Genomic DNA, 115343 nt, shown 5'->3' on the forward strand with positions numbered 1-115343 from the left:
TTCCACGGGAATCCGAATTGGTAAAACTGCTATTTACGTGCGGTGAGTGGTTGATAATTGGCCATGAATAACCGAAGTTTGCTTGTAGCTTATTTGTAACACTCAAGAAAAAATGCCGGAGTTAAAACAAAAAAACTGCTCTAAACGGCCTCTTTCTCCAGAAAAGTAAGAAAACAGAGCAAAGTTACAATAACTGAGTAACGTTTTATTAACGTCAAATCCTGAAACGCTTTAAACACGGGTATTTTGATCGGGGATGCTGCATTAAGGAAAAAACGATATCCGACAACATTTATCGCAATTTTACGCCTTTTTATCTATAAAGGAGGGCAAAATATGCCGGTTTTCACAAGTTATTCTGGTAAGACCATTGCAAAATTGGTTATTCAGTAATCGTTCAGTCATTTTAAAATGCGGTGTTAAGACTGTGTTACTTGACTCATTCTATTAATCCGTGTGAGTATTAGAGTTCGTAGTGTTGGCGTTTTACGACAATCACTACCTTCCTTAAAAACATTGATAAAGTTTTTACGCCCCTGGCTCGAACATATTTTTATGTATCGCGCGAGGATTCAAATAAGAAATTTGGTTGGGAACTATGTCCAAGATGAGCAAGAGAACTCTTATTGCTTCTACTGTGATCGGTGCTTTCGCACTAACTGGTAGTGCAGCTGTCTCTGCAGTGGAGCTATCCGATCTTCAAAAAGAAGACGCGAAGATTCAGGCTGCTGCAGCGAAATCTCAAGAAAAAATCAACACGCTGTTCGAACAGTCTCAAGAACTACTTGTTGAATACCGTCAAGTTGTAGATCAAACAGAAAACCTGAAGATCTATAATGACTACATCGCTAGCCTGGTTGCTGACCAGCAACGTGGTATCGATTCTTTGCAACGTCAAATCGACAGCATCGAAGCAACTAAGCAGGGCATCGTTCCTCTTATGTTCCGCATGATCGATAGCCTTGAAAAATTCATCGAGCTGGATACGCCTATCCACCTGGAAGAGCGTCGTGAGCGTGTTCAACGTCTTCGTGATGTAATGGCTAACTCTAACGTAACGGTTTCTGAGCAGTTCCGTCAGGTAATCGAAGCCTATCTGGTAGAAGTTGAGTACGGTACGAAGATGTCTTCTTACCAGGGGACTATCGAAGCTGATGGCGCAGAACAGACTGTTGATTTCTTCAACTTGGGTCGTACTGCACTGCTGGCTCTGTCTCTTGACCAGTCTCACGCCTGGGTATGGAACAACGATGCCCGTGCATGGGAAAAATTAGGTGACGAATACCTGGCCTCTACTGTTAATGCAGTAAAAATGGCTCAGGGAACTATTCCACCTGATCTGATCAAGTTACCAATCAAAGCAGCGGAGTAAGCGTTAATGAAACCAGTATTCAAATCTCTTGTAGCCGCTGCAACATTAGCAGTGGTAGCTTCCGGTGCGCAGGCACAAGAAGCAGTGAGCCTGCAGGATCTACTGGAGCAGGTTAAGCAAAACCGTGTCTCTGAATCTCGCATTAACCAACAGCGTGAAGCAGAGTTCCAATCTGCACGTGCTGACAAGCAAGCATTGCTGAAAAAAGCCCAATCTGACCTGACTGCAGAGCAGAATCGTGGTGACCGTTTAGCACAACAATTCTCTGACAACGAAACTACGTTGAACGACAAAGCTGCTGAGCTGGACCAGGCAACTGGTACACTGGGCGAAATGTTCGGTGTTGTTCGTCAGGCTTCTTCTGAAGCATTCGGACGTATCTCTACGTCTATCGTAAGTGCACAGTATCCTGGCCGTGATGATTTCCTGGCAGAAATGTCAGAAGAATCTAAAGGTCTGCCAAACATCAGTGAACTGGAAGACCTGTGGTTTGCTCTGCAAACTGAAATGACTCAGTCTGGCGAAGTTGTTCGTTTCAACACTGAAGTTGTTAGCCTTGAAGGTGGTTCTTCTGAGCAGGAAGTTGTACGTGTAGGTGCATTCAACCTGATCGGTGAACAAGGCTACCTGACTTACGATTCAGAAAATGAAGTTGTTCAGCCTCTGGGTCGTCAACCTGACGGTTACCTGGTTGCGTCTGCAAAAGACCTGGTTAACGCTACTTCTGGCCTTGTAGCTTTCAACGCCGACCCTTCTCAAGGTGCAATCCTTGGTCTGTTGAAGCAAAAAGCGACAATGTCTGAGCGCTACCATGCAGGTGGTGTTGTAGGTTATGTAATCACAGGTATGTTGGTTATCGGTCTGTTAATCGGCGTATTCAAGATGATTCAGCTGGGTGCAGTTGGTGCGAAAATTAAATCGCAACAGAAAAACCCTGGCAATCCTTCTACCAGCAACCCTCTGGGTCGTATCCTGACAGTTTACAAAGAAAACAAAACTGTTGATGCAGAAAGCCTTGAACTGAAACTGGACGAAGCAATTCTGAAAGAATTACCGACTATCGAAAGCGGTATCAACGTAATCAAGATTTTCGCTGCGATCGCTCCTCTGCTGGGTCTGTTAGGTACAGTACTTGGTATGATCGCGACGTTCCAGACGATTACATTGTTCGGTACTGGTGACCCTCGTATGATGGCAGGTAGTATCTCGATGGCACTTGTAACTACTGCTCAGGGTATTATCGCGGCTCTGCCTCTGATCCTTACTCACAGCATTGTAGCTTCACGCAGCAAGTCTATCGTTCACATCCTGGACGAGCAAACAGCGGGTATCATCGCTGCTCACTCAGAGTCGGAGAAGGCGTAATATGATTTACCTGATTGGATTATGGGAATCTGTCAGGGATTTTATCGCTACCGGTGGTGACGTACTTTATTTCGTCGCCCTCGCGCTCTTTCTCATGTGGGTACTTATGATTGAGCGCTACTGGTATATGACTTCAGTGTTTCCAAAGGTGAAGAAAGACATCATCGCCAAATGGGATGCTCGTAGTGATACTACCTCTTGGTATGCGCATAGAATCCGTGACGCATGGATTTCTCAGGCGTCAGATGATCTGGACGCCAGGATGCTAATCATTCGCACGTTAGTGGCAATGTGTCCACTAATCGGTCTGCTGGGTACAGTTACCGGTATGATTACAGTATTTGAGACTATGGCAACGCAGGGAACCAGTAATGCACGTTTGATGGCATCTGGTATCTCAATGGCAACAATCCCGACAATGGCGGGTATGGTTGCGGCATTGTCCGGACTATTCATTAGTTCTCGTCTCGAAGCTAAAGCGAAGATGGCAAAAGAAGGCTTAGTTGATAGCCTGCCACATCACTAGAGAGAACGATTATGGCTCGAAAAGTCAGAACCGAAGAGGAAGATGCAGCAATTGATATGACGCCGATGCTCGACATCGTGTTCATCATGCTTATCTTCTTCATCGTTACTACTGTTTTCGTTAAAGAAGCAGGCATTGAAGTTAACAAGCCTGAGGCGAGCCAAGCGTTTCTTCACAAGAATGCCAACATTTTCATCGCTGTAACAGAAGATGGAACTGTATGGCTAGATAAACGTGAAGTCGCTGTGGACACCGTAAGGGCTAATTTAGAGCGATTACTTACAGAGCAGCCAACGGATTATGTATTTATCCAGGCTGATGTCAAAGCCAAGCATGGTATCGTAGTCAAGGTTATGGACCAGGTTAAAGCCGCAGGCATTGACCGTATATCGGTAGCGGCAAGGGGTTAAGATGGTAAGGATAATCGTTTCTATATTATTAGGTGCGTTAGTTGCCTTTGGTCTGTTTGTTGTTATGGCAAAGCTCATTGAGAACTCTGCCAGACCTGCAGACGAGGTACCGGAAGCACCAGTTATTGATATCGTGATGCAGGAGCCGGACGATGAGACGCAAACGCGTACGCGTAAGCCACCTCCGCCTCCGCCGCCACCTCAGCAGCCACCTAAAGTTCAACCTGTTGAACCGGAAGCTGCTGAACCAAACACAGATGGTTTCAGTCTGGCAATTCCGTCAGTTGATACCGGTGGTGTTGGTGTAGATATTGGCGGTGTTGGTGCGATGCAACGCGATGGTGATGCTACACCAATCGTACGTATCGATCCTAAGTACCCACCTGATGCTGCCCGTGATGGTCGTGAAGGTTGGGTAAAACTGCAGTTCACTATTAATGAACAGGGTGGTGTTGATGACATCAGTGTTATCGATGCAGATCCCAAGCGTATATTCGACCGTGAAGCGCGTCGCGCGCTGAGCAAGTGGAAGTACAAGCCAAAAATTGTTGACGGTAAAGCGGTTAAGCAAGAAGGCATGTTCGTTCAACTGGACTTTAAACTGGAGCAATGATCATGAAACTACGTACATTTAAAATGTCCGCCGTTGCTTTGGTCATGGGTATTGGTGCTGCGATTGCAGCGCCAATGGCCGCAGCGCAGGAATCCGCACCAGCGGCTAAACCTGCAGCGGCTAAACCTTCTGGCCCTGTGCTGTGTCCTGGCCATGTCAAGGGTAAAACTACTCTTGTCGGCGAGCGTACCGGTAAGAAAGTTCAGGCTGCTTTTGAAGCCTACAATGAAGACCGTGTTCAGGAAGCTATCGATATCCTTAAAGAAGTGGATCCAAGTGACGACTTCGATAAGGCATACGTAAACCGCTTCCTGGGTAACCTGATTGCGTCTCAGGAAGGTAAGGGTGCAGAAGCATTCGGTTACCTTCAGTCAGCAGTACAAACTAAAGTACTGAATGACCTGGAGCACGCAGGCACGCTGAAGTTACTTGGTGACTTAAGCATGCAGGAACAAAAGTTCGATGAAGCTGTTAAGTACTATGACAAGTGGATGGACTTTACCTGTAAAGAAGATGCTCAGGTTTACACACGTAAAGCACAAGCATTGTATGAGCAGAAGAAGTTTAGCCAGGTTGCAGCAACTGCTGACAAAGCTATCAAACTGAATTCTGAAGCTGGCAAGCCAGACAAGAACCCTTATCTGTTGAAACTTTCTGCTTTCTTTGAAGACAAAAAGTATCCTGAAACAGTAAGTGTTGCTGAAGTGCTTGTTAACATGTTCCCTGAGAATCCGACTTACTGGGTTCAACTGGGCAGCTTCTATATGATGGTTGAACGTTTTGATAAAGCTGTACAAACTCTGGATATCGCTTACACGGCGGGTTATCTTGAGAAAGACAGCCAAATTAAACAGCTTGCTTCCCTGTATGCAAACGCGGGTGATCCACATAAGTCTGCTGAACTGCTGTCTAAGTATGTTAAGAGCGGCCTGCTGAAGAAAGATGCGGAGATGTATGCAAACATCGCTAACTCTTATCACCAGGCGAAGGACTATAAAGATGCAGCCAGTTATTACGGCAAAGCTGCAGAAGCAGATAGCGATCCTGAATATTATCGAAAGCAGGGTACTTTGTTACTCGTAGCTGAAGATTATAAAGGTGCTATCAAAGCTCTTAACAATGCTCTGGAACGTGGTGCTGAAGATCCCGCTAAGATTCACTTCTCATTAATGGAAGCGAACTTCTATATCGGTAACTACAAAGCAGCTTACGATCACATTCAGATTGCTAAGAAAGATAAGTCTTTACGCAGAAATGCGATGGCGTGGGAACCTTATATCAAAGATAAGGCAAAAAACCGCGGTATTAAGATTTAATGCTTAATTAGAATTAAAAAACCCTGCGACAGCAGGGTTTTTTGTTTTCAGTACTTCTGATTTTATCTTTTATATCCGGCTCACAAGCTGATTTATAACGGACCTCCGTCATGCCCTGAAGACAGAAGTTGTTCACACCGGTGTCTGAGCTCATTAATCATTTCTTTCTTACCTTGCAAGCCCGTGCGGTTCGCTAACTGTTTTAAAGAGTCCCCTGCAGATAACCTGCGAAGTATTGCAGCTAATTCAACATCAGAGTAGGAATGGGCTTTATCAGCCAGTTGGGTTAAATAATTCAGCGAGGAATAAAGATGATCGATACTCCGGCTGCCTTCAACGAACTGGCGAACCCTTAATAAATGGCGCTTTATCAGCAGCGGGGGGAGCTCACCGTTTACTTCCAGTGCCAACAGCTGGTCAATGGCTTCTACTGCCCTTTGAGAGACCGGATTGACGACCAGTGCACTAGGCAATCCTGATGCTTTGTCCGGTTTATTGCCCCGTTTTACAATGGTATAACCATTAGTTGTCCAGAATCTCAGTAACTTGTCATCAGCGCCAAAAGATGAGGTGATCAAATCAGCACCTTCAGTCTGGCAGGTGAAAACAATTTGCGTGAGTAATTTTGACCCGAGACCTTTTGACTGCCAGTCATGATTTACCGCAATGCGATTAATCCGCCTGATTGTCATGGATGCAAAATTTGCATCAGTGCTCATCAAAGCCAGACTCTGCGCCGTCAGATGGCCTTTTACACGACGTTTTCCTTCTGCAATATGCTCAGTGAGGGCTTCCGGCGCAATGCCGCCTTCATGCTCTACTACTGCGGCAGCAATAATCTTGCCCTTCACAATTAGCAGGTGAAAGTTGTTTTGAGGAGAGTCTGTCAGTCTTAACATGTCATCGGGACTACTCTGGTAATGGGCAGCCGTAAGCATTTCCAGTACCTGGCGGAGTGTTGACGGTTCCATGTCTTTTGCCGTCAGGACACGGTGCTCCGGTGAAACAGATTCCCGCGGGTCGCCCGGTTCTTCACGGCACAGTGGTTGTCTGAATGTCAGGTTCGATACCAGAGCTTCCAGTTGGTCGCCACCGCGCCAGCGTACAGGCTCTGACAGCATTCTCACCGGAATTTTATGAGGCTGGAGAAACTTGGTTCTGAATCCTTGTCCACTGCCTTCGTAACCGTCTGTGGTAGAGCTTAAAATAACAAACGCAGGTGTTGATAATAAACGCTGTAGCAGCGGCAGTGGCAGCGCTGCTGCTTCGTCTATGACGAGAACGTCTATAGTATCTTCAGACAACAGCGGGTTGTCCGTAGCCATCCACTGCGCTCTGTTTCCGCTTTCGCATTCCGAGGACGTGAGTAATCCTGAGACAGAGGCTTGCGAATACGCTGTAACAGCTACATTTAACCCCAGTTTCAGAAAGTGGGCGATAATTTTCCCGGATAAAAAAGACTTTCCTCTGCCTCTGGCTGCCTCAATACAAACACACTTGTAAGTGCTGCAGTCATCCTGCGTGATCTTATTAAACACCTTCTGCTGGGTAGCGGTTAGTCTGTCAGACTCGGATATGCGGGAAACTGCCACAGCCTGAGGGGAGGGCAAGTACACGCTGTCCCGGCTGATCATGCCCGTCTCCGGAGTGTCTGTTAAAGGTCGCAGAATCTTATCGATATACACACTCTTATTCAGCGTTTGTCCGTAGCTTAAAAAGTATGGGCGGGTAACCGACGGATGAGTGTGCCAGCTATCTGATGGCGGTGTCAGAAGTATTAGTGTTCCGGATACTTTTACTGTACCGGCCAGAGCCGTCAGCACAGATGGCCTGAACTGCTCAGAGAAGTCGATGATGACAATGTCATACTCACTGCCTAAACACTGCCGGTACAAATTGAGTGGCGTGGTCTTCGCTATCCTGGTCTTTGCTATATCAGCAAGCCTGGCGTTAAGTTCGCCGGCAATGCAAACAGAAATATCTTCAGGCAGTGATGAGAGTATATCTTCAACTGTGGTGGCATGGTGATGCTTATCGCCATGGATCACTAGTCTTTGCCGGTGATAATCGCTGGTATTACAAAACAAGGGTGCTGTAAGCCAGTCAGTCACAGTTGTCTGAGCCATTTGATATCGTTTCACGTATAATCCAGCCGCTATTTTATCTATTGTTTACGAGGAATTCGAATGCGCTTTTTATCCCGCCGGCTTGTCATGCCCAATGATCTTAATTACGCCAATGCTTTATTTGGTGGCCGGGCGATGGAATGGATTGATGAGGAAGCGGCAATTTTCGCTATTTGTCAGCTGGAAACAAATTGTCTGGTCACTAAGCACATTGGTGAAATTACGTTTGAATCCCCTGCGTTACAGGGCGATATCGTTGAGTTTGGTCTGGAAACTAAATCGGTTGGACGTACGTCGATTACAGTAACATGTCTGGTGAGAAACAAAGCGACCAAGAAAACCATATGTCTCGCTGATGATATTGTTTTTGTAACTCTCGATCCGGATTCCCGTACTCCGACGCCCCATGGTAAGACGATGGAGATACTGAAAGCACAAACAGAGGCTGAAATCCGCAGCCTGAATCTGAATGCAGAATAAACGGTTAAAGCCGCCTGCTAACAAGTTCTGATGCGGGTAAGCGGCACTGATCATTGATCTCAGGCCGCTGAAACCCGCCAGCTCGTCACGATCTCTTCCAGCATCTCACTTTGCACCTTAGTCAGCGTATCCTGACTGTATTCAGGTGTTTCCTGTGCATTCAGCAGATTAAATGCAATGGTATGACACAATGTGATCTGACCCGTCAGGCTGTCAGAATTTCCATTTTCGTCGTTGCTGCACAGTTTCCACAATTGCTGATTCACTGCACTGTTAAAACCCCATCTCAGTAACATTAACGATGTGGCACCATACAGGCAAACGCCGTATTCATCATTGATACGGTTAAGGAAAACGTCAAATGAAGCACTTTTGTCCCAGTGAGTGACTGCGCCGTCGGAAAACAGACATTCGTCGTGAAAAATTAGAAACAGGGATAACGTGCCAAACAGTAAAAGCTGTTTGACCTGCTCAGTTTGGTCCTCGTTTAAGCGGTTAAAACCGAACAGGCGCTGAAAGATAGTCAGGCTCAGCAGCATCGCATCGGTGAGCAGGTTAACTTTATCAAACCGGCATTGAGAGGTTAGCAACTGCTGCGCTGCGAAAATTACGGCAAGATTGCGGATATTGCCGAGCCCGAGATTCCGGCCGATTGCCTGTTCAAGATTTTTGGGTACAGAGCCATAAACCGCTCTGCTGGCCTTGCTCATAACGTGGGCCTGAAAAATCGGATCTTTTTCAATCAGTGAGACCACATCCGCCAGCGTCATTGTTTCGCAGTCCATATTCAGCAGAGTCTGAATTGAATTGGGCAGGGGAGGCAGGTTCTCCACCAAATTAATGAGATTACCGTTACCTTTTTGAAAACGCAGGCGGTTGCCAAGCTGGCGTAGCTGTCCTGCACTGATCCCTGCATGTTCTTTAAAACTGCGCTCAAAGGAACGGCGGTCAGAGAAGCCAAGGTGGGCGGCGGTGTCTTCCGTTTTTTCGCCACTGAGTAACCGGTGACATGACTGGTCATGAATGTACTCTTTGAGTAATGCGCTGAAGGAAATGGACTCTTGCCTTAGCTGGCGACGAAACGCGGACTCCGTCTGACCGAGTTGCGTTGCTACCCATTCCGAACGGATCCTTGCCGGGCTCGGGGCTTTGAGAAATGCTTCTTTAACCTGCTGCTTTAACGGCAAATCATTGCTGGTGTCGAGGTTTCCCGCCAGCATTTTTTTAATCGACTGAGAATAGTAAAATGATGCCTGTGTACACCACTTATTATCGAAAACAAGGCTTACAACAACTCCCTCATGTCTGATATCACCGCTGCTGACCGGCCTTAATAAGCTGACCGGTTGTTCGCCTGATGGCGGTAAGGTGACCGTGGTGAAGTCGAATTTTCTGCCGGCCAGGTGACGGCACAAAGCGAGGAGGAAATAACAGCGGAATTCGGTAAGAACAGGATGTGATGATGGCTGAAACCGGAGACAGGTTTCATTTCCGTCAGTTTTTACGGTCAATGCTGCACTGTTGCCCAGAATATGGTGGTAGTGTTTCCCCAGTACATGGAGTGCGTCATCAATATGCTTACTGGCCGTGAGATACACCACCAGATTACTCATTTTGTTGAAATCAAAATAGCCAATCAGGGAGCGGCCAATTGTCTCATATTCCCTGGCAGGACAAAGAGAGTGAAGAATAGACGCCAGTCCGTCATCGTCCATTTTCTCATTTTCTATTTGTGTGACGCTTTCGAGCATCGTTGTGTCATATTCGTTATCAAGTCCGTTATCCCTTCTCAGACTCAATAAAGCGCGGATGACTGCCGACCAGAAAAAACCGTGATACTGCACGTTTGCTCCCAATACCGGATCCCTTCAGTCAAGGATATAAGAATTACCTGTGCCTTGACAGAAAAAGGGTGAATTTTGTGTTGGTACAAATTTGTACCGTATTTCGTTCAGAAGTGTCCTGTTTTACTTGCGGGGCTCTCCCTATCATAACAACCGTCGACTCATTGGTGGAAACGTCACTTTCACAGAGTAGATTCGCCAAACCTGTCGTGAGGCAGGGACGGAAAGCCACGGGTCTTATACCGCCATAAGACAGCCGGGTTGCAGTGAAGTTGTTTAACTATTTTCAGGCACACACTGCTCAAGGAACATAAATGAAATTTAGCATCAAAACTGCAGCCCTGCTAACCGGATTCTGTGCGGCATTTACGGCTAACGCCAACATTATCAGCAGCTACGATATCGACTTCGCTGCCCAGACTTTGGCTGCACATCAACAAAGCGGCACGTCTAACTACGGAACCTGGACAAACAATGGCAGTGTACTGAACCTGCGCGAAAACAGCTGGTTCACACTAAACCTGGATGATGCTTTCGGGATCCAGAGCCTGGACTTAGACAATTCTGCTTCAGATATTTTGTTGTCATTTGAATTTCGTATGACACCGGGCAACAACAATACTAATGCAAATCCTTATTCTGAAATTGGCGGGATCTGGCTGGCAGACTTCTCTGCCGGTGAACAGAATAACGATGCCAGTCGCACGTTCGCTCTGGGTGGCACACAGAATTTCGGTCTGGATGACTTTACTTATACCAGCGAACCAGCCTGGGAGACCTTCTCTATTACTCTGGATGATTACATGTCAGGACTTATTACCGACATCGTATTCATTAACGATTGTGATGCAGCCAGTGGTTGTGGAGATATGAAGGTTCGCTTCCGGAATGCCTCTATTACAGAAGTCAGTGAGCCAACCGCCATGTCATTGATTCTTCTGGGAATAGGGTTTATGGGATGGCGCACAAGACGCCAGAATCAGAAGGTCGCCTGACCTTCATTGCCCGCCACGTCACATCGCGGGCTTTTTTATTGCTTTTTCCGGGCAGCCGGCAACTTGACTAAGTCACTGAAGTTGTTAGACTGCCCTCGCTTAATTTGCGGACTCCGCAATAAGCATTAGGCCAAGGGGTGCCGTCTTTACGGCTGAGATCCATTCCATGGGAACCCTTAAACCTGATCCGGATAATACCGGCGTAGGGATGGTGATAAAAGCAATCTGAAAACCTCAATACCTGCCGTAAAGCCGGATCTTTTTGATGATTAAAGAGATCCTAATGAAAAAAAACGCAATTCTTCTCGCACTACTTGCACTGCCTGCTTTTGCTGATGACACAGCAGACATCGAACGTATTACCGTCAGCGGTGATTTCCGCACAGCGACTCTCGATCAACTCAGTGCCAGCGCTTCTGTGTTATCAGGCAACCGCCTGGACAGCCGTCAGGCTACCTATATCGACAATGTATTAAGTATTGCGCCGAATGTGAATTTTGCGGCCGGAGCATCCCGCGGACGTTTTATTCAGATTCGGGGTATTGGTGAGCGCAGCCAGTTTGCTGAACCGATTAATCCTTCAGTCAGTTTCCTGGTCGACGATTTTGATTTCTCCGGTCTTGCTGCAGCCGGTGTGCTTTTTGATACACAGCAGGTAGAAGTTTACCGCGGACCACAGGCGACAGTATTCGGAACCGGTGCTCTGGCCGGTGCGGTTAAGATTGTCAGCAATGCCCCTTCTGAAGAGAGTAACAGTCATTTTGAATTGTCTGTGGGAAATAAATCTTTCTTCCGCGCTGAGGGTGCCCATGGCGGACAAGCGTCTGATTCTCTGGCCTGGCGTGCAGCGTTTGTGCACAACAGCAGTGACGGTTTTATTGAAAATGACTTTTTGGGTGCTGACGATACCAACGGTATTCATGAGAACGCAGTAAGGCTGGGAACACTGTGGGATGTGACTGACAAAACATCCGTTGCGATGGATTTCCGCTGGTACGATATCAATAACGGTTACGATGCTTTCTCACTGGATAACAACCGCCATACGTTGTCGGATGAACCCGGGTTTGATGAGCAGGAAACCAAAGCGGTCAGTGTACATATCAATCATGAGACCGCCGGTGGCTTGCTGGAAATCATTGCGACTATGGCCGGTCATGATATCGCTTACGGCTACGACGAAGACTGGACCTACACCGGTTTTCACCCCTGGGGCTATACATCCTTTGATGCGTATTACCGGGATGTTTCCCAACAATCTGCCGAGGTGCGTTTTACTTCTGCAGAAGATAAAAAAATCTTCAATGACACCACGACTTGGGTTATCGGCGGCCGCATCAATCAGAGTGAACAGGATTTACTGCGTCAGTATACCTATGCTGACGGTGACTTTATCAGTACTTTCGAACCGCAGACAACAGCGGTTTACGGTCAGCTTGATACTCAGCTGACTCCGTCTTTATTGCTGACGTCCGCGCTGCGTGTTGAAAATTACGCCTATGATTATGCTGATAATGCGCAGGTGGTGTACGACGATGACACGACCATGACCGGCGGCAAACTGGCACTGACCTGGGATATGGGAGGGGACTACCTGTATGCCAGCGTATCCAGAGGTTACAAAGGTGCCGGCATTAACTATGATGAACAGGTCAGCCGGGAGCGCCGTTTCTTTGATGCGGAATACAACCGGAACTATGAAGCAGGCTACAAAGGCAAACTGTTTGTTCCTGAGTTGACAGCCCGCGCAGCACTGTTCTTTATGGAAAGGGAAGATACCCAAATCAGCGATTTTGATGTTCAGGAACGTGAAGATGGTTCTGCCGCCTTTATCGACATTACAGCGAATGCCGATGTGGGCACAAATAAAGGGGCAGAACTGGAGCTTTCCTGGCAGGCAACGTCATCCTGGACAGTGCAGGCCAGCGCGGGTTACCTCAGTGCCACCTTTGAAGGTTACGAGACTGCCGACGGTGAATATGTCAGTAAGCAGCGTCAGGCTCAGGCACCTGAATATACAGCGAACCTGTTCAGTGAGTTGTGGCTGACTGATTCTCTGGTATGGCGCGCTGATATGGACTTTAAAGACGAATACCGCTTCTCTGATGGCCATGATGAAACAGCACCTGCCACAACGTTGTACAACACAGATATCACCTGGGTAAAAGGCATGTTGCGCACCACACTGTGGGTGAAGAACGTGTTTGATAAAACCTGGTACACCCGCGGTTTCGGTGGATTCAGTAACGATCCCCGTGATTACTATGAGTTTGCTGAACCTTATTATCAGTTAGGTGACGGCAGACAGTTCGGCGTCACAGCCCGTTTTCAATTTTAAGGAATCTCTATGCAGGTCATGGTTGAGTTATCTCTGTATCCTCTGGTGAATGAATACATTCCACCCATAAAGTCGTTCATTGACAGACTGAACAGTTACGACACCCTTGATGTGACGACCTGTTCTACCAGTACACAGGTCACCGGCGAGTATGCCGATGTTATGGCTGTACTGGGAAAAGAAATGCAGCGCACCCATGAAGAAGTCGGGCAGGCCATTTTTGTAGCAAAGTTTCTGAACTTCGATGTGATGCAGGCCCGTAAGGATCAGGATGACTGATTTCATCCCGCATTTCTTTGAACAGATAGCCGCGACATCACTGGCCGAGTGGGTTGCTGTGGTGCTGGCACTGGCCTATGTCTGGCTGGCTGCCAGGCAAAACCGCTGGTGCTGGCTGTGTGCATTTATCAGTACGGCTATTTATACCTGGCTCTTCTGGCAGGTTACACTGCCGTTTCAGGCCATCCTGAATCTGTATTACATGGTGATGGCCGGATACGGGTACTATCAGTGGAACCGTCAGGCTGCCGGCGACAATCGGGTGCATTCCTGGCCATGGTATACCCATGCCATGCTGGTGCCGGGACTACTCCTGATTGCCTGGGGCTTATCCCTCTGGGCACAGGGGCAGTTCAACAGCGAACATCTGCTGCTTGATGCAAGCATTCAGGTGGTCAGTGTGGTGACTACTGTGATGGTGGCCCATAAGGTTTTACAGAACTGGTTGTACTGGATAGTAATCAATCTGGCTTCAGCTTATCTTTACGCACAAAGCGGCCTGATGTTGTCGGCGTGTCTGTTTCTGGGATATGTCGGATTTGCCGTATTTGGTTATGCACAATGGCTGAAACAATGGAAGATGCAGGAACATGACGCCCGCGCTTATCGTTAAAGCGTTAGCAGAGCCGTTAAAGCTTAGCGGTAATGCCTCCTGCGAATCACGGCAGGGCGGGGATGTGAACCGCCTGTTTAATATCACTGACGGTGAGCGTGAGTTCGCTGTTAAGTGGTCTGCCGGTGAGAGTTTTACCGGCGTAAACAAACACGCTCAGTTTACGCTTCAGCACAATCTTTTCCGTCAGGGCATTGCGCCTGAACCTGTGTGGCTGAGTACTGACTGCACGCTATGGGCAGAACGCTGGGTGACCTCGGATGCGGAACCGGCGAACAACGCAAACAGTGAAGACAGTATCATTCTGCTCGCCGTTGCGTTACACACCATTCACTGCACAGCCATTGATGCGCCACCTCTGTGTCTTGAGCCCAGACTGATGCGCTATTTTGAAAGTGCAGATCTTGAGAGCAGTCATCCCCTGGCTGAATCATTGAGAAACGTGATTGATTCCGGTGATGCACAGCAGCCGCCTGCTGAACAGGCGGTGCTTTGTCACAACGATCTGTCTTTGCCGCACATTGTGAGAACCGGAGCCGGTGGCGCTAAACCCGTTATCGTTGACTGGGAATATGCTGCCAGCGGCAATCGTTATTTTGATGTGGCATCCTGTGCTGCGATTAATCAGTTAAATGACGAAGCCGCTATGCGCTTGTATAAACACTACGCCGCTTTAAGTGGGGCCGCTGAAGAGAAGGTCATCTTTGCCTGTGAACAGCAACGCCGGGTGGTAAATGTCACTGCTGCACTCTGGCAGGCAGCACTGGAAACCACTAACCGGCAGAAGGTGAGTGAACCGGAGTAACAGCCATGCTGTGCGCTTTTTGTGCGTATTGTGCGAATGCCAGGCAAAGGCACTGGTTTTGCTGTTTTTTTGCCATAAAAAGGCTTTACCTTTGTTAACGCATACGTATAATGCACAGCGCGCTAGGGGTGTAGTTCGAATTGGTAGAACAGCGGTCTCCAAAACCGATGGTTGGGGGTTCGAGTCCCTCCACCCCTGCCACTTTTCCTCTGAGTAAGTTATAGTGTTCCTACTTTCTTCCACTCAAAAGTAAATCCATTTTCATGACGTCCGGTTTAAATCCATATCAAATTGCTGTTCTTCAGGAAATGGGTATCTGTGTATGGCAATCTCAGGCTGTATCACAGTCTCAGGCAACATCTGCTGCCGGGAACAGTCACACTGCTGAACAAACGCCTTCCGGCGCAGCCGTTCCATCTCAGTCTTCTGGTCAACCCGCCGTAAATGGTCAGGCCCGCATTGCGCAGCTTCGTTCCATGCTGGGAAATAAACCGGATAAAAAACCATCTGCCCCGGAAAAAGTGCAGGACAATGAAGCAAAACCGGCATCACCGGTGGTTGAAACCATTGATCCCCGCAGCTTCGGAACTGCCGGACAAGACATCTTGCAGGCGTTGTCTCTGTTTCACGATGCAAAGTCTGTTCGCTGGCAATATGGTTCAGAGTTGTCCCTGAAAAATAATATTCTTTCATTACCTTATAAAACTGCGCCATCAGACGCTGCGGAAAAGCGCCGTCTGTGGCAGATCATTTGTACCGGTCAGTAAGTGATGCCGTCGTTCACACTCCAGCCACTTTCTGACGCCCTGATCAATGACGCCCATGCTATTCATCAGCAGGCCACTTATAATCCCTGGTCCTTATCTACCTTTGCGGACTGTCTTACACCGCCCTATGCAGGTTTGGCATTACTTAACAGTGAGCTTAATCTCACCGGTTACGCCGTGATATTACTGGTTGCCGGCGAAGCCACGTTAATGGACATTGCAGTTGCTGTTTCTGACCGGGGGCAGGGTGCCGGAAAACAGTTATTAGACGGTGTGATTGCATGGTGCCGGCAACAACAGGCTGAGTCACTGTGGCTCGAGGTAAGAGCCGGAAACCACAAAGCCATTTCACTGTACGAAAAAGCCGGTTTTGAAGACATTGAAGTGCGTAAAAATTACTACCCCTGTGATGGCGGTAAAGAAGACGCACGGATAATGCGTATGTTACTGGTTTAGGGCGTCAGCACTTATATCCCTCCGGTTGTATCCGATGGAGCAAACCATCTCCCGGTCAGAAAAATAGTCTGAAATCTCATCCAAATTCCTCTCTTCACGTATAATTAACAAGAGTGTGTTTTGTTCAATTAGCAGGTAAATATGATGGCTGACAGCAATAAAAAAGCCCGTGAACATGAACGGGAAATCACGCTGGCGGAAGAAGACTTTCGTCATGGCGAAGAAGAATTCGACTCCGTCGCCGGGGAAGAGGATCCCGGGGCTGCATTAGAAGAGCTGGTGGAATACGATAAATCCACACCGGAGAAGAAAAAGTAAGACCTCCGGCGTACAAACTTTCTGCCTGCCGGTGCAAATGCGCCGGTGGATTTGCACCGCAGAGAAAAGGGCGGCAATTTTTCTCAATTCTGGTATCATGCGCGCCAATTTTTGAAATTCAAGGTGGCGCCGCCCGCAAGCTCTGAACCCGCGTCTACCCTCACACAGTGACAGATCAGAATATCCATGAGTAACCTAACCAGCGAAATCAGCAAACGCCGTACGTTTGCGATTATCAGTCACCCCGATGCGGGTAAAACTACCATTACTGAAAAGGTCCTTTTGTTCGGACAAGCTTTGCAGAAAGCCGGAACCGTGAAAGGGAAAAAGTCCGGTCAGCATGCCAAATCTGACTGGATGGAAATGGAAAAAGAGCGGGGGATCTCGGTCACGACCTCGGTCATGCAGTTCCCTTACCGTGAAAATCTCGTGAACCTGCTGGATACGCCGGGACACGAAGACTTCTCTGAAGATACCTACCGCACACTGACTGCCGTTGACTCCTGCCTGATGGTTATCGATGCGGCAAAAGGTGTTGAGGATCGTACCCGTAAGCTGATGGAAGTTACCCGCCTGCGCGATACGCCTATTATTACCTTCATGAACAAGCTCGACCGCGATATCCGCGACCCGCTGGAGTTGCTTGATGAAGTTGAAAACGAGTTGAAAATCCTGTGCGCGCCGGTGACCTGGCCAATCGGCTGTGGTAAAGAATTTAAAGGTGTTTACCACTTACACCGTGATGAAGTGATTTTGTACAAATCCGGTTTGGGTCACATGATTCAGGATGTACGCATTATCAAAGGGCTGGGTAACCCGGAACTTGAAACCGCTATCGGCAGCGGTTTGCTGGAAACATTGAAAGACGAACTGGAGCTGGTTCAGGGGGCGTCTAACGAGTTTGATCAGGAACTGTTCCTCGAAGGCGAACTGACACCGGTATTTTTTGGTACTGCACTGGGTAACTTTGGTGTTGACCATATGCTGGATGGTCTGGTTGAGTGGGCACCTGCGCCGCAGGGACGCCTGACAGAAGACGGTGAAATCAGTGCTGATGCGCCTGAGTTCAGTGGTTTCGTGTTTAAGATACAGGCAAATATGGATCCTAAACACCGCGACCGTATTGCGTTCTGCCGCATCGTTTCAGGGAAATACGAGAAGGGCATGAAAATGCGTCATTCACGTATTAACAAAGACGTTCGTATTTCTGACGCGCTGACTTTCCTGGCCGGTGACCGGGAACTTCTGGAAGAAGCCTACGCCGGTGACATTATCGGTTTGCACAATCACGGGACTATCCGCATCGGTGATACGTTCACGTCCGGCAATAATTTCCGCTTTACCGGTATTCCTAACTTTGCGCCGGAACTGTTTAAGCGTATCCGCCTGAAAGATCCTCTGAAGCAAAAACAACTGCTTAAAGGACTCATCCAGTTATCTGAAGAAGGTGCCGTGCAGGTTTTCCGTCCGCTGATTAACAATGATCTTATCGTAGGCGCAGTAGGCGTACTGCAGTTTGACGTGGTAGTGGCACGTTTAAAATCTGAATACAACGTAGATGCAATCTACGAACACGTCAGTGTGAGTACAGCCCGCTGGGTGTACAGTAAGGATGCGAAGAAGCTGGACGAATTCCGCCGTAAAGCTGAACAGAATCTGGCGCTGGATGGTGGCGACAACCTGGCCTACATTGCACCTACTATGGTGAATCTGCAACTGGCTAAAGAGCGTTACCCTGATATCGAATTCAAAGAAACCCGCGAACATTAAGAACAGACAGAAGACGAAGAAACGATGAACATACATGCTTTATTAGTCAGCCGTTTTAGCGAAGCACTGGAAAAATTAGGTGCTGAAAATGCGCCGGTGCCTGTGGCACGCAGTTCGCGGCCTGAATTTGGTGAATATCAGTTCAACGGTGCGATGGCACTGGCGAAACAATTAAGACAAAAGCCCCGTGATATCGCGGAGCAAATTGTTGAACTGGTTAACCTGGATGACATTGCCAGTAAGCTGGAAGTGGCAGGCCCCGGTTTTATTAATGTGCATCTCAGCGATTCGTGGCTGGCGAATCAGTGTGAACTGGCACTGCACGATCCTCGCATGGGCGTGGCAAAAGACAGCCAGCAGACCATTGTGGTGGATTACTCTTCCCCGAACCTTGCGAAAGAAATGCACGTGGGCCATCTGCGTACCACGATCATTGGTGACGCTGTTGTAAAAGTGCTGGAATTCCTTGGTCATAAAGTGATTCGTCAGAATCACATGGGCGACTGGGGGACACAGTTCGGCATGTTGCTGGCACACTTGTCAGACAAGCTGGAAAGTGAGGTTGCGGAAACCGCACTGTCTGATCTGGAAGACTTTTACCGTGAAGCGAAAGTACGCTTCGACGAAGAAGAGGGCTTTGCAGACCGTGCCCGTGAATACGTGGTGAAATTACAAGGTGGCGATGAGCAGTGCCTTACGCTGTGGAAACAGTTCATCGATGTATCCGTTCAGCACAGTGAAGAAGTATACGACAAACTGAACGTCAGTCTGACCCGCGACGATATTATGGGGGAGTCTGCCTATAATGATGATCTGGCGAATGTAATCCGTGACCTGAAAGAAAAAGGCATTGCGGTAGAAGATCAGGGCGCGCAGGTTGTGTTTATTCCTGAACTGGCGGACAAAGAAGGGAATCCGGCGGTGTACATTGTGCAAAAATCCGGTGGCGGCTACTTGTATTCCACTACCGACCTTGCAGCTATGCGCTACCGCAGCGGCAAACTGAACGCTGATCGTACCCTTATTCTTACCGACGCCCGCCAGGCGCTGCACTTTAGGCAAACTGAAATTGTGGGCCGTAAGGCCGGTTTCATGAAAGCAGAACAGACTTACGAGCATTGTCCTTTCGGTATGATGCTTGGCAGTGACGGCAAGCCATTTAAAACCCGTACCGGTGGCACGGTGAAACTGGTTGAGTTACTTGACGAAGCGGTAGAGCGCGCCGGCAAACTCATCAGCGAGCGGGACAATGACCTGTCAGAAGCTGAGCTGGCTGAAGTGGCCCGTAAAGTGGGTATTGGTGCTGTTAAGTACGCTGACTTAAGTAAAAACCGTACCACAGATTACGTATTTAACTGGGACACCATGCTGAGCTTTGAAGGTAATACTGCGCCTTATCTGCAATATGCCTTTACCCGCGTGAAAAGTATTTTCCGTAAATCCGGTATTGCGATGGCAGATCTGAAAGGGGCAATGACCTTTACCGAAAAGCAGGAACATGCACTGGCTGTGCTGTTACTGCAATTTGAAGAAGTGATTGGACTGGTATCCCGTGAAGCAACACCTCACGTGCTGTGTACTTACCTGTACGATGTGGCTAGCGCATTCATGAGCTTCTACGAAGCCTGCCCGATCCTGAAAGACGGTATTGATGAAGCGGTGCGTGACAGCCGTCTTGAACTCGCCGCGCTGGTGGCCAATACACTGGAACAGGGTCTGAGCCTGCTGGGTATTGAAACACTGGAAAAAATGTAAGTCTATCAGGCTACGCTGATCTCAGAGAAACCGGCAGTCGCTTTTTGCGTCTGCCGGTTTTTTTTCGAGTAAAATTTGTACGCCGCATCAGGCAAACTGCTCTGTAAGCCAGTTGATAAATGCACTAATTCGTTTAGGCATATGGCGTCTTGATGTGTAAACCACGGAAAGTGGCATGGGCGGGCAGGTAAAATTATCCAGAATTGTTACAAGCTCGCCACTGGCGAGGTAATGCTTAACTCCGTGATGAGGCACCTGAATGATTCCCAGTCCCGCCAGGCAGGAGGTCAGGTAGGCGTCTGTAGTGGCCACCGATACCCGGCTTGTCATCGCTACCTGATAATTATGCCCGTTGTGGAAATAATCAAAAGAATCCGCCGCAGGACGCATGTCCGGCGAATAGCCTACTACAAAGTGATTGCTCAGATCAGCCGGTGAAGCAGGATGTCCATACGCTTTCAGGTAAGCCGGGCTGACACAATTCACCATTACAAAATTACCCAGCGGGCGGGCGATGAGATCGCTGTCTTTAAGCGTACCCGCCCTGATCACACAATCCACGCTTTCCTTGACCGGATCGATGCGATAGTCCGCGCCGAGCAGGCGGATGCGGGTTTTCGGGTGCAGGCGGAACCATTCAGTCAGTTTCGGTGCGACGACGGAGGCATACAAGCGGCCCGGCATATCTACCACAATGTCTCCGGTCAGCTGGCCGGCATCGTCCTGTAACTGGCTCTCTACTGCATCGAGATCGGCCAGAATACGCTGACACTCAGGAAGGTATTGTCTGCCGGATTCTGTCAGCGTGACCTGGCGGGTACTGCGGTGAAACAGGCGGGTTTGCAAACGTGTTTCCAGTTTTGTCACTGAGGATGACACCGCGGATTTAGGCAAATCCATCTGGCAGGCTGCCTGAGAAAAACCACCGGTTTCAGCCACGGCAAGAAAACGGCGCATACATTCTACAGTATCCATCATACTTCTCATTGTTCATTTAATGTGAACAGTGTGTCTTTATTTGCCCTGTTTATCAATGTAGTCCGGAACGATACTCTGCACCTGTCATTAATTTCCGCCTTAAATCAGGCGCACACAGTAAGGAAAAAACGATGAGTGATACCGCACTGATCACCGGTGGCAGCCGTGGCCTTGGTCGCAGCACCGTACTGGCTCTGGCAGATAAAGGGGTGAACAGCATTTTCACGTTTGTTCATGACGAAAACGCTGCAAAGGATGTGGTTGCAGAAGCAGAAAAGCGGGGCGTAACGGCCGTGGCGCTGCAGTTTGATGCAACGAAATTCAGTGATTATTCTGTATTTATCAGTACCGTGCGTACTTGCCTGCAGCAGCACTTCGGGGGCGGCAAGCTGAAGTATCTGGTAAATAACGCCGGCACAGGACTGCATAAAGCATTCAGCGAAACCAGTATGGAAGAATTCGATGCCCTGTCAGATTTGCATCTGAAAGCGCCGTACTTTCTGACGCAGGCATTGCTCAGTGATATTGAAGATAACGGGCATATTCTGAATATCTCATCGGGTCTGGCCCGGTTCAGCTTGCCCGGCTCAAGTGCATATGCAATGATGAAAGGTGGTGTGGAAGTACTGACGCGGTACCTGGCAAAAGAGCTGGGCAGCCGGGGGATAAGCGTAAACACCATCGCGCCGGGTGCCATTGCCACAGATTTTGCCGGCGGAACGGTAAGAGATAACGCGGAAGTGAATCAGTTTGTCAGCAGCGTGACAGCGAAAGGCAGAGTAGGAGAAGCTTCAGACATCGGCCCGGCAATCGCCAAAATACTCAGTGATGATTGCGCATGGATGACCGGTCAGCGTGTGGAACTTTCCGGCGGCATGTTTTTGTAAAATCACCAGATTTGCTTGTTATTATACCGTCCGGTAAAGGCTTCATGGTATTTGCCGGACACATCCCTTCGCCGTAACCGGTCATAACCACTAAAAATCTGGTGAAATTCACCTGATTCCCGGCGCGCCCACTATCAAAATCCCGCCAGATTCGGTACTATCCGCCGTCCTGTTTTTTAATTTATCTCCTGGCGAAATCATGTTTGAAGTAAATCCTGTCAAAAATGCCATAGCAGATATCCGGGTGCGCTCTGAAGCACTTAGGGGGTATCTTTGACTTCGATACGAAGTCTGAACGTTTAGAAGAAGTAAACCGTGAGCTTGAAAGCCCGGACGTCTGGAATGAGCCTGAGCGCGCGCAAGCCTTAGGGAAAGAAAAAGTAGCCCTGGAGCAGGTGGTTGAAACCATTCAGAAGCTCGAACAGGGTGCTGAAGACGTTGAAGGCCTTCTGGAACTGGCCATCGAAGCGGAAGATGAAGAAACCTTCGAAGAAGCGAAATCTGAACTGGATTCCCTTGTTGAAGTGTTGGAAGTCCTCGAATTCCGCCGTATGTTCGCAGGTCCCAATGATGCCTGCGATGCGTATATCGATTTGCAGGCGGGCTCCGGTGGTACGGAAGCTCAGGACTGGGCCAATATGCTTCTGCGTATGTATTTGCGCTGGGGTGAAGCACACGGCTTCAAAACAGAAATTATCGAACTGTCAGAAGGTGAAGTGGCGGGTATTAAAAGTGCCACAATCCGCTTTGAAGGCGAGTATGCGTTCGGCTGGCTGAGAACGGAAACCGGCGTACACCGCCTGGTACGTAAGTCACCGTTTGACTCCGGGAACCGCCGTCACACGTCGTTCTCTTCTGCGTTCGTCTATCCTGAAATTGATGACAATATCGAAATCGATATCGATCCGTCTGATTTACGTATTGATACTTACCGCGCCTCCGGTGCCGGTGGTCAGCACGTTAACAGAACGGACTCGGCGGTTCGTATTACCCACGAACCCACGGGCATCGTAGTGCAGTGTCAGAATGACCGCTCACAGCACAAGAATAAAGATCAGGCAATGAAGCAACTGAAAGCCAAACTTTATGAGTTTGAGCTGCAGAAGCAGAATGCTGAAAAGCAGGCGTTGGAAGATAACAAGTCTGATATCGGCTGGGGCAGTCAGATCCGCTCTTATGTGCTGGACGATTCCCGCATTAAAGATTTACGTACAGGTGTAGAAACCCGTAATACGCAAGCCGTCCTCGACGGTGATTTAGATAAATTCCTGCAAGCCAGTTTGAAATCTGGCCTGTAAATTACACTTAAAAGTGAACAGGTTATGACCGACCAACAACTCGACGAAAATAAACTCATTGCCGAGCGCCGGGCTAAATTGAGCGCGATTCGGGAAAACTGCCGTGCAAATGGTTTCCCTAATGACTTCCGCCGCGAAAACTACGCTGAGGAACTGCAGGCGCAGTTCGGTGAAGTGGAAAAAGAAGCGCTGGCGGAACAGGGCAATAAGGTTTCCGTTGCCGGCCGTATTATGGCGAAACGCGGTCCGTTTCTGCTGCTGCAGGATATGACCGGTCGTATTCAGGCTTACGCCGACAAAGAAACACAAAAAGAAATTAAAGCGAAATTCGGTAGTCTGGATATCGGTGACATCATCGGTGTAGCCGGCGACCTGCACAAGTCAGGTAAAGGTGACCTGTACGTGAACATGGAAAACTGGCAACTTCTGACCAAATCACTGCGTCCGCTGCCAGAGAAATTCCATGGTCTGAGCGATCAGGAAACCAAATACCGTCAGCGTTATGTGGATCTGATCACCAGTGAACATACACGCCGCAACTTCAAAATCCGTAGTGCCCTGATTAACGGCATCCGTCAGTACCTGACCGAGCGTGATTTTATGGAAGTGGAAACGCCAATGCTGCAGGTCATTCCCGGCGGTGCAACGGCCAAGCCTTTCGTGACTCACCACAATGCGCTGGACATTGACATGTACCTGCGTATCGCACCGGAACTGTACCTGAAGCGTCTGGTTGTGGGTGGCTTCGAGCGGGTATTCGAAATCAACCGTAACTTCCGTAATGAAGGTTTGTCGACCCGTCACAATCCTGAGTTCACCATGCTGGAATTCTACATGGCGTACTCTGATTACAATGACCTGATGAATCTGACTGAAGACATGCTGCGCAAGCTGGCTCAGGACATTCTTGGCATGACAGAACTGGTTAATACTACCCGTGACAGCGAAGGCGAAGTGACGTCTGAAACCCGCTATGATTTCGGTAAGCCTTTCGATCGTCTGAGCATGGGCGAGGCTATCCTGAAATATTGGCCAGAAGCCAACGAGGCGGCTATCCGCGACCCGGAAGCGCACCTTGATGAAATGAAAGCCATGGCGAAACAGCTGCACATTAAAGAGCCTGAAGTTGATGGGATCTGGGGTGCAGGTAAGTACCTGTGTGAAATCTTTGAAGCGACAGCAGAAGAGAAACTCATCCAGCCTACCTTCATCACTGAGTATCCGTGGGAAGTGTCTCCGCTGGCCCGTCGTAACGACGATAACCCGTTTATCACTGATCGCTTCGAGTTCTTCGTAGGCGGCCGTGAACTGGCGAACGGTTTCAGCGAGCTTAACGATCCTGAAGATCAGGAAGCCCGTTTCCGTAAGCAGGTTGAAGAAAAAGATGCCGGCGATGATGAAGCCATGCACTTCGATGAAGATTACATCCGTGCACTGGAATATGGTTTGCCGCCAACAGCGGGTCAGGGGATCGGTATCGACCGTCTGGCGATGTTGTTCACTGACAGCCCGACAATCAAAGACGTTATCCTGTTCCCGCATATGAAGCCGGAAGTACAGGAATAACCTCTTTGCTGTTTGCTAAAAAGCGGTATGCGCGAAAGCCCATACCGTTTTTTTATGTCTTTGATTCAATCGCTTTACTCCGGCCTGTCGTATCACTCGTAACAAGGCGTATTTAAGAACACTTTTGCAGGAACCGGATATGACAGGGAAAGAGAAACACGAAGACGAGCGTCATGTTGACTCGCCGCTTACTAAGGAAGAAGAACAGGATGTGCGTGATCACCAGAGTCTGAGTTCAGTTTCTCTCTATGCGGTAATTCACCGTGAGGGGCTTGAAGAGCTTGAGCGGCCGGGTATGTCGCTGTGGTGGTCCGGTGTGGCTGCCGGCATTGGCATATCAACCTCAGTACTTGCAGAGGGCATTCTGCATACGGTGTTTGAAGGTTCAGACTACCAGTTTGCGCTGGAGAACTTCGGGTATACCGTCGGTTTTGTTCTTGTGATCATGGGCCGTCTGCAACTGTTTACTGAAAATACTCTCACTGTCATTTTACCGCTGCTTAACCACCGCTCTCTCGCCATGCTTGGCTGCACCGCAAGGTTGTGGGCTATCGTGTTTGCCGCCAACATGGCGGGTACATTACTGGCCGCGACGTTAATGTATCAGTTACATACCGTGCCGGCGGAATACATTGAGGGGATGAACGCTATTTCAAGACATTATGTGGAGCTGGAATTCGGGCAGGCCTTTTCCTACGGGGTCATTTCAGGTTTCATTATTGCCGGTATTGTCTGGATGAAACCGTCGGTGCAGAGTGCGGCTTTCTTCGTCATCGTTATGTTTACTTATCTCATTGCTATGGGGAATTTCACCCACGTGATTGCCGGGTCTACGGAATTGTTCCTGCTTGCGATGCAGGGGGAAGTCACACTGTACCAACTCTGTTCGCTGATTTTTGCTACGCTGCTGGGGAATATTGCCGGCGGGACTGGGTTATTTGCCATGCTGGCTCACGGGCAGGTAGCCCACGAAATCGATTAAGCCGGAAAGCGGTCTGTCAGTGCATCAAACAAAGACTGATGAGCGGGAACCGGAATGTGATGCGCTGCAGCTTTCTGTAACAGGTATCCGGTAATCGCGCCGGTTTCCAGCGGACGGCCGTGAGCAGCGTCCTGATGCATACTGGAGTAGTTAGCCGCTGTGGCCCCGGCAACCCGTAATACACGGTTTTTCAGAACGTCTGCACTTTCCTTGTAACCGCAAGCCTGCATGACCAGGCTGGTTTCGCGACATAACGATGAAATCACTGCGTCATATGCCGGCTCCAGAAGTTGCCCGTTGCGGATGTTATGCAGTGCCGTGAGCGGATTAATCACCAGATTGACAGACAACTTCTGCCAGAGAGCCAGGGCAATTTTGTCGCAGCGTGTTACCGGCGGAAATGCCTGCTCAAGGATACGAAACACTTTTTCATCCGCCCTGTCATTCCTGTTTTGTCCTGTTGCCGGACCTGCCAGCGTTTCACCAAAACCGGTATGGCGTACAGCGTTCTGCTGACGCAGAGCGCCGTGGCTGGTGGTTGCCTGATAAAGTCTCACAGAAGGCAAAACAGAACGAAAGATCTCATCTCCCCCCATACCGTTTTGCAGCAGCAAGGCCGGCGTATTATTCGTGAAAAGGTGAGACCACTGTATCAAAGCTTCTTTCAGTTGATAAACCTTCACAGGAATAACAATCAGATCGAACAGGATATCCACCGGGCTGTCCTGAGTAATGATGGCGTCAGGCAAGGAAACTGTGCTGTCATTTTGCAATGTCACCGTCTTTACAGTGGCCTGTTGTGTAACAGAACGGGGCTGTCTCACTGCACGGGTGACATCAAAACAGGCTTCCAATGCCTTTGCAGCAAAGAGTGAACCTACAGCGCCGTTGCCAATAACACAGAGCCTGACAGACATTACCGGCTCTTTATTTCCGGCAGGGTGAAAGATGGCCAGGGCAGTGACCGGTTGTCCGATTGTTCCGCAAGCCAGCCGGAAAATGCCTCAGAGACAAAGTGTGAGCCTTTCTCAGGCGTACAGGTGATGCTGAAATCCTCACCGTTATAACAAAAGTGTAATTGCCACGCGTGCAGATAGACACGGTCAGCCTCTTTGCCGCCATATAACGTGTCACCCAGAATGGGCGACCCCAGACTTTTCATGGCAACACGTATCTGATGGGTTTTCCCGGTAAGCGGTTTAACCAGCGCAATGCGTCCGGTTTCAGCCCGGTGATAACTGAAGAACTGGGTGACAGCAGGGTTGTCACGGGTTTTCATCAGCACATGCTGTCCACGGCGCCGGTTTTTCATATCACCGGCTATTGTGCCCTGTTTCTTCGCCGGTTTTCCCGACAGGATGGCCAGATAATATTTCTGTATGTCACGACCGGCAAACAGTCCGCTTAACTGTGCGGCTGCAGAAGCATTACGGGCGATCAACATACAGCCCGAAGTCACAGTATCGAGACGGTGACATAAGTAAAGCTGCTGTTCACCGGTGAGTGCCCGGACAGCATGTATCACGCCCAGCGCATCATCGTGCATAGGCATGCCGACAGGTTTATGAATGACATAGAAGTCGGGATGTTCAAAACACATCCCGACAGAGGTTGCGGGGCTATCCACGGATCAGGTTCAGTGCGGTATCGTAATCAAGTTCGTCAATGGCATCGCGCAGGGTTTGTTGTAATGCCGGATCCTGCGTGGTGGCGGCCAGCCAGCTGTCCAGCTGATCCTGTGCAATAAATTCACTTTGTTCCAGCGCCTGAATAAAGGCTGCAGGCGCCTGACCGGTTTGCGGATCAGAAGCCGGAGATACAGTGGTACCGGCGGTGGCTACAGCTGGCTCGCTGTCCTGATGACCGGCTGCCGGCGCATTCATAGCGGCTTCTGCGGCTTGCAGGTCGTCAAGCAAGGCCGGGTTAGCCTGCAATGTTGCGATAGCGTCCAGGGTAACAACCACTGTTTGCTTGAGGGCAGGGAGGGAAGCCGGCACCGATTCCTGCGCTTTCAGCTCGTTCTCTGCTTCTTTACAGGTCAGGTGAAGCTGGTTAATCCCCAGATTACTCGACACCCCTTTGATGGTATGAATATACACTCTGGCTTCCTGCCAGTCACAGTTATCGAGTAAAGTTTGAAGTTTATCTGAGGCGTGCTGGTATTCGTCGGCAAACTTTTGCAAAAGTCGCAGAAACAGCGTTTTATTCCCACTTAACTGAGAAAGGCCAAATTCGAGATTGATTATCTTTTCGGCAGAATCCATACAGTCTCTCCAGGTGTTTACACCAGTGTATTTCATTAATAAATAAATTGATACAAAGGGGTTAAGGAGACCTGGGCTTTCTGAGCCAAATTCTGGTAGTCTCAGTAACAATCTGTATTCTGTTCCGGCATGACGGGGCAGACCTGTTTAAGACGGATTGTCTTAACAGTGACGAACTTACAATGAAAAAGGAAGCCTGATGGCGTTATCTCTGGCCACAAAAGTTTTAGTGTGTGCGAGCGTTGCAGTGTCATTAAGCGGATGTCAGTCTCAGAAGCCTGCTGAGCAGACAACCGTTGCGGTGCAGGAGCAGCAAGTCCATATCCCTTACGAAAAATATACGCTGGATAACGGTCTTACCGTTATTTTGCATGAGGACCATTCCGATCCACTGGTACACGTGGATGTGACGTATCACGTAGGCAGTGCGCGGGAAGATGCCGGTAAGTCCGGCTTTGCCCATTTCTTCGAACATATGATGTTCCAGGGCTCAGAGCATGTTGCTGATGAAGAACACTTCAGGATCATCACTGAAGCCGGCGGTACTCTTAACGGGACCACCAATACAGACCGGACCAACTACTTTGAAAGTGTACCGGCTAATCAGCTTGAAAAAGTACTGTGGCTTGAAGCCGACCGCATGGGCTTTTTGCTGCCGGCGGTAAATCAGACGAAGTTTGAGAACCAGCGCGATACCGTGAAAAATGAGCGGGCGCAGCGGGTTGATAATCAACCCTACGGATTGCGTTCTGAGAAAAATGGCGAGGCTCTGTATCCGGCAGGCCATCCCTATTCCTGGTCTACCATCGGTTATGTGGAAGATCTCGACCGTGTTGATGTAAACGATCTGAAAGCCTTCTTTAAGCGCTGGTATGGCCCCAACAATGCCGTGTTGACCATTGGTGGCGACATAGATGTTGCGCAGACCAGAGTGTGGGTGGAAAAATATTTTGGCCCGGTGCCCCGTGGTCCTGAGGTGGCAGATCCTGAACCTCAGCCGGTAACCCTGACGGAAGACCGGTACGTGACGGTAGAAGACAAAGTGCATCTGCCTTTACTGCAGATTACGTTTCCAACGGTTTACGCCAGACACCCTGATGAAGCGCCCCTTGATGTACTCGCTGACATTCTCGGCGGCGGTAAAACATCGCTGTTCTATAAAAACCTGGTGAAAGAAGGCGTCGCGGTTCAGGCGGGTGTTTCTCACCCCTGTCGTGAACTGGCCTGCGAGTTTCAGTTACTGGCACTGGCGAACCCGCAGAAGGTAGAAAAGCTTGCTACGCTGAACACGCTGGTTGATGAGACACTCACAGAGTTTGAAACCCGCGGCGTTAATGAAGATGATCTTCAGCGCACCAAAGGCGGGATTGAAGCATCAACCATTTTCGGTCTTCAAAGTGTATCGGGTAAAGTCAGTGCCCTGTCCGGCGGGGAAACCTTCTACGGCCAACCTGACCTGGTGCAGGCTGATCTTGACCGTTACCGTAATGTGACAGCAGAAGATGTTATGCGGGTTTACCGTCAGTACATTAAAGGCAAGCATGCTGTGACGGTGTCTGTGGTACCTAAAGGGCATGCGGAAATGGCGGCTGCCCCGCAAAACTTCACGCTTCCGCCCCGTGATATCCCCAGTCCTGATGAGTCTGCCGGTGACGTGGTGACGGCGGAAATTAAAGATACGTTTGACCGGACAGTGGTACCGGAAGCGGGTCCTGCGCCGACGGTGCATGTGCCCGAGTTCTGGAAAACCAAACTTGCGCCGGGTATCGATATGCTTGGTGTAACCAGCGCAGAAACGCCAACGGTGACACTGACGCTGAATCTGGAAGGCGGTATGCTGCTCGACCCGCAGGATAAGGCCGGTCTGGCTTATCTCACGGCTGCGATGATGAACGAATCAACGGAAAATTATTCCAACGAAGCGTTGTCAAATGAACTGGCGAAACTGGGCAGCTCGGTGAGCTTTAGTGCGTCCGGCCGTTACACCCAGGTGTCAGTATCGTCGCTGACAAAGTATCTGGATGAAACCATGGCACTGGTGCAGGAAAAGCTGTTTCATCCTGCGTTCAATGAAGAGGATTTCAACCGGCTGAAAGCCCGCATGGCGCAGAGTCTGCAGCAAAGTATGCGTAATCCGGATTACCTGGCAAACCGTGTAAAAGAAAAAGTGCTGTACGGAGAAGAAAACCGGGTAAGCCTGCCGGCCTCCGGTACCCTTGAAACGCTGGCTAATATCGAACTGGCTGACATTAAAGACTTCTACAGCAAGTACTACACGCCGTCCCATGCCACCATTGTGGCAGTCAGTGATTTAACGCAGATCCAGATGGCTTCCGCTTTATCATTTCTGTCAGCGTGGCAGCCTGCGGACTACACCATTCCTGTGTTCAGCGATTTTCCTGAGTATGATAAAACGCAGATCTTCGTTGTAGATAATCCTCAGGCCGTACAATCGGTGGTATATCTGGTGAAACGGGCGCTGACCTTTGATGCAACCGGCGATTACTTTCTGGCCCGACTGATGAATTTCCCTTTGGGCGGAGCATTTAACAGCCGTATTAACCTTAATTTGCGGGAAGATAAGGGGTATACCTACGGTGCGTCAACGTCTTTCATTGGCGGTAAAACCTTAGGCTGGTTTGAAGCCCATGCAAATGTGACGGCGGCGAATACCGCTGACTCCATCATAGAAATGATGAAAGAAATTAAGTTGTACAGAGAGCAGGGCATGACGGAAGAAGAACTCCGCTTCATGCAGAACGCCTTTACGCTCAGCGATGCGCTGGAATACGAAACGCCGAACAGCAAGGTAGCATTTCTGCGTCAACTGCTGGCCTACGATTTGGCAGATGATTACCGTGAAACCCAGACCAGCCTTATCAGGAATATGACAACAGACAGGTTGAATGCTGTGGCACAGCGGGAATTGAATTTGGATGAGATGCAAATTATTGTAGTAGGAGATGCTGAGGCACTGGCGCCACAGCTTGCTACACTGGATTTGCCCGTTGTCCCGCTGTCACTGAATTAATTTTTATTGAAATTTGAGGGTTACGCCCCACATCGTGGTGCTGACCCTCCTCTATGGATGAATACATTGACCTCATCAGAGCCAACTTTCTCCCGTCGCCTTGCGGCGATGAACGCGACTGCGTTTTCAAGTGCATTAAAAGACATTAAACATGGCGTCGAACGTGAAGGCCTCCGTATACAGTCCAATGGCCGGCTGGCGGAAACAGCCCATCCTCAGGCTCTGGGTTCGGCACTGACCCACGAGTGTATCACTACCGACTTTTCTGAAGCCTTGCTGGAATTTATTACACCGCCGGTAGCAGACAGTCAGGTAACAGAAACCCAGTTAAGGGATATCCACAAATTCGCCAGCGAAAATATGAACGGCGAAATGTTGTGGCCCATGAGCATGCCGTGTTTCATTGATGATGAAAATAAAATTCAGCTGGCTTACTACGGTGAATCTAACGTTGCACAAATGAAGCGCGTGTACCGTATGGGACTTAAAAATCGCTATGGCAGTATGATGCAGGCGATTTCCGGTGTGCATTTTAACTTTTCATTGCCGGATACTTTCTGGCAGGCGTGGGCAGAACTGAACGGTGTAGAATATTCTCAGGATCAGGTTTCTGCTGATTATTTCTCACTGATCCGAAATTACCGCCGTTTTTGCTGGTTATTACCGTATCTGTACGGGGCATCGCCGGCGCTGTGTCAGTCTTTCCTGAAAGGGAAGCCGACGACACTGAATTTTGAAAAAGTGGGTAAAGGCACGGTTTATCTGCCTTATGCGACTTCTTTGCGTATGAGCGATCTGGGTTACACCAACTCAGAGCAGTCAGCTTTACAAATTTGCTATAACCACATCGATACCTATGTGGAAAAGCTTCGTAGTGCCATGTACACGCCTTCTTCACGGTTTGGCCAGTTTGCCGCCGGAGAGGGTGGGCATTTTCAGCAGTTATCTAAGAATATTCTGCAGATAGAAAATGAACTGTATTCGCCTATTCGTCCCAAGCAGCCCACGCGCTCCATGGAAAAACCTACCGATGCCCTTGTGCGGCGTGGCGTTAACTATGTGGAAGTGCGGGTACTGGATGTGAATCCTTTCTCCCCTGTGGGCATTGACAAATGCCAGATGGATTTCCTCGATGTCTTCATGCTTTCTTGCCTGCTGACAGACAGCCCTGAAATGACGGCAGAGGAGCTCACCGTTTGCAGGGAGAATATGGATAAAGTGGTCCTGGAAGGACGTAATCCCGACCTGATGCTGGAAAACAAAAACGGCAGTGTTGCATTCCGCGAATGGTGTGAAGGGCTGTTTGCTGTATTTGAGCAAACGGCAAAAGTACTTGATAACGCCAACGGAACATCGGCATACAGCGATGCTGTGAAAGCTGAGTGGCAAAAAGTACTTAATGCTGATGAAACGCCATCCGGTAAAATTCTGGCAACGTTGCTTGAAAATGATATGGATAACGGCGTACTGGGGCTTAATCTGGCTAAGCAGTACGCGGAAGCCTTTAAAGGCTATGAATATCTGCACTATGATTTGAAAGCATTTGAAAAAATGGCCGCTGATTCACTGGCTGCGCAGCACGCTGTTGAGGCGACGGATGAAGTACCTTTTGCAGATTTTATTGCCGGTTATTTCGCAGAGCCGATGGCTACACGGGACAGCTGAAGCCTGAATTGACCTTGCCGGGGATAAAAAAATGCCTGGCAAGGGGGCCAGGCATAAGAATGTTCCAGGGAAACACACACATATATTACCAGAACACTTATTAAGACAGCGGGCAGTGAGAAAGTTCAACAATTCACAACGATTTTTTGCAGGTGCCGGAATTGTACTGCTTTTAAGTGGTATCACCGGTTGTGCCACGTCGCCTCCTCAGGACACCAGTAACATTTGCGAAATCTTTTACGAAAAAGAAGACTGGTATGATGCTGCCGCTGATGCCCGCGATAAATGGGGCGTGCCAATCCATGTTCCCATGGCAATCATGTATCAGGAAAGCTCATTCCGGCATGATGCACTGCCACCAAAAGATTATGTATTTTTTGGTCTTATTCCATGGGGGCGGGTCAGTTCCGCTTACGGATATTCTCAGGCGAAAACGGTTACCTGGTCTGACTATGTCAACGAAACCGGCAACAGCTGGGCGGACCGGGATGATTTTGATGATGCCATGGATTTCATGGGCTGGTTTATTTCCAAGTCATATAAAATTAATGGTGTATCAAAGTGGGACGGCTATGCCCAGTACCTCAATTACCATGAAGGGTGGGGCGGTTATAAACGCCGATCCTACAACAGTAAGCCCTGGTTGAAAAAGGTGGCAGGTACGGTTAAAGCACGCTCACTGCGTTATGCTACCCAGTTAAAAACCTGCGAAGAAGAGTTGCAGAAAAGCTGGTTTTGGAAACTGTTCACATAATGATGATGTGACTTCGTAAGGGGCTGGCATTCTTGATGTGAAAGTACCGGACGCGGCAGTGTTTTTAATACGAAGGTAACCGGAAGAGAAAAGAAGTAGGCAGGCGCACCACACACCTGCCTACAATCGACGCTAAGCCAAGACCGTTAATCACCCAACGTCGAACAGGCAGGAACAATATACTGTAAATGATAATGATTTGCAATAGCGTTTTGTGAATTAATTTCTATTTTCCTTAAAAGCCCCTTTTTGATCTGCTTGATCTGCATCAAGGGCCTCTTCTGCATCGACTATTCCCATTGATTCAGATCACAGATTTACCTGCCGCAGCCATGCACACTAGCACTGTAAAAAGTTATCAATGTTAGGGAGTAATCTGATGTGGCTGACCATGCTTAAAGACCCTGTAGTATGGGGTTCACTTCTTGGAATTTTCATCATTGTTTTGATGATGTGTTATTACACATGGCTGTTTATGCACAACAGCGCGGGACCGGATAAATAGTTTGTTATTGTTTACTGAGGCCCGGATCAAGGGTTTCGATAAGCACCAGTAACGCGCCTTGCCCGCCATACTCCAGGGGAGCCTGGTGAAACGCTTTGACATGGGGGTGTTGAACCAGGTAGTGAGGCAAGGCGTTTTTTAGTACGCCGGAACCGATGCCATGCACAATGGCAACACAGTCAATAAGCTCTTTGCGCGCGGTGTAAATGAGTGCGGATAATTCCAGCTTTACGTTTTCGCGGTTCAGACCGTGTAAATCCAGTACAAGCTCAGGATAGAAATCTCCCCGCCGTAATCGCTTCAAACTGTGTGTCGGTTCATTTTCGCGGCAATACCGCATGGGGCCCTGATGGGGCAGGCTGGCCTGATAGACATCTGAAAAGGCAAAACTGGCATCCAGCAGCTTTTGCTGACGGCTGTCCGGGCGGGTGGCGGAATGTAGTCGCTTCGCCGGTACATGAAGGCGTTTATGCACAATTTTGTCCTGTGACAGCGGCTTTATTCCACTTACCGCTTCCCGGAATAATGACATGTCATTGTTGTCGTCTTCCGGTTTCCACTGATCAGCCAACCATTTTCTCCTGTCTGTTTTAACCTGTGTTCATCTGCACGTCTGTTATCGCGCAATTTGTGTTGGGTGTCATTGCGAGTTTCGGTATGATACCAGCTTTATTTCTGGCGATGTACCACACTCCATGACCGATAAGATTTATTTAGACGAAGCCATCCGTGAACTGCACACCATGCTGGACATGGTGAGATGGTCTGTGAGCCGTTTTAACGATGCACACCTGTACTACGGGCATGGCACTGATAACAGCTGGGATGAAGCTGTTTGCCTTGTAATGTATGCACTGCATCTGCCTCAGGATATTACATCGCAAACCGGTGACGGCTTATTTTCAGCCCGTCTTACCACTTCAGAAAAAGAGAAAGTCGCAGATTTAGTCTTAAAGCGGGTACAAACACGCATGCCATTGCCGTATATTACCCGTGAGGCATGGTTCTGCGACATGCCTTTTTACGTTGACGAAAGAGTGTTGATCCCCCGTTCACCGTTTGCCGAATTGATCAAAGATCGCTTTTCCGCTTATCTGTCATCTGAGCCGGCCAGTATTCTGGACATGTGCACAGGTGGGGGTTGTATTGCTATTGCGCTGGCCCATACATTTCCTGAAGCCCAGGTGGATGCCGTGGATATTTCCCACGACGCCCTGGAAGTGGCAGATTTCAATATTCAGGAACATCAGTTGGGCGACCGTGTTTTCCCCATTCATTCAGACTTATTTACCAGTCTGGAAGGGCAGCGGTACGACTTAATCGTGTCGAACCCGCCTTATGTCGATGAAGAAGACATGAATGATTTGCCGGACGAATATCAGCATGAGCCTGAATTAGCCCTGGCGGCAGGAGAAGATGGTCTGGATCTGGTTGAGCAGATGCTGAAGCAGGCACCGGTGTATTTAAAAGAAAATGGCTGGATGCTGGTGGAAGTCGGCAACAGTCAGGTGCATATGGCTGAACGTTTTGCCGGATTAAACGTGGAATGGGTAGCACTTCAACACGGCGGACACGGTATTTTTGCCGTCTCCCGTGCGTCTTTGGTTTCATATCTTAACGGGAAGGAAAGTTAATACAGATGTCTGGTAATAGCTTTGGAAAATTATTCACTGTCACCACATTCGGTGAAAGCCACGGGATTGCAATAGGTGGCGTGGTTGATGGCTGTCCTCCGGGACTGGAAATCTCAGAAGCCGATCTGCAGGTTGATTTAGATCGCAGAAAACCCGGCACTTCCCGTTACACCACCGCCCGCCGGGAAGGTGATGAGGTACAAATTTTATCGGGTGTGTTTGAAGGTAAAACCACCGGTACCAGCATTGGCCTGTTGATCCAGAATACCGATCAGCGCAGTGGTGACTATTCCAATATCAAAGACCGTTTCCGTCCCGGTCATGCAGATTACACCTATCATCAAAAATACGGCACGCGGGACTACCGTGGTGGTGGCCGCTCTTCTGCCCGTGAAACAGCTATTCGTGTTGCGGCAGGCGGTATTGCCAAGAAATTCCTGAAAGAGAGCTGCGACATCGAAATTCATGGCTATCTTTCCCAGCTTGGACCGGTAAAAGTGGAGACCGTTGATCACAGCGTGACAAACACTAATCCGTTTTTCTGTCCTGACGAAAGTAAGCTGGACGAATTAGACCAGTACATGCGTGACCTGAAAAAATCAGGCGACTCTATCGGTGCGAAAGTCTCGGTAGTGGCGACGGGAATGCCTGTAGGGTTAGGCGAGCCGGTTTTCGACCGTCTCGATGCTGACATTGCCAGTGCCATGATGGGCATTAACGCGGTGAAAGGCGTTGAGATTGGCGATGGTTTCGGTGTGATAGAACAAAAGGGCAGTGAGCACCGCGATACACTGACACCGGATGGCTTCAGCAGCAACCACGCCGGTGGTGTGCTGGGTGGCATTTCCAGTGGCCAGGATCTGGTTGTGCACATGGCGCTTAAGCCAACGTCCAGTATTTCAGTGCCCGGTAAAACCATTGATGTGGACGGCAACGAAATCGATATCGTGACGAAAGGTCGTCATGACCCGTGCGTAGGTATCCGTGCTGTGCCCATTGCTGAAGCAATGCTGGCGATTGTGTTAATGGATCACGTGCTGCGCCACCGCGCACAGAATGCCGGTATCACGTCCGGCACCCCTGTCATTCCGGGCAACTCTGCGAAATAAGCGCCTCTCTTTGAACAATTCTAATCTGTGGTGCGTGTTATGAATGCTCATTCGCGCACCAATATCATTCTGCTTGCGGTTACCTACTGGTTGTATTTTGGTCAGCTTGGTGTACTCACGCCTTATTTAGGCATTTTTCTTGATGGCCGCGGGTTTACCTCGTCAGACATCGGTGAATTGTGGGCAGTGATTACCTTATCCCGTATTGTCGGTCCGTCTCTGTGGGCCAGTGTGGCGGACAAAACCGGTAAAGCGGTAAATGTTGTCCGCCTGGGTTGCCTGTTGTCTGTGGTGTGTTTTACATCTGTATTCTGGTTTAGCAGTTTCTGGGGACTCACGCTGGCTTTCGGGTTAATGATGATGTTCTGGACGGCGGTGTTGCCTCAACTTGAGGTGATCACCATTCAGTCAGTAAAACCCACCCGGATAAGTTATGGCCAGGTTCGTCTGTGGGGCAGTATCGGTTTTATAGTACTTACTGTGTCCACAGGAAAAGCGCTGGATATCTTTTCCTCAGAGGCGCCGGTGTATGCCAGTTTATTTGTGCTGACCGGGTTGTTTCTGGCTTCTCTGTTTATTCGTCAGCCGGACAAAGTGCCGTCTAAGGATGAAGAAACCGGTACGCTGTGGCAAATCGCCCGCAACAGAACCTTTTTGTTATTTCTGGCCTCCGCCGCTCTATTGCAGGTAAGTTTTGGCGCTTATTACGGGTTCTTCGCTCTGTACATGCGTGATCTCGATTACAGCGGTCAGCAAACCGGTATGCTCATCGCCATTGGCGTTGTGGCTGAAATCGGTATTTTCCTCATCGCCCGCAGACTGATTGCCAGAGTGGGTGTGTGGCAATTGTTATTGTGGTGTATGGTGTTAACAGCAGGCAGATGGTACGCACTGGCGGCGTGGGCAGAGCACGGCGTGGTTGTGGTGATCAGTCAGCTTATTCATGCGCTCAGCTTTGGCCTGGCGCATGTTACTGCTATGCACTTCATCACTCACTTTTTCCCGTCCCGTTTCCAGAGTCGCGGTCAGGCCCTGTACGTCAGTATTGCTTTCGGTATGGGCGGAGCGCTGGGCAACTATGTGGCCGGTCAGTTGTGGGCCCAGGGTGTTCATGCTTATGAAACCTTTGCCTTTGCTGCCGGTGCGGCATTCCTGGGCGCTGTTTGTCTGCTGTTTTGCCATCGTCCGACAATTAATACACAGGGCGCATCCTAGCGTCCCTGTGCTTTTTTGCCACTATCCCCGTTGATGACAATTTGTTGCATTTAAAATAGCCATACAGGTTGAAATAAGTCTGTAAATCCCTCAGTGTAGATTGCACCTGGCGGTGAAATTTGTGTCATTCTGACTCTGATCATCGCTGTATTTTCTGGCAAGGGAGTGCATATGAAAAAGGTTTTTGTTTTACTGCTGGCTTTCGCTGCGTGGGGCGTTTGTGCACAGGATTTTGACAGTGCAAAACTGGACAAATACTTCGCGTTACTGGAAAAAGAAGACAAGGCGATGCTGAGTGTGGCGATTGTTGATGGCGGTGAGCCCGTTTATCAACGCTCCATTGGCTTTGCTGATATCGCCTCTGGCCGTAAAGCCGGAGCGGATACGCAGTATCGCGTGGGCTCGATCACCAAAGTGTTTACCGCAGTGATGATTTTTCAATTAATTGAAGAAGAAAAACTGAGCCTTGATACACCCCTCTCCACGTTCTTCCCTGATATTAAAAATGCCGGTGTTATCACTATCGGCATGTTGCTGAGTCATCGCAGCGGCCTGCACAATTTTACAAATTTACCGGCATACCGCTCATACATGACATCTCCCCGAAGTAAAGCTGAGATGTTGTCTGTGTTTGAAGCGCTGGACACTGATTTCCCGCCGGGTACAGACACCCGTTATTCCAATACTGGTTATGTTTTGCTGGGATACATCATAGAAGAGCTCGGGAGCGAAAGTTATGCCAGCCAGCTGCAAAGCCGTATTGTCAAAAAGGCGGGATTAAAGCGGACGGCCTCCGGTGGCGCCATTGACGTTGAGCAGGATCAGGCTAATTCGTATTATTATGACGGTGGCTGGCAGCCGGCTACCGAAACAAACATGAGTGTGCCCCATGGTGCCGGTGCAGTTATTTCCACGCCCACAGACGTAGCGACGTTCCTGACGGCATTGTTTGAAGGCAAATTAGTATCATCGTCATCACTGGCTATGATGAAGAGGGTGCAGAAAGGGTTGGGCCACGGGTTGTTTCCGTTTCCTTTCTACGAAAGAACCTTGTGGGGCCACAATGGCAGCATTGACGGCTTTGCTTCTCAGTCCGGCTATTTTGAGATGGGTAACGTAGGGTTTGCATTAACAGCAAACGGCGTGAATTACACCCTGAATGAAATCAGTGTGGCGGTGCTGAGTATTTACTTCGGACTGCCCTATGAATTACCGGATTTTTCAAAAGAATCTGTGACGTTAAGTGAATCGCAACTGTCCGGCTATGAAGGCACATACAGCTCGGATGCTATTCCTCTTAAAATCACGCTGACGGTCAAAGACGGGATATTAATGGCGCAAGCCACAGGCCAGAATGCCTTTCCGCTGACAGCGTTTTCGCCAACGGAGTTTCAGTTTGAGCCTGCCGGTATTGTGATGATGTTCAAATCATCCGGTAAAGAAAATGAGAAGCCCGCCTTTGACTTATTGCAGGGGGGCGGGAAATATCCATTCGTCAGAGAGTAAGGTTCGCCGGGTATCTGCAGATTAAGCGCAGCAGGCAGACTTTCATCAGCCTGCTGCAGGCGCATATCAGGCGGCGTTAGCGGGGCGGGTGCAGCTGGCAATCACCTCAGCGCCTTCCGGTCCGTCCTGTTCTAAAAATACATCAAATTTCCACAGGCGGAATAAATGCCGCATGACTTCCTCTTTCGATTCTGCCAGCGGAATACCCCGTTGCGGAATGTACCGCAGCGTCAGGGAGCGGTCGCCCCGCACATCTACGTTGTATACCTGAATATTGGGTTCCAGGTTACTCAGGTTGTACTGGGCGGACAATTTCTCACGGATCTTTAAATACCCCTGTTCATCATGAATGGCGCTGACACTGACAAAATTATCACGTGCATCATCTTCAATGGCGAACAGCTTAAAGTCCCGTATGAGCTTGGGAGATAAAAACTGGCTGATGAAGCTCTCATCTTTGAAGTTATGCATGGCAAAATGCACAGTTTCAAGCCAGTCTTTTCCGGCAACATCCGGTAAATAGTATTTATCCTCAGCCGTGGGGTTCTGGCACACACGTTTGATGTCCATGAACATATTGAAACCCAGGGCATAAGGGTTAATACCGGAATAGTAAGGACTGTTATATTCAGGCTGCATCACCACGCCGCTGTGGCTGTGCAAAAATTCCATCATAAAGCGGTCAGTGACCAGTCCTTCATCGTACATCTGATTCAGAATATGATAGTGCCAGAAGCAAGCCCAGCCTTCGTTCATTACCTGAGTTTGTTTTTGAGGATAAAAATACTGGGAGACTTTACGCACAATTCTCACCAGTTCCCGCTGCCAGGGTTCAAGCAGGGGGGCATTTTTCTCAATAAAATAAAGCAGATTTTCCTGAGGTTCTGACGGAAAACGTTGTTGTTTCGGTTTTTCACTGGCGTGGGCGTCGGGCAGGGTACGCCACAACTCATTTACCTGAGATTGCAGATATTTCTCCCGCTGCTCCTGCCTGGCCTGTTCTTCCTGCATGGATATTTTTTGCGGGCGTTTGTACCTGTCTACACCGTAATTCATCAGGGCGTGACAGGAGTCCAGAATACTCTCTACTTCATCGGTGCCATAGCGCTGCTCGCATTTGGCAATGTAGTTTTTGGCAAACACCAGATAATCGATAATAGAGCTGGCATCCGTCCACGTCTGAAACAGATAGTTGCCTTTAAAAAAGGAATTATGACCGTAACAGGCATGGGCCATGACCAGTGCCTGCATGGTGATGGTATTTTCTTCCATCAAATACGCAATGCACGGGTCGGAATTGATAACAATTTCGTAGGCCAGTCCCATCTGGCCGCGACGATAATTTTGCTCGGTTTGAATGAATTTTTTGCCAAAAGACCAGTGTGCATAATTAATAGGCATACCAATGCTGGCATAGGCATCCATCATTTGCTCAGCAGTAATAACTTCAATTTGATTCGGGTAAGTATCCAGTTTAAAATTTTTGGCGATACGATCGATATGGCTTTCGTACTGCTCAAGCATATCGAAAGTCCAGTCCGGACCGTCACTCAAAGGGGTCTTAGCCCGCTTCGTCGTTTTTGCCATACTATCCTCCCGGGGCTGCTTCCTGTTCCGACTTTTTAAAGAGTTCGCGGAATACAGGGAAAATATCGCTGACACTCTGAATGTGTTTACAGACAAAGTTATCGCAACTGTTCTCGACCTGCTGGTACTCCCGCCACAGGCTCTGATGTTGCCGTTCTGTTATTTCTATATAAGCGAAATAGCGGGTTGCCGGTAGCAACTCCTTCATGAGTATTTGTTTGCATTGCGGAGAATCATCGGCCCAGTTATCACCATCCGATGCTTGTGCAGCATAGATATTCCAGTCGCTACCGGTATACCGCTCTTTGATGATTTCATCCATAAGCTTCAGCGCGCTGGATACAATGGTGCCGCCGGTTTCCTGTGAGTAGAAAAACTCCTGTTCGTCGACTTCTTTGGCCTGGGTGTGATGACGGATGTACACCACTTCTACATTTTCATAAGTGCGGGTAAGAAACAGATACAGCAAAATGTAAAACCGTTTTGCCATATCCTTGGTAGCCTGATCCATTGAGCCGGACACATCCATCAGGCAAAACATTACCGCCTTGCTGGTGGGCACCGGGCGCCGGTCAAAGTTTTTGAAGCGTAAATCAAACGTATCAATAAATGGCACTCTGGCTATTTTTTGTTGCAACGCTGATATTTCTTTTTCAAGCTCCATGATGGCCAGCGCATTGTCATGCTTGTCAGCTTTCAGGGCCTCAAGTTGTGCTTCTTTCTCGCGGAGTTTTTTACGGTCACTGCCGGTCAGCGCTATACGTCTTGCAACTGAACCTTTCAGCGAACGGACAATATCGAGGTTACTGGGGACACCATCAGTCTGATAGCCGGCGCGGTAGGTTTCGTACTGCACCACCTTATCAAACTGATTCTTTTTGAGATTGGGAAGGGCGAGATCGTCAAATAACAAATCGAGGTATTCATCTTTGGAGATTGAGAATACAAATTCGTCCTGGCCTTCGCCACTGTCGCTGGCATCACCTTCGCCCTGTCCTTGCCCGCCGCCCCCGCCGGGAGGGCGCTCAATTTTGTCCCCGGCCGTGAACTGATCGTTGCCGGGGTGAACGATGGTGCGCTGGCCGCCCTGTCCGGTATGAAATACCGGCTCTTTGATGTCACGTGCGGGAATACTGATCTGCTCGCCGGTCTCTAAATCGGTGACTGAACGCTGCCCGACCGCATCAGATACCGCCCGCTTTATTTGCTGCTTGTAGCGGCGTAAAAAGCGTTGACGGTTAACCGTGCTCTTTCCCTTACTGTTTAATCTTCGGTCGATAAAATGCGCCATAGATACCTACTATTTGGTTGCTACAACAATGCGTGAGTCTGGTTTGCCTGAAGCGACAAATCAGGACGCTTTGCGTACCCGCAGATACCATTCGCACAGCAATCTGACTTGTTTGGAGGTATAGCCTTTCTCCACCATACGGTTGACAAAGTCATCATGCTTTTTCTTATCTTCAGTGGAGCCTTTAGTGTTGAAAGAAATCACTGGCAATAAGTCCTCTGTGTTGGAGAACATTTTCTTCTCAATCACAGTGCGTAGTTTTTCATAGCTCGTCCAGGCAGGATTTTTACCCCCGTTATTAGCACGGGCCCGCAGCACAAAGTTGACGATTTCGTTGCGGAAATCCTTAGGATTACTGATACCCGCCGGCTTTTCTGTTTTTTCCAGTTCGGCATTCAGTGAGCTGCGGTCAAACAGTTGACCGGTTTCCGGATCGCGGTATTCCTGATCCTGAATCCAGAAGTCAGCATAAGTGACATAACGGTCAAACAGGTTCTGGCCGTACTCTGAATACGACTCCAGATAGGCTGTCTGAATCTCTTTGCCAATGAATTCCACATAGCGGGGAATAAGATAGCCCTTCAGATATTCGCGGTATCTGTCCGCCGTATCCTGAGGGAACTGCTCTCGCTCAATTTGCCGCTCAAGCACATAGAACAGGTGTACCGGGTTTGCCGCCACTTCCTGATGGTCGAAGTTGAACACCCGTGACAAAATCTTAAAGGCAAAACGGGTAGAGAGCCCTTCCATACCTTCATCAACGCCGGCGTAATCACGGTATTCCTGATAAGACTTGGCTTTCGGATCGGTGTCTTTCAGGCTTTCACCATCGTAAACCCGCATTTTAGAGTAGACACTGGAGTTTTCAGGCTCTTTAAGACGGGACAATACTGTGAACTGCGCCAGGCACTCCAGCGTGTCCGGAGCACAGGACGCACCGCTTAGCTCACTGCTGTCGAGCAGCTTGCGATATATCCGCATCTCTTCTGATACCCGTAAACAGTAGGGCACTTTTACAATGTATACGCGGTCGAGAAATGCCTCGTTGTTCTTGTTATTCCGGAAAGTTTGCCACTCGGATTCGTTGGAGTGAGCCAGGATCAGGCCGTCAAAGGGCAGGGCAGAAAACCCTTCAGTCGGGTTATAGTTGCCTTCTTGTGTGGCCGTCAGTAGCGGGTGCAGCACCTTAATTGGCGCTTTAAACATCTCCACAAATTCCATCAGGCCCTGATTGGCTTTACACAGTGAACCGGAATAGCTGTAAGCATCCGGGTCGTTCTGTGCGAATTGTTCCAGACGGCGGATATCCACTTTGCCCACCAGTGATGAGATGTCCTGATTGTTTTCGTCACCGGGTTCTGTTTTAGCAATACCCACCTGGTCGAGAACAGACGGATAAACCCGTACTACTTTGAATTTAGAAATATCGCCACCGAATTCATGCAACCGCTTACGGGCCCAGGGTGACATAATGGTTTTGAGATAGCGTTTTGGAATGCCGTATTCTTTTTCCAGAATATTGCCATCTTCGGCAAGGTCGAACAGTGAAAACGGATGGTCGTTGGTCGGTGAGCCTTTGAGCATGTAAATCGGTACTTTTTGCATCAGCTCTTTGAGCCGTTCTGCAAGAGAGGATTTACCGCCCCCGACGGGACCAAGCAGATATAAGATTTGTTTCTTTTCTTCCAGGCCCTGAGCAGCATGCTTCAGATAAGAGACAATTTGCTCTATCGCTTCTTCCATACCGTAAAATTCATGGAAGGCCGGATAGCGTGCAATGACCCTGTTCGAAAATATGCGGCTGAGTGCCGGGTCATTAGAGGTGTCGACCATTTCAGGCTCGCCTATTGCCTGTAACAACCTTTCTGCGGAGTTCGCATAGGCTGTCGGGTCGCTTTTACAGATATCCAGAAATTCCTGGATGGTGAATTCTTCTTGTTGGCGCTCTTCGTAACGTTGCTGGTAATGCTCGAAAATACCCATAGATTTCCCCAAAAAACGGATTCCCGTCTTTACAGCTTAGTCCTCTTTGGCAACTTTAAAAGGAAATTTTCAGGATATTTGGTAATAAACGCTCAATAATTAGTCTAATAAAAGAATGAACCTTTTCGAACAGATTTTGTCTTTAATGCCAGTCAGTTGACGTTAAATTTGTGTAACAAAAAACCCGCAAGCGATTGCGGGTTTTTTCTATGGATTCAGCTTTCGCTCAGCAATTACTTCGCGAAGTTTTCGTTCGCGAATTCCCAGTTAACCAGTTTCCAGAAGTTTTCCAGATACTTAGGACGGGCATTGCGGTAGTCGATGTAGTAAGCGTGTTCCCACAGGTCAACTGTCAGAAGAGGTGTTACACCTTCTTCAGTAATTGGCGTACCTGCGTTGCTGGTGTTTACGATGTCCAGAGAGCCATCAGCAGTTTTCACTAACCAGGTCCAGCTTGAACCGAAGTTATTTACTGCTTTATCGTCGAATGCAGCCTGGAAGTCTTCAAATGAGCCCCATTTTGCTTTAATCGCTTCAGCAACGGAACCAGTGGCTTCGCCGCCACCATTTGGGCTCAGGCAGTGCCAGTAGAACGTGTGGTTCCAGATTTGAGCTGCGTTGTTGAAAACACCGCCTTCTGAAGTTTTGATGATTTCTTCTAAATCTTTACTTTCCAGGTCAGTGCCTTCCACTAAACCGTTCAGTTTAGTTACGTAGGTGGCGTGGTGCTTACCGTAGTGGTATTCCAGCGTCTCTGCTGAAATGTGCGGTTCAAGTGCATTTTTTTCGTACGGCAGTGGTGGTAGTTCAAACGCCATTTGAATTCTCCATTCTTTTCAATGTATTAACGTCGATATTCCCACTTTGTTCACAACATGGGCGCGGGAAAACGACAACGGTCAAAGCTGTATACAGATATAAGGGTAGATTTTGATAACTCAATGACAGATTTATGCATTTTTAATGGTGCAATGCAAAAAAAATCATCATCTGATTTGCCAAAAATAGTGATATTCACTGGTAAGGTTAACAGGCCATTTCAGATCACATTAATGAAAAGATAGTCATGCTATGACAGAAAAACCCCTCTCAGCCCTTGAATCCGGCGCTAAGATACCCATAATGCACTGAAAGTATCTACCACTACCAGAGAGGATCGGATGGAAAACAGTACCGAATCAACCGTAGACAGAATTAAGCAGCAAATTGGCGAAAACCCAATTCTTTTATACATGAAGGGTTCTCCTAAACTGCCTAGTTGTGGTTTTTCTGCACAAGCCGTACAGGCGCTGATGTCGTGTGGTGAACCATTTGCATATGTGGATATTCTGCAAAATCCGGATATCCGTGCGGAATTACCTAAATACGCTAACTGGCCAACTTTCCCTCAGCTATGGGTGGATGGCGAACTGGTTGGCGGTTGTGACATCATTATCGAAATGTTCCAGCAAAATGAATTACAACCTTTGATCAAAGACACTGCTGCAAAGTATAAAACTGAAGAAGAATAATCCGGTTTTCAGAGTCTGAAAAAAGTTAAAAAAATACCCGGCATTTGCCGGGTTTTTTGTGTCAGAAAAACACAATACGGTCGAAAGGGAGATAACCAAAAAATTATATATAAATTAGCCGGATCGGGCTGGTTTTCACTGCGCTTAAACCCCGCCAATATTGTAATAGACAGGTCAGAAATCAAAATCCTCCATCACTTTAAAAAATATTTTTAATTTGGCTAAAAAGGTTTGTTTTCTATGGGTTTGCGGTCTATAAGTTCCCCAACTAACGCGGTAAAAGTTAGTGTGTGTATTATTAAAAATATAAAAATTCCGGCTAAATTGATACGTCATTTTCAGTGCTGATTCAGCCGGGGGAAAAATCGCAAAATCCAGGAAACCACTATGAAAACGTCAATGTCAAAACTGACAAAAAATGTGCGTACTGCACTGGCAGCTTCTGCTGCTGTAAGTATGCTGGCCTCTGTAAATGCTTATGCGCAGGAAAGTGAAGAAGCTGAAGCGAAGGATTATGAAAAAATCGCTGTTGTTGGTACCCGTGCCGCTCCCCGTTCAGTCGGCGACTCTCCTGTTCCGGTAGATATCATCTCCAGTGATGAGTTCCAGAACCAGGGCGCAACTGACATGGTATCGATGATGCAAACCGTCGTACCTTCTTTCAACGTAAATGATCAGCCAATCAACGATGCGTCAACACTGGTTCGTCCGGCCAACCTGCGTGGTATGGCTTCAGACCACACCCTTGTTCTGGTAAACGGCAAGCGTCGTCACCGCTCTGCAGTTATCACCTTCCTGGGTGGTGGTTTGTCTGACGGTGCACAGGGTCCTGACATTTCTGTTATTCCTTCATCTGCTCTGAAACAGGTAGAAGTTCTGCGTGACGGTGCTGCAGCACAGTACGGTTCTGATGCGATTGCCGGTGTTGTTAACTTCGTACTCAAAGACGCTGATGAAGGCGGCATGTTTGAAGCCCGTTACGGTTCATACTATGAAGGTGACGGTGACATGATGCAGGTTTCCGGTAATATCGGTTTACCATTGAGCGAGAAGGGTTTTATTAACCTGTCTGCTGAATACCGTACATCTGATCCAACGTCACGCAGTGTACAGCGTGACGATGCGGCTGCACTGATTGCTGCCGGTAACACCTTTGTTGCTGACCCTGCTCAAATCTGGGGTAGCCCTGAAATCAAAGACGACATCAAAGTTTTCGCAAACTTAGGTCTGGAACTGAGCGACAATGCCGAAGCCTATATGTTCGGTAACTACGCAGAGCGTGAAGTAGAAGGGGGTTTCTACTACCGTAATCCGCATAACCGTGGTGGTGTTAACGACGGTGGTACAGATGCTGACGGCAACCAGTTACTGCTGGTTGGTGATCTGACCGGCGATATGTCCGGTAACTGCCCGACAGACATTCTGGTCGGTGACAACGTATTGCAGAACCCGCGTTACATTGAAGAAGTAGCAAACAATCCTGATTGTTTTGCGTTCAACGAAATGTTCCCGGGCGGTTTCACACCGCGCTTCGGCGGTACTGTTCAGGATATGTCACTGGTATTCGGTACCCGCGGTGAACTGGCAAACGAAATCGGTTATGACGTCAGCTTGAACCTGGGTCAGAATGAAATTGATTTTGCGATTTCAAATACCATTAACCCGTCTATGGGTCCGGAAACACCAACTTCATTTAAGCCGGGTACCTATGTACAGTCTGAACAGACTCTGGATATTGACCTGACTAAGCCTATCGAAGTGGGTCTGAATGAGCCGCTGTACCTGGCAGGTGGTTTCCAGTACCGTCATGAAAGCTACGAAGCGAAAGCCGGTGACATTGCTTCTTACACTATCGGCCCGCTGGCTTCTCAGGGCTTCGGTATCGGTTCAAACGGTTTCCCCGGTTTGTCTAATAAGAGTCAGGGTGAAGCGTCACGTAACAACATCGCATTCTACCTGGATGCAGAATTATATCTGACTGACGACTTCCTGGTTGCAGCAGCGGTGCGTTACGAAGACTTCTCTGACTTCGGTAACACCACGAAAGGTAAACTGTCTGCCCGTTATCAGCTGACTGACAGCATTGCATTCCGTGGTGCGTACTCAACAGGCTTTAAAGCGCCAACGATTGGTCAGAGTACAGTACGTAACGTAACCACAGCATTTGGTGCAAGCGGCCAGCTGGAAGATCAGGCTACATTGCCTCCTACAGATCCTATCTCTGTTCAGAAAGGCGGTACGCCGCTGACGCCTGAAGAGTCTGTATCTATGAGCTTCGGTGTGGTTGCTGAATTTGATAACGGTCTGTTCCTGACGGCTGACTACTACAACATTGAAGTGACTGACCGTATCAGTACAACGTCTGCTATCGCACTGACAGAAGAAGACATTGCTGCGCTGCTGGCGCAAGGCGTTTCTGACGCATCAAGCTTCTCTGCGGTTAAGTTCTTCACCAACGACTTCGATACCACCACTGAAGGTCTTGACGTTGTTGCTAACTACAGCCAGGACATGTTCGGCGGCGAGACTAAGTACTCTCTGGCATACAACTGGACATCGACTACTGTAGACCAGGCGTCTGAGAACATCACACCAGAGCGTGTACGTATGCTTGAAGACAACCTGCCGGCAACCCGCTGGAGCTTCACAGCTAACCACACCAATGGTGACTGGCGCGTACTGGGTCGTGTGAACTACTACGGCAGCATCTTTGAAGATCACCTGGATTCAGGCTTACCAATCGATAACATCGGTTCTGAGCTGTCTCTGGACGTTGAAGTGGGTTACAGCGTAAGCGAAAACCTGCAACTGGTTGTCGGTGCGAAGAATGCACTGGATGAATATCCGGACCGCAATACGCAGTATGACAACGAGATTGCCGGTGCAGCTTATCCGGTTACCTCTCCGCTGGGTATCAACGGTGGCTTCTACTACGTTCGCGGTATTTATACCTTCTAAGCGTAGCAAAGGGTTATAAAAAGGGGGCATCTGCCCCCTTTGTACCCTACTTAAGTATAAAAAATAATGCATGACTTCATGTGCAAAAAACTGGCATCATAGAGCGACTTGTAACGGTTTAGCTACATTGCCTGTAAAGAGATTATGTCCAACAAATCGACTATCGCCGCCACTTTTATAAAATACCGCACAAAGATGATGCGGGCGGTGAGTGCTATTGTCAGTTCGGATGATATTGAAGACATCGTGCAGGAAGCCTTCATTAAAAGTTATGAGGCTGAATTAAAACAGGAAATCCGCTATGAGCGGACCTACATGCTGAAAACGGCCAGAAATCTCGCGCTTAATCACGTGAACAGTGCGGCGAGTCAGTTAAATCAGCCGGTAGATGATATGGATATGCTTCCTCACGATTTAGTGGGTTACAGCCTTGAGAAGCATGTCGAAAGTAAAGAGCGCTTTATTCATTTTTGCAGAGCAACAGAGACCTTGTCGCCTGAAGTGAAGCGGGTGTTTTTATTAAAGAAAGTCTATGGCATGAGCCAGCGGGATATTGCAGATCTGACGGGCCTGAGTGAAAGTACCGTTGAAAAACATGTAGCCAAAGGGCTGTTGCAATGTTCACTTTTTCTGGCAGCCAGTGCCGGTGCCGGTGCCGGTGGTAAAGGTACAACAGGGCAGACAAGATCAGGACAAACAAGTAGTTAAGCCATGAGTAATGTGAGCAAATTCACCAGTAAGGATGACATACACGAGGAAGCTTGCCTTTGGGTAAGTCGTATAGATCGTGGCTTAACCAGCGAAGAAACAGACACGCTCAGGGACTGGCTGAATGCCAGTCAGAGTCACCGCCGTATTTTATTTGACGTGGCGCGTGTGTGGGATGATTTAAGTGTACTGAATGAATTAAAAGGCATGTTCCCCCTGCGTCCGCAGATTAAAGGGGAAACGGGCAAAGCCAGAAAAGTACTTCGCCAGGCACGCTGGAGCGTGGCAGCCGGTTTTCTGCTTATGGCAGCGGCAGCTGCCATGATGGTTGATTCTTACTGGCTGGGTCAGAATGACACCGGCTATCATCTGGCGCAACGCATCGGAACGGCGATTGGCGAACAGAAAACACTGACCTTAAATGATGGTTCCGTAGTGCACATGAACACTAACTCGGCCATTCAGATTAACTTTGACGGCGAGCGCCGCCTTATTGATTTAATTAAGGGCGAAGCACATTTCACTGTAGCCCATGACGCTTCCAGACCATTTACCGTAACAGCCGGCATAAATACGGTAACCGCTATTGGCACCGCTTTTAATATGCAGTACACAAACAACGAAGCGTTTGAGCTGGTGGTGACGGAAGGTAAAGTCCTGGTGCAGGACAAACAAAATTCTGTGAGCCGGGAAGAAATTGCAGAAATGATTCAGAAAGGCAATGCATTTGGCAATCTGAAACTGCTTACTGCCGGCGAAAAAGCGAATGTCGACGGCGAACTCAGCGACCTTAAAAATCTTGATACCGATGCAATGGAGCAGGACCTGGCCTGGCAACAGGGTATGATCGTGTTTAAAGGCGAGGCGCTGGAAGATGCTTTACGTGAAATTGAACGCTACACCGCTGTTGATTTTACCATTGAAGGTGAAGCGCTGAAGCAGAAGCGGGTTGCCGGATATTTCAAAGTGGGCGACATCAGTGGCTTGTTGTCGGCGTTGAAGAACAGCTTCCACATTGAACATAAACGTGTTGACGCGATGACCATTCAGTTGTCTCAACAACAGGGATAACATATTTTATACTGCCCGCTAAGACGGGCAGTGTTGTAGTTAACGCTTTGACTGTCATATGAATATTCCGGAGAAATAATACCGGGTCCGCCGTTTAACCCTATATTTCCGCTTTATACTCTTTATTCCCACTTTTCCTGCTGTTTCCATATTGTGTAAAAGCACAGAATTCTGTAGCGTTGCGTATAAAAGAAGTGATCCGGCAAAGCGGGAAAATATTTAACTGAGCGGTGTGATGTTTTCGCGGCTATTATTGTACAGGGTTATGGTTTTACTATTATTAACGAATAAAAGAAAAGTAGTTGTGTTGCTAAACGTCCTGTTTACTCACAAAAATAACAATAAAACGGGCTGAAAACGGACCATCCCGATAAAGGGGGGCCGGTTTTCTTTTTACAACACAGATATAGTCGACTGTCAGATTTTCATGCGCAAAACACTTCTTCGCTTATCGCTAATCCGCGTGTTGACTACTGCAAGCTTTTGCGCAGCCAGTTATACCGCGCCTGTGTTTGCGCAGCAAAAAATCGATTTTGATATTCCCCCTCAAAGTGCTGACGCTGCTCTCACTGAATTTGCCAAACAGGCAAATACCACATTACTTTTCCCCTACGAACTGGCAGAGAAAGTCCGCGCCAATGGTCTTACCGGCTCGTTTACTTTGCAGGAAGGGTTATTGCAGCTGCTTCGCGGCACTGCGCTTGCAGTACAGATTGACGCAACAGGTATGTTAACGGTGAAAGCGGTTAACGAGCTGAAAACACCACCACCGCGTCCGCCACGCCCCAGAGTCAACGACGATATTGGTTTTTCTATTGAACGGATTGCTATTGTGGGCACCCGCAGTGCGCCCCGTTCAGTTGTGGAGTCACCGGTACCTTTAGACATTATTGCCGGAGATGCACTGCAGGCGCAGGGCAGCACAGATGTATTAACCATGCTGGCCGGCGTGGTGCCGTCGCTGAATGTTAACGACCAGCCCATTAACGATGCCGCCAGTCTGGTTCGCCCGGCAAACCTGCGGGGAATGGCAGCTGATCACACGCTGGTATTGTTGAATGGCAAACGCAGACACCGTTCTGCAGTGATCACATTTTTAGGCGGCGGGCTGTCAGACGGCGCTCAGGGACCGGATATTTCAGTGCTGCCGGCGGGCGCCATGCGTCAGGTAGAAGTACTGCGCGACGGCGCTGCTGCGCAATATGGCTCTGATGCGATTGCCGGTGTTATCAACTTTGTACTGGATAACCGCCGTGAGGGCGGGTATATCGCCGGCAAAACCGGGCAGTATTACGAAGGTGACGGAGAAAGCGTGCAGTTACAGGCGAATACCGGTCTGGCACTGGGTGACGGTTTTTTTAACATTACAGCAGAATATCAGCAGCAGAATGCGACCAGCCGGTCTGTGCAGCGCTCGGATGCACTGGCACTGACCGAAGCCGGCAATCCCTATGTTACTGACCCCTCGCAAATCTGGGGCGCGCTTGATGTGGGCAGTGACATGAAACTGGCTTTTAATGCCGGCATGCCTTTGGATGATCACACTGAATTGTATTTTTTCGGCACTGCGGCACGGCGTGCTGTAGATGGCGGCTTTTATTACCGTCATCCGCATACCCGGCTGGGTGTGTTCAGTGATCCGGAGTCGCCAGAGAATAAACTGTTAGTTGCTGATAAAGACGGCATTGGACAGGGGATATCCTGCCCGGATATTTTCATTACTGGCGCAAATGTGCTGGACAATCCTGCTTATCAGCTGATTGCAGATAACTCTACGCCTACAGGGGCAAACTGTTTTGCATTTAATGAATGGTTTCCCGGTGGTTTTACTCCCCGCTTCGGGGGCGTGATCAAAGACGGCTCTTTATTCGCGGGGATACGGGGCTCACTGAACAAGCACTGGCTATTTGATCTCAGTGGTAGTGTCGGATACTCCAATGTACGTTTTCGTCTGGAAAACACGGTTAACCCGTCTCTGGGCGATGCGTCTCCTTTATCCTTTTCCCCCGGTGCAGTAAGCCAGGTTGAACGGACGGTAAATCTTGATTTTTCCCGCTTCTATGATGGCTGGACATCCAAACCGGCCAGTGTGGCTGTCGGCTTCGAATGGCGTCGGGAAACCTACGGGCAAATCGCCGGCGATGAAGCATCATGGGTGGAAGGGCCCTTTGCCAACGACGCTTCCCGCACCGATTCCGCCGGCTTCAGTGTGGGTTCCAATGGCTTTCCCGGCTATCAGCCTATGTCTGCGGGCCACTGGAGTCGTCATAACTGGGCCATGTATGCAGATCTGGAGTTACATCTGACTGAAGATTTGCAGGTAGCAACGGCGTTGCGTGGAGAGCATTTTTCAGATTTCGGCTCAACGCTGGACGGCAAGATTAACTTGCGGTACGTCCTCAATGATGTAATTTCTTTTCGCAGCTCGCTGAGTACCGGTTTTAAAGCGCCTACGGTAGGGCAGAGCAACGTCATTAATATTACCACTGCCTACGCCTCTTCCGGTCTGGAAGATCAGGCAACCTTGCCGCCTACCCATCCTATTTCCGTGCAACTGGGAGCAGAACCACTGACGCCGGAAGAGTCTGTGAACGGCAGTGTGGGCTTGGTTGCTTTTTGGGATGAAGATTTTTACCTCACGATGGACTATTTCAATATCCGCCTGCAGGACAGAATTAGCACAACATCTGCCATCCCTCTCACTGACAGTGATATCGACCTGCTGTTGAGTCAGGGCAACCGGGAAGCGGATAATTTTAATGCGATAAAGTTCTTTGCCAATGATTTCGATACCGAAACACAGGGTATAGATGTAGTAGTGAATTACCGTTTTGATGTCGCCGGTATCACCCATGCGCTTACTACCTCGATGAACTGGACTGACACCAAAGTGAAGCGGTTATCGGCATTCCCGCAACGAAACCGTGACGGTGAAGTGGTGCTGGTACCCAGTCTTACCCCACAGCGGGTCAGAATGCTGGAAGATAACCTGCCAGCCGTCCGGGTAACCAGCACGTTAAAACAGCATTGGCAGGCCTGGTCACTGTTGTGGCGCCTGAAATATTATGGCGGTTTTTATGAAGACCACGTAGATGCGGCAGCAGACATGGACATTAACAGCGGCAGTATGATTACGCTGGATACAGAACTGAGCTGGCATTATTCAGAGAATCTGACTTTCGCGTTAGGTGCATCTAATCTGTTTAATACGTATCCGGACCGGAATCCTTACAGTGAGGTCGTCGGCGCGTTGTATCCGCCTACAGCGCCGTCCGGCATCAATGGTGGTTTTTATTATCTGCAGTCGCGTTACGACTTTTAAGAGAAGAAAGGGAAGAATAAACGTCAGAGAAGTGTGACAGTAAAGATCAGCACACTTCTTTGAAAAGAGATTCATCGACAATGGTCGAATCGATAATTTGCTGGGCCATCTGAATGCATTTGCCGCACTGGTTCCCCAGTTCTAAATGCTGACGCAGCTCACGGATGTTACCCACACCGTCCTGTTCCACTGCATTCATGATGTCTTTATCCGTCACGCCATAACACATACAAACGAACATACAACAAACCTTATTAACTTTAACGTGAATGATAATAGTTGTTATTTGTATAATTAGCAATACTTCTGCAACAATCTTTCGATTAATCTTTAGTCTACATTAAGAAAACAAAGGGATTTATTTTTGATTTGAGCCTGAAAAACCTTGGCTTTCAGATAACTGCACCTATATTGGTTATGCCTGCGGGCAAACAAATAATATTTAAAAGATTAATGGAGCGAACAATGAGCGTACTGGTAGGCCGTCCGGCCCCTGACTTTACTGCAGCAGCTGTTTTAGGAAGTGGTGAAATTGTAGATTCTTTCACGTTAAGTGAAGCTATCAAAGGTAAGAAAGCCGTTGTGTTCTTTTACCCTCTGGACTTCACTTTCGTATGTCCTTCTGAGCTGATCGCATTTGATAAGCGGTATGAAGAATTCCAGAAGCGCGGCGTGGAAGTGATTGGTGTTTCTATCGATTCTCAGTTCTCACACAATGCGTGGAGAAACACACCGGTAAATCAGGGCGGTATTGGTCCGGTTAAGTACACTCTGGTTGCTGACGTTAAGCACGAAATTTGTCAGGCCTACGACGTGGAGCATCCTGAAGCGGGTGTTGCTTTCCGTGGTTCATTCCTGATTGATGCTGAAGGTAACGTACGTCACCAGGTCGTTAACGATCTGCCTCTGGGCCGTAACATCGATGAGATGCTGCGTATGGTTGATGCGCTGACGTTCAACGAAGAGCATGGTGAAGTTTGTCCTGCGGGCTGGACTGAAGGTAAAGCGGGTATGGATGCATCTCCTGCCGGTGTGGCTAAATACCTGTCTGAAGAAGCAGACAAGCTGTAAGCAAAGCCTGAAATACCGGAAAACGCCGCACGGAGCACTGCTCCTGCGGCGTTTTTTTATTTCTGCTGTGGTGTTATGACTTAACGCTGTGAGCGGGAAAGCGTATCTCCCAAATCTTCCAGCGTTTCTCCTCTTGTCTCGGGGAAAAAGGTAATCACACAGATAAGCTGGCAGGCCATCATAACGGTAAAGAACGCAAACAGAGCGGATGCTGAAAACTGGCTCAGCAACCAGGGCATCAGCAGGGCAATCAGCGCTGCGAACACCCAGTGAGTACTGCTGCCCAGGGCCTGACCTTTTGCGCGCACACTGTTAGGAAAGATCTCTGAAATAAACACCCATATCACAGCACCCTGGCCCATGGCATGAGAAGCAATGAATAAAAATATCAGACCCACCACGAGTATTCCCTGCCATTGCAACCAGAACGCGCAGGTGAGCAGGCTCAGAGACACCAGATAGCCCAGTGAGCCGGCAAACAGCAATTGTCGTCTGCCCACTTTATCAATCAGTGCCAGTCCGGCGAGCGTAAATATTAGATTAACAAGACCAATACCGGCGCTGGATAACAGAGCCGAAGAAGCATCCAGGCCGGCCAGTGAGAATATTCTGGGTGCAAAGTAGATAACGAAATTAATGCCTGACAACTGATTAAACATCGCCACCAGAAAAGCCAGCAACACCGGTAAACGGTAGGCAGCATTGAACAGTGACGGATTGCGATGATTCTGAACATCCCGCTTTACCGCAGCCAGCACAGCATCAGGATCAGTTTCACCGGCACGGAGTAAAATATCCCGGCTCTGTTTTTCATCATTCCGGTGCAGCAGGAGCCAGCGCGGGCTTTCCGGTACATTGAGTACTAATAACAGATAAATCATCGCCGGGATGGCTTCTATGCCCAGCATCCATCGCCAGTCGAGGCTGAACCATGCGGAGAGTATGAAATTAGAAAGAAAGGCGATGAGAATACCAAACACAATCTGGAACTGGTAGGTGGCTACCATACGGCCCCGTTTCTGCGCCGGCGCAATCTCGGCAATGTAGGCGGGCACCGCAATGGACGACACACCGACCCCAAACCCGCCAATCAAGCGCATAATGCTGAAAAACACAGGATCGGTTGCCAGTGCTGAGCCTATGGCTGACACCACATACAAAATGCCAATGCCAACAAGTACTGGTTTGCGTCCAAATTTATCGCAGGGAATATTGGCGGTAAGGGCACCGGCAACGGTACCCCACAGGGCAGAAGACATGACCAGCAATCCGTGAGTCAGATCTGAGGTTTGCCATAAAGCCTGAATAGGCTGATCAGCGCCGGAAATAACAGCGGTATCAAATCCGAAAAGAAAACCGGCGAAGGCGACGGTCAGGGTCCAGAGGACAACGGGATGTTTCATAACGTACACGACTTAAACGATTCAGTTATTCTCAGTGTACGTTACAATTTGTTAACAAGAAAGAGGCGGCGTCAAATAGAAAAAGGATAACTGTCCCTGTGACCGGTCATTCCGCAGGCGCGACTGGCCAGCCACCTAAGTGTTTGTAGCGGTTCACAATGTAGCAAAACAGTTCTGCTGTCCGCTCTGCATCGTAAAGGGCACTGTGTGCTTCACTCTGGTCAAACGCAATCCCGGCTTCTCGGCATGCCTTAACCAGCACTGTCTGACCAACGGCTAACCCTGCCAGTGTCGTTGTATCGAAAGACACAAACGGGTGAAACGGAGTGCGCTTAATGTTACTGCGGGCAATCGCGGCATTCACAAAGCTCTGATCAAAGGTGGCATTATGGGCCACAATCACTGAGCGCTGACAATCTGCATCTTTCTGCAGTTTGCGGATTTGCTTACATACGTCTTTCATGACGTCGGCTTCATCCAGTGCGCCCCTTAGCGGACAATGAGGATCAATGCCATTAAACTCCAGTGCAGCCGGCTCCAGGTTCGCGCCTTCGAAGGGATTGACATGATGATGCACGGTTTTGTCGGGGTGCAAATCACCTTGTTCATCCATACGCAAAGTGACAGCAGCGATTTCAAGCAGTGCATCAGTTGTAGCATTAAAACCGGCAGTTTCCACATCAATAATGACAGGAAAATAACCACGGAAACGGTGCTTTAACAAATTCGCGTTTTCAGACATAGAACGAAGAAGCCTCTGAATAAACAAGTGCATGGGCAAAGGAAAAGTGGATTATCGCAAGATACGCCGTATGTATCTACCTTTGTTACCTGTGAGGGAAGGGGATTATACTGACCATTGTGCTAAACTTTTTTCGCAGGGCGGCGATAAAGAAAGAGCCACCTCTTTTTTCTTAGTTTCAGGGCATATTATGTTTCGACAGGCTTTATTGTGTTTTTTGCTGATAAGTGCACCGGGTTACGGCGCAATGCGCCAGTATTCTGCGACTGTAGAATCCTCTGACTGGCAGTTGAAAGATGAAAGCCGTTTGCAGTGCACTTTATCTCACGCAGTGCCCGGTTACGGCGATGCAGCGTTCTCCAGCGTAGCGTCGAAGCAACTGAATATGGAATTCGAGCTGGACATGCAACTGCTGCCGAAGAAATTTGGCGTTGCCGCCGTTTATTCCGTCCCTCCTTCATGGATGCCGGGCGCAGCACCTAAAAATATCGCTGATATGACCCTGCGAACCCAATATAACGGTGATCTGCCGGAACAGGCTGCCTGGACAATGCTCAGTGAATTGGAAAAGGGCTACTGGCCGACTATTTACTATCAGGACTGGTACAACGAATACGACAAAGTGGCTGTTGCCCTGAATGCCAGCAACTTCACACCGGTATACCGCAACTTCGTAAAGTGCGTGTCACAACTGTTGCCCTACAGTTTTGATGATATTGCCTACACCGTGCTGTCGTACGAGAAAAACAGCGTAGACTTAACGAAATACTCAGAGAAGCGTCTCAGTATGATCGGAGAATATCTGAAAGAAGACAGCGGACTGGAATTGGTGTTACTGGACGGTTATACCGACAGCTATGGCGGACGCTGGAGCAACGAGCAGTTATCTGTCCGCCGTGCTAATCAGGTGAAAGAGTATTTTACAGCCATGGGTGTGGATGCCTCCCGTATCGAAGTCACTGGCCACGGCGAGAAGCGTCACATCTCGCCAAATGACAACAGTGACGCCCGTGCGCTCAACCGCCGCGTTGTGGTGCGGTTATCCAGGGGGTAGACGTCTGGTTATTTTCCGCTGTGTTGTAAAAAGCTTTTTACCGGCGGGACCTGATCGGTAAAAACACCATCAACCGCCAACGGTCCGGTTAGCAGTCCGAGGATCTTCTCTGCTGTCATACCTGTTGGCAGTGCATCAATTCTGAATGTATAAGGGTGAATAATCAGCCCTTCTTTTTTCGCCGTTGCCAGCCAGGAAGCAGGGACAACCTTACCTTGCTGAAGAGCCTTCATGTCCAGTAACTGTGGTAACCAGGGACCAACGCCATCAGCATATTTTGCAATATCATGCATGCCCTGTTCAGTCAGAAGTGCCTGGTAATCAGTGGGAGACTCACCCCAGCTGTTGTCAGCCAGCAACAAAACTATCTTGCCTTTAAACCCCAGCTCGTCGCGCAGACGCTTAACTTCAGCAAAATCAAAACACTGCACATAAATATTGGCATTCCCGCCATTGAGGTCATAGCGCGCCAGTGTATCAAGCAGAAGTTGGCTGATATCTGTGCCTTCTTTTTTATGCCAGGCTGGCGACTTGATTTCAGTATAAAAGCCAATGTTGCTGTTAAATTCGCGGTTTAATTCACTGATGAGTTCTATATGTTCATCTAACGTAGCAATGGTAAACAGCGCTTTACTGCCATGATAGCGATTGGCAAACACTTGTTTTCCAGCGGTATCTGCCCGCTCTTTTACTTGAAGCGTGCGCAATTCCGCTAACGTGAAATCCAGCGCATACCAACGGCCATCGTCACGGGCGCGGCCAGGAAACTTCGCGGCCACATTGGTCACCGTATCCAGATGAATATCATGAAGTACAACCAGTTCACCATCTTTAGTGGCGACCACGTCCTGTTCGATGTAATCCGGTTGCTGGGCAAACGCCAGTGTTGCGGCTTCCAGCGTATGCTCGGGAAGATAACCTGATGCACCTCTGTGAGCAATGATATCGAATGCAGCGGCACAGGTACTCAAACACAGCGTAGAAAAGGTGAAAGAGAGCAAAGTGTTTTTTAACACAAACAGATCCTTTATTGGTGAACGACACTGGTAACGACAGCAAAAGAAAAGCATACAGGATGTTTTTGCCGGAACCAAAACCTCTATTCTGGCGGGGAAAGAAGACATTCGTGTGACGTAGATCTGTAAAGGCGGTAGGAACTGAAAAAATGGTCAGCGGGGAGAGAGAACAGGGCGGCTCAGTCAATTCTGAGCCGCCCTGACATTATGTTCAGAAGCGCTTAAACGGGGGACGACTGCCCTGTTTTCCGCTTTGCTGTTCCGTTTCCAGCAGTTCAAACTGAGCGACATCGTATACAGGCATCGTTGTTGTGATGCGACGGTACGGCGGTTTGCCCCGCATGATGACCTCTTTCACTTCCACATACTCTTCAGGTTCGCCACCTGCTAATTCAAGTTGAGCCACGTCATGTACCGGCAGGCTGACTATTTTGCGTTTAAACGGTGGTTTACCGGCATAATCCACAACCTGGATATCAATCATTTCATTATTTCGTGTTTCGCCGGCAGCCGCTCCGGTAAACAGGGCCGGTAAAGCACATAAGCTCAGCAGAGAGAGGGTTCTTTTCATAACAGTGTCCTTTTGTTTGCATCAAAATGGTGCTTTATTCCATTGTATGGCTGAATAAAAATGAAACAATACTATCTGGAGATAGTTTAAATCTATCAGCTCCGAAGCTTGAGCTATGTTTGGCTATCAAACATGGACGATTTCGCTGCATTTTTATCTTTTTGTGCTTATTGGTGGTGCAATTTGGGTGGCCATGCACTTTTTTGGTTTGTTGGGTGGGCGCTGAGAGGAACGGGTTAGTGATAAATCAGTTACTTACCGGAATGGCGTTTAAGTTGCTGTAACTGTACAGGTATCGTCAGCAGGGCCGGAACAGTTATGAAGTGCATCATTTTATGGGTAGCAGGAATGCTGTTTACAACTGCCGTAGTTGCCAGTGAACAGGCGGTGCAACACGATCAGAGTGCAGGCGGTACCCTGTACCTTGAAGCGACGCTTGAATCGGCAGTCACAGCTACATTTCTTCTCGACACCGGCTCCGGCTTGCTGACCTTAAATAAAGCAACTTTTGAGGCGTTAACCAAAGGCCGGAAGCTGAAACAAACGGGGAAATCGGCAGCCAGACTGGCGAACGGTAAAATTCTCACTGTGTCGCAGTATCAGCTCAGTTCAATCCGTATCGGACAGGCTTGCGAACTGGGTCCGGTAGAAGTTGCCGTGATGCCCGGAGGAAACAATATTCTGGGTATCAACACACTGCTTAAAGCGGCTCCTATGACCATCACGGCTGAGTCTGTCACCCTGTCCGGTTGCCGCTGATCAATCAGACTTCTGTTTTTTCCTTAAACTCACACAAGTCTTCAATAATACAGGAACCACAACGTGGTTTGCGGGCGATGCAGGTGTAGCGGCCGTGCAGGATAAGCCAGTGGTGAACGTCGACCTTAAATTCAGCAGGCACGACTTTTAACAGCTTTTCTTCCACTCTGTCTACGTTCTTGCCCATGGCAAATTTAGTGCGGTTTGATACCCGGAATATGTGAGTGTCTACAGCAATCGTGGGCCAGCCGAATGCTGTATTCAGTACTACATTCGCCGTTTTACGGCCAACGCCCGGCAAAGCTTCCAGCGCCTCCCGGCTTTCCGGTACCTCGCCATTGTGCTTTTCAACAATGATCTTACTGAGTTTGTGCACGTTTTCGGCTTTGGCATTGTAAAGACCAATAGTCTTGATGTATTCCTTTAAGCCATCTACGCCCAAATCTGCGATAGCCTGCGGCGTATTGGCCACAGGAAACAGTTTGGCCGTCGCCTTATTCACACCCACATCGGTGGCCTGTGCTGATAAGGTAACTGCGACCAGCAATTCAAAGGGTGTAGTGAAGTTCAATTCAGTAGTGGGATGAGGATTAGCATCTCTCAGCCGGGTCAGAATTTCCTTTCTTTTAGTATTATTCATAGCAACACTTAACTTTCAGCAGTTACCCTGATTCGGGTGACGGTTTTGGCTTCCGGAACCTTTTTGGCAGCCATCCGCGCGTCGATAACATTTTTAAGAGCAATGAGCAGACCCATGCCAATGAATGCGCCCGGCGGCAAAATAGCGAGCAGGAAAGGCTGGTCTGTATCAAATAAAGTAATGGTCCAGTTGGTCGCTATGCTGCCAAAAAGACGATCAGCTCCGCTCAGCAGGGTACCGGAACCTAAGGCTTCGCGCATGGCGCCAAGTAACATCAGCACAGCAGTAAACCCTGCACCCATCATCAGGCCGTCAAGGGCTGCCGGCAGGACCGGATTCTTAGAAGCAAAGGCTTCAGCCCGGCCAATGATGGCGCAATTTGTCACAATTAACGGAATAAAAATGCCCAGTGTTAAATAAAGTTCGTAGGTAAAGGCGTTCATCAGTAGCTGAACAACAGTTACAAAACCTGCAATAACCATCACGAACACCGGGATCCGGATTTCGTTCCTGACAATATTACGTACCAGGCTCACGGTAATATTTGAACCAATCAGCACCAGTGTGGTTGCCAGCCCCAGGCCAAGCCCGTTAATAACTGTTGCGGTGACCGCAAGAAGGGGGCATAAACCCAGAAGCTGAACCAGTGCAGGATTATTTTTCCATAAACCTTCGATGGTCAGATTTTTCCACTCACTCATTCTGAACCTCCGGGTTGCTTAGCCATGCAATTAACTGGCAGGGCAAATAAAGACTCACGGTTTGCTTCCACATACAACAGGGCCCGTTTTACTGCACCTGTAACGGCACGGGGAGTAATCGTTGCGCCGGTAAACTGGTCAAACTTGCCACCGTCTTTTTTTACCTGCCATTTGTTCAGCGCCGAATCATCAAAGGACTCACCGCTGAAGGATGTTATCCAGTCACTGACTGACAATTCGATTTTGTCACCCAGTCCGGGAGTTTCCTGGTGTCTCACAGTCCGCACGCCGGTTACCGTCATGTTATCAGTGACACCGATAACAATGGCAATATCCCCACTGTAACCGTCCGGTGCCACAGCTTCAATAGCAAGGGCGGCGGGCTCTCCGTTTAACCGTGCACGGTAAACGTGGCGTAAAGTGCCCGGCTTACCAAGCAGCGGATCAGTGACGGCCGTGCAATCTGAATACAATTCATTATCGTAAAGCGATTGGGGGACCACTTCGTTCAGCAGAGACATCAATTTTTGCTGTTCCTGCTCTGCAATGCGCGACTCAGTGCTGAAAAAAGTAGTGGCAATTAAACCTGTGGTCACAATGGCAAAAGCCCCCAGCATCACGCCATTTTTCATAATACTGTTCATTATGCTTTACCCCGCGGATGGCCGTAGGTGCGCGGACGGGTGTAATAATCGATTAGCGGCACAGCCATGTTCATGATAATGACCGCAAAGGCGACCGCATCAGGATAACCGCCAAACGTACGGATAATCACAATCCAGAATCCGATGAGCGCGCCAAACACTATCCGTCCTCTTGCTGTGGTGGAGGCAGATACAGGGTCAGTGGCAATGAAAAACGCACCGAATAACACGCTGCCGTTGATAAGGTGAAAGACCGGTGACGCGTAGATATCCTGATTGAGCAGATGAAGAAATAAGGCGCACAGGGCAACGCTGGCGATCATGCTGCCCGGAATGTGCCAGCTGATAACCTTCAGACGCCACAGCGCCAGCCCGCCCAGAGCCCAGGCTGCGCTTACCCAGGACCAGCCAGCGGCACCGCTGGCAAAAAGGCCGCCATCGTAAATTGGCGATGCCAGTAACTCAGAATAGGTTGAAGAACGGGTCAGGCCAGTTTTCACCTGATCCAGGGGCGTCGCGGATGTCATGCCGTCAGCCACATCCCTGATTTGAGTGACATCCAGTCCGGTTTGCGTATAACCGGTAAAAATCAGGCTCAATGTATCTGTAAAGGATAATGCTGCCGCTCTTACGCCTTCCGGTGGCAGCCACTGAGTCATTGCCGCAGGAAAAGACACCAGCAGCACGACATAAGCCACCATCGCCGGATTAAACAGGTTGTAGCCCAAACCGCCGTAGAGCTGTTTCACGATTGCTATGGCGAAAAAAGTGCCGGTGACTGTCATCCACCAGGGCAGAGTAGGAGGAATGCTGACTGCCAGCAGGCAGGCTGTGAGTACGGCACTGTAATCAGACAGATTGCGCTTAACCTGTTTATTGCGCAGAGACAAAATCGCGGCTTCCGTTGCCAGTGCTGTAGCAACAGCAAGGAACGCCTGAATGACGAGGCCCCAGCCAAAGAATAGAACCTGACAAGCAATGCCCGGCAACATGGCGTACAGCACCAGGCGCATTACCTGACTGGTATCACGCTTTGTGCGTAAGTGAGGGGAACTGGCAAGATTTAGTTTCATTTAGTCATTATTCCCGTTGTCTCTGGCGGCTTTTTTCGCTTTTGCTTTTGCAACCGCAGCAGCAATACGGGCTTTCTTTTCATCCGCGGGGTCTGCTTTTTTTTGTGTTGTGTCTGAATCAGCCTGTGCATCTGTTTGCTTGTCAGCGTCGGGTTTATCAGTCGTTTCCTGAGCCCCTGTTCCGGTTTTTGCATCCTGTTCCGGTGCGCCATCATTGTCTTTTGCCGCCTTTTTCGCTTTTGCTTTGGCAACAGCGGCTGCAATACGCGCTTTTCTGGCTTCTTCAGCAGACGGTGCTGCCGGGGAGGATTGGGTTGCTTCAGGTTCTTTTTGTGCCGGTTCTGGCTGAGCCGGTTCTGTTTGTACCGGCGGTTTTTCGCTGTTGTCGTCTGCAGACTGTTGCGCTTCTCTGGCCGCCTTTTTGGCTTTCGCTCTGGCTATGGCTGCTGCAACTGCGGCTTTCTTGTTGTCAGTTTCGCCTTCCGGTGCAGGAGCAGCGTCAGTGGTATCAGCAGGAGGCGTTGCATTTTGAGCTGCTTTCTTAGCTTTCGCCCGGGCGATGGCTGCTGCCACTGCGGCCTTCTTATCATTTGCAGCAGGAGTTTCGTCCTGTGAAGCGGGTGCCGTTTCCGGTTGTGATTCTGCTTTTTGTGCTGCCACTTTGCGGGCTTTGGCACGTGCCAGAGCGGCCGCTACTTTATCTTTGGGGGCTGCATCGCTGCTTTGAGAGGCTGGAGCGTCAGTTGCCGGTTGTGCGGCAGCTGCCAGCCTTGCTTCTTTGGCTTTACGATGCTTCGCTTCCCGCTCTTCTTTTTCCCGTTCAAGGCGGGCTTTGCGGGCTTCGAAACGTTCTTTGGCTTTGTCTGCTTTAGCTTTTTCGTCAAGCTCCAGGCGAATGTCAGCTTTGGCTTTACGGTAATAATGAACCAGCGGTATTTCACTGGGGCATACATAAGCGCAGGCACCGCATTCGATACAATCAAACAGATTATATTCCTGTGCCTTATCGTATTCTTTCGCTTTACTGTGCCAGTACAGCTGCTGCGGAAGCAATGTTGCCGGACAGGCATCAGCACAGGCACTGCAACGGATGCAGGCGCGTTCGTCGTCACCGTTGGTGAGTTCACCTGTCGCCGGTACTAACAGACAGTTGGTGGTTTTTACCACCGGTACCGCGGCGTCATTTAAGGTAAAGCCCATCATCGGGCCGCCCATGATGACCTGTGGCGTTGTCTGCTTTTCACCGAGGTAACCCGCCTGAGACAACACGTGATTCACCGGAGTCCCCAGGCGAACACGATAGTTTCCGGGGCGTTTAACTGCCTGACCTGTGACTGTGACGATCCTTTCGATTAGGGGTTTACCTTCAATAATGGCTTGCGCAACTGCAAAGCAGGTACCCACATTGAACATGGTCACACCCACATCAAGAGGCAATCCTTTGCGGGGCACTTCACGGCCGGTCACGACCTGAATAAGTTGTTTTTCGCCGCCGGCAGGGTACTTTGTCTCTACTGTTGCTACACGGATGTGGGGCAGGGTTTCAACCTGTTTTGACAAGACCCTTATGGCTTCAGGTTTGTTGTCTTCAATGGCGATTACCACGCATTTGGGGGATAGCAGGTGTACAAGAATTTCAATACCGGTCATGATGCCGTCAGCGTGCTCACGCATCAGTCTGTCGTCTGACGTGATGTAAGGCTCGCATTCCACGCCGTTGATGATCAGAAACTCAACTGGCTTGTTGGTATTCACCTTAATGTGGCTGGGAAAGCCGGCGCCTCCCATACCTGAAATTCCTGCGTCACATAACCTTTCAGTCAGTGACACCTTTTCTTCTTTTGCATAGTCCGGGCAGGGAGAAAGAGGATACCAGGTATCACGGCCATCGGCTTTCAGCGTCACACAAAGTTCATCCAAACCACTGGGATGAGCGGTAACATGCTGCGCTATGCTGTCTATGGTACCGGAGGTGGGCGCATGGACAGGCACAGAAAAAGGCTGGCTGGACTGGGTCAGTGGCTGACCTTTGAGAACCTTATCGCCGGGGCGCACCAGTAACGTGCCTTCTGTACCAATATGCTGGCGTACCGGCACAACGTATTCCTTTGCCAGTGGCAAATCCACTATTTGAGTCTGATTCGAAAGCCCTTTATGACCTTCGGGATGTACGCCGCCGGGAAAGCTGCTGAGCTGACCCTTATCCAGCCGGGCCAGAACCTCTTCATAAACAGGAAACATCACGATTACGACACCATCTTAATTGGAATATCGCCTTTGGGCGTTTTATCAAAATCCCATTTCCATGACGCCGTTGTGGTTTCAACGGGCACCATGTCGATACAGTCAACAGGGCAGGGGTCCACGCAGAGATCACAACCCGTACATTCCTGAGTCAGCACCGTGTGCATATGTTTTGCAGCGCCCAGAATGGCATCTACCGGACATGCCTGAATACATTTGGTACAGCCGATACATTCATCTTCGCGGATGAAGGCGACTTTTTTCACGTCTTCTTCACCGTGGGCTGAATCGAGGGGTTTGGCCTCTTTACCGGTCAGATCGGCAAGTTTCTTAATCGTGGACTCGCCGCCGGGCGGACATTTATTAATGTCATCACCGTTTGCAATTGCTTCTGCATAGGGGCGGCAACCCGGATAACCACACTGACCACATTGAGTTTGCGGTAAGATTTCATCGATTTGCTCAACCAGAGGGTCGGCTTCAACTTTAAAACGGATGCTGGCATAGCCTAAAAGCAGGCCGAATGCGACGGCAAGCACGCCGATGGCGATAAGTGCTACTGATATCGTCATTATAATTTCACCAGACCGCTGAAACCCATAAATGCCAGCGACATAAGGCCGGCGGTAACCATGGCAATAGAAGCGCCTTTAAAAGCCACCGGAACATCTGCTGCGGCCAGACGTTCACGCATTGCAGCGAATAAAATAAGCACAAGAGAAAAACCAACAGAAGCACCGAAGCCGTAAATCAGGCTCTCAATGAGATTATGTTGCTCTGTCAGGTTTAGCAGGGCAACACCCAATACCGCGCAGTTGGTAGTGATAAGAGGCAGAAATATTCCGAGTAGCCGGTATAAGGTCGGACTGGTCTTATGCACGACCATTTCAGTGAACTGAACCACGACGGCAATAACCAGGATGAATGCCAGTGTTCGCAGATAACCGATGCCCAGGGGCACAAGCAGCCAGGTTTCGACCAGATAACTGGTGACAGATGCCAGTGTTAAAACAAAGGATGTCGCCATGGCCATGCCAATGGCCGTTTCAAGTTTGCCGGACACGCCCATAAAGGGGCATAAACCCAGAAACTTAACCAGCACGAAATTGTTAACGAGTACTGTACCCACAAGGAGTAACAAAAAATCTGTCATAGTAAAAGCAGTGAACGCATATTGGACATTAGAAAATTTAAAAAACAGCAGTGTCTGTCACGTTGCGTATTATCGCTTTTTGTCGCGCGATTAACAACTTAATACAAATGAGAATAATTTAAAGAAATGAATTTCTGCGATAAAACAAAGAGGGGAAATAAGAGTGGCTCCCCCTCCCCGACTCGAACGGGGGACCTGCGGATTAACAGTCCGTCGCTCTAACCAACTGAGCTAAGGGGGAACCGGATTTGTCGAAAGTTGGCTCCCCCTCCCCGACTCGAACGGGGGACCTGCGGATTAACAGTCCGTCGCTCTAACCAACTGAGCTAAGGGGGACCGGCTTTCAACGGAGGCGAATATTAATGACGTATGTTGCCACTGTCAACAAACGTTTTAAGGTTTTTATTCAGTTCGCTCAAAAAATAGCTTTTTTCAGATTTCCGAGCCAAAAATTGCTCAAAGCGCTTAAAAAATGCACTTGTTTACACCAGGTACAGACAGGTTGTTGAAAAATAAGTCAGATTTTTGACTATGCCTGAAATCGAATAAACACAAATAAAGCTTATAACTAAAAAGTTAGCCGAGTAATTTAAAGGGTATTAAAAAGGCTTTGACTACTGTATTAAAGTACAGTTATTAATGTAACGGTAACGTGCATCAGCCAATCATAAGGTTAGTCTTCACTTACAAAAAAATCGGCGGGATCCCGGAAAATACACGTGAATACTGGCTTTTACGCACTTATCCACTAAATCTGTGGATAACTATGTTGATAGGTGGGGGGATCGTTGGAATTTGCAGCAATAAATCAGTTTGATTCGTTGATGTGATGGCGTGAGTTTGTTTGTTTTATTTATTAAATTCAACTGTTTATGTTGTTTGATCGTACCCGGTGGATAATATGATCTGCATTGGTCACACATTAACACACTTGTGTGTTAATTCGCTAACAGCGGTTAATAAGGCAACAGGATTTTGACGATCTTTTTTAGTGTTAACGGATAATTAACATAGTTCGCCGGATCCGCACAGGGATTAAAAGGGTTTTCCCACGCCGGTTATATGACACATGCTGTCAAATAGCTGTCATCCCACTGTCATTTAAAATTGTGGAAAATCATAGGTGTTTTTCATTTATAAAAGACGAACTTTTGACGGCTTAGTGACTGACAAGGCGATAAACCAAAATCTGTCAAATAAAAAAATAAAAATATTTCTTAAAAAAGAATAAAGGATAAGACGGGTGTTCACCGTGGCGGATAGTCGTGCAACCGGGCAGTCACTCAAGTAGACTAAGCCCGTTTTATTTCCCATCGTCACTTCATGGCGAATCAGTAAAGAGACCGACGTGACCGAATCAAAAAATAACACGCGCGCTTCCAGTTTAACGCAAGGTAATGTAGCTACTATATTAAAGCGAATGACCGTACCGATGATCATGGGCATGATTATGATGATGAGCTTTGGCCTTGTTGATACGTTCTTCGTCAGTTTACTGGGCACTGAACCTCTGGCAGCCATCAGTTTTACGTTTCCGGTTACCTTTACGGTTATCAGTTTAAATATCGGCCTCGGGATTGGTACGTCAGCCATTATTGGTAAGTTGCAGGGTAGCGGGAGTTATTCTGAGTCCCGGGAGTATGCAACCAGCTCGATAACCTTGTCCTTCGTGATGGTGGGTTTGCTTGCCGTTGCGGGGTATTTTTTGATTGACCCGATATTTAAAGCACTGAACGCCAGTGAAACATTGATGCCCTACATTCATGACTATATGTCTTTGTGGTACTTATCAAGTGTGTTTCTGGCGCTTCCCATGGTCGGGAACAGTGTGTTGCGGGCCTGTGGTGATACACGCACTCCCAGCATCATCATGGCCGTTGGCGGCGCATTGAATGCAGCCCTTGATCCCATTTTTATTTTTGGCTGGGGACCGGTACCGGCGATGGGGATTCAGGGAGCGGCACTGGCGACGTTCCTCGCCTGGGTGGCGGGAGCCAGTTATATCATCTGGTTGCTGGCAGTGAAACGAAACCTGATGGTCCCCCGTTTATTGACCATTGCGGAACTGCGCAGAAGCTGTGCGCCCATCCTGAAAATCGGTCTGCCGGCTGCAGGGGCGAATATGCTCACACCTGTTGCCGGTGGTGTGATGACCGCAGTAGTGGCAAATTATGGTGCAGAGGCCGTTGCTGCATGGGGAGTAGGGAACCGGCTTGAGTCCATTGCGTCTATCGTTATTCTGGCATTGTCCATGACCCTGCCACCCATCATTTCGCAAAATGTGGGGGCCGGTTTGTATCAACGGGTTGAAGAAGCTTACCGGTTAACCGTGAAATTTGTGATTGGCTGGCAACTTGTGGTGTTTGCTCTCATGTGGTTGCTTTCCGGCTGGATAGCCCAAATGTTTGCTGAGGAAGCTGAAGTGGCCTGGCTCATTCATCTGTTCCTGATGATAGTTCCGCTGGGCTACGGGATGCAGGGCATTGTGATTTTAACGAATTCGTCTTTGAATGCCATGCACAAGCCAATGGCAGCGTTGATCCTGAGTGTCATCCGGCTGTTCGTTTTTTACGTACCTGTATCCTATGTGGCAAGTTTGTTCTTTGGTTTGAAAGGCTTGTTCTGGGGCGTCGTCATTGCCAATCTGTGTATGGCGACCATCTCTTATGTTTATTTTAATCGGGCGCTGTCTGAGCATCGCCGGCAACCGGGAGAAGAAGTAGCACAATGAGTAAAGGCTTCGAACTGGAATCCAAATATCAACCGGCAGGGGATCAGCCAAAAGCCATAGAAGCTCTGGTTGACGGGCTGGAAAGCGGTCTTGCCAGTCAGACATTGCTGGGGGTTACCGGCTCCGGTAAGACCTTCACCATGGCGAACATTATTAAGCAGGTGCAGCGTCCGACACTGATCATGGCGCACAACAAAACACTGGCAGCCCAGCTGTATGGTGAAATGAAAGAGTTCTTTCCGAACAATGCGGTGGAATATTTCGTTTCCTACTACGACTATTATCAGCCGGAAGCGTACGTTCCCAGTACCGATACTTTTATTGAGAAAGATGCGTCAATCAACGACCACATTGAACAAATGCGGTTGTCAGCGACAAAGGCACTGATGGAGCGGCGCGATGTTGTTATCGTGGCCAGTGTGTCTGCCATCTATGGTTTGGGTGATCCTGAGTCCTACATGAAAATGCTCTTGCATTTGCGCCAGGGCGATACTATGGATCAGCGGGATATTCTGCGCCGTCTTGCCGAACTGCAATATAAGCGTAATGACCTGGCCTTCGAGCGGGGCACATTCCGTGTACGGGGAGACGTGATTGATATCTTCCCTGCGGATTCAGAGAAGCAGGCCGTGCGGGTAGAATTGTTCGACAGTGAGATTGATAAAATCAGCCTGTTTGACCCGTTGACCGGTGCGGTGGATAAATCGGTGATCCGTGCCACGGTGTTTCCTAAAACCCACTATGTCACACCCAGAGAAAAAATTCTGGCTGCCATTGAAGAGATTAAAGTTGAACTGAAAGATCGCAAGGCGCAGCTACAGGAGAGTAATAAGCTACTCGAAGACCAGCGGATTTCCCAGCGCACCCAGTTTGATATCGAAATGATGCTGGAGTTGGGCTATTGCTCCGGCATTGAGAACTACTCACGCTATCTCTCTGGCAGAGCGCCGGGTGAGCCGCCCCCGACACTGCTGGATTACTTTCCTGCTGACGGCCTGATGTTTATTGATGAATCACACGTTACTGTGTCGCAAATCGGGGCGATGTACAAAGGCGACCGGTCGCGGAAAGAAACTCTGGTGGAATACGGTTTCCGGTTACCATCTGCACTGGATAACCGGCCTCTGAAGTTTGAGGAGTTCGAGCAGATCTCTCCACAGACGATTTATGTTTCCGCGACGCCGGGTGAATATGAGCTGAAAAAGTCTGACGGCGAAATTGTGGAGCAGGTGGTACGTCCCACTGGCTTGCTCGACCCGGAAATTGAAGTACGTCCGGTGGCGACGCAGGTTGATGATGTACTGTCTGAAATTCAGAAAAGGGTTGTCGTAGACGAGCGGGTGTTAATTACTACGCTGACCAAGCGCATGGCCGAAGATTTAAGCGAATATCTGAATGAACATGGCGTGAAAGTGCGTTATTTGCATTCCGATATTGATACCGTTGAACGTATTGAAATTATTCGCGATCTCCGTCTGGGTAAGTTCGATGTGCTGGTGGGCATTAACCTGCTCAGGGAAGGCCTGGATATGCCCGAAGTGTCGCTGGTTGCGATTCTTGATGCGGATAAAGAGGGCTTTCTCCGCGCTGAGCGCTCACTGATCCAGACCATTGGCCGTGCAGCCCGTCACATTAATGGCCGCGCCATCATGTACGCAGACGTGATCACTAAGTCGATGAAAAAGGCTATTGATGAAACTAACCGGCGCAGGGAGAAACAGGAAGCCCACAATAAGGCCAACGGTGTAGTGCCTCAACGGTTAAACAAACCCATTACGGACATTATGGACTTAGGTGACAGTGCCCATCCTGCTTCCGGTAAAGTGAAACTGCGTAAAGTTGCCGAGAAGAAAAAGGAAATGCAGGCTGCCAGTGCCACGGAACTTATGGCGCAAATTGCTGATCTTGAGAAGAAAATGTTTGAGTTCGCCCGTGAGCTTGAATTTGAAAAAGCCGCGTCAGTGCGTGATGACATCGAAACATTACGTAAGCAGGTCGTCGCCGTGTCTTAAGGGGTTTGTCAGATATATAGAAGCGTCCTTCGGGGCGCTTTTTTTGTTTCAGTTTAATTAAATCGTTAATTCCGGTGAATAAACTTGCAATTTGCCGTTGTAATCGGGCAAACAGTTACCTATTATGATTCTAAAGTATTTATAACTATACCTATAATTTCACGGATTGCGCCATGTTGAATCGTTTACAAGAATCAGATATTAAGCTGTTACGGGTGTTTTATGCGGTTGCGAGTTGTAATGGATTTACTGCCGCTGAGCCGGTTTTACGTATGCAACGCCCTAATATCAGTGCTGCGATTAAAAAGTTAGAAGAACGTCTGGATCTGGTGCTGTGTCACCGGGGCCGTGGCGGTTTTCAGATGACAAAAGAAGGTGAAGTAGTTTTCCAGGAAACCAAACGAATCTTCAATGCATTCGATAACTTTGTTTTTAATTTAAAATCGCTTCACGACGATTACTCCGGTCACATTACCCTGGTATTGATGGCAGGCCTGCCGCTTTCCATGCATCTTGCAGTCAGTAAGGCTGTTAAGAGCACAATGAAGAAATTTGATGATATCCATGTCAATATTCAGACCCGTCTTTACAACGAAGTAGAGCACGTTGCGTTATCCGGTGAGTGTCACCTGGTGATTTCTACTTACGACATGGTGAAACCCGAATCTGTAACGTTCCATCCGGTTGGCATTTCCTGCAAAGGCCGCCTGTACTGTTCACCAACACATCCGCTGGCAAAATTCCGCGATGTGTCACTGCCGGAAGACGTTAAAATTGGTGAGTATCCGGCTATCGGGATTTCCGGTCTGTCATCTGCCAATTATATTGAAGATGATCAGCGTCTGGCTATTCAGACGTTCTCCGATTCTTTCGAGGCGGCGCTCTCTGCCATTATGACCGGTGAATACATTGGTTTGCTGCCGGACTATATTGCTAAAGAGCAGGGCGCAAGTTTAGGACTGGTGCCTATTGCCAAAGGCAGTCTGTTTAACTTTGACCACGAGCTGTTTGTGATGAACGGTAAAAATACCCGCCTGAATCCGGTACTCCGCCACTGTATCAAAGAACTGACTTACTTTATCTCTGAAAGTCAGAAGTAACAGGCATCATGCCGGTCAGATTGAATTGAGAAGGCCCCGCAATATTGCGGGGCCTTCTACTTTCATTTTAAGGACAACTTTACTCGTAGGTGAGAGGGTCCGCAGCACCGTTATCACGAAACGCTTCCAGCCGCTCCTGACAAGCACCGCAACCACCGCAGGCATGCTCTCTGCCGTTATAGCAGGTCCACGTTTTACCGTAATCCAGTCCCATCTTCAGACCATCGGTGAGTATGGCTGTTTTGCTCACTTTGAGATAAGGGGTGACAATTTCAACCGCTTCATAATTCGCAATGGCACACACGTCATTCATTTTCTCAACGAATTCAGGACGGCAGTCCGGGTAAATGGCATGGTCACCGGAGTGAGCACCGTAATACACTTTGGTGGCATTTTCGCTGACCGCATAACCCACAGCCAGTGACAACAGGATCATATTTCTGTTCGGCACCACGGTGGTTTTCATTGACGGCTCTTCATAATGTCCTTCCGGCACATCAATGTCGTCAGTCAGTGCCGAGCCGCCAACCAGTGAATTAATAGCAGAAATATCCACCACTTTGTGAGGCACATTCAGCTCAGTACACACGGCTGCAGCATAATCGAGTTCTTTTTTATGCCGCTGACCGTAGTTAAAAGACAGGGCATAAGGTTTTTTCCCGTCAGCAATGGCTTTGTGCAGTACGGTGAAAGAATCCATACCGCCGGAATAGATAACAATGACTTTTTCAGACATAAGTTCGTTTTTTTCGCGAAAAGATGCCAGAATTTTATGTGATTCTTGGTAAAATCCCAAGCCGAATCAACAACAGGTACACCACATTGCATCACACCCGTCTTAAAATTAATGAAATGTTCGAAACGATTCAGGGCGAAGGCGTAAAAACCGGCGTTCCGTCAGTGTTTGTGCGTTTACAAGGGTGTCCGGTGGGTTGTCCCTGGTGTGATACCAAACATACATGGACGCTGGATGAGGCGTTTTTGACAACGTCAGATGAAGTCCTGTCGAAAACCGAGGAAAGTGAAGCATGGTTCAGTATTGAAGATGAAGCGTTACTGACCCTGTTTAAAGAAAACGGATATCAGGCGAAACATATCGTGATCACCGGCGGCGAGCCGTGCATGTATGATTTGCGTCCGCTCACCTCACTGCTGCATGCGCGGGGTTACACCACGCAAATAGAAACCAGTGGTACCTTTGAGGTACTGTGTCATGAAGATACCTGGGTTACGGTATCGCCTAAAGTCGACATGAAAGGCGGCATGCCGGTGCTGACTCAGGCGCTGGAGCGGGCGGATGAAATTAAGCATCCTGTGGCTATGCAAAAGCATATTGATGAGCTGGATAGTCTGCTGGCACGGCTGGACGGAAAGCTACCGGCACATATTTGTCTCCAGCCCATCAGTCAGCAGCAACGTGCGACGGATCTTGCTATCGCCACCTGTATTGCGCGAAACTGGCGCTTATCGTTACAAACACATAAATATATCGGCATTGAATAGGTTTATGCTGTCTGTTCAGGCACGACACTAAGGATTTTAACGATGGGAAAATGGTTGTTTCCGGTTCTTCTGCTCTTAAGTGCGAGTGTGCATGCCGCACTATGGTCGATAACCTATCCGCGGCCTATAGATGAGCGTGATTTGCGCACTGAATATCCGCTGGCTTTGCTTACCCTGGCGCTGGAAAAGACAGGTGTAAAATACAGTTTACTGCCGTCAGACCGGATCATGCTGCAAGGGAAAGCGCTACGTCAGCTGCGGGAAAACCGCGAAGTGAACGTCGTCTGGAGTATGACAGACGCCCAGCGTGAAAAAGATCTGTTGCCGGTGCGCATCCCGCTGGCGAAAGGACTGATAGGCTGGCGTGTATTTCTAATCAATGAAATGAACCGCAGCCGCTTTCCACAAGCGCTGAGCAAATCTGCCTTGCTTAAACTGGTTCCTATTTCCGGTGAAGAGTGGCCGGATACCAAAATTTTGCAGGCGAACGGGTTTAACGTGTTCACCGTGCCGGCTTATGGTGATGCAGCGGAAGTACTGGAAACGAACAAGGCTGACTTCTTCCCCCGTTCAGTGATGGAAGCGCTGAATGAGCTTGAGAAGGGGAATTTGTCTTCAGACATCGTACTGGAAAACAATACGGCGATTTACTATCCCACGGCGTTGTATTTTTTCGTAAATAAAGGCAATACCACACTGGCACGGCTTATCGAGACGGGTCTGCAGATGGCAATTGAAGATGGTTCTTTCGACGCTTTGTTTTTGTCTACTTATGAAGATACGCTGAATGCACTGGAGCTCGAGAAGCGCACCACGATAGAGCTGGATAATCCGCTTTTACCTCCTCTGACACCTGTGCAAAACGATGCCCTGTGGTATAAGCCTGCCAGTATTGATGCCACCATCGATGCTATGGAAGAGAATCCCTGAAATCTGATGAAGCAGGTGGTCAACGCGCCGGCTTTATTCGCAGAGCTTGTACTAGCTGATACAAAAAAGCCCGGATTCACCGGGCTTTTGTATTTTTAACTCATGAATCAGTGGCTGTTGCCTGAGTGTACGTCTTTCATAGAACGACCTGATGGATCAGCGTTGTTCTTGAAGCTTGCATCCCATTCCAGCGCCTCAACGGTACTACAGGCGATAGACTTGCCGCCAGGTACACAGCGTGCAGCACTTTCCTGCGGGAAGTAGCCTTCAAAGATAGTGCGGTAGTAATAACCTTCTTTGGTATCAGGTGTGTTCACCGGGAAGCGGAATTCTGCTGTCGCCAGTTGCTGATCAGACACTTCTGTTTCCACGAAGTCACGGATAGAGTCGATCCAGGAATAACCTACACCGTCACCGAACTGTTCTTTCTGACGCCACAGTACTTCTGGTGGCAGCGTTTTGCCATCGTCGAAAGCTTTACGCAGGATCCATTTCTCCATGCGGCCATCCACACACATTTTGTCCTGCGGGTTCAGGCGCATTGCTACGTCCATGAAATTTTTGTCCAGGAACGGTACACGGGCTTCAACACCCCAGGCGCTGGTAGCTTTGTTGGCTCGGGCACAATCGAACATGTGCAGACGATCCAGTTTACGTACTGTTTCTTCGTGCAGTTCTTTTGCGTTCGGCGCTTTATGGAAGTACAGATAACCACCAAAAATTTCGTCAGAGCCTTCACCGGACAATACCATTTTGATACCCATGGCTTTGATCTTACGGGTCATCAGGTACATTGGCGTTGCCGCACGGATGGTGGTGGTATCGTAGGTTTCCAGATGATAGATAACGTCACGAATCGCATCCAGACCTTCCTGAATCGTGAAGTGGATTTCGTGGTGAACAGTACCAATCATATCAGCAACCTGTTTAGCTGCTTTTAAGTCCGGTGCACCTTCAAGGCCCACGGCGAAGCTGTGCAGACGTGGCCACCAGGCGTCAGACTTGTCTTCGTCTTCAACACGCTTGGCAACATACTGGGCTGCAACGGCAGAAACCAGCGATGAATCCAGACCACCGGACAGCAGCACCGCGTAAGGTACGTCAGACATCATGTGCGACTTAACGGCTTTTTCAAAAGCCACTTTCAGGTCGTCCAGATTCGTTTCGTTATCTTTTACTGCATCGTAGCTCATCCAGTCGCGCTTGTAGTACTTAGTCAGCTCGCCGGTTTTGCTCCACAGGTAATGACCCGGAGGGAATTCACTGATGGTTTTACAGATAGGCGCCAGCGCCTTCATTTCTGACGCAACATAGAAGTTGCCATGTTCGTCGTAACCGGTATACAGCGGGATAATGCCGATGTGGTCACGGGCAATCAGGTACGCATCCTGAGACTCGTCGTACAGGATAAAAGCAAACATGCCCTCAAGCTCATCGATAAACTCAATGCCTTTCTGCTCGTACAAAGGAAGAATGACTTCGCAGTCCGAGCGGGTTTTGAAATCATAAGGCGTTGCCAGATCTTTGGCGAGTTGCTTGTGGTTATAGATCTCACCGTTAACGGCCAGGATCTTATTATTATCCTGGCTGATGAGCGGCTGTGCACCAGTGTCTACATCGACGATGGCCAACCGTTCATGGCACAGGATGGTATTGTCATTATTCCAGATACCCGACCAGTCAGGGCCGCGGTGACGCAGCAACTTTGTATAATCCAGCGCTTGGGTTCTGAGTTCAGACACATCGGTTTTGATATCAAGGATACCGAAAATACCACACATAAAACGGGTTCTCTCTTGTCACTTGTTGAAAAAAAGGATTGTTTATTCTGTCGGGTCGCTTAACGCGGCCGCGGGTGAGACTTTATTGTTTTTGAAGGGTGCAAACTCCGCGTCTGTTGAATGTGCCAGTATGAGAGAAAAAAGCAAGGAATAACTTGCCGGAAACTCAAATTATCCGTCATTCAGGGCGGGTAGTGGCGGTTTTCGCGGAATATTGAAAGAGATGTTGCAAAACGGATGACTAAAAAAGCAACAGGCTGCCCGGAGGCAGCCTGTTTGCGTAAGTGCTTAGCGCTGGAATTCGCTGGCTGCATTCCATTTCGGCCAGCTGTCAGCATTGGCCACATCTGTACCCACTTCAAACAGCATTTGCGTATCCTGGGCGATGCCTGATAAATCCCACTCCTTGCGGAATTCATCACAAACCTGGTGATAACAACCGGTTACGATGACATTCATGCGTTTGCGGTAGGAAGCCGTTTCAGCATCCCAGGGTTCGTCTCCGCCTTCTGCGTACAGAGCCGGTACGCCTTTCTTGGCGAAGCTGAAGTGATCAGAACGGTAGTAAGAGCCGGCTTCCGGACGGTCTTCCTGTGTCAGATAACGGCCCTGACGGGTTGCTGCTTTTTCCAGATAGGTTTCCATTTCTGATTTACCCATACCGACAACACTGACATTTTTCGTTTTACCCAACACGTTCATGGCGTCCATGTTGATGTTTGCAACGGTTTTCTCCAGCGGGATAACAGGATGATCAGCATAGTATTTTGAACCCAGCAGTCCTTGCTCTTCAGCCGTCACGATCAGAAACGTTACTGAGCGGGCAGGGCGGGGCGTCAGTTCACCGAATGCTTTTGCCATCACAATGGCGGCTGCTGAACCGGTGGCATTGTCATGGGCACCATTGTAAATCTGATCACCTTTCAGGCTTTCATCTTTACCCAGGTGATCCCAGTGAGCAGTGTAAATGACGTGTTCATCAGGCTTTTTTGCACCCGGAAGGGTGGCAATCACGTTATGGCTGACAGATTTTTGAAAGGTGTTCTTCACTGTCACAGAGGCGGTTAAGCCCATGTCTTTGTGATAGGGCCCCTGCAATGCTGCCTTTTTCTCAGCATCGAAATCCAGGCCTGCGTCGGCAAAGACTTTCTTTGCCGCATCCAGTGTGAGCCAGCCTTCTACAGCAACCCGGCTGGCGCCGCCATCCTGAGATACCAGGCCGTATTGAGGGCCACTCCAGCTGTTGGCAACCACTGACCAGCCGTAAGAAGCTGGTGCTGTTTCATGCACAATAATCGCACCGGCAGCACCCTGACGGCTGGCTTCTTCGTATTTGTAACTCCAGCGGCCGTAGTAGGTCATGGTTGTGCCCTGGAACTTACCGGACTGAGGATTTTCGAAACCCGGGTCATTCACCAGAATCACCACAGTTTTGCCTTCTACATCCAGACCTTCATAGTCATTCCAGTCATATTCCGGTGCATTAACACCATAGCCGACGAAGACGAGTTCGGAGTCTTTCAGATCGATAACTGATTGTTCCCGTTTAGAACCGGCAACCATGTCTTCTTTATAACGGAAGGTGTTATCACCAATGGTCATCGTCATGTCGGGATCGGCAGTGATTTCCATTAGATCCACAGGTTGCAGGTAGCTGTCACCGTTACCCGGTGCTAACCCGGCGGCTTTGAATTCTGAAACAAGAAAGTCCAGTGTTTTCTGTTCACCCGGTGTGGTGGGAAGGCGGCCTTCAAACTCATCAGAAGCCAGTGTTTGCAACGGTCCGCTGATGTCTTCAGCAGTGATCCCTGCGTATACGCTGTCAAAATTGGCTGTGCTGCCAGCCTGGGCAGTATCTGCCGGTGCGGGTTGATCGCTGCTGCAGGCAGAAAGTCCTGCTGCAGAAAGACCGACCAGCGCCGGTACCATAAATGGCAAAAGAATTTTTTTCATTGTTAGTCTCTGTTTGCTCTACAATAACCTCCCAGTATAGAGAATCAATCACACCGAACCAATACATCGCTTATGAATTCCACCGCAGAGAGTTGGTCATCTGCCATAAATCGTTCCAATCTTGCTTTTTCTGTCCGTGAGCTGTTAACCCGCACCGGCCTTGACGGTGAAACAGAATTTCCGTCAGCGGCTGTTTTAAATGACGTTGTCCGCCGGCATCACCCTGTGAACTGGCCGGGTCCTGAATTTAAAGGGCAGTCTTCTTTTGCGCTTTCTGAACAACGTTATTATGAACAGATCATCTTTGAAGATAATGTCGTGCCCACCAGGGAAAACAGCTGGCATGACCTATTCAATGCATTGATCTGGTTGCAGTTTCCACTAACGAAGCGATGTCTGAATAATCTGCATATGCAGGATATAAGTCGTTTCGGCGTAAGCCCCCGTACACCGGCAAGAAATCGTATTACCCATTTTGATGAATGTGGTGTTGTGATTGCTGTACCGGACGATATGAAGGCTCAGGCTGAACCTTTACTCAATGCACTGGCGATGCATAACTGGCAACAGGTTCTGGTTGAACACAGAGACAAATGGGGTCAGTTATTGTTTCCGGTGATATTCGGCCATGCCAATCTCGAAATGTTATTGAACCCGTTTACCGGCCTGACGGGTAAATGGATGGCGGTCACAGTGCCCCCGGGATTTGCTTCTATGTCATTCGAACAACAATGCAGGGAGACGGATTGCGCAATGGAGCAGAAAATCGCTTCTTGTGATGTCTTTCAGAGTAAAGGCATGCTTCATCCTTTACCGTTACTGGGCGTGCCCGGCTGGTACCCGGTGCAGGACCGGCAGTTCTACGCTAGTACGGATTATTTTCGGGCTGTATCCTCTAAAAAGCAACTGCAGATGCCACTGATTTAGTACTGTCCAGCGGGGTAAAGCGTTCCTGCAGTGCTTTCAACCTGCCAGTACAAGGTTACAGCAATACGAAAAACAGCCAGATACCGTAAATGATGGTGACAGGGGCCGCTGCAACCACCCGGGCTTTTTTGTTGCTGAAACTGGTCCACTGACCAATTGCCACCGCGGTGAGATAAATTGACCATAGCATATCGAGCCGGAACTGACCGATATTGTAAAACGCTGAGTCCGGTGTCAGTCCAAATATCCATGTAAAGGTAAGCGGGCTGAGACTGGCCGGGTCTATTTCGTGAGTGCTGGCCATCACCAGTACCAGCAGTGCCGCAAAACTGGTAAGCAGAGAGGGAAGTGCGGTCCACCATGTCATTCCGTACCAGTCAGTAAAACCCTGTACTGATTTTTCATCATTCCGGGCCATAAATGTGAGGTATCCGGCATAGATGGCATTCAGGATTATGACGCCAAGAAATACGCTGACAATCGTGCTCCACATCACGAATCCCTGAGTCATCCGTTCTGTAAATGCCTCTTTTTCTGCCGGACTCACGTCACCCAGTTGCATGTCTGCAATAAAGTTTCTGTACCAGTCGAAATCAATGGTCTGGAAATACAGATAAACCGGAACAAGGCTCATACTCATTAAGATAAAAAACGGAACCCATGACCAGTTGTCAGTGGTAGCCAGCTTTCTGAAAACGCCGTTCGGGCGAAAGAAAGTCTCGCTGATGGCCTGAAAGGGATTGGATATTTCCTGCATAATTACTCCTTTATTTGCGTACAGATGCCATTTTTTCCTTAATTAACAATGCTGGCACACGGAACATTCTTTGTTACCTTAGAGAAAAATGCTGCCTTTGTATACTGACCCTGTACAGAAATATTCTGTCGCATTTTTTTGCTTGAAGAGTGTAATAAAGTTGATTCAAAGTAGACTAGGTTTACTTCTCTTCCGGTAAACGGATAACGGAATTAATAATATCAACAAAGGAAACGCGATGATTGAAATCAGTCAGTTGGCGAAAAAATTCACCATCGAAAACCCGAAAAAATTGAGTGAACAGGAGAAAAAGGATCCCCGGCTGAAAGGGAAATTTTTCCATTCTGTGCAGGATGTTTCGCTAAATTGTGCTTCCGGTGAAGTACTCGGGCTACTCGGGCCTAACGGTGCCGGCAAAACCACCACATTACGTATGCTATCGACAGCGCTGAAGCCCGATACAGGAAGCATCACCATCAATGGTGTTGATGTACTTAAAAAGCCGGTGCTGGCCCGCCAGAAAATCGGTTTTTTATCCGGTTCGACCGGCCTGTATGGTCGTCTTACCGGCAGAGAGAATATTGCCTATTTCGGCCAGCTTCACAATATGTCGAAAGCCCGTATTGAAGAAAGAATTCAGTCGCTGGCCGATTTGCTGGATTTGCACAGTTTCCTGGATCGACGGTGTGAGAATTTTTCTACCGGTATGAAACAAAAAACGGCAATTGCCCGGGCGGTTATCCATAGTCCCGAAGTGGTCATTCTGGATGAACCCACCACGGGACTGGATATCATGGCCGCGCAGACAGTACTGAACTTTATCCGCGGTTTGAAAGAGCAGGGGATCCCGGTGATTTTCTCCACCCATCACTTAGAGGAAGTTTCGGAACTGTGCGACCGGGTGACCATCGTCAATCATGGACGTACGGTATTTAACGATGATATTGCCACTTTCAGAGCGCTGTCGCCGGGTTCAATGAGCAGTGCATTTTTATCGGCTTTAGGGACGGAGGCGTAATATGTGGTTGGTATTTTTAAAAGAAATTAAAGAGTTAGTACGGGACAGAAAAACACTGTTTTTCATGATTGCCCTGCCTCTGCTGGTGTTTCCTGCTATTTTCGGGGTGGTAACATTTGTTTCTTCAAAGGCTATATCAGATGCTCAGTCTGAAGTGCTTGACTATGCCATCAGTGGTGCAGAATACGCGCCCGAACTGGTATCAAAAATTGCGGAGTCAAAAGACTTTAATCTGGTAGCGTTACCGGAAAACGAAAACATAGAAAGCTGGGTTAAGAATGAACAGGCTGATTTCGTGCTTGTGATCCCGGAAAACTATAATGACGATATTCTCTCAGGCGGACAGATTACCCTTAAGGTTTACTTAAATGATGCGGGTCTCAATTTAGTCCTCTCACGCCTGCAGGCTATCGTAAACGAAATTTCAGAACGCAATCAGCAGGCTGCTTTTGCGCAACTGGGTCTCACCGAAAGTCAGCAGACAGCGCTCATTGAGCCCATGGTCATTGAAAAAGTAGATGTGGCTGACCAGCGGGAAAACTGGGGTGAGAAGATTGGTGGTTTTATTCCCTATATTATTTTTATGTTGTGCCTGCAAGGCGCCATGATACCGGCAACAGATTTAGGCGCCGGGGAAAAAGAAAGAGGTACCCTGGAAACACTGCTCATATCGCCTGTACCCCGCCATCATCTGGTGATGGGAAAATTCTTTGCCATTGCCCTTGCCGGGGTGACCTCAGCCATGGTCACGGTAGCAAGTATGGCTGTATGGGGCATTGTGCTGAGTCAGGGCATGGCCATACAACTGGTGGCTGAATTTATGGGGGCCATCAGCGGCACAGATTTTTTACTGATTTTCTTCATGCTCATTCCGGTGGTGGCAATTTTCTCATCCATTCTTTTAAGTTTGTCTATTTATGCCAGAAGCTTCAAAGAAGCGCAGGGCTATATGACACCGCTGGTGATGTTTACCATCGTGCCGGTGATCATGGCAATGTTACCCGGTGTCGAGTTGAAAGGTGGCTGGGCATGGGTTCCGCTGACGAATGTGGCGCTGGCGATAAAAGAGCTTATTAAAGGCACAATGGATTATGTGCAGCTGATAGCCATTTTCGGTTCCACCGCACTCATTGCAGCGGCGCTTATCGGTTTTTGTGTTTACTGGTTCAACAAAGAAAAAGTGTTGTTCAGATAATCAGGTAAATTGTTACCGGCAATAAAAAGCCCCGTTCACCATGGTGAACGGGGCTTTTTGCTATTCAACCGTTATCAGAAATACGTCATGTTCAATAACACCAGCACAATGGTGCTGTATGTAATGGAAATGGGTAGTCCGATTTTGATGAAATGTGAGAAACGATAATTCGCCGCATTAAATACCAGCAGGTTAGTCTGGTAACCGTATGGCGAAATAAAGCTCGCACTGGCAGCAAATGCAACAGCCAGGGCGAATGGCATCAACGGTGCACCGATAAGTCCGGCAACGCCATAGGCGAAGGGGAACATCAGGGCTGCCGCAGCATTGTTGGTCACAAACTCTGTTAACACCAGGGTAGCCAGATAAACTGTACACAGGGCGACAAACCAGTTTGTGTCAGAAAGATACGGCATCAGAAAATCAGTACTTAAACTGATAACACCGGCATTTTCCAACGCACTGGCCAGACTGAGTGCACCGACAATAACTACAATCAGATTCAGTGGCAGATTACGTTTGATTTCTCCGTTACTGGTGACTTTCGCACCTACCAGTATGGCAGCAAAGAACAGCAATCCGATGCCAAGGTTTAACGTATCCGTTGCTGACAAGGCCACCACCAGTAAGAAACCACCCATAGTGATCCATTCCTGCCAGTTGGTCAGTGGTCTGGAGATTTTCTGCTCAGACAGTATGAAGAAATTCTTCGACAGGTTCTGTCTGGTCTGGAAATCCGGACCAGTTGCCAGTAACAGGAAATCACCGGCTTGCAGCTTAATTTCTCCCAGTTTACCGGAAAGCTGCTCACCATCACGGCGAATAGCCACAACGGCGGCATCAAACAAGGCCCTGAAACCCAGTGCTTTAATCGTTTGTCCGATAATCTGCGCACGGTTAGAGATGATCACTTCCGTGAGGTTTTCCCGCAGTATGCCGTCAGCTTCAGCGAACATGGTTAAGCCTTTAATGTGGCTTAAGCTGTCCAGCTTCTGTACATTGCCGGAAAAAATCAGCTTATCACCCTGATGGATAATAAGTTCCGGTGACACAGGGCTGATAAGTTGTCCGTCCCGCACAATTTCCACCAGAAAAAGCTCAGGCAGGTTCCGCAGATGGTTTTCCTCGACGGTTTTGCCAATCAACTCAGAGCCCGGCTCCACTTCTGCTTCCACAATGTAAGCGCGGTAGTCGGTTTTCTTATTGGCAATGTCCGGCAATAAGGTCGACAACACAAACATCAGGAAGCCACAGCTTAATCCGGCAGCCAGACCATAGAGCGTAAAATCCCAGAATGCGAAACCCGGATGGCCGTGTTCCTGCAAAAATGAGTCTACGATCAGGTTCGTTGACGTACCAATCAGCGTGACTGTGCCACCTAAAATGGCCGAGTAAGACAACGGAATTAGCAGGCGCGATGCCGGGTGATACTGGTTTTGTTTTACTGGCCCGATTAAGCTGGCCACAATCGCGGTGTTGTTAAGCAGGGCTGACGAGAAAAACGACAGACCGAACAACCGCCAGTAGGAAACAGTAAAACTGGGCGTGATGAGCTTACGTCCAATTTGCTTAATCAATGCTGTTTTATCAATAGCACTGCTGACTAGCAGTAAAAGGACCAGTGTGATCAGGCCTTTATTGGTTAAGTTATTAAGGATCTCATCGAAGGTGATTTGTTGGGATACAAGTAAAATAAGCATCGCCACCGCGAAAATGGTGGAAGGACGCATATTCGACGCAACTAGTGCAAAAATGGTGCTGAAGAAAACCCCCAGCACCATCAATTGGTTGACATCCATATAAACCGTTCCGGCTCGTTACAGTTTACTGATGTCGAGCGCGTTCCAGTGTGGGAAGTGCTTGCGAACCAATTCGTTGAATTCCAGCTCAAAAGCAGAGAACTCAGGCGTTTTGTGTTGCTTGTCTTCGGCCAACTGGTCGATGATCATACCTGCACCAACGGTACCGTTAGTCAGGCGGTCAATTACAATGAAAGCACCGGTCGCACGGTTGCGCTCGTAGCTGTCACAGGCAACAGGCTGAGTGAATTTCAGGTCAACTACGCCAATTTCGTTCAGATTAAGATGCGCACCCGGCTTTTGTTCCATGGTGTTAACATCAATCTGATACTCTACTTCTGATACAGAACCTGAAGTCGATTTGGTCGCAAATTTAAACAGATACTGTTTATGCGGCATCATCGGTTCTTCAGACATCCATACCAGGTGAGATTTAAACTGGCTGGACAGCAGCGGCAAATTGTCAGACTTAACAATCATGTCACCACGGGAGATATCGATTTCATCTTCCAGTGTTAACGTAACGGCCTGTGGTACATAAGCACGCTCCTGATCGCCTTCAAACGTTACGATAGATTTAACTTTTGAAGTCTTCATGGAAGGCAGGGCAGTGATTTCATCACCAGGCGCAACCTGACCGGATACCACGGTACCGGCGAAACCACGGAAATCCAGGTTTGGACGGTTTACATACTGAACCGGGAAGCGGAAGTCGTCTTTGTTGTCATCGTTACCGATTTCAATGGTTTCCAGCATTTCCATTAGTGGCTTGCCAGTATACCAGGGCGATTGTTCGCTGCGGTTTACTACGTTGTCACCTTCAAGGGCTGACAGCGGGATGAACTGAATATCAGGGATGTTCAGATTTTCTGAAAACTTCAGGAAGTCCGCTTTGATGTCTTCAAATACTTTTTCACTGAAGCCCATCAGATCCATTTTGTTCACTGCAACGATAACGTGCTTAATGCCCAAAAGGCTGGCAAGGAACGAGTGACGGCGGGTCTGAGTTTTCACTCCGGCGCGGGCGTCGACCATCAGGATGGCCAGGTCACAGGTAGACGCACCGGTAACCATGTTACGGGTGTACTGTTCGTGTCCAGGGGTATCCGCGATGATGAACTTACGCTTATCGGTAGAGAAATAGCGGTACGCTACGTCGATAGTAATACCTTGCTCACGCTCAGACTGCAGACCGTCAACCAGCAGCGCCAGGTCAACTTTGTCACCGGTGGTGCCGCTCTTCTTGCTGTCTTTGGTGATCGCAGCCAGCTGATCTTCATAAATCATTTTTGAGTCATGCAGCAGGCGGCCAATCAGGGTACTTTTACCGTCGTCTACGCTACCGCAGGTGAGAAAGCGCAGCAGGTCTTTCTGTTCGTGCTGTTCAAGGTAGCCCAGTACGTCTTCTTTCAATAATTCGTTATCTACATTCATTGCTTATGCGCTCACTAAGAAATAGGGGTTCAACACAGATTCTTTCTGGTTATATGTCAGGTCAGGGGCATCTCCGGCCAGCGGGTTTGCGCCGTCCAGTACAGTCACTTTCGCACCTGCTGCTGTGGCAACTGCGTGGGCCGCGCCGGTGTCCCATTCAGATGTGGGGCCTAAACGCGGATACAGGTGGGCTTCACCTGAAGCGACCAGGCACAGTTTCAATGAACTGCCCATGGCTACCAGTTCCGCTTCACCGCCGAGATCTTCCAGCAGTTTCTGGATTTCAGGGCTCTGGTGAGAACGACTGCCTACCACTTTCCAGACTTCACCGTCTGCGTGTTTTTTCGCGGAAATCGGTGCAAAACCGCCTTCGTTTTCAATCCACGCGCCTTGTCCGTCAATACCGATGTAAGAACGTTTCAGGGCCGGTGCGTAAACCACACCCATTACAGGCTTACCGTTTTCGATAAGGGCGATGTTTACCGTAAATTCACCGTTTTTCTTGATGAATTCTTTAGTGCCATCCAGCGGATCAACAAGCCAGTATTTATCCCAGCCGCGACGCTCATCCCAGGGAATATCCGCAGATTCTTCTGACAGGATAGGGAGGTCAGATACCGCTTCTAAGCCAGCAACGATAACGTTGTGTGCAGCAAGGTCCGCTTCTGTCAGCGGGCTGGTATCTTCTTTTTCATAAATAGCGAAATCTTTTTCGTAGATTTCCATGATTTTGTCACCAGCTTGTTTGCTGATGGCGAGAATTTTTTCTGCTAATGGATCAGGTAATGCCATTACACAAGTCCTTTTTCTTCAAGCATGGCGTACAAACGTTCCGCAGTTTGTTCTGCCGGCTCGTCTTTATACGTCAGGTGGATCTCCGGGTTCACCGGTGCTTCATAAGTGGAAGAGATACCGGTGAAATGTTTGATTTCACCTGCACGGGCTTTTTTGTAAAGCCCTTTTGGATCCCGTGATTCACACACGTCCAGCGGGGTATCGATAAACACTTCCACAAACTCACCTTCTTCAAGCAGATTGCGGCAATAGTCGCGGTCAGCCTGAAATGGCGAGATAAATGCGGTGAGTACAATCACACCGGAATCGACAAACAATTTAGCCACTTCACTGACACGGCGGATGTTTTCAACGCGGTCTTCATCACTGAAGCCCAAATCGCCACATAGACCGTGGCGTACATTATCGCCATCCAGCAGATAAGTGTGTTTGCCCTGTTCCTGGAATTTTTGTTCCAGCAGGTTCGAAATGGTGGATTTACCGGAACCGCTGAAGCCTGTCAGCCACAGCACACGAGGCGTCTGACCAAGGCTTTCGGCACGGGTCTTTTTATTGACCTCGTACTTGTGCCATACGATATCCGTCGACATCAGAAGTATCCTTCCATTTTCTTCTTCTCCATAGAACCGGAGCTGTCGTGGTCGATAACACGGCCCTGACGTTCGGAGGTCTTGGTCAGCAGCATTTCCTGAATAACTTCAGGCAGGGTCGCTGCAGTAGACTCAACGGCACCGGTCAGCGGATAACAGCCTAAGGTACGGAAACGTACTGAACGCATTTCCGGTGTTTCACCTTCTTCCAGCGGCATACGATCGTCATCAACCATAATTAATACGCCATCACGCTCTACTACAGGACGAGGTTTCGCCAGGTACAGAGAAGGAATATCGATGTTTTCCAGGTAGATGTATTGCCAGATATCCAGCTCAGTCCAGTTAGACATCGGGAATACACGGATGCTTTCGCCTTTGTTTACGGATGAGTTGTAGATGTTCCACAGCTCGGGACGCTGGTTTTTCGGATCCCAGCGGTGGTTGCTGTCACGGAATGAGTATACACGCTCTTTCGCACGTGATTTTTCTTCGTCACGGCGGGCACCACCGAATGCAGCATCGAATTTATACTTGTTCAGTGCCTGCTTCAAAGAAGCGGTTTTCATGATGTCTGTGTGCTTTGCACTACCGTGGCTGAACGGACCAACACCGGCATCAACACCTTCCTGGTTGATATGCACTAACAGATCAAAGCCATGTTTTTCCGCTTGCTGGTCACGGAACTCTATCATTTCGTGGAATTTCCACGTGGTATCAACGTGTAACAAAGGGAAGGGGATTTTGCCAGGCGCGAAGGCTTTGCGGGCAAGGTGTAACAGCACTGAGGAATCCTTTCCGACAGAATATAACATGACCGGATTATCAAATTCCGCAGCAACTTCGCGGAAAATGTGGATGCTCTCGGCTTCGAGTTGTTTCAAATGGGTAATAGACGGTATATCAAGTGTCATTTTCGAGTCCGATAGTTAAGGTTATATGCTAAACGATTATATATATAGAACCCTAACATATTTAGATCACAAAGTAGTAATTCCGATTTGCTATACGAAATAGCCGTTTTATTACCTTGAAACGAATTTGTCATAACAAAAAGCCGCTTATAAAAAGCGGCTTTCTGGTTACGTATTAACGGTGTAATTCGTGCTTAAGCTAGACGTGCTTTGAGGCCTGAAGCTTTTCACTAAAGCTGTCGAAAACCTCAGTAACACCTTCCCGGGGGGAACCGCTTTTACTGAGCACAATGATAGTTAAGCTGGATAAAATAAAGCCCGGTACGATTTCATACATCCAACTGCTTAAACTTTGTCCGTCAATGGTGAAAGGCAGGTAAATCCAGAGCAATACAGTTACGGCTCCCACAATCATTCCGCCCAGTGCTGCACGGCGGGTCATATCACGCTTAAACAGGCTGAACAGCACCAGCGGGCCGAATGCCGCACCGAAACCTGCCCAGGCATTACTGACCAGCGAGAGAATCGTGCTGTCACGGTCGTAGGCCAGGTAAATAGCCACTAATGCGACAATAACAACGGAAATCCGCCCGGCAAGTACCAGCTCTTTATCTGACGCATCACGTCTCAGGAACGCTTTGTAAAAATCGCTGGTGAGGGAACTGGATGTCACCAGTAACTGTGATGAGATGGTACTCATGATGGCGGCAAGAATAGCTGCCAGCAGGAAACCACCCACAAGTGGATGGAACAGTAACTGAGATAAATAGATGAATATGGTTTCCGGATCGATGCTATTACCGTTTTGCGTCACGTAAGCCAGTCCGAACAGGCCTGTCATTAACGCACCGATGATGGAAACGATCATCCAGCTCATACCAATGTTACGGGCAGTGGGCACATCTTTGACTGAACGGATAGCCATGAAACGCACAATGATGTGAGGCTGTCCGAAGTAACCAACACCCCATGCCATCAATGACAGAATACCTATCAGTGAAAGTGCTTCACCACTTTTGGCGTCGGTAAAGGCGTCAAATAACGCCGGGTCGATGGATTTAACTGCATCTACCGCTTCGCCCGGACCGCCTAACTGCATCACGACGACTACCGGTACCATCACCAGAGACACAAACATAATACAGCCCTGGACGAAGTCAGTGATACTTACTGCCATAAAGCCGCCGAACAGGGTATAAGCCACAACCACACCGGTAGTGACATACAGTCCGGTTTCATAGCTCAAACCAAAGGATGATTCGAACAGTTTACCCCCTGCAACCACGCCGGATGACGTATAAAGAGTAAAGAATATGACAATCACCACCGAGGCAATAACACGGAGCAACCGGGAATTGTCTGCGAAACGGTTTTCGAAATAGTCGGGGAGGGTAACAGCGTTGTTAGCAATTTCTGTGTATAAGCGCAGGCGCGGGGCAACAAGTATATAGTTTGCGAAAGCACCAATGGTGAGACCAAGTGCAATCCAGCCTGCGGAGATCCCGGAAACATACATGGCGCCAGGCAGGCCCATCAGCATCCATCCGCTCATATCAGACGCACCGGCAGACAGTGCGGTTACCGCCGGGCCCAATTGTCTTCCGCCCAGCATGTAACCTTCCACGTCACTATTAGTCTGGCGGTAAGAGAAAAGTCCGATGCCGAGCATGGCCGCAAAATAAATGCCCAGAGAAATCAGCGTACCTGTTTCCATATTATTCCTTCCTGTTTTTTCTTTTATGCTAACAGGAAGTAGATACAGTCTCTATGGCAGTCTGGTTTATCTGTCTTTTCAATCGGGCATTTAACTTTGCACCTGACCGGTTTGCGTGAAATTCACACAAGCTGGCAGATTATGCAGAAAAGCTGATGCTGCTTTTTACTTTTTTCACCAGCGGATTCAGATCAGCACCTTTATCGCCTACCACCATAATGCTGGCGTTTTGCAGGGACCAGCTTTCGCCGTGATACTTTTCATCGGCGAAGGCAGGCGGCACCGGATTGCTGTCATTATGGGGCATAACAAACACCGACATTTTCCCCTGCTCTGTGTTTAAAATCAGATGCAAGGTTTGCTGGCGGTTAAGATGGCAGTAGTTGGCCACAGCCACATCACCGATAGACTGTAAAAATGTACCGCCGAAACCGGCCAGTTTCGCATTGACCTGCTGCATGCCAACCTCAATGCCGGAATGGGGTGTTTCAATTTCAGCGTAGCGCATGTGTGCCAGAGCTTCTGTGCCGATATCTGCAGGCGCCTGATTGAATACCATGGTGCCGGTAACACCGGCCATAAATGCCACGGAAGCGGCCATGGCAATAAACCACCGGCTGCGGCGCTTATGACGGTTGAATTCACCGGTAGCCTGTTGCCAGATGAGCTTATGCGCCAGATCGTCGGGTACAGGCACTTTGGCTGCCTGCAACAATTTACCGTCAAGTTGCTGAAGTGACGATTTCAAAGCGGCTTTGTCGCTGTCGCCTTTAATGGCGGCCAGCATGTCTTTGTCTGTCGTATTGGGATCGGCATAAATACGACGGCGGAATTCTAAATCATCCATTATGGCGACCTCTCTGTTGTGCTGAATCACTCTCCAGCATGTCTCTGAGTTGATTACGGGCGCGGAATAAGCGCGTCATCACGGTATTTTTATTCAGCGACAGTTGCTCTGCGATTTCCTCACCGGAATAGCCGAAGATGAGCTGCAGGATCAATGGCTCCCGGTAGTCTGCAGGTAATCTGGCAATGAGTATCCGGAGTTCTTCTGTGTCATCCCCGTTTCCGGCATGAAATGCTTCGTCAGCCACCGGCACATCATCAATGTCCACCGTCTCAAGCTGTTTGCGTTCAAATCGTCTGGCATTCTCCCGCCTGACAATGGTGATAAGCCAGGACTTAGCTGACTTCTCATCCTTCAAACTGTCCAGTGAGCGCCATGCCCGCAGGAAGGTTTCCTGAACAATATCTTCAGCTACCGCCGGGTCGCGGGTGAGCCAGTGCGCATAGCGATAAATATCGCCATGAAATGCGTGAACCAGTGCTTCGTAACGTTGTTGTTTTTCTTTCATGACAGTTAAGACCTGTCGCATGTCAGAAAACTTTCAGTATGAGAGAATATTTTTAGCCTGGCAGGATAGAGAGAAGCAGGCAACCTTAAATGGTTGCCTGTTTAACGTGTTGGCTTTTTACAAAGATTGTTGCTGTTCAATCCAGCGGTTAATCTTTTCTTCCAGTACTGACAAGGGCACCGGTCCGTCTTTTAACACTTCATCGTGGAAGCCTGCATAGGTGAATTTATCCCCCAGCGCCTGTTGCGCCTTACTACGCAGTTCCATAATTTTCAGTTTGCCAATCATATACGCTGTGGCCTGGCCCGGCATGGCGATGTATCTCTCAATTGCTTTAACCACGTCAGGTTCAGGGTTGGGGGTGTTTTCCAGTAAGTACTGAATCGCTTCTTCCCGTGACCACTGTTTAGCATGCATGCCCGTGTCTACCACCAGACGGCATGCGCGCCATAGTTCCATAGCAAGGCGGCCGAAATCTGAATAGGGATCTTCATAAAAGCCCATATCTTTCGCCAGCTCTTCCGTATAAAGGCCCCAGCCCTCGGTATAGGCTGTAGCACTCAGGTACTTTTGAAATTCAGGAATACCATCAAGCTCCTGTGCAATAGCCCGCTGCATGTGGTGGCCCGGGATCCCTTCATGGTAGGCCAGTGCTTCCAGCTGATAGGTGGGCATGGCGTCCATGATGTAAAGGTTGGCGTAATAGGTACCGGGCCGGCTGCCATCCTGAGAAGGACTTTGATAAAACGCCTTACCGGCAGATTGTTCGCGGAAGAGTTCAACACGTTTTACTATCATGTCTGCTTTCGGAATTAAGCCGAAATAATCCGGCAGCGCTTTTCGCATTTCGTCAACTGCCTGCGTGGCCGCCTGCAAGTATTCTTCACGGCCCTCATCCGTGTCCGGGTAATAAAACTGAGGATCGGTGCGCATGAATTCGAAAAATTCCTGTAACGACCCGTCGAAACCGACCTTGTCTTTGATGGTTTCCATGGCCTTGTGGATACGTTCTACATTATCCAGCCCGATCTGATGTACTTCTTCAGCGTTAAGATCTGTCGTTGTGAACCAGGCGAGGCGGTTTGCATACCATTTGTCACCGTCGGGCAGGCGCCACACGCCGTCACCTTCCGGTGAAAGGGTTTTCTGGTGAGCGAAAGCGGCCATTATCGCTTCGTAAGCCGGTTTAACCGAGGTGACCAGAGCAGCTTTGCCTTCGCCCAGCAGGGTCTGTTTTTCAACATCATCAACGGGCAGCGCGTTTACCTTGTTCTGAAAATCTTCCCAAATGGTTGAAGGGGTCTCTGAAGTATCAAAAGGCGCGCCGGTAATGACATTTTTCGCGGCGGCAATCATCTGGTCGTAGGCCCATTTCGGAGGATACACGCCGGCTTTTTCCCGCAGTGTCATTTGCTCTATAACCTGATCGAAATATTCATCTACCTTATCCAGACGGGAAATGTAGGCTTTAGCGTCAGATACATCACTGACGCGATGAATATTGATCAAAAAACTTGGTACGCTGGTGTGCGCCGCACGGAACTGATGAACAACATAAGTATGGTGTCTGAATTCATCGTTAGCGAGGTCACGTTCTATGCCCATACGGTAAAGGCGTAAACTGAGCTTTTCCTGCTCAGTGAGCATTTCAGGGTTAAAGCTGTCCAGTTCTTCAAGACGATTTTTCTTAATGGCGATGGTCTGCTCTTTATGCTCTTCGCTCAGATCATTCCATTCGCCGTAATTCCATTTTTTCCCGAGCCGGCTTTGAAATTCCGGTGAGCGCTTCAAATCTTCTTCAAACGACCGTTCAAAAAACGCGTTCAAACGCTCAGATTCGCTTTGATTGGCTAGGGTGCCGGCTGGTGGCTCCGGTTGCGCTGGTGCAGCAGTTTCCGGTGCCGGTGAACAGGCCGTCAACGCTGCAACAAGCAGCGCCAGCGGCGTAAATTTAAATGATGAAAGTGTTTTCAAACTGAGTCTCCCGGTAAATATTGTGCTTGTACGGAAGACGCAGAGATCAGGATGACTGGCCTTCCGGATACAGAGGTGGCAGCGCTGAATTGCTCTGCTTCGTGTTCTGTTGCCTGATGGCCTGAATACTCTGTAACAGTGCCTTTCTATCCCATTGTTGTGGCTTATCGCTATATTGACTCGATAACATGGCATCAATTTGCGGTTGAAGACCGGATTTTCTGAGATAAATGTTTGCCGGCACGGCGGGACTATGTTGTTTGCCAGCCAGAAATGCCCACTGTCTGAGCGCTTTTTGTACTTCTCCCGGTGCACCGGACTGAATGACGTTTTGCAGCGAATTAAACGCCTGCTTTTCGTCATTGCCTGCAGAACCGCGCCCATCTGATGGCTTTTCAGCTTGCATCACCGGACGGCGTCTGAAGTAAATGACAGTAATAATCCAGCCGGCAAGCGTCACTATCCATAATGCAGAGACAATCCACAGCAGGGTATCGTTACTTTCTGCCGGTGCAGCTTGCGGCACCGTTCCTTGAGCACCTTGCGGTATCTCCGGCTGTGCAGCGGGGGCGGGCAGGGCTGTATTATCAGATTGCGCCTGAGTAAGCGGTGCAGGCTGAACCTGCGTTGCCGTTGCTGAAGCCGGCGCTACGGTAATTTTCTTCGCCGGTAACCGGGCGGTTTCCGTTTTACCGGTCAGCACATTAAACCAGGGCACAGTTACCTCAGGTAGAATGAAGTCGCCGGCCTGAGTGGGGATCATCGCAAGCGTCTCGACCCGCTGGGCGATGAGCGTATTGTTTTTGTTTACGGTAGCCGTACTGGCCTGGTCAGGGTAGAGCTTGAATCCGGGCGGATACATCTGAGGTAGTTCAGGTAACTGCTCTTCCACTACACCCATTGCTGTCAGGGTGATAGTGCGGGTAACCGGTTCACCTACAGTAAAAGACGATTGTTGCGGCCACTCTTCGTTCAGTGACACATATTCGCCGGGTAACCAGTGGTAATCAATATCAGCAGGCACGGGCTTGACGTGAATAGTAATATCCGGACCGAGGCGGTTGATTTGCTTCGTGCGGTTGAAGAAACCAAAGCGGGTATTCGGATCCTGAGCCAGAACTTCACCGGCGAATACTGGTCCCTTAATGGTAAATTCGCCTGAGCTTTGCGGCACAATTGCGAACGTACGCTCAATAACCTGATACCGCTTACCGTTCACAATATCAGAATATTGCTTGTCGTCACCTAACTGCTGAATTTGCGCATCCTGAAGTTCTGGTGCCTGCAGGCTTCCACGTTCAATATTGGACGCCAGATATAATTTGGCAGTGTAAAGTAACTGCTGGTGAAGATAGACCTCACTGGTGTCCACATCCGTCGTTAAATAATAATCTCTGGCGGGTTCATCCTGACCGGCTTGTACCGGAATCACGTTTACCGTCAAAGGTTTTGTTTGTTTTCCTTCTACAGTCAGCGCAGGGATCGTAAAGTTACCTTCACCACGGGGAAACAGAGTAGTCGTCCAGGTAACGGTTTCTTCTTTATCAAAGTTGATAATACGTGTTTGTGTGCTCACCGATGTGCGGCCAACCACAAAGTCTTTCAGTAAGGGGGAGCTGTCGAACGCTTCCCTGGCAGGATCACCCTGAGCGGTGACAGTTAATTGTATCGCTTCGTCCACCATCACCGGGTTTTTATCAATAGTAGCTTCAACCCGGGTGACGTCAGCCAGTGCCGGATGTGCCAGGCACAGAAAGAGAAAGATTGAAAAGAGAGATTGTTTCATTACCACTCGCTCCGGTTTGATGGCGGTCCCTGACGACGTCGTTGTTGTGCTTCAAGTTGCATTTTGCGTTTAAGCAGGAATGCAGGATCATCAGGGATTTTCTTCATCAAATTATCCAAACGTTGCATTTTTTCTTTTTCTTCGTCTGTCAGTTCGCCGGTCTGAGCCTGCGCTGACTGATTTTGTTGCTGTTGATCACCTTCTTCTGCCTGTGCAGGAGATTGAGACTCGCTATCTTCGTTTTCTTCTTCCTGTCCGTCAGCTTGTTCATTCTGTTGTTCCTGGCCGGGCGACTGAGACTCTTCATTGCGATTTTCGCTCTGCTGCTCCTCTCCTTCACCGCCTTGCTGTTGCTGGTCACCGGAAGACTGTGACTGCTCGTTCTGTTGCTGTTCGTCGCTGCCGTTATTCTCATCATTTTGACTCTGCTGGCCGTCCTGAGGCTGCTGGTTATCCCCGTTCTGATCCTGCTGGTCCTGATTTTGTTGCTGGTTTTGCTGTTCCTGCTGTTGCTTTTCCTGCTCCTGTTTCATTTGCTCAAGCAGGGCTTTATTGGCTTTCGCATCAGCATGCTCCGGATCCCGCTTTAATACTTCATCGTAACGGGCAATGGCGTCATCCAGCTTCCCCAGTTGCGCCAGCGCATTGCCCTGGTTGTACACGGCATCTGTACTGTCTGAGCGGGAAAATGCATCCAGTGCCTGCTCATAATTACCGGACTCATAAGCTGCTGCACCTTGCCATTCCGCAGATTTGAAGGTATCTGCAGCGGTATCAAAGTTGCCAGCGTCGTATTCCTTCGCTCCCTGCTGGTCGGCATTCAGAAACGGCGTTTCATACCAGGAAGTTACCGGCGTTTCTGCTTCCGGTTCCCCGTCTGTGACCGGCCCGCCGGCCTGTGCAAAGGCCGGTTGTGGCGTGGCAACAAGCAAAGGAACCAGTAATAGGGTGAGTACTACTCCGCGACGGAAAGCGTAAGCGGCAAAGGGTAAAATCAACAACAACAGCCAGGGGCCCGGCTCTGCCCACTGATCGCCATCCTGAGACGTTTGTTCTCCGGTTTCTTCTGCGTTGTTGTGCAGTAAATTCCGGCCTGTAATACGTTTAATATCACTGTCGCCAGCAGACAGCTTGCTGTATGCACCGCCCGACGCACTGGCGAGATTTTGCAGTTGCTGACCCCGTAGTTTAGGGATAACAATCTGACCGCGCTGATCTTTTAATAACTGCCCGTCAAGCTGGCGGATTGGCGCACCTTCTTCCGTGCCGATACCTAAAATATTGACTGTATAAGGCAACTCACTGATAAGAGAGCGCAGATCCTGAGCCTGTGGCAGGGTAATACCGTCGGTCAGCCAGTAAATATTCCCTTGCTGATAGCCGGCGTTTTGCAGCAAGTCTGCCGCTTCCTGAATGCCCCGGTAAGGATCACTGCCCGCGACAGGCATAATCTCGGGGCTTAAACCGGGTAACAGGGCAACCAGGTTGCCGGCATCCGCAGTCAGCGGACTGATAGTGAATGCATCACCGGCGTAGGCGACCAGTCCCGTTTCGCCTTCATCAATGCTGTTTATCAGATCAATGGCTTTATATTTTGCACGGGTTAATCTGTCCGGCGATACATCGGTTGCACGCATCGACAGCGACATATCAATGACCACAACATGGCCTTCCTGTACCTGAAATACAGGCTGGGGCAAACGCTCCCAAACCGGCCCTGCAAGGGCAACCACACAGACAAACCAGCACAAAGCAAGAAGACTGAGCGGAGCCTGTTTTCCTGCAACGGCTTTGCCGGCAATCAGATGCTGATAAAGATGAGATGGGATAACACTTTGCCAGCCTGACTGACTGCGGCGATATTGCCTGATAAGCAAGATCAGCAGACACAGGGGGAGCAGGGCGGCAAACCATTCCGGGCGGAGAAAATGAAAATCGTGAACAGGAAAATTCATGCTTGTCCTCCTGCGCGTGTACGGCCGCTTACCCGGTACCAGATATTTTTGAAGCAATAAAGCAGCGCCGGTAACACTGTTAACAGTAAGGCCAGCGATAACGGATAAAAGAACAGGGCAGTGCGGGGACGGAGTTTTCTTGCTTCCCCTTCGATGGGCTCAAGTTTGTCCAGCGTCTCATAAATACTGTTCAGTTCCTGTGCATTGCGGGCACGGAAATACTGACCACCGGTAGATTCCGCAAGATCGGTGAGCATATCTTCGTCCAGCTCCTGAGAAGGGTTGACCTGACGGCTGCCAAAAAAGCTGCGGATGAGCATTTTATCTGCCCCGACGCCGATTGTATAAACCGTCGCGCCGCTCTCAATTGCCAGTTCTTTAGCCTGCTCCGGAGTGATATTTCCTGCCGTATTCTGACCGTCGGTCAGCAGAATCACCACTTTGTTGGAGTCTTCACGTTTTTTAAAACGTTTTACCGCAAGACCTATCGCATCGCCGATAGCCGTTTGCTCCCCGACCAGACCAATGACAGATTCATCCAGCAGGGTAGCAACGGTCTGACGGTCGTAGGTAAGCGGTGCCTGAAGGTAAGCGGTGTCTGCAAACAGAATTAAACCGAGACGGTCGCCGACACGGCGTTCAATAAAATCGTGGAGGACAGATTTTATCATGACCAGGCGGTTAACCTGACGGCCGTTAACTTCCATATCATCAATTTTCATACTGCCGGACAAGTCCACCGCGAGCATTAATTCCCGGCCTTCATTGGGGATACTCACCGGTTCGCCCAGCCATTGGGGGCGGGCAGCGGCGCAGACCAGTAAGGTCCAGCTTAAGACAGCAATGAGCGTCAGCCACCGGGAGCGGCCGGGTTTATTCACAGCGCTTTCGCTACCCGGAATTAATGCGGGCACTTTCAGTGCCGCGCCCTGAGAACGTGGCTGTGCCGGAAGCAACATAAATAATAAAGGTAACGGAAGGGCGAACCATGCCCACCACCATGCAAATTCAAACATTGCGGGCTGACTCCTTTACAGAACTGCGTAAAGAAAAGGTATAAATACGCGCTTTTCGCACCCATAACAGGGCAGCGGATTTCATCGCTTCTGCCTGTTCCGGTGTGACGCCTTGCGGACGGTACATGTTACTGTTCGCCGGTGAAAATCCTGCGGTAAATGATGCGCGTTCTTTTTCGGGCAGGGCTGTCGTTAAGTAGTGCTGCCATTGTTCTCCCGACCTGGATGAAGCCATTGCCTTTTCATCATAGTGACGGCTGACCCGCTTCAGGATGGCATTGATATTTGCCGGGGCTGTACTCACTTGCGTATCTGTGCTGGCAAGTAAGGTGAGGGCTTCCCGTTTCGCACCGGTAAACCTGTGATGTTTCCGCCAGACGATGACGGCACTGATAAGAATAATAAGTACAACAGCAATCAGCGCCCACCAACCCCAGGCAAGCGGCCACGCGCTGACGTCAGCCGGTGTGTGAATGGCTTTTAACTGATCTAACGGATTTTGTCCGGCAGGAGGTGTCATCGTGGCTGCCCCCCCAGCATTTCAAGCTGTTGCTCCAGCGGTAAACCGGCGGAAACCTGGCTGAATTTAATCATTTTCGACTGGAAGAAGCTTTCAATACCCGTTTTTACTTCACCCCGCCACTGACTGTATTTTTTACTCAGGGACTTATCGCCCAGCAGCCAGCTTTGTTCATCTGCGCCATTGGTCACGCTGACCTGTTGAGATACCGCTACGTCGGGCAGATGGGTATCCATAGGATCGCCCACGCGGATAGCATGTACGTCGCAATGTCTGGCGAGATGACTGAGGGGCTGTTCTGCGCCTTGCTGCAGGTTTTCAAAATCGGAAATTAAGTAAACCAGACTGCCCGGCCTGGCTAACCGGCGTAACCTGAGGCAGGCATCTGAAAATGCCTGTGACGTCTGCGCGTCTTTTTGAGCGACCCCTTGCTGCACGCGGATCAATTCGTGACACAGAGATAACACAGCACGCTGACGGGAAAGCGGCTTACACTCCCGGTGCATGGTGTCGTTAAAAATAAATGCACCGACTTTATCGCCCCGTGCGGCGGCAGACCAGCTCAGCAGGGCGGCGATATGGGCAGCCTGAACAGATTTCAGCAGCAACTGACTACCAAACTGCATGCCGGCGGTTAAATCGCATAAAATAAATACCGGCCGTTCCCGCTCTTCACGGTATATTTTCGTGTGGGTTTTGCCGGTGCGGGCGGTGACCCGCCAGTCGATTGCACGGATATCGTCGCCCGGCTGGTAATGCCTGGCTTCATCAAACTCCATGCCTCTGCCTTTGTGCCGGCTCAGGTAACCACCGGACATCAGCGCCCTGGGCGGTGTAGCCGGTTTCAGATTTAGCAGTTTGGTTAGTTGCTGGTAACGGATCAACTCACTCAGCGACAGATTTACCCCGTCGCTTTTCAGTGCCGCCAGCGTATCATGTACAGCGTTCATCAGCTTAAGGTACTGCCACCAGGTTTATAATGTTGTCCAGTACCTGATCCACGGTAATGCCTTCCGCTTCGGCTTCGTAGGACAAAATAATCCGGTGACGTAACACATTATGTGCCACAGCCTGAATGTCATCCGGCCCGACGAAATCACGTCCGGCCAGCCAGGCGTGGGCACGGGCACAGCGGTCAAGGGCAATGGTGGCCCTCGGGCTTACACCAAATTCTATCCAGTTCGCCATTTTTGCATCAAACGCTTCAGGCGTCCGGGTTGCCATAACGATCTGAACCAGGTATTGCTCCAGTTCCGGTGCCATATGTAAAGACAAAGCAGCATTTCTGGCAGTGAATATATCCTGCTGACTCAGAGAAGGTGGTGCAACGGTGGCTTTTTTCAGCTCTTCATCGCGGGTAAGGCGCAGAATCGACAGCTCAGTGTCAGCGCCCGGGTAATCAATACTCACGTGCATCAGGAAGCGGTCAAGTTGAGCTTCCGGCAACGGGTAGGTCCCTTCCTGCTCAAGGGGGTTTTGCGTAGCCATGACAAGGAACAGAGGCGGTAAAGCATAAGTTTTATTCCCCACTGTAATTTGACGTTCAGCCATGGCTTCTAACAGCGCAGACTGCACTTTGGCAGGCGCCCGGTTAATTTCGTCAGCCAGTACCAGGTTATGGAAAAGGGGGCCCTGCTGAAATACAAACTCACCGGTCTCAGGACGATAAATGTCTGTCCCGGTTAAATCTGCCGGTAACAGATCAGGGGTAAACTGAACACGGTGGAAGTCGCCGTCAATACCATGAGCAAGTGCATTAATCGCCCGGGTTTTTGCCAGCCCCGGCGGGCCTTCAACCAGCATATGTCCATCGGCTAAAAGCGCAATCAACAGGCTTTTCGTCAGTTCACTCTGACCAATAATCTGGGAGTCTAAATAAGTATGAAGTTGTTGAAACTGCTCTGCAGACATAGTGATTTAATCCACTTTTATTTTTTGAAACCAGCGCACATTTACGTTGACCGGCTAACTGATCACTCAGTCGTACCTGTGTTCTGTGCAACCTTGCAAATGAACCGTCAGGGCAGACAACGCAATGCAATCTTTTACATAGCCGGATGAGTACCTATACATAATAAGGCCCGAATCCTGCGCTTCAAGCCACCGGCGTAAATTTATTGTATAGCCGTTAATGGGCTTTGTGATGTTCTTAAACTACATTAGTTTCAGGCTCTTGGATAAGCAGGCAATTTTTCAGGATGAACTGCCTGCAGGGGAAATTTGCTATTTTGTTCATTGTTTGTAAAAATCTAACTCTTTACAGGTCTGACCACTTAGGGTCATTTAATGCAGGTGCAACATGACAGTTAAACAATCAGTCACAACCCGTAACGGTGACAGAATCGCGATAGTCGCAGGATTACGTACGCCTTTCGCGAAAATGGCGACGTATTTCCACGGTGTGCCCGCCGTTGATCTGGGCAAGATGGTGGTCAATGAACTGCTCATCCGTAATGGCGTATCACCGGAGCTGGTGGACCAGGTGGTGTACGGACAAGTTGTGCAAATGCCGGAAGCGCCCAACATTGCCCGCGAGATCGTTCTGGGTACTGGCATGAATGTGCATACTGACGCTTACAGTGTGTCCCGTGCATGCGCTACCAGCTTTCAAAGCACGGTTAACATTGCAGAGAGCATGATGGCCGGTACCGTAGAAGTTGGTATTGCCGGCGGTGCCGATTCAACATCTGTATCGCCAATTGGTGTGTCGAAAAAATTTGCCCGTGCACTGGTGGATCTGCAAAAAGCAAAGACAGTCGGTCAGAAGTGGGCCATTATTAAAAAGCTGGGATTGAAAGATTTAATGCCTGTCCCGCCCGCAGTTGCAGAATATTCCACAGGCTTGTCCATGGGACAGACAGCGGAGCAGATGGCCAAGACTCATGGTATCTCACGACAGTCTCAGGATGAGTTGGCTCACCGTTCTCATTCTCTGGCGGCTGCAAGCTGGAATGAAGGTAAGCTGGACAACGAGGTAATGACTGCCTATGCAGAGCCGTTCAAAGGCGCGCTGGGTAAAGATAATAACGTTCGTTTTGACTCAAAGGTGGAAGGCTACGCCAAACTGCGCCCTGTATTTGATAAGAAATACGGCTCCGTTACGGCCGCTAACGCAACGCCGCTGACCGATGGTGCATCTGCAGTACTGATGATGACGGAAAGCAAAGCCAAAGCATTAGGCTACACCCCGTTAGGTTACATCCGCAGCTACGCCTTCGCAGCTATTGATGTGTGGGAAGACATGCTGATGGGACCATCTTATGCCACGCCAATGGCGCTGGACAGAGCCGGTATGTCGCTTAACGACCTTACACTGATTGAAATGCACGAGGCATTTGCAGCCCAGACACTGGCCAACGTGAAAATGTTTGCCAGCGACAAATTCGCTAAAGAAAAACTGGGTCGTGATAAAGCTACCGGTGAAATCGACATGGACAAATTTAACGTGATGGGCAGCTCTATCGCCTATGGTCACCCCTTTGCTGCTACCGGCACCCGGATGATCACCCAGATGCTGAATGAGTTACAGCGCCGTGGCGGCGGAAGCGGATTGCTGACAGCATGTGCTGCCGGTGGCTTAGGCGCAGCCATGATTGTGGAGACAGAATAATGAGCGAACAGGAAAATCAGGACGTGGTTATGAGTGATTCATCTGCCAAAGCATTTACCCTCACAAGACAGGACAATGGTGTTGCCATTCTGACGATGGATGTCCCGGGCGAGTCAATGAATACGCTGAAAGCGGCTTTCGGAGACGAGATTTCTGCGGTCCTTGATGAAATAGAGAGCGACAGCAGCATTAAAGGTGTTGTGCTGACAAGCGGAAAGCCTTCTTCTTTCGTTGCGGGGGCTGACATCACTATGCTTGCAGCCTGTGAAACCGAGGCTGATGCCAGGGCGCTGGCGGCCGGTGGTCAGGATGTGTTTGATCGTATTGAGAATATGAAAGCCACCTTTGTTGCCGCTATTCATGGCCCTGCCCTGGGGGGGGGTCTGGAGCTGGCGCTGGCTTGCCATTACCGTATTTGTACGGATTCACCAAAGACACAGTTGGGCTTGCCAGAAGTTCAGTTAGGCTTGCTGCCCGGCAGTGGCGGAACCCAGCGGTTACCGCGCCTGATTGGTGTACAGCAGGCAATGAAGATGATGCTCACCGGCGCTCCGGTGCGTGCTAAGCAGGCGAAGAAATACGGTATTGTTGATGACATGGTGCCGCAAAGTGTATTGCTTGATGTGGCTGAACAATTTGCGCTTAAAGCAAAGCCACACCGTGATGCCCCGCAAAAAGGCCTGGTGAATAAAGCCCTGGAGCAAAATCGTTTCGGCCGTAATTTTTTGTTTAAGAAAGCCAGAGAGCAGACTTTTGCGAAAACAAAAGGTAACTATCCGGCACCGGCGATGATCATTGATGTTATTGAAACCGGTCTGAATGACGGCATGAAAGCAGGGCTTAATGCAGAAGCTGATGCCTTCGGTAAGCTGGTGATGACACCGGAGTCTTTCCAGTTACGTCAAATTTTCTTTGCCACTACAGAGATGAAGAAAGAACATGGCGTGGAAGGCGTAAAGCCTGCCAAAGTGCATAAAACCGGTGTACTCGGCGGTGGCCTGATGGGCGGTGGTATTGCTTATGTAACGGCAACCAAAGCCGGTGTCCCTGCACGGATCAAAGATGTTCGTGAGGAAGGTATCGCCAATGCGATGAAATACAGCTACGACATTCTTAACAAGAAAGTGAAAAAGCGCTTCATGCTGAAAAGTGAGATGCAAAAACAGCTTTCCTTACTTACCGGCAGTCTTGATTACCGTGGTTTTCAGGACGCTGATATTGTGATTGAAGCGGTATTTGAAGATCTCACTCTGAAGCAACAGATGGTGGCTGATGTTGAAGCCAACTGCAAAGCTGAAACGATTTTCGCTTCAAATACATCCTCCATTCCGATCACCGACATTGCTGCTAAGGCACAACGGCCGGAGAATGTTATTGGCCTGCATTACTTCTCTCCGGTAGACAAAATGCCGCTGGCGGAAGTTATCGCTCATGACAAAACGTCAGACGAGACTATTTCAACCACCGTAGAGTTTGCCCGTAAGCAGGGGAAAACCCCGGTAGTGGTGAAGGACGGGGCAGGGTTCTATGTGAACCGTATTCTTGCTCCTTATATGAACGAAGCGGCCTGTTTACTGCTGGCTGGTGAGCCGGTGGAGTATATCGATAAGTCACTGGTGAAGTTTGGCTTTCCTGTGGGGCCGGTTAAGTTACTGGACGAAGTCGGTATTGATGTCGGGACCAAGATTATTCCGTTTCTGGTTGAACAGTTTGGCAGCCGCTTCGAAGCGCCTGCGGCATTTGACAAAGTGCTGGCTGATGACCGGAAAGGGAAAAAGAATGGCAAGGGCTTTTATCTGTATGAAGGTAAGAAACCCGGTAAGGAAGTGGATGAATCCATTTACGCCGTGCTTGGTGTGACCCCGTCGAAGAAACTCAGCGAAAGGGCCATCGCGGAACGCTGTGTTCTGATGATGCTGAATGAAGCTGCACGTTGTCTGGACGAAGGTGTGATACGCAGTGCCCGCGACGGCGATATCGGGGCAATCTTTGGTATCGGCTTTCCGCCATTCCTTGGAGGTCCGTTCCGCTACATGGACACATTAGGACTGGATACCGTAGTCAACAAGCTGACACAACTGGCGGGTAGTGTTGATCCGAAATTCACCCCGGCTGAATGTTTACAGGAAATGGCAAAAGAAAATAAAACGTTCTATTGATGTTTTTGTAATGTTAAAAGGTCGGGCTTTGCCCGACTTTTTTGTTTTAGGCGGTGTTTTAACTGGCTTTCGAGGTAAAAATAAGTACACTGCAACCGGTTTGGTTATTTTGTAGTCAATTTTTTGGCATAGTTAATCAAGAGGTTATTTTTCCAATGATGGTTTTTCTGGCTTTAATGGTGTTTGGGTGTTGTGCTGCGGGATATTACGTTGCAGCAATGAAAGCCGGAATGAATGCGAAACGCTGGGCTGTAGGTGGTTTATTACTGGGTCCGGCACTTTTCCCGCTGTTTAATATGAAGCGGTACTTACTGTGGCGTGAAATTGCAGGGTATCGCGGGCCAGTGTTTGCCGCTTAGCCTTAAATGGCTCAATATCGCCTTCCGTGGCGGATTTCAGGCATAAAAAAAGTCAGACTGTTCTGACTTTTTTTGTGTTAAGACCAAAATTAGTCTAAATCACAAGCATTCAAGTGCTGACAAGGTTTCATCTTCTGAAACTGCGTAGTGGCTTCCTGTTGTTTCTCAACAGGCTTGGCGCCTTCTTCTACAGTGACAGGTGCAGTTGTGGAAAGTGCTAGTGCTACAGCGGCTGCTTTTAACATTATAAATATCCTCTGATTTTTTATTTGAACAAACAACACCGTTCTCGCCGGTGCACCAGAGATATAGCTATATGTGTGCCAACCTAAACCTTTAGTAGTATGAAAGTTTTAAAACTCTTATTTTTCAGTAAGTTAAAAGTTTTGTATTTTAAACTGAATTTTAATGGTGCCAGAAAAAAAGATTTGCAATAAATTAAGATGTGTACTACGCCTTATTTTTGACGCAGGGGGGATCAGTAAGAATTCTGACCGATGAGGTTGTAAAGCTTTTGATTTTCCTGAAGTAATTTCTCAAATCGCTCAGCATTCAGTGGTTTTGAGTACAAATAACCCTGTAACATTTCACATTCGTAGCGACGTAAAATCGTCAGTTGTTTTTCCTGTTCCACACCTTCAGCGACCACTTTTAGCCCCAGATTATGGGCAATATTGATGATAGCGGCAGCCATATGCCGGTCTGTGCTGCTTTCTGCAATGTCGTCAATGAACGCTTTATCGATTTTCAGTGTATTCAGCGGAAAGCGCTTAAGATACGCTAATGAAGAATAACCTGTTCCGAAGTCATCCAGTGCCAGGTGAATGCCCCGGTCCCGCAGACGCTTCATCATTTCCAGACCCTGGTCCGGATTCTCCATCAGCGTGCCTTCGGTAATTTCACACTCCAGATGGAGCGGGGATAACCCTACTTCCTTCAGGATTTGTTCAATCCGGTCGTCCAGGTTTGGCAACTCAAACTGCTTGGCAGAAATATTTACCGCTACACGGCCGGAGAACAAGCCGGCGTTAACCCAGCGTTTGGTATCTGCACAGGCCTTACGCAGTACCTGTTCACCAATTTCGACTATTTGTCCGGTTTGTTCTGCCAGCGGAATGAACTGACCCGGGCTAACTATGCCTTTTTGCGGGTGTTCAAAACGCACAAGGGCTTCCATACTCACCAGCTTACCCGAGGCAATATCAACTTTAGGCTGGTAATAAACCGTGAACAGATCGTCTTTAATGCCCTGGCGGATGAGGTTTTCTATCTGCAACTGGCGCACCGCGTTCTGGTTCATTTCACCGCTGAAGAACTTATACGTATTACCACCATTGTTCTTCGCAAAGTACATGGCGGTATCTGCGTTTTTCAGCATTTCCTGCGGTGTTTTACCGTCATCAGGATAAAAAGCGATACCGATACTGGCACCGAGTACAAATTCCTGTTTATTTATAATGAAAGGCCGTGACAGGTTATCCAGAATGTCCTGTGCATAATGGGTAATAGTGTGGATGTCTGCCTGGTCTTCCATCAGAACACTGAATTCATCACCGCCAAGGCGGTAACAGGTTGCCGTAGTGCCGGTAATACGCTGTAAGCGCTTGGCGATTTGCTTAATCAGCACGTCGCCGGTCTGGTGGCCAAGGGAATCATTAATCTTCTTAAAGTTGTCCATGTCCAGACAGAGCAGGGTATGAGACGCTGCTTTACGGACCAGGTTTTGATGACTGGCCTGGAAGAAAGAGCGGTTAGGGAGTTCTGTCAGCGGGTCGGTATTCGCCAGCTTCAGTAATTCTTTTTCTGTGCTTTTACGGGATGTGATGTCAGAGAATACACCCACAAAATGACTGATACGGCCATCGTCATCATGTACGGCATCGATATTCAGTTCCATTTCGTAGCGCTCACCGTTCACCCGGGCTGATTCGACCTCGCCAAACCAGTTACCTTTAGTGCGCAATGTTTTCTTAATTTCTTCGGTAAAGGCATCCGGATACTGGTTAAAGTACATGTACGAAGCCAGTGCCTGATCACGGCTTTCTCCGGTATAACCGCAATAGGCGTTATTGACCGAGATGTAGCGGAAATTAGTGTCGGTAATGAATACCCCTTCGGAGATATTTTCAATAGACCGTTTGAACAGGTTTAACTGTTCTTCAGCTTCTTTCAGATGATGAATGTTTTTCAGTGTACCTGTCATCCGCATGGGTTGCTGATTATGATCACGCTGCACCACCTTGCCGCGGTCGAGTACCCAAATCCACGAGTTAGAAAACGTTTTTGCGCGGTAAGCCAGTTCGTAAAATTCTGATTTACCTTCCAGATGGGCTTTCAAAGCTTCCTGAACACGCATGACGTCATTAGGATGAATATTGGCATCATAGGCACTGGATGTGCGGATGTTGTCCTGAGGGAAATCCAGTGTGCCCCATGTGTTGGCACGGTAAACCTGACCACGGTAAACGTCCCAGTCCCAGAGTTCATCGCCGGAGCTCCACAGGGTAAGTTTCAAACGTTCTTCCGACTCTTGTATAGCCCGCTGACCCTGCTTGCGTAACTGGTACTGGCGCAGAATGTAAAAGAGTACCGAAAGTGCTATAAAGGCGTAGAACACCAGTGCTGCACTGTGTAACCAGAAAGGCCGGCCAACAGATAATCTAAAGCTGGTGCTCTCAGACCAGGTTTTATCCCCTTCCTTGGCCTGCACTTCAAAGACATAACTGCCGAAAGGCACGTTATTAAATTGTGCCAGTCTGCTGGTATCAGCCGGGAACCAGTCATCTACATTCCCTGTCATACGATAGCGATACACCACATCTTCAGGAGTGACCGGATTAATCAAACCAAAAGTGATACTAAAACGGGATTGCTCGTAATCCAGAGAATACTCAGACTTCTCTAAAATGCTGGTATCAGTCGATTTTGTTTCATCATCAAAATCACTAATTGAAGATGAGCCAAAAATTTTGAGATCAAAAAGATGCGGGGGACGTGTTTGAGAAGTCTGAACTAAATCTTTTTCGATAAACGTTTTAGTTAGAATATTAAACCCTTTTGAACCGGCAAAAACCAGTGCTTCATCAGAAGTCAGCAGAGATGCCTTTTCACTGAATTCATTATATCCCAAGGCCTCTCTTGAAATATTTTCTTTGGACTCAAGAGTGAAAAGATCTACCCGCGTTATACCCAACCGGTTGGTATACCACACGGAGCTGTCACGACCCTGAGCAGAAAAGGTCACTCCTGCATCCTGCACAACTTGCTGGCGGTCTTCAATCTCGAGACTATGGGCATTTATTTTAATAACACCGTCGTAAAAAGTGGTGACCCAGTAGAAATTTCGCCAGTAGTAAACGTTCATTGCTCTGAAGCTACTATTAGACGGGTCTTCAATGACTCTGACGACCTCACCGGCAACGGGGTCGAAGACCAGTATTTTATCGGGTGAAGATACCCAAAGTCTCTGCTCACTGTCCGTGAATATTGGAACAACGACAGTGTCACTTTGTGTAATTTGGTGTTCTGTAGAAAGAGCTTCCAATTCACTGATACTTTCTGCTTCACCTATCATTGAACTGGGTATAGAGGTTAATTTACCATTATTTAAACTTAGCCAGACGTATTTACCATCAAAATACAGACTTTCCACTACCTGGTTTTTGAAAAGTGTTGTAATTAAATTAAACTTTCCATTTTGATGTTCGTAAATTAACAGGCCGCTAGTACTTGCAATCCAAAAGTAGCCATTGTCATCAATAATTAAATCCCAAAGGTTACTTTTTAAATTTTCGATAAAGTAGTCGATTGTTCCAAGATCCCGGTCAAACTTCCCCAATCCTTCATTTTGCGTGACAAACCATAGATCACCATTCGCATCTTCATCGATGGCCCAGATGGTTGACGAGATGGAAGCTTTCTGAAATTCTTTTCTGTTTTCAAACGTGCGGACAGCACTGAGTTTAGGCTGGTATCTGAACAAACCGGAATAGGTGCCTACCCACACACTGCCATTGCTGTCTGCCTGAATAGAAAAAATAATTTTCTGAGTTAAACCGGTAAGTTCTGCGCTTTTCTGGCCTGCTGCGATGAATTGTCTTTTCCTGAGGTCGTAGATAGCCAGTCCTTTGAATGTGCCTATCCAGACGATGTCTCCGACCTGTGTCAGTGTGGACGTGGTAGATAATTTAACTGGCTGGTTGTCTTCTGAACTGCCCAAATAAGAGATTTCCCCGTTATTGGCAATCCTTGTAATTCCGTCCCCCGTCGCCAGCCAGTATTCCCCGTCGATAACCTTAATGTCATGCACACGGTTTTGAGCGACTGAATAACCATAAGGATTCACCTTTGAAAGCGGGAATATCTGATCACTGTTTTTATTCAGGATGAAAGCACCGTGATTTCTTGTTCCTATCCATAAACGGTGTGCTTCATTATAAATAACCAGCATATCGTCGGGTAACTTTGTGCCACGAAAAGCCGGGATCAATACCTTACCATCGGGTTGCAGGCGATAAATTTCGTCATAGGTACTGACAAGCAAGCGACCGTTTTCGTCTGCTATTATTTTTCTGATGTATTTAGATTTTGACGTATTGGCTTCAAAAACGATGACTGTAAAGTCGTCAGTTTGAGCATTGTATTTCGCCAGGCCCTGGTCCGTGCCTACCCAAAGCGTGCCGTTATCGTCGATAAACAGATCGTTTATCCATGTCGAAGGCAGAGAGCGGGGATTTGAAGTCTGAGGGTGATACTGTTTAGCACCTTCTGAATAACCGGTATAACGGTGCAGGCCGGTGAGTGTGGCAATCCACAAGCTTCCGTTTTTGTCTTCAACAATATCCAAAATACTATGGTCTGAAATACCATCTTTTTGCGAGATATTCTGGAAGTAGATGTCTGTGATTGATACAGCCTTACTCTCCGCACAGAGTAGATACCCCGGCAGCAGAATGCAGCTGACAAAAATCCAGATTAAGGTTGAGCGCACCAATACACCTTTGGCCGTATTATTTTATCGTTTTAATTACGTTTATTATCGGCAGCATCCATTCAAACCGAAGGTTCAATATGCCGAAATCAGCCAATATCTACAAGTTTTTTTCCGGATAGGGGACAGAGGAGGTTAATTCTTGTCCACTTTAAAGTTTACACCTTATTTATCGTGAAAAATCAGTCAAAATAAGGTGTTTGCTTTTTAAACGATGACAGGTCGCTGAGCAATCTGTCCTGAGGCACGTCGATACCTTTGAATTTACCGGGTGCAAACAATACCAGTTCGCCGAACAGGCTTCGTTTGGCCAGCGCGTTGGCGTAGTCCTGTATATCGGTAAAAGACAGTCTGCAAATCAGGTCGGCAAGTTTGCTGTTTCTGTCAAAACCATGATCCTGAATGCCAAGGCTTACCCACAGTCTCTGTGACTTCATCGACAGTGATAAATCACGCTCTTCCATCTGTTTTAGCAGATTCTTTTGAATGGTTGACCAGTAGAACCGGTAAAAATCGATTTCATTTAGTTGCTCAAACAGAAATGAGGTCATCTCTTTAAGCAAAACTTCCGGTTCGTGAGACGGACTTTGAATGTAGAAAGCCATACCCGGATGCTGGTTATGAGGCACATAGCCGGTGCCAACCACGTACCCGAGTTGCTTTTCTGTTCTGAGTACATTGAAAAACGGGGCGGCGAGCATTTGTTCCAGCACCATACACATGGCGGTGTCTTTCAGGCTGTTACCGGGCGCCTGCAGATAAAGCACTACTGCCGCGTCATCGTGTTCACATATGACTTCGTGATAGAGGGCTTCGCCAACAGGTAATTGGGTCACAGCGCGGGACAATGGCTGACAACCTGCGCCGGGACAGGCACCTTTTAAATGTTCTGCAAAGGTAGAGGCTTCTTCTGCCGGCCAGTTGCCATGCATAAAGCTCTCGACAAAATATTTATCCAGCGCCTGCCGGCAAATGTCTGTCATATTTTCGAAAGAACATTCACGGACTGCCTTCAAAAGCTCCACCGGCGCCTGTGTATTGCGCTGAACAATTACGCTGAGCCGTGAAAACAACCGGTTGGTAGGCTTATTCATCAGGGCATTTTCAAGTGTCTGAATTTGCATGGCTTTCAGACGCTCAAACTGGGATGCTTCAGGCATAAATTGATGGATAGTTTCCAGCAGCTGACCAGCCAGCTTGACCTGATGATTTGAAAACCCCCGGGTATGGAGGGTAAAACCAGCCTGATGCCCGTAAATCCGGTAATGCAGGCCAGCAATTTCTGCGCGGTAATATTTCGCCTGCAAATGGTCATTCAGCGCTGCGAGCCAGATACGTTTTGCCGCTACTGCAATCAGGTTGTCAGTAAATGCAGGTGCATCGAAAGAGATATAAATATCGCCTTTCGGGCTGTGGAACTGGTTGTCCTGCGCATACCAGAATGCGAAATGTTCTTCTCTGACCAACGCTCTTGGCAGTAAATAATCATCGCCCGGAATAGTAAGGTGATAATCATCACCCAGATAAGGATTGGGCGGAGGTAACTGTAAACCGTCGTAAGCTTCCGGCTCTGCCAGCTTGTGCAATAAGTCCTCAGGCAAAGGGCGTATCTGATAGCGGGCGTTATAGTGCCGGCAAACCGAATCTGTGGGAAGGTCCGGAGCAATCATTTTTACCCGCATTGTATGGGGGGTAAAAAAGGACAGCGCGTGTTCCAGCTTCTGCTTGTCAAAGCTGTCGATAATGATTCTGAAGAGTTTTATTTCTTCGCTGTCAAAGGTGAACAGATGCTGGGAGTATTCGCAAACAATACTTTGCAGCTTGGGATTCTCTTCATACTGATAAGCCAGAGCGCCGAGATGCGCTTTTTCCTGATACCGCCACTTCTCATCAATGCTGTTTTTAATGAGTCTGACGAATGCGAATAAGGCTTCCAGTATGCTGTCTCTGTTATTCAGACCTTCTTCGGTTAACTGAAAGCTGACATTGAAATCTTTAAAGTCATCGCCTTCAATCCCGCTGCCTGCTATCAGATTGGTAACCCAGTTTTTGGCCTTCAGACAGCCCAGTAAGCTGCCTTCACCCTCATCGCCGATGAGATGACTTAAATAGTTAAGCGGCTTGGTGCGGTAATCCAGATGGAGTCCGGGCAGAGCAAAGGTGACAATCATCCGCCGCGCGGTTTGCAACGGAATGATATTAATATCTACGGCAAGTTGTTCTTCATTATACAGTGGCGGCCATTCTTTCGGCGCTTCTTCGCCCTGACGGAATGCGCTGAAGCTCTGCTGTGTCAGTTCCAGCACATTTTCCGGATCTTCACTGGTAAAAATGGCCAGGCACATGTTGCTGGCAGTGTAGTACTGACAATGATAATCGTGTAACGCTTTATGCAATTCATCTTCCGGCAAAGAGCGGAAAATATTGGCATTGCCTACAGAAAATTTACTGAAGGGATGTGCCGGATTCGCGGTTTCTTTGTGGATTTGATAAAGACGGCGCAAATCATCTTTACGTTTAAATTGAAATTCCGCCTCGATAGCGTTGATTTCTTTATCCAGAGTCTCTTTGTCTAACAAAGGAAGTCTGAGCATATCTGCAAAAGCGGGAAGAATGCGTTTGAGCTCCGCACTTCTGCAATGAAAATGGTAATTAGCAAACTCAGTACCCGTCCAGGCATTAATACTGCCGCCTGCACTGTCCACCATATCGTTAATACTGTTGGGCTTGGGCAAGTGGCGACTGCCCAGAAACATCATGTGCTCGAGGAGGTGAGATAAACCTTCACACTGTTCGGGATCATAAAAATGGCCGGCACGGACAGACATGGAAGCATAGGTGGAGGGTGTCAGTTCATGCTGATAAATCATGACCCGCAGGCCATTTGGAAGCGTATGGAAAGTGGCTTTTTCCAGATTCAGTGGTGTTGTCAAAATGCTCTCTTTATTTATGTTTTTTACTGCATTTCTTAAAAGGTATCTTTCCGGCGCTTGCGCTTCCTGAATTGATTACACGTCCGTATCACCTAAAGTCTTACATATTTATACTAGGCTAGTCTTTTCCGGTCTGCTATGGTTACAGTGTAGTCTTTCATCATATTCATTAAACTATGCCACGTCAAAATTCCAACGCCGACATTTTATTGTTTATCATGCGCCACGGTGAGGCGGAATCATTACGGGTTGATGACAAAAGCCGGCAACTTACCGATTATGGAAGGGCTCAGGCATCAGTCAGTGCTAACTGGCTTATTGATAACTACTGCCCGGACCGGCAAATAGATCTGGCTCTGATCAGTCCTTACCGTCGTGCTCGTCAAACATTTGACATGGTCAGTCTGGACATCAGTGCTAATAAAACGGAGTTGTGTGAAGACATTATTCCGGAAGGCAATCCTAAGCTCGCACACGACTATGTAGACACCCTGTTTACCGCCACGCAGAGCAGAAGTCAGCCTGTGGAACGTATGCTGCTGGTCAGTCACATGCCCTTTGTCAGCTACTTTCTTGATGAGGTGTGTGTCATACCCAGTAACAGCCTGTTTGCCACCGCTTCAGTTGCTGTCGTCCGCTATAATGTGCAGAAACAGCATGGCGAACTGCTCGCACATTTCCAGGGATAACCCTAAGCCAAAGATTCTTAAGGCTTTCTCAATAAAATCAAAAAAATGCTTCAGAAGTTGGTTTATTAACCGATAAACAGGTTAGTGAGAGTAACCAGCTGCGCAGGGCAGTATTCCTAATGACGACCAAATCTATTCCGGATTTACTCCGTCGATCTCTGGAGAGTCATATGGCGGAAGCCGATCTCAGAGATGATGAGGAGCTAAAAGATATCCTAGGCAAACTGAATGTGTTGTCGGGTAAAGTTGCTGCGGCAAAAGCGCAGGTACTGGCCCGCAGAGCGCAGGCCAAAGAGAAATCAGAGTAAATTAAATATCTGAAGCGTTATCCCGCGGCTCAGTGAAGTATTCGGGAAGGATACGCACGGTTTTCACCATATTGTCTTTTATATCCACGATCTCCATAGGATAACCGGCGAGACGCACACTGACCTGATTTTCCGGAATTTCTTCCAGATACTCCAGAATGAGACCGTTAAGGGTTTTCGGGCCGTCAACAGGCAACTTCCAGTCCATTTCCTTGTTTAAATCACGCACGTTGGCACTGCCATCTACCAGCACACTGCCATCCTGCTGAATATTCGCTTCCTTACTGTGATCCGGCACCATGGACGTGGTGAAGTCACCGATGATCTCTTCAAGAATATCTTCCAGCGTGACCAGACCCATAATATCGCCGTACTCATCGACCACCAGAGCAATACGTTCTTTTTCTGCCTGGAATTTGTACATCAGAGTATGCAGCGGGGTGGACTCCGGCGTGAAATATATTTCACGCACTGCACGGAGCAAACTCGACTTGGTGAATTGATCTTTTGATAACAGACGAAGGGCATCACGACAATGCACAAAGCCTACGGCATCATCAATGCTGTCACGATACAGAAGTACACGGGTATGCTGGGCTTGGGTAAGTTGCTTCTGGATTTTCTTCCAGTCATCGTTGATATCGATAGCGACAATGTCTGCCCTGGGAACCATGATATCTTCGGCGGTGACATTCTCTAAATCAAGAATACCCACCAGCATGTCCTGGTGCTTTTTCGGTATCATCGTGCCTGCTTCGTATACCACAGTCCGTAATTCCTCCCGGCTCAGGGAGTCATCGTTACCATTTGTCGGGTTAATCCGCAGCAGGAATAATATACTGTTGGTGATGGAATTGATGAGTGCAACAAACGGATAAAGTACAAATAGCAGAGGCAGCAGGATAACTGAGCTCGGGAACGCGACTTTTTCAGGGTACAACGCCGCCAGTGTTTTCGGGGTTACCTCAGCAAATATCAGCAGGACCAGAGTAAGACCAAATGTAGTTGCAAAAAATCCCCAGTAATCGCCAAACAGGCGGGTGCAGATAATCGTTGCGATAGAAGACGCCGCAATATTAACCAGGTTGTTACCAATCAGGATCAGGCCGATAAGACGGTCAGGACGTTCAAGTAACTTTTGCACCCGTAAAGCTGCACGGTTACCTTCGTTTTGCAAGTGTTTGAGCCGATAACGGTTTATCGACATCATGCCTGTTTCAGAGCTTGAGAAATAGGCAGATAAAAAAATCAGCACGCCAAGTGCAATAAATAGCGTACTCGTTGATATGTCGTCCAAAAATCCGGGTTCCTTTACCTGTGTGGACTATCCAATTTAGTTATTCAGACAGCGGGTTTCAAGTGTAAGTTAATGAATCTTTATTATAACTGGTCTTTTTCGGGCATTTTATCTGCATTTTAAGGCATTAAGAAGCCTTTAAAGCAGAATTTCTCTGACAAAGCGGCTTCCAAAATAGGCGAGTGTGAGCAGCAT

The 115343-nt window shown here is 48.7% G+C and carries 97 protein-coding genes, 3 tRNA genes and 2 riboswitches (1 of these 102 only partly in view); of the genes, 51 read left to right on the forward strand and 49 right to left on the reverse strand.

Translation table 11 applies throughout. The features are described 5' to 3' along the window. The first annotated feature begins 607 nt into the window (after positions 1–607). The 6 genes from J3369_RS06800 to J3369_RS06825 are packed head-to-tail and all read left to right on the forward strand — an operon-like array spanning position 608 to position 5602. On the forward strand, positions 608–1372 hold the full coding sequence (locus J3369_RS06800) for a DUF3450 domain-containing protein (RefSeq protein WP_303575328.1): 765 nt from the start codon (positions 608–610) through the stop codon (positions 1370–1372). A gap of 6 nt (positions 1373–1378) precedes the next feature. Continuing rightward, positions 1379–2737, forward strand: a complete 1359-nt coding sequence (locus tag J3369_RS06805) for a MotA/TolQ/ExbB proton channel family protein (protein WP_349585241.1) — start codon at positions 1379–1381, stop codon at positions 2735–2737. 1 nt (position 2738) lies between these two features. Continuing rightward, positions 2739–3263, forward strand: coding sequence for a MotA/TolQ/ExbB proton channel family protein (locus J3369_RS06810; RefSeq protein ID WP_119500641.1), 525 nt, complete (start codon positions 2739–2741; stop codon positions 3261–3263). 11 nt (positions 3264–3274) lie between these two features. After that, a complete protein-coding gene (locus J3369_RS06815) occupies positions 3275–3673 on the forward strand; it encodes an ExbD/TolR family protein (RefSeq protein ID WP_119500642.1) in 399 nt (132 codons plus the stop codon). 1 nt (position 3674) lies between these two features. Beyond that, on the forward strand, positions 3675–4286 hold the full coding sequence (locus J3369_RS06820; RefSeq protein WP_119500643.1) for an energy transducer TonB: 612 nt from the start codon (positions 3675–3677) through the stop codon (positions 4284–4286). A gap of 2 nt (positions 4287–4288) precedes the next feature. Continuing rightward, a complete protein-coding gene (locus tag J3369_RS06825) occupies positions 4289–5602 on the forward strand; it encodes a tetratricopeptide repeat protein (RefSeq protein WP_349585246.1) in 1314 nt (437 codons plus the stop codon). A gap of 92 nt (positions 5603–5694) precedes the next feature. On the opposite strand, the gene J3369_RS06830 is transcribed toward J3369_RS06825, so the two are convergent. Then, a complete protein-coding gene (locus J3369_RS06830; protein ID WP_349585249.1) occupies positions 5695–7743 on the reverse strand; it encodes a tRNA(Met) cytidine acetyltransferase TmcA domain-containing protein in 2049 nt (682 codons plus the stop codon). Positions 7744–7788: 45 nt separating this feature from the next. On the opposite strand from J3369_RS06830, the gene J3369_RS06835 reads away from it, so the two are divergent. Then, positions 7789–8208 (forward strand): acyl-CoA thioesterase, encoded by a 420-nt coding sequence (locus J3369_RS06835; protein ID WP_119500645.1) that lies wholly within the window; start codon positions 7789–7791, stop codon positions 8206–8208. A 59-nt stretch (positions 8209–8267) separates the two neighbouring features. On the opposite strand, the gene J3369_RS06840 is transcribed toward J3369_RS06835, so the two are convergent. After that, a complete protein-coding gene (locus J3369_RS06840; RefSeq protein ID WP_349585253.1) occupies positions 8268–10064 on the reverse strand; it encodes a helix-turn-helix domain-containing protein in 1797 nt (598 codons plus the stop codon). 175 nt (positions 10065–10239) lie between these two features. Continuing rightward, a riboswitch (cyclic di-GMP riboswitch) is annotated at positions 10240–10321 on the forward strand. A 45-nt stretch (positions 10322–10366) separates the two neighbouring features. Between J3369_RS06840 and J3369_RS06845 the strand changes: the two genes are divergently transcribed. From J3369_RS06845 to argS, 11 genes are all read left to right on the forward strand, one after another. Next, entirely contained in the window at positions 10367–11047 is a 681-nt protein-coding gene (locus J3369_RS06845) for a hypothetical protein (RefSeq protein WP_349585256.1), read from the forward strand. Between the two features lie 123 nt (positions 11048–11170). Beyond that, positions 11171–11273, forward strand: a riboswitch (TPP riboswitch). 57 nt (positions 11274–11330) lie between these two features. Continuing rightward, the gene (locus tag J3369_RS06850) at positions 11331–13385 is read left to right on the forward strand and encodes a TonB-dependent receptor (protein ID WP_349585259.1); all 2055 of its coding nucleotides are present in this window, start codon (positions 11331–11333) and stop codon (positions 13383–13385) included. Positions 13386–13394: 9 nt separating this feature from the next. After that, positions 13395–13664: a hypothetical protein gene (locus J3369_RS06855; RefSeq protein WP_119500648.1), complete on the forward strand. Its 270-nt coding sequence runs from the start codon at positions 13395–13397 to the stop codon at positions 13662–13664. Further along, a complete protein-coding gene (pnuC, locus tag J3369_RS06860; RefSeq protein WP_349585263.1) occupies positions 13657–14277 on the forward strand; it encodes a nicotinamide riboside transporter PnuC in 621 nt (206 codons plus the stop codon). The genes J3369_RS06855 and pnuC overlap by 8 nt, the downstream gene beginning before the upstream one ends. Next, the gene (locus J3369_RS06865) at positions 14255–15082 is read left to right on the forward strand and encodes a phosphotransferase (RefSeq protein WP_349585266.1); all 828 of its coding nucleotides are present in this window, start codon (positions 14255–14257) and stop codon (positions 15080–15082) included. Before pnuC ends, J3369_RS06865 begins: the two co-directional genes overlap by 23 nt. A 124-nt stretch (positions 15083–15206) precedes the next feature. Further along, positions 15207–15283: transfer RNA gene (locus J3369_RS06870), tRNA-Trp, on the forward strand. Between the two features lie 62 nt (positions 15284–15345). Further along, on the forward strand, positions 15346–15849 hold the full coding sequence (locus J3369_RS06875) for a hypothetical protein (RefSeq protein WP_349585269.1): 504 nt from the start codon (positions 15346–15348) through the stop codon (positions 15847–15849). Positions 15850–15852: 3 nt separating this feature from the next. Next, positions 15853–16305 (forward strand): ribosomal protein S18-alanine N-acetyltransferase, encoded by a 453-nt coding sequence (rimI, locus tag J3369_RS06880; protein ID WP_303575355.1) that lies wholly within the window; start codon positions 15853–15855, stop codon positions 16303–16305. A gap of 144 nt (positions 16306–16449) precedes the next feature. Beyond that, positions 16450–16623 (forward strand): hypothetical protein, encoded by a 174-nt coding sequence (locus J3369_RS06885; RefSeq protein WP_349585272.1) that lies wholly within the window; start codon positions 16450–16452, stop codon positions 16621–16623. A 186-nt stretch (positions 16624–16809) separates the two neighbouring features. Beyond that, positions 16810–18393: a peptide chain release factor 3 gene (gene prfC, locus J3369_RS06890; protein ID WP_349585275.1), complete on the forward strand. Its 1584-nt coding sequence runs from the start codon at positions 16810–16812 to the stop codon at positions 18391–18393. A 24-nt stretch (positions 18394–18417) separates the two neighbouring features. Next, positions 18418–20148, forward strand: a complete 1731-nt coding sequence (argS, locus tag J3369_RS06895) for an arginine--tRNA ligase (protein ID WP_349585278.1) — start codon at positions 18418–18420, stop codon at positions 20146–20148. An 87-nt stretch (positions 20149–20235) separates the two neighbouring features. Here argS and J3369_RS06900 read toward each other — a convergent pair whose 3' ends face one another. Continuing rightward, positions 20236–21126 (reverse strand): LysR family transcriptional regulator, encoded by an 891-nt coding sequence (locus J3369_RS06900; protein ID WP_349585281.1) that lies wholly within the window; start codon positions 21124–21126, stop codon positions 20236–20238. Positions 21127–21257: 131 nt separating this feature from the next. On the opposite strand from J3369_RS06900, the gene J3369_RS06905 reads away from it, so the two are divergent. From J3369_RS06905 to J3369_RS06920, 4 genes are all read left to right on the forward strand, one after another. Then, positions 21258–22013, forward strand: coding sequence for an SDR family NAD(P)-dependent oxidoreductase (locus J3369_RS06905; RefSeq protein ID WP_349585284.1), 756 nt, complete (start codon positions 21258–21260; stop codon positions 22011–22013). 199 nt (positions 22014–22212) lie between these two features. Beyond that, positions 22213–23311, forward strand: a protein-coding gene (gene prfB / locus J3369_RS06910; RefSeq protein WP_303575307.1) for a peptide chain release factor 2 whose coding sequence is annotated in 2 segments (ribosomal slippage) — positions 22213–22287 and positions 22289–23311 — 1098 coding nt in all. Because the reading frame shifts where the segments join, the coding sequence is not laid out codon by codon here. Between the two features lie 24 nt (positions 23312–23335). Then, positions 23336–24877, forward strand: a complete 1542-nt coding sequence (gene lysS, locus J3369_RS06915) for a lysine--tRNA ligase (RefSeq protein WP_349585288.1) — start codon at positions 23336–23338, stop codon at positions 24875–24877. Positions 24878–25016: 139 nt separating this feature from the next. Continuing rightward, the gene (locus J3369_RS06920; RefSeq protein WP_303575305.1) at positions 25017–25859 is read left to right on the forward strand and encodes a formate/nitrite transporter family protein; all 843 of its coding nucleotides are present in this window, start codon (positions 25017–25019) and stop codon (positions 25857–25859) included. On the opposite strand, the gene J3369_RS06925 is transcribed toward J3369_RS06920, so the two are convergent. Genes J3369_RS06925 through J3369_RS06935 form a run of 3 tightly spaced genes read right to left on the reverse strand, consistent with a single transcriptional unit; the run spans position 25856 to position 28123 of the window. Next, positions 25856–26776 carry a ketopantoate reductase family protein gene (locus J3369_RS06925; RefSeq protein WP_349585292.1) on the reverse strand — a complete coding sequence of 307 codons (921 nt, stop codon included), beginning with the start codon at positions 26774–26776 and terminating at the stop codon, positions 25856–25858. The two genes, J3369_RS06920 and J3369_RS06925, sit on opposite strands and share 4 nt — an antisense overlap. Continuing rightward, positions 26776–27486, reverse strand: coding sequence for a TIGR01621 family pseudouridine synthase (locus tag J3369_RS06930; RefSeq protein WP_349585295.1), 711 nt, complete (start codon positions 27484–27486; stop codon positions 26776–26778). The genes J3369_RS06925 and J3369_RS06930 overlap by 1 nt, the downstream gene beginning before the upstream one ends. Continuing rightward, on the reverse strand, positions 27479–28123 hold the full coding sequence (locus J3369_RS06935; RefSeq protein ID WP_349585298.1) for an Hpt domain-containing protein: 645 nt from the start codon (positions 28121–28123) through the stop codon (positions 27479–27481). Before J3369_RS06935 ends, J3369_RS06930 begins: the two co-directional genes overlap by 8 nt. 199 nt (positions 28124–28322) lie before the next feature. Between J3369_RS06935 and J3369_RS06940 the strand changes: the two genes are divergently transcribed. From J3369_RS06940 to J3369_RS06955, 4 genes are all read left to right on the forward strand, one after another. Next, positions 28323–31154, forward strand: coding sequence for a M16 family metallopeptidase (locus J3369_RS06940; protein ID WP_349585301.1), 2832 nt, complete (start codon positions 28323–28325; stop codon positions 31152–31154). 66 nt (positions 31155–31220) lie between these two features. Then, positions 31221–32819 carry a glutamate--cysteine ligase gene (gene gshA / locus J3369_RS06945; RefSeq protein ID WP_502877417.1) on the forward strand — a complete coding sequence of 533 codons (1599 nt, stop codon included), beginning with the start codon at positions 31221–31223 and terminating at the stop codon, positions 32817–32819. Positions 32820–32979: 160 nt separating this feature from the next. Then, positions 32980–33573 (forward strand): transglycosylase SLT domain-containing protein, encoded by a 594-nt coding sequence (locus J3369_RS06950; RefSeq protein WP_349586199.1) that lies wholly within the window; start codon positions 32980–32982, stop codon positions 33571–33573. A gap of 391 nt (positions 33574–33964) precedes the next feature. After that, entirely contained in the window at positions 33965–34078 is a 114-nt protein-coding gene (locus tag J3369_RS06955) for a DUF3149 domain-containing protein (protein WP_502877430.1), read from the forward strand. Between the two features lie 4 nt (positions 34079–34082). On the opposite strand, the gene smrB is transcribed toward J3369_RS06955, so the two are convergent. Beyond that, positions 34083–34649, reverse strand: coding sequence for an endonuclease SmrB (gene smrB, locus J3369_RS06960; RefSeq protein WP_303575299.1), 567 nt, complete (start codon positions 34647–34649; stop codon positions 34083–34085). A gap of 124 nt (positions 34650–34773) precedes the next feature. Here smrB and prmB point away from each other — a divergent pair, with 124 nt between their 5' ends. The 4 genes from prmB (at position 34774) to J3369_RS06980 (ending at position 39542) form a co-directional block, all read left to right on the forward strand. Next, positions 34774–35712, forward strand: a complete 939-nt coding sequence (gene prmB, locus J3369_RS06965) for a 50S ribosomal protein L3 N(5)-glutamine methyltransferase (RefSeq protein WP_349585309.1) — start codon at positions 34774–34776, stop codon at positions 35710–35712. A gap of 5 nt (positions 35713–35717) precedes the next feature. Then, on the forward strand, positions 35718–36821 hold the full coding sequence (gene aroC, locus J3369_RS06970; protein ID WP_349585312.1) for a chorismate synthase: 1104 nt from the start codon (positions 35718–35720) through the stop codon (positions 36819–36821). Between the two features lie 39 nt (positions 36822–36860). Further along, positions 36861–38036, forward strand: coding sequence for an MFS transporter (locus J3369_RS06975; protein WP_349585315.1), 1176 nt, complete (start codon positions 36861–36863; stop codon positions 38034–38036). A 171-nt stretch (positions 38037–38207) separates the two neighbouring features. Further along, positions 38208–39542 (forward strand): serine hydrolase domain-containing protein, encoded by a 1335-nt coding sequence (locus J3369_RS06980; RefSeq protein WP_349585318.1) that lies wholly within the window; start codon positions 38208–38210, stop codon positions 39540–39542. A gap of 66 nt (positions 39543–39608) precedes the next feature. On the opposite strand, the gene J3369_RS06985 is transcribed toward J3369_RS06980, so the two are convergent. The 4 genes from J3369_RS06985 to sodB all read right to left on the reverse strand — a co-directional run bounded on the left by J3369_RS06985 (position 39609) and on the right by sodB (position 45221). Beyond that, positions 39609–41129 carry a SpoVR family protein gene (locus J3369_RS06985; RefSeq protein WP_303575295.1) on the reverse strand — a complete coding sequence of 507 codons (1521 nt, stop codon included), beginning with the start codon at positions 41127–41129 and terminating at the stop codon, positions 39609–39611. Position 41130: 1 nt separating this feature from the next. Then, positions 41131–42420, reverse strand: a complete 1290-nt coding sequence (locus J3369_RS06990) for a YeaH/YhbH family protein (RefSeq protein WP_349585320.1) — start codon at positions 42418–42420, stop codon at positions 41131–41133. Positions 42421–42480: 60 nt separating this feature from the next. After that, a complete protein-coding gene (locus J3369_RS06995) occupies positions 42481–44403 on the reverse strand; it encodes a PrkA family serine protein kinase (protein WP_303575293.1) in 1923 nt (640 codons plus the stop codon). Between the two features lie 233 nt (positions 44404–44636). Beyond that, the gene (gene sodB, locus J3369_RS07000) at positions 44637–45221 is read right to left on the reverse strand and encodes a superoxide dismutase [Fe] (protein ID WP_119500671.1); all 585 of its coding nucleotides are present in this window, start codon (positions 45219–45221) and stop codon (positions 44637–44639) included. Between the two features lie 342 nt (positions 45222–45563). Here sodB and J3369_RS07005 point away from each other — a divergent pair, with 342 nt between their 5' ends. The 5 genes from J3369_RS07005 (at position 45564) to J3369_RS07025 (ending at position 53973) form a co-directional block, all read left to right on the forward strand. Next, complete coding sequence (locus J3369_RS07005; RefSeq protein ID WP_119500672.1) at positions 45564–45914, forward strand: Grx4 family monothiol glutaredoxin; 351 nt, start codon at positions 45564–45566, stop codon at positions 45912–45914. A gap of 387 nt (positions 45915–46301) precedes the next feature. After that, positions 46302–48872 (forward strand): TonB-dependent receptor plug domain-containing protein, encoded by a 2571-nt coding sequence (locus tag J3369_RS07010; protein ID WP_303575677.1) that lies wholly within the window; start codon positions 46302–46304, stop codon positions 48870–48872. A gap of 144 nt (positions 48873–49016) precedes the next feature. Beyond that, entirely contained in the window at positions 49017–49580 is a 564-nt protein-coding gene (locus tag J3369_RS07015; protein WP_349585324.1) for an RNA polymerase sigma factor, read from the forward strand. Positions 49581–49583: 3 nt separating this feature from the next. Next, positions 49584–50651 (forward strand): FecR family protein, encoded by a 1068-nt coding sequence (locus J3369_RS07020; protein WP_349585326.1) that lies wholly within the window; start codon positions 49584–49586, stop codon positions 50649–50651. A 427-nt stretch (positions 50652–51078) separates the two neighbouring features. Then, a complete protein-coding gene (locus J3369_RS07025) occupies positions 51079–53973 on the forward strand; it encodes a TonB-dependent receptor plug domain-containing protein (protein WP_349585329.1) in 2895 nt (964 codons plus the stop codon). Positions 53974–54019: 46 nt separating this feature from the next. On the opposite strand, the gene J3369_RS07030 is transcribed toward J3369_RS07025, so the two are convergent. Next, the gene (locus J3369_RS07030; RefSeq protein WP_119500676.1) at positions 54020–54214 is read right to left on the reverse strand and encodes a (2Fe-2S)-binding protein; all 195 of its coding nucleotides are present in this window, start codon (positions 54212–54214) and stop codon (positions 54020–54022) included. 224 nt (positions 54215–54438) lie between these two features. Here J3369_RS07030 and J3369_RS07035 point away from each other — a divergent pair, with 224 nt between their 5' ends. Next, on the forward strand, positions 54439–55044 hold the full coding sequence (locus tag J3369_RS07035; protein ID WP_119500677.1) for a peroxiredoxin: 606 nt from the start codon (positions 54439–54441) through the stop codon (positions 55042–55044). A gap of 80 nt (positions 55045–55124) precedes the next feature. Here the strand turns inward: J3369_RS07035 and J3369_RS07040 are convergent, their stop codons facing one another. After that, the gene (locus J3369_RS07040; RefSeq protein ID WP_349585333.1) at positions 55125–56447 is read right to left on the reverse strand and encodes a sugar porter family MFS transporter; all 1323 of its coding nucleotides are present in this window, start codon (positions 56445–56447) and stop codon (positions 55125–55127) included. 106 nt (positions 56448–56553) lie between these two features. Continuing rightward, positions 56554–57189, reverse strand: coding sequence for a ribonuclease T (rnt, locus tag J3369_RS07045; RefSeq protein ID WP_119500679.1), 636 nt, complete (start codon positions 57187–57189; stop codon positions 56554–56556). A gap of 190 nt (positions 57190–57379) precedes the next feature. Here rnt and J3369_RS07050 point away from each other — a divergent pair, with 190 nt between their 5' ends. Next, positions 57380–58243 (forward strand): flagellar protein MotY, encoded by an 864-nt coding sequence (locus J3369_RS07050; protein WP_303575670.1) that lies wholly within the window; start codon positions 57380–57382, stop codon positions 58241–58243. 8 nt (positions 58244–58251) lie between these two features. On the opposite strand, the gene glpQ is transcribed toward J3369_RS07050, so the two are convergent. Next, positions 58252–59259: a glycerophosphodiester phosphodiesterase gene (glpQ, locus tag J3369_RS07055; protein ID WP_502877418.1), complete on the reverse strand. Its 1008-nt coding sequence runs from the start codon at positions 59257–59259 to the stop codon at positions 58252–58254. A gap of 211 nt (positions 59260–59470) precedes the next feature. Beyond that, positions 59471–59830 carry a hypothetical protein gene (locus tag J3369_RS07060; RefSeq protein WP_349585337.1) on the reverse strand — a complete coding sequence of 120 codons (360 nt, stop codon included), beginning with the start codon at positions 59828–59830 and terminating at the stop codon, positions 59471–59473. A gap of 318 nt (positions 59831–60148) precedes the next feature. Between J3369_RS07060 and J3369_RS07065 the strand changes: the two genes are divergently transcribed. Continuing rightward, complete coding sequence (locus J3369_RS07065; RefSeq protein ID WP_349585340.1) at positions 60149–60589, forward strand: aspartyl protease family protein; 441 nt, start codon at positions 60149–60151, stop codon at positions 60587–60589. A 4-nt stretch (positions 60590–60593) separates the two neighbouring features. Here J3369_RS07065 and nth read toward each other — a convergent pair whose 3' ends face one another. The 9 genes from nth to J3369_RS07110 form a co-directional block, all read right to left on the reverse strand. Continuing rightward, positions 60594–61229 (reverse strand): endonuclease III, encoded by a 636-nt coding sequence (gene nth, locus J3369_RS07070; protein ID WP_349585343.1) that lies wholly within the window; start codon positions 61227–61229, stop codon positions 60594–60596. Between the two features lie 8 nt (positions 61230–61237). Beyond that, a complete protein-coding gene (locus J3369_RS07075) occupies positions 61238–61930 on the reverse strand; it encodes an electron transport complex subunit E (protein ID WP_349585346.1) in 693 nt (230 codons plus the stop codon). Then, positions 61927–62574 (reverse strand): electron transport complex subunit RsxG, encoded by a 648-nt coding sequence (gene rsxG / locus J3369_RS07080; protein WP_349585349.1) that lies wholly within the window; start codon positions 62572–62574, stop codon positions 61927–61929. The genes J3369_RS07075 and rsxG overlap by 4 nt, the downstream gene beginning before the upstream one ends. After that, a complete protein-coding gene (gene rsxD / locus J3369_RS07085; protein ID WP_349585352.1) occupies positions 62574–63647 on the reverse strand; it encodes an electron transport complex subunit RsxD in 1074 nt (357 codons plus the stop codon). Before rsxD ends, rsxG begins: the two co-directional genes overlap by 1 nt. Continuing rightward, positions 63648–65888, reverse strand: coding sequence for an electron transport complex subunit RsxC (gene rsxC / locus J3369_RS07090; RefSeq protein WP_349586203.1), 2241 nt, complete (start codon positions 65886–65888; stop codon positions 63648–63650). A gap of 5 nt (positions 65889–65893) precedes the next feature. After that, complete coding sequence (gene rsxB / locus J3369_RS07095; protein WP_119500688.1) at positions 65894–66463, reverse strand: electron transport complex subunit RsxB; 570 nt, start codon at positions 66461–66463, stop codon at positions 65894–65896. Continuing rightward, positions 66463–67044, reverse strand: a complete 582-nt coding sequence (gene rsxA, locus J3369_RS07100; protein ID WP_119500689.1) for an electron transport complex subunit RsxA — start codon at positions 67042–67044, stop codon at positions 66463–66465. Before rsxA ends, rsxB begins: the two co-directional genes overlap by 1 nt. 164 nt (positions 67045–67208) lie before the next feature. Next, positions 67209–67285: transfer RNA gene (locus J3369_RS07105), tRNA-Asn, on the reverse strand. Positions 67286–67303: 18 nt separating this feature from the next. Further along, a tRNA-Asn gene (locus J3369_RS07110) sits at positions 67304–67380 on the reverse strand. A gap of 1012 nt (positions 67381–68392) precedes the next feature. Between J3369_RS07110 and J3369_RS07115 the strand changes: the two genes are divergently transcribed. The 3 genes from J3369_RS07115 (at position 68393) to J3369_RS07125 (ending at position 72887) form a co-directional block, all read left to right on the forward strand. Next, positions 68393–69775 (forward strand): MATE family efflux transporter, encoded by a 1383-nt coding sequence (locus J3369_RS07115; RefSeq protein ID WP_502877419.1) that lies wholly within the window; start codon positions 68393–68395, stop codon positions 69773–69775. Beyond that, the gene (gene uvrB, locus J3369_RS07120; RefSeq protein WP_303575038.1) at positions 69772–71787 is read left to right on the forward strand and encodes an excinuclease ABC subunit UvrB; all 2016 of its coding nucleotides are present in this window, start codon (positions 69772–69774) and stop codon (positions 71785–71787) included. Before J3369_RS07115 ends, uvrB begins: the two co-directional genes overlap by 4 nt. Positions 71788–71960: 173 nt before the next feature. Then, entirely contained in the window at positions 71961–72887 is a 927-nt protein-coding gene (locus J3369_RS07125; RefSeq protein ID WP_303575037.1) for a LysR family transcriptional regulator, read from the forward strand. 79 nt (positions 72888–72966) lie between these two features. Here the strand turns inward: J3369_RS07125 and queC are convergent, their stop codons facing one another. Then, the gene (gene queC / locus J3369_RS07130; protein ID WP_349585358.1) at positions 72967–73623 is read right to left on the reverse strand and encodes a 7-cyano-7-deazaguanine synthase QueC; all 657 of its coding nucleotides are present in this window, start codon (positions 73621–73623) and stop codon (positions 72967–72969) included. A gap of 116 nt (positions 73624–73739) precedes the next feature. On the opposite strand from queC, the gene queE reads away from it, so the two are divergent. Together queE and J3369_RS07140 are read left to right on the forward strand one after the other, a co-directional pair. After that, positions 73740–74390, forward strand: coding sequence for a 7-carboxy-7-deazaguanine synthase QueE (gene queE / locus J3369_RS07135; protein ID WP_349586207.1), 651 nt, complete (start codon positions 73740–73742; stop codon positions 74388–74390). Positions 74391–74432: 42 nt separating this feature from the next. Next, complete coding sequence (locus J3369_RS07140; RefSeq protein WP_349585360.1) at positions 74433–75320, forward strand: type 2 periplasmic-binding domain-containing protein; 888 nt, start codon at positions 74433–74435, stop codon at positions 75318–75320. Between the two features lie 107 nt (positions 75321–75427). Here J3369_RS07140 and asnB read toward each other — a convergent pair whose 3' ends face one another. Next, complete coding sequence (gene asnB, locus J3369_RS07145) at positions 75428–77101, reverse strand: asparagine synthase B (protein ID WP_349585363.1); 1674 nt, start codon at positions 77099–77101, stop codon at positions 75428–75430. A gap of 288 nt (positions 77102–77389) precedes the next feature. Then, positions 77390–79054 carry a M28 family metallopeptidase gene (locus J3369_RS07150; RefSeq protein ID WP_349585366.1) on the reverse strand — a complete coding sequence of 555 codons (1665 nt, stop codon included), beginning with the start codon at positions 79052–79054 and terminating at the stop codon, positions 77390–77392. 72 nt (positions 79055–79126) lie between these two features. Between J3369_RS07150 and J3369_RS07155 the strand changes: the two genes are divergently transcribed. Then, on the forward strand, positions 79127–79981 hold the full coding sequence (locus J3369_RS07155; RefSeq protein WP_349585368.1) for a DUF3025 domain-containing protein: 855 nt from the start codon (positions 79127–79129) through the stop codon (positions 79979–79981). Between the two features lie 55 nt (positions 79982–80036). On the opposite strand, the gene J3369_RS07160 is transcribed toward J3369_RS07155, so the two are convergent. Next, entirely contained in the window at positions 80037–80738 is a 702-nt protein-coding gene (locus J3369_RS07160) for a Yip1 family protein (RefSeq protein ID WP_349585371.1), read from the reverse strand. 238 nt (positions 80739–80976) lie between these two features. Between J3369_RS07160 and J3369_RS07165 the strand changes: the two genes are divergently transcribed. Then, the gene (locus J3369_RS07165; RefSeq protein ID WP_349585374.1) at positions 80977–81756 is read left to right on the forward strand and encodes an ABC transporter ATP-binding protein; all 780 of its coding nucleotides are present in this window, start codon (positions 80977–80979) and stop codon (positions 81754–81756) included. 1 nt (position 81757) lies between these two features. After that, complete coding sequence (locus J3369_RS07170; protein ID WP_349585377.1) at positions 81758–82951, forward strand: ABC transporter permease; 1194 nt, start codon at positions 81758–81760, stop codon at positions 82949–82951. A 74-nt stretch (positions 82952–83025) separates the two neighbouring features. Here J3369_RS07170 and J3369_RS07175 read toward each other — a convergent pair whose 3' ends face one another. The 15 genes from J3369_RS07175 to J3369_RS07245 form a co-directional block, all read right to left on the reverse strand. Next, on the reverse strand, positions 83026–84750 hold the full coding sequence (locus tag J3369_RS07175) for an SLC13 family permease (protein ID WP_349585380.1): 1725 nt from the start codon (positions 84748–84750) through the stop codon (positions 83026–83028). An 18-nt stretch (positions 84751–84768) separates the two neighbouring features. After that, positions 84769–86184, reverse strand: a complete 1416-nt coding sequence (cysN, locus tag J3369_RS07180; protein WP_349585382.1) for a sulfate adenylyltransferase subunit CysN — start codon at positions 86182–86184, stop codon at positions 84769–84771. A 3-nt stretch (positions 86185–86187) separates the two neighbouring features. After that, positions 86188–86976 carry a 3'(2'),5'-bisphosphate nucleotidase CysQ gene (cysQ, locus tag J3369_RS07185; RefSeq protein WP_303575026.1) on the reverse strand — a complete coding sequence of 263 codons (789 nt, stop codon included), beginning with the start codon at positions 86974–86976 and terminating at the stop codon, positions 86188–86190. Further along, positions 86976–87569, reverse strand: coding sequence for an adenylyl-sulfate kinase (gene cysC / locus J3369_RS07190; RefSeq protein WP_119500757.1), 594 nt, complete (start codon positions 87567–87569; stop codon positions 86976–86978). Before cysC ends, cysQ begins: the two co-directional genes overlap by 1 nt. Next, complete coding sequence (gene cysD / locus J3369_RS07195) at positions 87569–88483, reverse strand: sulfate adenylyltransferase subunit CysD (RefSeq protein WP_119500758.1); 915 nt, start codon at positions 88481–88483, stop codon at positions 87569–87571. The genes cysC and cysD overlap by 1 nt, the downstream gene beginning before the upstream one ends. Positions 88484–88682: 199 nt before the next feature. Continuing rightward, positions 88683–90197 (reverse strand): sodium/proline symporter PutP, encoded by a 1515-nt coding sequence (putP, locus tag J3369_RS07200; protein ID WP_349585388.1) that lies wholly within the window; start codon positions 90195–90197, stop codon positions 88683–88685. Between the two features lie 139 nt (positions 90198–90336). Beyond that, positions 90337–91044, reverse strand: a complete 708-nt coding sequence (locus J3369_RS07205; RefSeq protein ID WP_349585391.1) for a DUF3379 family protein — start codon at positions 91042–91044, stop codon at positions 90337–90339. Then, positions 91037–91552: a sigma-70 family RNA polymerase sigma factor gene (locus J3369_RS07210; RefSeq protein WP_349585394.1), complete on the reverse strand. Its 516-nt coding sequence runs from the start codon at positions 91550–91552 to the stop codon at positions 91037–91039. Before J3369_RS07210 ends, J3369_RS07205 begins: the two co-directional genes overlap by 8 nt. A 117-nt stretch (positions 91553–91669) precedes the next feature. After that, complete coding sequence (locus J3369_RS07215) at positions 91670–93526, reverse strand: DUF885 domain-containing protein (protein WP_349585397.1); 1857 nt, start codon at positions 93524–93526, stop codon at positions 91670–91672. 46 nt (positions 93527–93572) lie between these two features. Then, a complete protein-coding gene (locus J3369_RS07220; protein ID WP_349585400.1) occupies positions 93573–95312 on the reverse strand; it encodes a BatD family protein in 1740 nt (579 codons plus the stop codon). After that, positions 95312–97267 (reverse strand): vWA domain-containing protein, encoded by a 1956-nt coding sequence (locus J3369_RS07225; RefSeq protein WP_349585403.1) that lies wholly within the window; start codon positions 97265–97267, stop codon positions 95312–95314. Before J3369_RS07225 ends, J3369_RS07220 begins: the two co-directional genes overlap by 1 nt. Then, on the reverse strand, positions 97264–98283 hold the full coding sequence (locus J3369_RS07230) for a vWA domain-containing protein (protein WP_349585405.1): 1020 nt from the start codon (positions 98281–98283) through the stop codon (positions 97264–97266). Before J3369_RS07230 ends, J3369_RS07225 begins: the two co-directional genes overlap by 4 nt. Beyond that, complete coding sequence (locus tag J3369_RS07235; RefSeq protein ID WP_349585408.1) at positions 98276–98803, reverse strand: DUF4381 domain-containing protein; 528 nt, start codon at positions 98801–98803, stop codon at positions 98276–98278. Before J3369_RS07235 ends, J3369_RS07230 begins: the two co-directional genes overlap by 8 nt. After that, positions 98800–99753 carry a DUF58 domain-containing protein gene (locus J3369_RS07240; RefSeq protein WP_349585411.1) on the reverse strand — a complete coding sequence of 318 codons (954 nt, stop codon included), beginning with the start codon at positions 99751–99753 and terminating at the stop codon, positions 98800–98802. Before J3369_RS07240 ends, J3369_RS07235 begins: the two co-directional genes overlap by 4 nt. 4 nt (positions 99754–99757) lie before the next feature. Then, positions 99758–100714, reverse strand: coding sequence for an AAA family ATPase (locus tag J3369_RS07245; RefSeq protein ID WP_349585414.1), 957 nt, complete (start codon positions 100712–100714; stop codon positions 99758–99760). 388 nt (positions 100715–101102) lie between these two features. Here J3369_RS07245 and fadI point away from each other — a divergent pair, with 388 nt between their 5' ends. From fadI to J3369_RS07260, 3 genes are all read left to right on the forward strand, one after another. Continuing rightward, positions 101103–102413 (forward strand): acetyl-CoA C-acyltransferase FadI, encoded by a 1311-nt coding sequence (gene fadI / locus J3369_RS07250; RefSeq protein WP_349585417.1) that lies wholly within the window; start codon positions 101103–101105, stop codon positions 102411–102413. Further along, a complete protein-coding gene (gene fadJ / locus J3369_RS07255; protein WP_502877420.1) occupies positions 102413–104572 on the forward strand; it encodes a fatty acid oxidation complex subunit alpha FadJ in 2160 nt (719 codons plus the stop codon). Before fadI ends, fadJ begins: the two co-directional genes overlap by 1 nt. Positions 104573–104727: 155 nt before the next feature. Continuing rightward, positions 104728–104931 (forward strand): hypothetical protein, encoded by a 204-nt coding sequence (locus tag J3369_RS07260; protein ID WP_303575013.1) that lies wholly within the window; start codon positions 104728–104730, stop codon positions 104929–104931. An 89-nt stretch (positions 104932–105020) separates the two neighbouring features. Here the strand turns inward: J3369_RS07260 and J3369_RS07265 are convergent, their stop codons facing one another. The 3 genes from J3369_RS07265 to J3369_RS07275 all read right to left on the reverse strand — a co-directional run bounded on the left by J3369_RS07265 (position 105021) and on the right by J3369_RS07275 (position 112854). Continuing rightward, positions 105021–105176 carry a hypothetical protein gene (locus tag J3369_RS07265; RefSeq protein WP_303575012.1) on the reverse strand — a complete coding sequence of 52 codons (156 nt, stop codon included), beginning with the start codon at positions 105174–105176 and terminating at the stop codon, positions 105021–105023. A 233-nt stretch (positions 105177–105409) separates the two neighbouring features. Beyond that, on the reverse strand, positions 105410–109921 hold the full coding sequence (locus J3369_RS07270) for an EAL domain-containing protein (protein ID WP_349585421.1): 4512 nt from the start codon (positions 109919–109921) through the stop codon (positions 105410–105412). Between the two features lie 182 nt (positions 109922–110103). Next, on the reverse strand, positions 110104–112854 hold the full coding sequence (locus J3369_RS07275; protein WP_349585424.1) for an insulinase family protein: 2751 nt from the start codon (positions 112852–112854) through the stop codon (positions 110104–110106). A gap of 176 nt (positions 112855–113030) precedes the next feature. On the opposite strand from J3369_RS07275, the gene sixA reads away from it, so the two are divergent. Together sixA and J3369_RS07285 are read left to right on the forward strand one after the other, a co-directional pair. After that, positions 113031–113543: a phosphohistidine phosphatase SixA gene (gene sixA / locus J3369_RS07280; protein ID WP_119500772.1), complete on the forward strand. Its 513-nt coding sequence runs from the start codon at positions 113031–113033 to the stop codon at positions 113541–113543. 119 nt (positions 113544–113662) lie between these two features. Beyond that, positions 113663–113851 carry a hypothetical protein gene (locus tag J3369_RS07285; protein ID WP_119500773.1) on the forward strand — a complete coding sequence of 63 codons (189 nt, stop codon included), beginning with the start codon at positions 113663–113665 and terminating at the stop codon, positions 113849–113851. Position 113852: 1 nt separating this feature from the next. On the opposite strand, the gene J3369_RS07290 is transcribed toward J3369_RS07285, so the two are convergent. Then, complete coding sequence (locus J3369_RS07290) at positions 113853–115148, reverse strand: HlyC/CorC family transporter (RefSeq protein WP_303575008.1); 1296 nt, start codon at positions 115146–115148, stop codon at positions 113853–113855. Positions 115149–115286: 138 nt separating this feature from the next. Further along, positions 115287–115343: the final stretch of a cytochrome C assembly family protein gene (locus J3369_RS07295; protein ID WP_303575007.1), read on the reverse strand. The gene runs 735 nt beyond the window's last position; 57 of the gene's 792 nt are visible here — the last part of the coding sequence; its start codon lies beyond the right edge, outside the window — the gene reads right to left on this strand; its stop codon occupies positions 115287–115289.

This window comes from Alteromonas sp. NFXS44, assembly GCF_040148705.1.
Classification (GTDB): Bacteria; Pseudomonadota; Gammaproteobacteria; order Enterobacterales; family Alteromonadaceae; genus Alteromonas.

Coding starts and splice junctions, on each gene's coding strand:
- J3369_RS06800 (WP_303575328.1), top strand. CDS start 608: ATGAGCAAGAGAACTCTTATTGCTTCTACTGTGATCGGTGCTTTCGCA.
- J3369_RS06805 (WP_349585241.1), top strand. CDS start 1,379: ATGAAACCAGTATTCAAATCTCTTGTAGCCGCTGCAACATTAGCAGTG.
- J3369_RS06810 (WP_119500641.1), top strand. CDS start 2,739: ATGATTTACCTGATTGGATTATGGGAATCTGTCAGGGATTTTATCGCT.
- J3369_RS06815 (WP_119500642.1), top strand. CDS start 3,275: ATGGCTCGAAAAGTCAGAACCGAAGAGGAAGATGCAGCAATTGATATG.
- J3369_RS06820 (WP_119500643.1), top strand. CDS start 3,675: ATGGTAAGGATAATCGTTTCTATATTATTAGGTGCGTTAGTTGCCTTT.
- J3369_RS06825 (WP_349585246.1), top strand. CDS start 4,289: ATGAAACTACGTACATTTAAAATGTCCGCCGTTGCTTTGGTCATGGGT.
- J3369_RS06835 (WP_119500645.1), top strand. CDS start 7,789: ATGCGCTTTTTATCCCGCCGGCTTGTCATGCCCAATGATCTTAATTAC.
- J3369_RS06845 (WP_349585256.1), top strand. CDS start 10,367: ATGAAATTTAGCATCAAAACTGCAGCCCTGCTAACCGGATTCTGTGCG.
- J3369_RS06850 (WP_349585259.1), top strand. CDS start 11,331: ATGAAAAAAAACGCAATTCTTCTCGCACTACTTGCACTGCCTGCTTTT.
- J3369_RS06855 (WP_119500648.1), top strand. CDS start 13,395: ATGCAGGTCATGGTTGAGTTATCTCTGTATCCTCTGGTGAATGAATAC.
- pnuC (WP_349585263.1), top strand. CDS start 13,657: ATGACTGATTTCATCCCGCATTTCTTTGAACAGATAGCCGCGACATCA.
- J3369_RS06865 (WP_349585266.1), top strand. CDS start 14,255: ATGACGCCCGCGCTTATCGTTAAAGCGTTAGCAGAGCCGTTAAAGCTT.
- J3369_RS06875 (WP_349585269.1), top strand. CDS start 15,346: ATGACGTCCGGTTTAAATCCATATCAAATTGCTGTTCTTCAGGAAATG.
- rimI (WP_303575355.1), top strand. CDS start 15,853: ATGCCGTCGTTCACACTCCAGCCACTTTCTGACGCCCTGATCAATGAC.
- J3369_RS06885 (WP_349585272.1), top strand. CDS start 16,450: ATGGCTGACAGCAATAAAAAAGCCCGTGAACATGAACGGGAAATCACG.
- prfC (WP_349585275.1), top strand. CDS start 16,810: ATGAGTAACCTAACCAGCGAAATCAGCAAACGCCGTACGTTTGCGATT.
- argS (WP_349585278.1), top strand. CDS start 18,418: ATGAACATACATGCTTTATTAGTCAGCCGTTTTAGCGAAGCACTGGAA.
- J3369_RS06900 (WP_349585281.1), bottom strand. CDS start 21,126: ATGATGGATACTGTAGAATGTATGCGCCGTTTTCTTGCCGTGGCTGAA.
- J3369_RS06905 (WP_349585284.1), top strand. CDS start 21,258: ATGAGTGATACCGCACTGATCACCGGTGGCAGCCGTGGCCTTGGTCGC.
- lysS (WP_349585288.1), top strand. CDS start 23,336: ATGACCGACCAACAACTCGACGAAAATAAACTCATTGCCGAGCGCCGG.
- J3369_RS06920 (WP_303575305.1), top strand. CDS start 25,017: ATGACAGGGAAAGAGAAACACGAAGACGAGCGTCATGTTGACTCGCCG.
- J3369_RS06925 (WP_349585292.1), bottom strand. CDS start 26,776: ATGTCTGTCAGGCTCTGTGTTATTGGCAACGGCGCTGTAGGTTCACTC.
- J3369_RS06935 (WP_349585298.1), bottom strand. CDS start 28,123: ATGGATTCTGCCGAAAAGATAATCAATCTCGAATTTGGCCTTTCTCAG.
- J3369_RS06940 (WP_349585301.1), top strand. CDS start 28,323: ATGGCGTTATCTCTGGCCACAAAAGTTTTAGTGTGTGCGAGCGTTGCA.
- J3369_RS06955 (WP_502877430.1), top strand. CDS start 33,965: ATGCTTAAAGACCCTGTAGTATGGGGTTCACTTCTTGGAATTTTCATC.
- prmB (WP_349585309.1), top strand. CDS start 34,774: ATGACCGATAAGATTTATTTAGACGAAGCCATCCGTGAACTGCACACC.
- aroC (WP_349585312.1), top strand. CDS start 35,718: ATGTCTGGTAATAGCTTTGGAAAATTATTCACTGTCACCACATTCGGT.
- J3369_RS06975 (WP_349585315.1), top strand. CDS start 36,861: ATGAATGCTCATTCGCGCACCAATATCATTCTGCTTGCGGTTACCTAC.
- J3369_RS06980 (WP_349585318.1), top strand. CDS start 38,208: ATGAAAAAGGTTTTTGTTTTACTGCTGGCTTTCGCTGCGTGGGGCGTT.
- J3369_RS06985 (WP_303575295.1), bottom strand. CDS start 41,129: ATGGCAAAAACGACGAAGCGGGCTAAGACCCCTTTGAGTGACGGTCCG.
- J3369_RS06990 (WP_349585320.1), bottom strand. CDS start 42,420: ATGGCGCATTTTATCGACCGAAGATTAAACAGTAAGGGAAAGAGCACG.
- J3369_RS06995 (WP_303575293.1), bottom strand. CDS start 44,403: ATGGGTATTTTCGAGCATTACCAGCAACGTTACGAAGAGCGCCAACAA.
- sodB (WP_119500671.1), bottom strand. CDS start 45,221: ATGGCGTTTGAACTACCACCACTGCCGTACGAAAAAAATGCACTTGAA.
- J3369_RS07005 (WP_119500672.1), top strand. CDS start 45,564: ATGGAAAACAGTACCGAATCAACCGTAGACAGAATTAAGCAGCAAATT.
- J3369_RS07010 (WP_303575677.1), top strand. CDS start 46,302: ATGAAAACGTCAATGTCAAAACTGACAAAAAATGTGCGTACTGCACTG.
- J3369_RS07015 (WP_349585324.1), top strand. CDS start 49,017: ATGTCCAACAAATCGACTATCGCCGCCACTTTTATAAAATACCGCACA.
- J3369_RS07020 (WP_349585326.1), top strand. CDS start 49,584: ATGAGTAATGTGAGCAAATTCACCAGTAAGGATGACATACACGAGGAA.
- J3369_RS07025 (WP_349585329.1), top strand. CDS start 51,079: ATGCGCAAAACACTTCTTCGCTTATCGCTAATCCGCGTGTTGACTACT.
- J3369_RS07030 (WP_119500676.1), bottom strand. CDS start 54,214: ATGTTCGTTTGTATGTGTTATGGCGTGACGGATAAAGACATCATGAAT.
- J3369_RS07035 (WP_119500677.1), top strand. CDS start 54,439: ATGAGCGTACTGGTAGGCCGTCCGGCCCCTGACTTTACTGCAGCAGCT.
- J3369_RS07040 (WP_349585333.1), bottom strand. CDS start 56,447: ATGAAACATCCCGTTGTCCTCTGGACCCTGACCGTCGCCTTCGCCGGT.
- rnt (WP_119500679.1), bottom strand. CDS start 57,189: ATGTCTGAAAACGCGAATTTGTTAAAGCACCGTTTCCGTGGTTATTTT.
- J3369_RS07050 (WP_303575670.1), top strand. CDS start 57,380: ATGTTTCGACAGGCTTTATTGTGTTTTTTGCTGATAAGTGCACCGGGT.
- J3369_RS07060 (WP_349585337.1), bottom strand. CDS start 59,830: ATGAAAAGAACCCTCTCTCTGCTGAGCTTATGTGCTTTACCGGCCCTG.
- J3369_RS07065 (WP_349585340.1), top strand. CDS start 60,149: ATGAAGTGCATCATTTTATGGGTAGCAGGAATGCTGTTTACAACTGCC.
- nth (WP_349585343.1), bottom strand. CDS start 61,229: ATGAATAATACTAAAAGAAAGGAAATTCTGACCCGGCTGAGAGATGCT.
- J3369_RS07075 (WP_349585346.1), bottom strand. CDS start 61,930: ATGAGTGAGTGGAAAAATCTGACCATCGAAGGTTTATGGAAAAATAAT.
- rsxG (WP_349585349.1), bottom strand. CDS start 62,574: ATGAACAGTATTATGAAAAATGGCGTGATGCTGGGGGCTTTTGCCATT.
- rsxD (WP_349585352.1), bottom strand. CDS start 63,647: ATGAAACTAAATCTTGCCAGTTCCCCTCACTTACGCACAAAGCGTGAT.
- rsxC (WP_349586203.1), bottom strand. CDS start 65,888: ATGTTTCCTGTTTATGAAGAGGTTCTGGCCCGGCTGGATAAGGGTCAG.
- rsxB (WP_119500688.1), bottom strand. CDS start 66,463: ATGACGATATCAGTAGCACTTATCGCCATCGGCGTGCTTGCCGTCGCA.
- rsxA (WP_119500689.1), bottom strand. CDS start 67,044: ATGACAGATTTTTTGTTACTCCTTGTGGGTACAGTACTCGTTAACAAT.
- uvrB (WP_303575038.1), top strand. CDS start 69,772: ATGAGTAAAGGCTTCGAACTGGAATCCAAATATCAACCGGCAGGGGAT.
- J3369_RS07125 (WP_303575037.1), top strand. CDS start 71,961: ATGTTGAATCGTTTACAAGAATCAGATATTAAGCTGTTACGGGTGTTT.
- queC (WP_349585358.1), bottom strand. CDS start 73,623: ATGTCTGAAAAAGTCATTGTTATCTATTCCGGCGGTATGGATTCTTTC.
- queE (WP_349586207.1), top strand. CDS start 73,740: ATGTTCGAAACGATTCAGGGCGAAGGCGTAAAAACCGGCGTTCCGTCA.
- J3369_RS07140 (WP_349585360.1), top strand. CDS start 74,433: ATGGGAAAATGGTTGTTTCCGGTTCTTCTGCTCTTAAGTGCGAGTGTG.
- asnB (WP_349585363.1), bottom strand. CDS start 77,101: ATGTGTGGTATTTTCGGTATCCTTGATATCAAAACCGATGTGTCTGAA.
- J3369_RS07150 (WP_349585366.1), bottom strand. CDS start 79,054: ATGAAAAAAATTCTTTTGCCATTTATGGTACCGGCGCTGGTCGGTCTT.
- J3369_RS07155 (WP_349585368.1), top strand. CDS start 79,127: ATGAATTCCACCGCAGAGAGTTGGTCATCTGCCATAAATCGTTCCAAT.
- J3369_RS07160 (WP_349585371.1), bottom strand. CDS start 80,738: ATGCAGGAAATATCCAATCCCTTTCAGGCCATCAGCGAGACTTTCTTT.
- J3369_RS07165 (WP_349585374.1), top strand. CDS start 80,977: ATGATTGAAATCAGTCAGTTGGCGAAAAAATTCACCATCGAAAACCCG.
- J3369_RS07170 (WP_349585377.1), top strand. CDS start 81,758: ATGTGGTTGGTATTTTTAAAAGAAATTAAAGAGTTAGTACGGGACAGA.
- J3369_RS07175 (WP_349585380.1), bottom strand. CDS start 84,750: ATGGATGTCAACCAATTGATGGTGCTGGGGGTTTTCTTCAGCACCATT.
- cysN (WP_349585382.1), bottom strand. CDS start 86,184: ATGAATGTAGATAACGAATTATTGAAAGAAGACGTACTGGGCTACCTT.
- cysQ (WP_303575026.1), bottom strand. CDS start 86,976: ATGGCATTACCTGATCCATTAGCAGAAAAAATTCTCGCCATCAGCAAA.
- cysC (WP_119500757.1), bottom strand. CDS start 87,569: ATGTCGACGGATATCGTATGGCACAAGTACGAGGTCAATAAAAAGACC.
- cysD (WP_119500758.1), bottom strand. CDS start 88,483: ATGACACTTGATATACCGTCTATTACCCATTTGAAACAACTCGAAGCC.
- putP (WP_349585388.1), bottom strand. CDS start 90,197: ATGGAAACAGGTACGCTGATTTCTCTGGGCATTTATTTTGCGGCCATG.
- J3369_RS07205 (WP_349585391.1), bottom strand. CDS start 91,044: ATGGATGATTTAGAATTCCGCCGTCGTATTTATGCCGATCCCAATACG.
- J3369_RS07210 (WP_349585394.1), bottom strand. CDS start 91,552: ATGAAAGAAAAACAACAACGTTACGAAGCACTGGTTCACGCATTTCAT.
- J3369_RS07220 (WP_349585400.1), bottom strand. CDS start 95,312: ATGAAACAATCTCTCTTTTCAATCTTTCTCTTTCTGTGCCTGGCACAT.
- J3369_RS07225 (WP_349585403.1), bottom strand. CDS start 97,267: ATGAATTTTCCTGTTCACGATTTTCATTTTCTCCGCCCGGAATGGTTT.
- J3369_RS07230 (WP_349585405.1), bottom strand. CDS start 98,283: ATGTTTGAATTTGCATGGTGGTGGGCATGGTTCGCCCTTCCGTTACCT.
- J3369_RS07235 (WP_349585408.1), bottom strand. CDS start 98,803: ATGACACCTCCTGCCGGACAAAATCCGTTAGATCAGTTAAAAGCCATT.
- J3369_RS07240 (WP_349585411.1), bottom strand. CDS start 99,753: ATGAACGCTGTACATGATACGCTGGCGGCACTGAAAAGCGACGGGGTA.
- J3369_RS07245 (WP_349585414.1), bottom strand. CDS start 100,714: ATGTCTGCAGAGCAGTTTCAACAACTTCATACTTATTTAGACTCCCAG.
- fadI (WP_349585417.1), top strand. CDS start 101,103: ATGACAGTTAAACAATCAGTCACAACCCGTAACGGTGACAGAATCGCG.
- fadJ (WP_502877420.1), top strand. CDS start 102,413: ATGAGCGAACAGGAAAATCAGGACGTGGTTATGAGTGATTCATCTGCC.
- J3369_RS07260 (WP_303575013.1), top strand. CDS start 104,728: ATGATGGTTTTTCTGGCTTTAATGGTGTTTGGGTGTTGTGCTGCGGGA.
- J3369_RS07265 (WP_303575012.1), bottom strand. CDS start 105,176: ATGTTAAAAGCAGCCGCTGTAGCACTAGCACTTTCCACAACTGCACCT.
- sixA (WP_119500772.1), top strand. CDS start 113,031: ATGCCACGTCAAAATTCCAACGCCGACATTTTATTGTTTATCATGCGC.
- J3369_RS07285 (WP_119500773.1), top strand. CDS start 113,663: ATGACGACCAAATCTATTCCGGATTTACTCCGTCGATCTCTGGAGAGT.